The sequence below is a fragment of the Labilibaculum antarcticum genome (assembly GCF_002356295.1).
In the GTDB taxonomy this organism is placed as follows: Bacteria; Bacteroidota; Bacteroidia; order Bacteroidales; family Marinifilaceae; genus Labilibaculum; species Labilibaculum antarcticum.
This window is the reverse complement of sequence record NZ_AP018042.1, coordinates 1-115,343: the sequence shown is the minus strand read 5'-3', so window position 1 is coordinate 115,343 and position 115,343 is coordinate 1. Positions and strand designations below refer to the sequence as shown.

82 protein-coding genes (1 of these 82 running past the window's edge) are annotated in these 115,343 nt (G+C 36.5%); 47 read left to right on the top strand and 35 right to left on the bottom strand.

Annotated elements, in window-relative coordinates:
* Nucleotides 1–643, bottom strand: partial view of a hypothetical protein gene (locus ALGA_RS00405; protein ID WP_096427415.1) — the 5' portion only. The gene continues 506 nt to the left of window position 1, outside the view; only the first 643 of its 1,149 coding nucleotides appear in the window; the start codon lies at nucleotides 641–643; the stop codon falls past the left edge of the window.
* Between the two features lie 215 nt (nucleotides 644–858).
* On the opposite strand from ALGA_RS00405, the gene ALGA_RS00400 reads away from it, so the two are divergent.
* The 3 genes from ALGA_RS00400 to ALGA_RS00390 are packed head-to-tail and all read left to right on the top strand — an operon-like array spanning nucleotide 859 to nucleotide 6,553.
* On the top strand, nucleotides 859–3,723 hold the full coding sequence (locus ALGA_RS00400) for a glycoside hydrolase family 2 protein (protein WP_197705657.1): 2,865 nt from the start codon (nucleotides 859–861) through the stop codon (nucleotides 3,721–3,723).
* Between the two features lie 29 nt (nucleotides 3,724–3,752).
* A complete protein-coding gene (locus ALGA_RS00395) occupies nucleotides 3,753–5,027 on the top strand; it encodes a glycoside hydrolase family 117 protein (RefSeq protein WP_096427414.1) in 1,275 nt (424 codons plus the stop codon).
* Between the two features lie 2 nt (nucleotides 5,028–5,029).
* Complete coding sequence (locus tag ALGA_RS00390) at nucleotides 5,030–6,553, top strand: alpha-L-fucosidase (protein ID WP_096427413.1); 1,524 nt, start codon at nucleotides 5,030–5,032, stop codon at nucleotides 6,551–6,553.
* Nucleotides 6,554–6,642: 89 nt separating this feature from the next.
* Here ALGA_RS00390 and ALGA_RS22710 read toward each other — a convergent pair whose 3' ends face one another.
* The 13 genes from ALGA_RS22710 to ALGA_RS00330 form a co-directional block, all read right to left on the bottom strand.
* Nucleotides 6,643–6,822: a hypothetical protein gene (locus ALGA_RS22710; protein ID WP_145957549.1), complete on the bottom strand. Its 180-nt coding sequence runs from the start codon at nucleotides 6,820–6,822 to the stop codon at nucleotides 6,643–6,645.
* Between the two features lie 8 nt (nucleotides 6,823–6,830).
* Nucleotides 6,831–8,150 carry a family 43 glycosylhydrolase gene (locus ALGA_RS00385; protein ID WP_096427412.1) on the bottom strand — a complete coding sequence of 440 codons (1,320 nt, stop codon included), beginning with the start codon at nucleotides 8,148–8,150 and terminating at the stop codon, nucleotides 6,831–6,833.
* A gap of 7 nt (nucleotides 8,151–8,157) precedes the next feature.
* Entirely contained in the window at nucleotides 8,158–9,675 is a 1,518-nt protein-coding gene (locus ALGA_RS00380; protein ID WP_096427411.1) for an alpha-L-fucosidase, read from the bottom strand.
* 534 nt (nucleotides 9,676–10,209) lie between these two features.
* The gene (locus ALGA_RS00375; RefSeq protein WP_096427410.1) at nucleotides 10,210–11,664 is read right to left on the bottom strand and encodes a sulfatase family protein; all 1,455 of its coding nucleotides are present in this window, start codon (nucleotides 11,662–11,664) and stop codon (nucleotides 10,210–10,212) included.
* 5 nt (nucleotides 11,665–11,669) lie between these two features.
* On the bottom strand, nucleotides 11,670–12,779 hold the full coding sequence (locus ALGA_RS00370) for a glycoside hydrolase family protein (protein ID WP_096427409.1): 1,110 nt from the start codon (nucleotides 12,777–12,779) through the stop codon (nucleotides 11,670–11,672).
* A gap of 86 nt (nucleotides 12,780–12,865) precedes the next feature.
* Nucleotides 12,866–14,404 carry a sulfatase family protein gene (locus ALGA_RS00365; protein ID WP_197705656.1) on the bottom strand — a complete coding sequence of 513 codons (1,539 nt, stop codon included), beginning with the start codon at nucleotides 14,402–14,404 and terminating at the stop codon, nucleotides 12,866–12,868.
* Between the two features lie 779 nt (nucleotides 14,405–15,183).
* Entirely contained in the window at nucleotides 15,184–17,391 is a 2,208-nt protein-coding gene (locus ALGA_RS00360) for a glycoside hydrolase family 3 C-terminal domain-containing protein (RefSeq protein ID WP_096427408.1), read from the bottom strand.
* Nucleotides 17,392–17,480: 89 nt separating this feature from the next.
* Nucleotides 17,481–18,587 carry a glycoside hydrolase family protein gene (locus ALGA_RS00355; protein WP_096427407.1) on the bottom strand — a complete coding sequence of 369 codons (1,107 nt, stop codon included), beginning with the start codon at nucleotides 18,585–18,587 and terminating at the stop codon, nucleotides 17,481–17,483.
* A 10-nt stretch (nucleotides 18,588–18,597) separates the two neighbouring features.
* The gene (locus tag ALGA_RS00350) at nucleotides 18,598–19,893 is read right to left on the bottom strand and encodes a glycoside hydrolase family 117 protein (RefSeq protein ID WP_096427406.1); all 1,296 of its coding nucleotides are present in this window, start codon (nucleotides 19,891–19,893) and stop codon (nucleotides 18,598–18,600) included.
* 25 nt (nucleotides 19,894–19,918) lie between these two features.
* Nucleotides 19,919–21,181 (bottom strand): glycoside hydrolase family 117 protein, encoded by a 1,263-nt coding sequence (locus ALGA_RS00345; protein WP_096427405.1) that lies wholly within the window; start codon nucleotides 21,179–21,181, stop codon nucleotides 19,919–19,921.
* 3 nt (nucleotides 21,182–21,184) lie between these two features.
* The gene (locus ALGA_RS00340) at nucleotides 21,185–22,474 is read right to left on the bottom strand and encodes a hypothetical protein (protein ID WP_096427404.1); all 1,290 of its coding nucleotides are present in this window, start codon (nucleotides 22,472–22,474) and stop codon (nucleotides 21,185–21,187) included.
* Between the two features lie 317 nt (nucleotides 22,475–22,791).
* Entirely contained in the window at nucleotides 22,792–24,621 is a 1,830-nt protein-coding gene (locus ALGA_RS00335; RefSeq protein ID WP_096427403.1) for a hypothetical protein, read from the bottom strand.
* 12 nt (nucleotides 24,622–24,633) lie between these two features.
* Entirely contained in the window at nucleotides 24,634–27,084 is a 2,451-nt protein-coding gene (locus ALGA_RS00330; RefSeq protein ID WP_096427402.1) for a glycoside hydrolase family 2 TIM barrel-domain containing protein, read from the bottom strand.
* Nucleotides 27,085–27,147: 63 nt separating this feature from the next.
* Here ALGA_RS00330 and ALGA_RS23430 point away from each other — a divergent pair, with 63 nt between their 5' ends.
* Complete coding sequence (locus ALGA_RS23430; RefSeq protein ID WP_262496437.1) at nucleotides 27,148–27,273, top strand: hypothetical protein; 126 nt, start codon at nucleotides 27,148–27,150, stop codon at nucleotides 27,271–27,273.
* A 45-nt stretch (nucleotides 27,274–27,318) separates the two neighbouring features.
* Here ALGA_RS23430 and ALGA_RS00325 read toward each other — a convergent pair whose 3' ends face one another.
* The 3 genes from ALGA_RS00325 to ALGA_RS00315 form a co-directional block, all read right to left on the bottom strand.
* Nucleotides 27,319–29,181, bottom strand: coding sequence for a sulfatase family protein (locus ALGA_RS00325; protein WP_096427401.1), 1,863 nt, complete (start codon nucleotides 29,179–29,181; stop codon nucleotides 27,319–27,321).
* A gap of 7 nt (nucleotides 29,182–29,188) precedes the next feature.
* Entirely contained in the window at nucleotides 29,189–30,721 is a 1,533-nt protein-coding gene (locus ALGA_RS00320; protein ID WP_096427400.1) for a sulfatase family protein, read from the bottom strand.
* Nucleotides 30,722–30,832: 111 nt separating this feature from the next.
* Nucleotides 30,833–32,236, bottom strand: coding sequence for a sulfatase family protein (locus ALGA_RS00315; RefSeq protein WP_096427399.1), 1,404 nt, complete (start codon nucleotides 32,234–32,236; stop codon nucleotides 30,833–30,835).
* A 462-nt stretch (nucleotides 32,237–32,698) separates the two neighbouring features.
* Here ALGA_RS00315 and ALGA_RS00310 point away from each other — a divergent pair, with 462 nt between their 5' ends.
* The 6 genes from ALGA_RS00310 (at nucleotide 32,699) to ALGA_RS00285 (ending at nucleotide 43,460) form a co-directional block, all read left to right on the top strand.
* Nucleotides 32,699–34,318: a sulfatase family protein gene (locus ALGA_RS00310; RefSeq protein WP_096427398.1), complete on the top strand. Its 1,620-nt coding sequence runs from the start codon at nucleotides 32,699–32,701 to the stop codon at nucleotides 34,316–34,318.
* A 272-nt stretch (nucleotides 34,319–34,590) separates the two neighbouring features.
* Nucleotides 34,591–36,081 carry an alpha-L-fucosidase gene (locus tag ALGA_RS00305; RefSeq protein ID WP_096427397.1) on the top strand — a complete coding sequence of 497 codons (1,491 nt, stop codon included), beginning with the start codon at nucleotides 34,591–34,593 and terminating at the stop codon, nucleotides 36,079–36,081.
* A gap of 537 nt (nucleotides 36,082–36,618) precedes the next feature.
* Entirely contained in the window at nucleotides 36,619–37,209 is a 591-nt protein-coding gene (locus ALGA_RS00300) for an RNA polymerase sigma-70 factor (RefSeq protein WP_096427396.1), read from the top strand.
* 124 nt (nucleotides 37,210–37,333) lie between these two features.
* Nucleotides 37,334–38,353, top strand: coding sequence for a FecR family protein (locus ALGA_RS00295; RefSeq protein ID WP_096427395.1), 1,020 nt, complete (start codon nucleotides 37,334–37,336; stop codon nucleotides 38,351–38,353).
* A gap of 108 nt (nucleotides 38,354–38,461) precedes the next feature.
* Nucleotides 38,462–41,902: a TonB-dependent receptor gene (locus tag ALGA_RS00290; RefSeq protein ID WP_096427394.1), complete on the top strand. Its 3,441-nt coding sequence runs from the start codon at nucleotides 38,462–38,464 to the stop codon at nucleotides 41,900–41,902.
* A gap of 19 nt (nucleotides 41,903–41,921) precedes the next feature.
* Nucleotides 41,922–43,460, top strand: coding sequence for a RagB/SusD family nutrient uptake outer membrane protein (locus tag ALGA_RS00285; protein ID WP_096427393.1), 1,539 nt, complete (start codon nucleotides 41,922–41,924; stop codon nucleotides 43,458–43,460).
* A gap of 58 nt (nucleotides 43,461–43,518) precedes the next feature.
* On the opposite strand, the gene ALGA_RS00280 is transcribed toward ALGA_RS00285, so the two are convergent.
* From ALGA_RS00280 to ALGA_RS00265, 4 genes are all read right to left on the bottom strand, one after another.
* On the bottom strand, nucleotides 43,519–44,451 hold the full coding sequence (locus ALGA_RS00280) for an alpha/beta hydrolase (protein ID WP_096427392.1): 933 nt from the start codon (nucleotides 44,449–44,451) through the stop codon (nucleotides 43,519–43,521).
* A gap of 168 nt (nucleotides 44,452–44,619) precedes the next feature.
* On the bottom strand, nucleotides 44,620–45,969 hold the full coding sequence (locus ALGA_RS00275; protein ID WP_096427391.1) for a family 43 glycosylhydrolase: 1,350 nt from the start codon (nucleotides 45,967–45,969) through the stop codon (nucleotides 44,620–44,622).
* Between the two features lie 112 nt (nucleotides 45,970–46,081).
* Nucleotides 46,082–46,300, bottom strand: a complete 219-nt coding sequence (locus ALGA_RS23515) for a helix-turn-helix transcriptional regulator (protein ID WP_096427390.1) — start codon at nucleotides 46,298–46,300, stop codon at nucleotides 46,082–46,084.
* A 138-nt stretch (nucleotides 46,301–46,438) separates the two neighbouring features.
* Nucleotides 46,439–46,681: a response regulator transcription factor gene (locus ALGA_RS00265; RefSeq protein WP_262496436.1), complete on the bottom strand. Its 243-nt coding sequence runs from the start codon at nucleotides 46,679–46,681 to the stop codon at nucleotides 46,439–46,441.
* A 616-nt stretch (nucleotides 46,682–47,297) separates the two neighbouring features.
* Between ALGA_RS00265 and ALGA_RS00260 the strand changes: the two genes are divergently transcribed.
* From ALGA_RS00260 to ALGA_RS00245, 4 genes are all read left to right on the top strand, one after another.
* Nucleotides 47,298–47,711, top strand: coding sequence for a hypothetical protein (locus ALGA_RS00260; protein ID WP_096427388.1), 414 nt, complete (start codon nucleotides 47,298–47,300; stop codon nucleotides 47,709–47,711).
* A 573-nt stretch (nucleotides 47,712–48,284) separates the two neighbouring features.
* Nucleotides 48,285–49,970: a sulfatase-like hydrolase/transferase gene (locus ALGA_RS00255; protein WP_096427387.1), complete on the top strand. Its 1,686-nt coding sequence runs from the start codon at nucleotides 48,285–48,287 to the stop codon at nucleotides 49,968–49,970.
* A gap of 265 nt (nucleotides 49,971–50,235) precedes the next feature.
* A complete protein-coding gene (locus ALGA_RS00250; protein WP_096427386.1) occupies nucleotides 50,236–53,316 on the top strand; it encodes a SusC/RagA family TonB-linked outer membrane protein in 3,081 nt (1,026 codons plus the stop codon).
* A gap of 13 nt (nucleotides 53,317–53,329) precedes the next feature.
* Nucleotides 53,330–54,850, top strand: a complete 1,521-nt coding sequence (locus ALGA_RS00245; protein ID WP_096427385.1) for a RagB/SusD family nutrient uptake outer membrane protein — start codon at nucleotides 53,330–53,332, stop codon at nucleotides 54,848–54,850.
* Nucleotides 54,851–55,105: 255 nt separating this feature from the next.
* On the opposite strand, the gene ALGA_RS00240 is transcribed toward ALGA_RS00245, so the two are convergent.
* Nucleotides 55,106–56,257, bottom strand: a complete 1,152-nt coding sequence (locus tag ALGA_RS00240; RefSeq protein WP_096427384.1) for a hypothetical protein — start codon at nucleotides 56,255–56,257, stop codon at nucleotides 55,106–55,108.
* Nucleotides 56,258–56,569: 312 nt separating this feature from the next.
* On the opposite strand from ALGA_RS00240, the gene ALGA_RS00235 reads away from it, so the two are divergent.
* The 6 genes from ALGA_RS00235 (at nucleotide 56,570) to ALGA_RS00210 (ending at nucleotide 65,637) form a co-directional block, all read left to right on the top strand.
* On the top strand, nucleotides 56,570–57,865 hold the full coding sequence (locus tag ALGA_RS00235; protein WP_096427383.1) for a BNR-4 repeat-containing protein: 1,296 nt from the start codon (nucleotides 56,570–56,572) through the stop codon (nucleotides 57,863–57,865).
* A gap of 221 nt (nucleotides 57,866–58,086) precedes the next feature.
* Nucleotides 58,087–59,205 (top strand): glycoside hydrolase family 88/105 protein, encoded by a 1,119-nt coding sequence (locus ALGA_RS00230; protein WP_096427382.1) that lies wholly within the window; start codon nucleotides 58,087–58,089, stop codon nucleotides 59,203–59,205.
* Nucleotides 59,206–59,295: 90 nt separating this feature from the next.
* Complete coding sequence (locus tag ALGA_RS00225) at nucleotides 59,296–60,720, top strand: sulfatase (protein WP_096427381.1); 1,425 nt, start codon at nucleotides 59,296–59,298, stop codon at nucleotides 60,718–60,720.
* 228 nt (nucleotides 60,721–60,948) lie between these two features.
* Entirely contained in the window at nucleotides 60,949–61,401 is a 453-nt protein-coding gene (locus ALGA_RS00220) for a glycoside hydrolase family 88 protein (protein ID WP_096427380.1), read from the top strand.
* 40 nt (nucleotides 61,402–61,441) lie between these two features.
* The gene (locus ALGA_RS00215; protein ID WP_096427379.1) at nucleotides 61,442–63,265 is read left to right on the top strand and encodes a glycoside hydrolase family 2 protein; all 1,824 of its coding nucleotides are present in this window, start codon (nucleotides 61,442–61,444) and stop codon (nucleotides 63,263–63,265) included.
* A 239-nt stretch (nucleotides 63,266–63,504) separates the two neighbouring features.
* Nucleotides 63,505–65,637 (top strand): T9SS type A sorting domain-containing protein, encoded by a 2,133-nt coding sequence (locus ALGA_RS00210; protein WP_096427378.1) that lies wholly within the window; start codon nucleotides 63,505–63,507, stop codon nucleotides 65,635–65,637.
* Nucleotides 65,638–65,728: 91 nt separating this feature from the next.
* On the opposite strand, the gene ALGA_RS00205 is transcribed toward ALGA_RS00210, so the two are convergent.
* Entirely contained in the window at nucleotides 65,729–66,817 is a 1,089-nt protein-coding gene (locus tag ALGA_RS00205; protein WP_096427377.1) for an SGNH/GDSL hydrolase family protein, read from the bottom strand.
* 262 nt (nucleotides 66,818–67,079) lie between these two features.
* On the opposite strand from ALGA_RS00205, the gene ALGA_RS00200 reads away from it, so the two are divergent.
* The 4 genes from ALGA_RS00200 (at nucleotide 67,080) to ALGA_RS00185 (ending at nucleotide 71,926) form a co-directional block, all read left to right on the top strand.
* Complete coding sequence (locus ALGA_RS00200) at nucleotides 67,080–68,711, top strand: DUF5060 domain-containing protein (RefSeq protein ID WP_096427376.1); 1,632 nt, start codon at nucleotides 67,080–67,082, stop codon at nucleotides 68,709–68,711.
* Nucleotides 68,711–70,255 (top strand): sulfatase family protein, encoded by a 1,545-nt coding sequence (locus ALGA_RS00195; protein WP_096427375.1) that lies wholly within the window; start codon nucleotides 68,711–68,713, stop codon nucleotides 70,253–70,255. The genes ALGA_RS00200 and ALGA_RS00195 overlap by 1 nt, the downstream gene beginning before the upstream one ends.
* 93 nt (nucleotides 70,256–70,348) lie before the next feature.
* On the top strand, nucleotides 70,349–71,029 hold the full coding sequence (locus ALGA_RS00190; protein WP_096427374.1) for a TonB-dependent receptor plug domain-containing protein: 681 nt from the start codon (nucleotides 70,349–70,351) through the stop codon (nucleotides 71,027–71,029).
* Between the two features lie 27 nt (nucleotides 71,030–71,056).
* The gene (locus ALGA_RS00185; protein WP_096427373.1) at nucleotides 71,057–71,926 is read left to right on the top strand and encodes a family 16 glycosylhydrolase; all 870 of its coding nucleotides are present in this window, start codon (nucleotides 71,057–71,059) and stop codon (nucleotides 71,924–71,926) included.
* Nucleotides 71,927–72,629: 703 nt separating this feature from the next.
* Here ALGA_RS00185 and ALGA_RS00175 read toward each other — a convergent pair.
* Nucleotides 72,630–74,975 (bottom strand): outer membrane beta-barrel family protein, encoded by a 2,346-nt coding sequence (locus ALGA_RS00175; RefSeq protein WP_162845352.1) that lies wholly within the window; start codon nucleotides 74,973–74,975, stop codon nucleotides 72,630–72,632.
* Nucleotides 74,976–75,468: 493 nt separating this feature from the next.
* Between ALGA_RS00175 and ALGA_RS00170 the strand changes: the two genes are divergently transcribed.
* Nucleotides 75,469–76,632: a DUF6786 family protein gene (locus ALGA_RS00170; RefSeq protein ID WP_096427370.1), complete on the top strand. Its 1,164-nt coding sequence runs from the start codon at nucleotides 75,469–75,471 to the stop codon at nucleotides 76,630–76,632.
* Nucleotides 76,633–77,059: 427 nt separating this feature from the next.
* Here ALGA_RS00170 and ALGA_RS00165 read toward each other — a convergent pair whose 3' ends face one another.
* Nucleotides 77,060–77,242 carry a hypothetical protein gene (locus ALGA_RS00165; protein ID WP_096427369.1) on the bottom strand — a complete coding sequence of 61 codons (183 nt, stop codon included), beginning with the start codon at nucleotides 77,240–77,242 and terminating at the stop codon, nucleotides 77,060–77,062.
* Nucleotides 77,243–77,417: 175 nt separating this feature from the next.
* On the opposite strand from ALGA_RS00165, the gene ALGA_RS22885 reads away from it, so the two are divergent.
* Together ALGA_RS22885 and ALGA_RS00160 are read left to right on the top strand one after the other, a co-directional pair.
* Nucleotides 77,418–77,561, top strand: coding sequence for a hypothetical protein (locus ALGA_RS22885; protein ID WP_153244832.1), 144 nt, complete (start codon nucleotides 77,418–77,420; stop codon nucleotides 77,559–77,561).
* 129 nt (nucleotides 77,562–77,690) lie between these two features.
* Nucleotides 77,691–78,584, top strand: a complete 894-nt coding sequence (locus ALGA_RS00160) for a universal stress protein (protein WP_096427368.1) — start codon at nucleotides 77,691–77,693, stop codon at nucleotides 78,582–78,584.
* A gap of 343 nt (nucleotides 78,585–78,927) precedes the next feature.
* Here ALGA_RS00160 and ALGA_RS00155 read toward each other — a convergent pair whose 3' ends face one another.
* Both ALGA_RS00155 and ALGA_RS23045 read right to left on the bottom strand, forming a co-directional pair.
* Entirely contained in the window at nucleotides 78,928–79,263 is a 336-nt protein-coding gene (locus tag ALGA_RS00155; RefSeq protein ID WP_162845351.1) for a NifB/NifX family molybdenum-iron cluster-binding protein, read from the bottom strand.
* A gap of 67 nt (nucleotides 79,264–79,330) precedes the next feature.
* Complete coding sequence (locus tag ALGA_RS23045; RefSeq protein WP_162845350.1) at nucleotides 79,331–79,495, bottom strand: DUF5320 domain-containing protein; 165 nt, start codon at nucleotides 79,493–79,495, stop codon at nucleotides 79,331–79,333.
* Between the two features lie 191 nt (nucleotides 79,496–79,686).
* Between ALGA_RS23045 and ALGA_RS00150 the strand changes: the two genes are divergently transcribed.
* From ALGA_RS00150 to ALGA_RS00055, 19 genes are all read left to right on the top strand, one after another.
* Nucleotides 79,687–80,373, top strand: a complete 687-nt coding sequence (locus ALGA_RS00150) for a Crp/Fnr family transcriptional regulator (protein ID WP_096427366.1) — start codon at nucleotides 79,687–79,689, stop codon at nucleotides 80,371–80,373.
* 423 nt (nucleotides 80,374–80,796) lie between these two features.
* Nucleotides 80,797–83,658 (top strand): PocR ligand-binding domain-containing protein, encoded by a 2,862-nt coding sequence (locus ALGA_RS00145; protein ID WP_096427365.1) that lies wholly within the window; start codon nucleotides 80,797–80,799, stop codon nucleotides 83,656–83,658.
* 1,188 nt (nucleotides 83,659–84,846) lie between these two features.
* Entirely contained in the window at nucleotides 84,847–85,509 is a 663-nt protein-coding gene (locus ALGA_RS00135; RefSeq protein ID WP_096427363.1) for a hypothetical protein, read from the top strand.
* 641 nt (nucleotides 85,510–86,150) lie between these two features.
* Nucleotides 86,151–89,708, top strand: a complete 3,558-nt coding sequence (locus tag ALGA_RS00130) for an SIR2 family protein (protein ID WP_096427362.1) — start codon at nucleotides 86,151–86,153, stop codon at nucleotides 89,706–89,708.
* Between the two features lie 135 nt (nucleotides 89,709–89,843).
* Nucleotides 89,844–90,287 carry a hypothetical protein gene (locus ALGA_RS00125; RefSeq protein WP_145957548.1) on the top strand — a complete coding sequence of 148 codons (444 nt, stop codon included), beginning with the start codon at nucleotides 89,844–89,846 and terminating at the stop codon, nucleotides 90,285–90,287.
* A 117-nt stretch (nucleotides 90,288–90,404) separates the two neighbouring features.
* A complete protein-coding gene (locus tag ALGA_RS23315) occupies nucleotides 90,405–91,223 on the top strand; it encodes a TlpA family protein disulfide reductase (protein WP_096427360.1) in 819 nt (272 codons plus the stop codon).
* A 94-nt stretch (nucleotides 91,224–91,317) separates the two neighbouring features.
* A complete protein-coding gene (locus ALGA_RS00115; RefSeq protein ID WP_096427359.1) occupies nucleotides 91,318–91,728 on the top strand; it encodes a glycosyl-4,4'-diaponeurosporenoate acyltransferase CrtO family protein in 411 nt (136 codons plus the stop codon).
* 109 nt (nucleotides 91,729–91,837) lie between these two features.
* The gene (locus ALGA_RS00110) at nucleotides 91,838–92,416 is read left to right on the top strand and encodes a cytochrome b/b6 domain-containing protein (RefSeq protein ID WP_096427358.1); all 579 of its coding nucleotides are present in this window, start codon (nucleotides 91,838–91,840) and stop codon (nucleotides 92,414–92,416) included.
* Nucleotides 92,417–93,420: 1,004 nt separating this feature from the next.
* Entirely contained in the window at nucleotides 93,421–94,953 is a 1,533-nt protein-coding gene (locus tag ALGA_RS00105; RefSeq protein WP_096427357.1) for a TolC family protein, read from the top strand.
* A gap of 65 nt (nucleotides 94,954–95,018) precedes the next feature.
* Entirely contained in the window at nucleotides 95,019–96,011 is a 993-nt protein-coding gene (locus ALGA_RS00100) for an HlyD family secretion protein (protein WP_096427356.1), read from the top strand.
* A gap of 77 nt (nucleotides 96,012–96,088) precedes the next feature.
* Entirely contained in the window at nucleotides 96,089–97,270 is a 1,182-nt protein-coding gene (locus tag ALGA_RS00095) for an ABC transporter permease (RefSeq protein ID WP_096427355.1), read from the top strand.
* A gap of 57 nt (nucleotides 97,271–97,327) precedes the next feature.
* Nucleotides 97,328–98,488 carry an ABC transporter permease gene (locus ALGA_RS00090; protein WP_162845349.1) on the top strand — a complete coding sequence of 387 codons (1,161 nt, stop codon included), beginning with the start codon at nucleotides 97,328–97,330 and terminating at the stop codon, nucleotides 98,486–98,488.
* Between the two features lie 113 nt (nucleotides 98,489–98,601).
* Nucleotides 98,602–99,078: a GyrI-like domain-containing protein gene (locus ALGA_RS00085; protein ID WP_096427353.1), complete on the top strand. Its 477-nt coding sequence runs from the start codon at nucleotides 98,602–98,604 to the stop codon at nucleotides 99,076–99,078.
* A 5-nt stretch (nucleotides 99,079–99,083) separates the two neighbouring features.
* Nucleotides 99,084–99,533 carry a peptidyl-tRNA hydrolase gene (locus tag ALGA_RS00080; protein ID WP_145957547.1) on the top strand — a complete coding sequence of 150 codons (450 nt, stop codon included), beginning with the start codon at nucleotides 99,084–99,086 and terminating at the stop codon, nucleotides 99,531–99,533.
* A 220-nt stretch (nucleotides 99,534–99,753) separates the two neighbouring features.
* Nucleotides 99,754–100,857: a lipid II:glycine glycyltransferase FemX gene (locus ALGA_RS00075; RefSeq protein ID WP_096427351.1), complete on the top strand. Its 1,104-nt coding sequence runs from the start codon at nucleotides 99,754–99,756 to the stop codon at nucleotides 100,855–100,857.
* 166 nt (nucleotides 100,858–101,023) lie between these two features.
* Nucleotides 101,024–101,692, top strand: a complete 669-nt coding sequence (locus ALGA_RS00070) for an NAD(P)H-binding protein (RefSeq protein ID WP_096427350.1) — start codon at nucleotides 101,024–101,026, stop codon at nucleotides 101,690–101,692.
* A gap of 170 nt (nucleotides 101,693–101,862) precedes the next feature.
* Complete coding sequence (locus ALGA_RS00065) at nucleotides 101,863–102,300, top strand: CGGC domain-containing protein (RefSeq protein ID WP_096427349.1); 438 nt, start codon at nucleotides 101,863–101,865, stop codon at nucleotides 102,298–102,300.
* Between the two features lie 618 nt (nucleotides 102,301–102,918).
* Entirely contained in the window at nucleotides 102,919–104,058 is a 1,140-nt protein-coding gene (locus ALGA_RS00060; protein WP_162845348.1) for a PAS domain-containing sensor histidine kinase, read from the top strand.
* Between the two features lie 159 nt (nucleotides 104,059–104,217).
* Nucleotides 104,218–104,742, top strand: a complete 525-nt coding sequence (locus ALGA_RS00055) for a hypothetical protein (RefSeq protein ID WP_096427347.1) — start codon at nucleotides 104,218–104,220, stop codon at nucleotides 104,740–104,742.
* Nucleotides 104,743–105,283: 541 nt separating this feature from the next.
* Here the strand turns inward: ALGA_RS00055 and ALGA_RS00045 are convergent.
* Nucleotides 105,284–105,685, bottom strand: a complete 402-nt coding sequence (locus ALGA_RS00045; RefSeq protein ID WP_096427345.1) for a hypothetical protein — start codon at nucleotides 105,683–105,685, stop codon at nucleotides 105,284–105,286.
* Between the two features lie 285 nt (nucleotides 105,686–105,970).
* Here ALGA_RS00045 and ALGA_RS00040 point away from each other — a divergent pair, with 285 nt between their 5' ends.
* The gene (locus ALGA_RS00040; RefSeq protein WP_096427344.1) at nucleotides 105,971–106,918 is read left to right on the top strand and encodes a YitT family protein; all 948 of its coding nucleotides are present in this window, start codon (nucleotides 105,971–105,973) and stop codon (nucleotides 106,916–106,918) included.
* A gap of 292 nt (nucleotides 106,919–107,210) precedes the next feature.
* On the opposite strand, the gene ALGA_RS00035 is transcribed toward ALGA_RS00040, so the two are convergent.
* From ALGA_RS00035 to dnaA, 7 genes are all read right to left on the bottom strand, one after another.
* Entirely contained in the window at nucleotides 107,211–108,701 is a 1,491-nt protein-coding gene (locus tag ALGA_RS00035; RefSeq protein ID WP_096427343.1) for a dihydrolipoyl dehydrogenase family protein, read from the bottom strand.
* Between the two features lie 925 nt (nucleotides 108,702–109,626).
* A complete protein-coding gene (locus ALGA_RS00030; RefSeq protein ID WP_096427342.1) occupies nucleotides 109,627–110,286 on the bottom strand; it encodes a hypothetical protein in 660 nt (219 codons plus the stop codon).
* A 134-nt stretch (nucleotides 110,287–110,420) separates the two neighbouring features.
* Complete coding sequence (gene pyrI, locus ALGA_RS00025; RefSeq protein ID WP_096427341.1) at nucleotides 110,421–110,879, bottom strand: aspartate carbamoyltransferase regulatory subunit; 459 nt, start codon at nucleotides 110,877–110,879, stop codon at nucleotides 110,421–110,423.
* A 31-nt stretch (nucleotides 110,880–110,910) separates the two neighbouring features.
* The gene (gene pyrB, locus ALGA_RS00020; protein WP_096427340.1) at nucleotides 110,911–111,816 is read right to left on the bottom strand and encodes an aspartate carbamoyltransferase; all 906 of its coding nucleotides are present in this window, start codon (nucleotides 111,814–111,816) and stop codon (nucleotides 110,911–110,913) included.
* Between the two features lie 388 nt (nucleotides 111,817–112,204).
* Nucleotides 112,205–112,837: an IMPACT family protein gene (locus tag ALGA_RS00015; RefSeq protein WP_231706023.1), complete on the bottom strand. Its 633-nt coding sequence runs from the start codon at nucleotides 112,835–112,837 to the stop codon at nucleotides 112,205–112,207.
* A gap of 4 nt (nucleotides 112,838–112,841) precedes the next feature.
* Nucleotides 112,842–113,702: an EamA family transporter gene (locus ALGA_RS00010; protein WP_096427339.1), complete on the bottom strand. Its 861-nt coding sequence runs from the start codon at nucleotides 113,700–113,702 to the stop codon at nucleotides 112,842–112,844.
* Between the two features lie 110 nt (nucleotides 113,703–113,812).
* Nucleotides 113,813–115,243, bottom strand: a complete 1,431-nt coding sequence (dnaA, locus tag ALGA_RS00005; RefSeq protein WP_096427338.1) for a chromosomal replication initiator protein DnaA — start codon at nucleotides 115,241–115,243, stop codon at nucleotides 113,813–113,815.
* Between the last annotated feature and the right edge of the window lie 100 nt (nucleotides 115,244–115,343).

The following is a 115,343-nucleotide window of genomic DNA, read 5'->3' as shown; positions in this document are numbered from 1 at the left end:
TGCGTGTTGAGTAGAAGAATTCCGTTGGGGTAGTGCTGGCTTTTAGTTCCGGATTTTGGTCGAGCATGGCATAGTATTCGTCCAAACTGTTGATGCTGAAATCGCGGGTCCAGCCAGCCAGTCCAGATGCGGTCTTTCCTCCATATCCAAAAGCATCACCAATAAAAAGGTTGGTAGAATGTTCATTTTTAAAGAAGCCTTGCCATAGTAATGGTGTTGAAGCAGGAAGGCGAGAAAGAATTAATGCGATAAGAGCAATTGAAAAAAGCAAATAAGGTATCAGCCGTCTGTATCGAGGCATTGAAATCCGTTTTCTTTTTAAATTTTGTTTTTCGAAACGAACAGCATATTGTCCTTTGTCAATTTTTATCTGCCATAAATCATTTGCTCCTTCACCTTCGTAATAGTTTTTTAGTTTATTTCTAAGGTTAAAAATATTTACTCTTACTCTTGGATTATTTTTTTCAGAATCAGAATTTGAACCGAAAAATTCAATATCAATTACACTTTCTTTTAAAAATCGGTCTTCGATATTGGACTGAACCAAATATTTTAAAATAGCAATGCTGGTTGGAGCATTTTTAAAGGTATCACTCCCAACTATTTGTTTTGTTATTTCTAGTTTTTTATCCTTTGAGAGCATATGAATTTATCTTGTTGTGAATCGTTTTGTTGTAATTGGAGCCTATTTGACTTATTCGTCTAGTATTCTATTTGTTATAGTGAGGTTAATAACCGTTATGGCTACCGTTAAAGTGCCGTTAAAGGTAGCTCTTTTATTGGTTTTAATCTTTCTTTGATAGTAAGAATTAAGTGTTTCTATGTAAATTACAAATTGATTTTTTTAATCTAGATTATATGAATAAGATTTCTGCCAATGTCATTTTGAGTTTGATTTTCATTCAGGTTTTAATGACAAGTAATAGTAGTGCTCAATCAAACAAGAACGGACGATCTACTTGGTCGGATTTGAGTACCGAAATTCAATACCTATCAGGTACAGGTAAAGATGATATGGTGAATTGGGATTTCTATTGTTCTGAGGGGATGAAGAGTGGCAAATGGACGACAATTGGCGTTCCGTCGTGTTGGGAACAGCAAGGTTTCGGACATTATAACTATGGGCACGATGATTTGGATAAACGATACAAAGAACATGGTTTATACAAATATCAATTTGCAGTTTTTGAGAACTGGAAAAGTAAGGATGTGAAAATTGTGTTTGAAGGTGTAATGACCGATGCTGAAGTAAAGATAAACGGTAAACTTGCTGGTGAAATTCATCAGGGAGCATTTTACGAATTCAAATATACGATTACCGATTTACTAAAATATGGAGTAGACAATTTATTGGAGGTTAAGGTAAATAAGGTTTCAGACAATGAGTCTATCAATTATGCGGAACGTAAGGCTGATTTTTGGATTTTCGGTGGTATTTATCGTCCAGTTTACTTAAGCGTTTCTCCAAAAGAAAACATCGATCGCTTGGCTGTTGATGCTAAGGCCGATGGCGCAATTACTGCTGATGTGTTCATTGATTCAAAGAAGGCAGACAAAATTAAATTGACTCTTTTCGATTTAAAAGGAAATAAGATTCAGGATATTAAAGTTGAGGATATTCAAAAAGAAGAAGGAAAATGGAGTGTATCTGCTCAAGCTTCAAATATTCGAACATGGAATCCCGAACAAGCAAATTTATACAATTTACAAGTTAGTTTGTTGGATAAAAGGGGTGAAGTATTGCATGTAGTTAAGCAACGAATTGGTTTCCGTACGGTAGAAGTATTGGAAGGTGATGGAATATATGTGAATGGTCAGCGAATTAAATTCAAAGGCGTTAACCGTCATTCATTTTATCCTAAATCGGGAAGAACGTGTTCAAAAGAATTAAGTATCGAACATGTGAACATGATGAAGGACATGAATATGAATGCGGTGCGGATGTCACATTATCCACCTGATGTTCATTTTTTGGATGTTTGTGATTCTTTAGGATTATTCGTAATTGATGAAGTATGTACCTGGCACAGTCCACATTTAGATACAGAAGTGGGACGAAAAATAGTTGAAGAAATGGTTGTTCGTGATGTGAATCACCCTTCAATTTTGCTTTGGGCGAATGGGAACGAAACTGGCTGGAATACAGAATTGGATGATGACTATGCACTTTGGGATATTCAAAAACGAGAGGTAATTCATCCATGGAATATTTTCAGAAAAACCAACACTCTGCACTATTTCCATTACCATGCATTGGCAAATGATGGTTATAAAAAAGATAAGATTTTCTTTCCAACGGAATTTTTACATGGTTTATACGACGGCGGACATGGTGCCGGATTAGATGATTATTGGACCCAAATGTGGAATATGCCATTGAGTGCAGGTGGGTTTTTATGGGACTTTGCCGACGAAGGCGTGGTGAGAACAGATAAAAATAATGTACTTGACTTTGATGGAAATCACGCCGCTGATGGCATTGTTGGGCCTTATGGAGAAAAGGAAGCTAGTTATTTCACCATTAAGGAAGTATGGTCGCCCATTTACATTGAAGACCGTTTTATTAATGATGATTTCAATGGCACATTCCGAATTGAAAACAGATATCATTATACAAATTTGAAGGATTGCAAAATGACTGCCAAGTGGGTGAGGTTTAATGGTCCGGAAGGAAGTACTGATTTTGATATTTTATCAGAAAACAGAGTTGACTTAGCCCAACTAGCTCCTGGTGGAAAAGCTGCTTTTAATGTGAATATGCCTTCGAATTGGAAATCATCCGATGCACTGCATTTAACGGCGACAGATCTTTATGGAAAGGAAATATTTACCTGGTCTTATCCAATACAATCACCAGCACAATTGAATCAAGATGCGGTAAGCGATAAAGGAAAAGGGAAGGTTAAATCAGAAATTAAGAACTCGCAAATTATTGTTGAAGCGAATAATATTGTTTTTACTTTCTCCGAAAAAACAGGCTTACTTCAAGAGGTGAAAAAGGGGGATAAAGTCATTCCTTTGAAGAACGGACCTATCATTCTTGGACAAAATGATAAAATCGAGAATGTTTCTGTAAAGACAGGAAACAACATGGTGGAAATTACCGCTGTTTTCGAAAAAAAGGATAAAACTCCAGAATGGACTACCCATGTAGAATTAAGCTCCGACATCATTAAATGGACAATCTATCCGAATGGATTATTGGATTTATCAGTTGAAATGAAGAGTGAAAAACGAGTGACGGATTACAAAGGAATCAGCTTTTCGTTTCCCGAAGAAGAAGTGGCCGGTATGAAATGGTTGGGAGATGGACCTTACAGAGTTTGGCGTAACAGAATGAAAGGAACCAAGTTCCAGGTGTGGGAGAACGATTATAACAATACCGTTACAGGTGAATCGGGTTTTGTGTATCCTGAATTTAAAGGCTTTTTCTCAAGCTTGTATTGGGCAAAGATTAAAAGTGAAAACAATAAAGGATTTACAGTATTCTGTCACTCACCACATACCTTTTTGCGTATGTTGACTCCTGAAAATCCTTCAGGTGATCCTAAAGGTAGACTTTCACCAAAATTTCCAGAAGGAGATATCTCTTTTGTGAAAAACATACCTGCCATAGGTACTAAATTTCAGCAACCAGATACAATGGGGCCACATGGAAATTCGGAAAACTATTTTGGGAATGCTGATGAGCCTATTGTGATAAAATTAACGTTTGAATTTTAATAATGCGAGAGTAGTTAAATTATTTGATAATGAGAGAGATATTCTGTTTCCTGTTTGTAAGTATTGTGCTGTTTTCGTGTCAGCAAAAACAAGAAAGCAATGACAAAGGGTTTCCATTTTTGGTTTCAAAAGAAAAACCAAATCGAGCATTAAGTGCTGCTGTAGAACGTAATTACGATGCTTATTTGTCCATTCGTCCCGAACAAAATGAATTGTATACACAGTTTAAATACACCAAATTAAAAGGTTTTGATTACAACGGAGGAGATGGTACACTTACCCGCAGAGACCCATCGAAAGTAATCTTTGAAAATGGGAAGTACTACGTTTGGTATACTTATCGCAATACTGTAGTGAAATCAGTGGGAATGGCGAGAGCAAAAGAAGCGAATGATACGATTCCATCAGCCGATTGGGATTTAGCCGAGATTTGGTATGCGACATCGGAAGATGGTTTCATCTGGGAAGAACAAGGTGTAGCCGTTCCTCGCCCTCCAAAGCCTCAAGCTGGTTGGCGTTCAGTTACAACCACTGATATTTTGAAATGGAAAGGGAAATATTATTTGTACTATCAGGCTTTTATGGAGGCGAGTGGCTTAAGGGGTGATTTTTGTCCGGTAGCTGTATCGTATGCCGATTCTCCTGATGGTCCATGGACTTCTGCTAATAAGGTCGTCATTCCAAATGGTTCTGAAGGCTCTTGGGATCAATATTCCATTCATGATCCTTATCCGTTAGTGCATAATGGGAAAATCTATTTGTATTATAAAGGTGATTTTGATAAAAGACCAGAGCTAAAACCTTCTAAAATTCGTATGCAAGGTTTGGCAATTTCTGAAGATCCGCTGGGTCCATTTGTTAAGCATCCATTAAATCCAGTTATCAATTCTGGTCACGAAACCACATTATTTCCTTTTAAGGAAGGTGTTGCCGCTTTGGTGATTCGAGATGGTATGGAACGAAATACAATTCAATATGCGAAAGATTGGGTGAACTTTGAAATTGCATCAATTGTAGAATTGATGCCAGATGCCGGAGGACCATTTATTCCGGATGCTTTTACGGATACCAAAGATGGAAGAGGTATTACTTGGGGCATTTCTCACTTTACAAATGCAGCAGAAGATTGGAATCGAAATCATTCTGTATTGACACGATTTGATTGCGATTTAAGTTTAGATATTGATGATCAACAAATGAAAGAACATGGCAATGTTTATGGTCCTGATTTTCATTATAAATATGGTTTAAGCTCAAAACAAAAAGAGCGGATAAAAGAAGAGGACAAAAAATTAAAAGAATAAATATGAAGCAATTTAGACTTATCTATTTTATTGTAGGCGTTCTAATATTGGCTAGTTGCTCACGCTCTCAAAAAGTAACAGGGGAAAATCAGAAGTACGAAGCAAACTGGGAATCGCTAAAACAACACAAAGCCGCGCCGGAATGGTTTGCTGATGCCAAATTGGGAATGTATTTCCACTGGGGGCCTTATAGTGTACCTGCCTATGGCAGTGCGTGGTATCCTGCCAATATGTATGTAAAAGGGAGTGATGTTAATAAATTCCATGAAAAGAACTTTGGGCCTATTGAAGAATTTGGTTACGAAGACTTTATTCCAATGTTTACAGCGGAACATTTTGATCCTGAAGAGTGGGCCGATTTGTTTCAAATGACAGGTGCTAAATTTGCTGGTCCGGTAGCCGAGCATCACGATGGTTTTGCCATGTGGGATAGCGAAGTAAACCCGTGGAATGCTGCTGACATGGGACCAAAACGTGATATTTTAGGTGAACTGTTTGCTTCGTTAAAGAAACGCAACATCAAGACACTGGCGACTTTTCACCATGCCAGAAACGGACAGCGCAATGCCAATAATCCGGAGTATTGGGATCGCAATGGTTTTAACAGTCACTATCCTTATAATCCTGATTTACCAACGGCAACTACCGATCCAAAGCTTCGTAAATTATTCGGAAACTGGGAAAATATTGAGGATTTTAACCAGTATTGGTTGGATCAAGTAGAAGAGGTGGTAGATAAATACAATCCAGATATGTTGTGGTATGATTCGTGGTTAAACATGATTCCGGAAGATAAAATTAACGAGATGTTGGCTTATCATTTTAACAATGGTCTGAAACACAATAAGGAAGTTGTAGTCTGTAGCAAGCACCAAGATATTCCACTGGAAATAGGTATTGATGACTTAGAGCAAGGTGGGCGTAGAGATATTTATCCTTTGCCTTGGATGACAGATATTACCTTGAGCAATAGTCATTGGATGTATGTGGAAGGGGAAAAGTATAAAGATGCTGCACTTGTGGTGCGTAACATGATTGATGTGTGGAGTAAGAATGGGACAGTGCTTTTAAATATTTCGCCGCGAGCCGATGGTGTTATTAACCAAGAGCAACGTGATATTTTGAAAGACATTGGAGCTTGGATGAAAATTTATGGCGAAGCGGTTTATGGAACACGACCATTTAAGATTTTTGGATATGGTAATGCCAATGCTACTGATGCTTCTCATGATGGGCAATCGGCTAAAGTTAAATACACCGCCAGCGATGTTCGTTATACCCTTGCTAAAGACAAAAAGTCGATGTATGTCTTCTTTTTAGGCGTACCGGAAGCCGGGAAAACAATAAAAATGAGAGCTATTGGTGGATTCCACCGCAACCTTCCTCCTTCACCAATCAAAAATATAAAGTTGATGGGGGCAGACATAGATATCGAGTGGAAACTTACTCCCCAAACCTTACTACTTACCATGCCAGAAGTAGAATATAACCCTATTGCAACAGTCTTAAAATTAGAACTAGAGTAAATTATTTCTAGTTAAATGACTATTGCAACCATAAAATCAGTAAAAAAGAAAACCCGGAACTGTACTTGTACACATTCCGGGTTTTGCATTTAGAAGATAAGCGTTTGATCATTTGTACCTACTGTTTTGCCATTTGTACCCGCCGTTTGATCATTTGTACCCACTGTTTTACCAGTTGTACCCACCGTTTGATCATTTGTACCCACTGTTTGGTTATTTGTACCCCTAGTTGGCTGTTTTTGAATGGGATTTTGCATCTGATTTTTCAAATTGATTTTTAATAAAATTGAAACCAGTCGACATTGAAAACTGTGTTCTCGCCTTTAAAAACAAGGTATAAAGCGTGTTTACCTTTTGTTGATGTTATTTCACAGTTCGAAAGTTGAAATGCTGTATTGCTTATTGATTTAGAGATTTTGCAGCTTCCAATCATTTCACCATCAGCTTGATCTAATCTTAATTCAACCAAGGCTTCATCGGAAATATTCGTTTTGATTCTGAAATTTTTCAATTGCTTATCAAAAGTCAGATATTTATAGGCAGCGAAATCACCATCAGCGATATGGGTTAATTCCTCATTTGGAATGTCATTGGATTCACTTTCATCAATAAATATTTTTCCAGATAATAGACAAGCTCTTTCCGCTTGCATCAAATTGCCTGCAGGTAAAGCTTGTAAAGCTCCTTGTGTTGTCATTTCCACTTCACTAATTGTTCCATCAGCATTAATTGTAATTGGCTCGATACAAGCTTTACGGAATTTTTGTGAGTTATGAGTTGATCGATGGTAAAAAACGTAGCATTTGTCATTAAAAAGCTCAATAGAACCATGATTGTTCCAAACAGAAGGATCGCAACCCATGTTATCAATAATAACTCCCTTGTATTCGAAAGGTCCCATTGGGCTTTTACTCATCGCATAACCCAGACAAGTTGGACGATTTTCGCGACTGTCATCAGCAAAAACAAAATAGTACCAAGCTCCAATTTTTCGAATGGATGATCCTTCATGAAAAGCTTTATTTCCTGCTTCATCCAAAGGAAGAGTGATTGTGGAAGAGTCTATTTCGCACATGTTTGCTTTTAGCCTGGCAACTTTTGGTTTTCCCTGTCCCCAGAAGTAGTATCCCTGTCCATCTTCATCAACTAAAACGGCAGGATCAATCTGATTGGGCCCCTTAATTTGTTTTCCAGCAGTAAATGGACCTAATGGAGATTTACTGGTTGCGACTCCTTCGGTAAGTGTTTTGCCCGGAGAGCAGTAATACAAATAATAGGTTCCGTTTTTATAGGCGCAATCGGGCGCAAACAAGAGTTTATCATGATAATCTACCTGATCGTTTTCACCTTTTGAAGCAAATGCATTTTCTGCAATGCTCCAAGTTTTTAAGTCGTCGCTAAATAGCACATGATGTTTGTAGGAACACCAATATTCATCACTTTCGTCACGCGATCCGTAAAGATATATTTTCCCATCTTGCCAAGTGTGAGCTTCCGGATCGGCAATATACATTCCTGCAGGTACAATAGGGTTTTGTGCCTGAGTAAAGCTTACTGCACCAAGAAATATAATTAGATTCAGGGCCAATTTCTTCATGATATTTCTATTTCAAAATGATTTTATAAACCAAAGCAGCATCCGCTTCAGCAGGTTTCTTATTGGGTTGTTGAACCTGTAAACCAGCTTTTGTTTTCTTCCACTTTATAGTTTCCGAACTACCTAAAACCGAAACTGATTTTATTTTTAGATCTTTTGCTTTCCCACTAAAAGTAGCTAAAGTTCTTTCAGGTGTTTTATCGTTCCATCCCAACTGAATAGCATATACTGTATTGCCTTTTTTGGTGTAACGCACATCTTCAGCGTTCAGCTTACTCAAACCTTGTTTAATGGCTCCGTATTCATTCCATGCATCTTCTGGGTCACGCTTTAGTTCTGTTGTACCTTCGCCAAAGGCAACAAAAGGGCGCGTATTGTAAATTGCTTCACCATATAATTTCATCCAGGCACCAATTCCCTGCATTGCCTTCACTTGTTCTTCAGGAATGGTTCCATCGGCCATCGGTCCAGCCGATAAAAGCATAACTCCATTTTTACTAACTACTTCGGCCAACATACGAATAGCAATTTTAGGTTTTATGGCAGTTCGCTTTGTTTTATCGTAGCACCAGGAACTTCCTAATATGAAATCGGTGATCCAAACTTCAGGAGTAATATCCTCCATGGTAGCACGTTCCACATTTACCACCGCTAATTCGGTAGGGAAGAAGTCACCTTTTGTGTTTACAACAACTTCTTTGTTTTCTTCCGCCGCTTTGTTAAAATAATTGGCTAAGAACTGTTTCCTATGTGATTCTTTAATAAACCGTTGGCCAAAATCCATCCAAATATAATCAGGACAGAATTCGTTAATTACTTCGTTCAATTTTCCTAGCCATAAGTCGTTGGCCTCGTCGTAATCCATATTGCAGTACAATTTGCGATACTTTTCATCCTGAGGTACTTCACAATTATCGTACACCAAATTGTATTTACTTACCGGACGCAAATAAGAATTCTCAGGTTTTGGGTAAAACATGTTATGGAATCCATGATGAAAGGTTGCCATGAACTTTAAACCGCGTTTATTTGTTTCTTCAGCGATGGCTTTTACCACATTGATGTGAGGTCCCATATTTGCAGAATTCCATTCATTTACTTTGCTATCCCATAAAGAAAACCCATCGTGATGCTCGGCAATGGAACCGATAAATTTAGCACCCATGCCTTCAAATAGATCAACCCACTCTTTAGCATCGAACTTTGGAGCTTTCCACATTGGAATAAAATCATGATAATCAAAATTTTCGCCATAAGTAGCCCTGTGTTCTTCATATATTTCACTTCCCCAAATATTTTCGCGATCGGGAACATACATCCAACGTGCATACCATTCACCACCTTTCGCAGGAACAGAGTACACTCCCCAGTGAAAATAAATACCCAATTTTGCATCGGCAAACCATTCTGGAACAGCTTTGTGTTTCTTTAGGTTTTCCCAATCGGGCGTGTATTTTTCTTGTGCAGTACTTATTTTCACAAATGAAATAAGCGCAATAAGTAGGGCGATTTTAATGTGTTTCATATTTGGGTATATCTTTTATTGGTTGTTCCTAATTGCATTAGTTGCCGATATTCGAAAATGTTATTTTTTAATCAATTCAAGATCGCTGACTATTCTGTTCTCTGAATTTTTATATGCGTTTCCTTCCAAATCATGTACATCAAACTAAAATGCTCCTCACGATGATTATTTTGTTCTTTAATTTTATCATCGTTGATTCAGTTTTCGTATTAATTTTCGCTTCAAGTTGTCCTGTTAGATGGTGTTATAAAATTAGATGGTTTTCATCGATTGCACACGAACTATTTAGTCTTCTATTAGGGGGGGAATTGAGATACTTTTATTAGTCGACATTTTGGTTCCATTCTTAACTTATTGTACCCAGTGAATTCCTATTGTTAAGGTATTGTAGTATTTATTTTTACCCTTTGGAATTAACTTTCCACGTTCTATATGAAAGCAAAAATGCCAAAGCAACAATGGGATAAGTAAGAGCTTTGGCATTGTAATGTTTTGGTATATAGTGTTTACTAGTGAAGTGTGGCTTTACGACACCTAAGGTCTCAAGAGTTTCGACTTCTCTTTTAATAATAGATTTTCCCAATAAATTAATAGTTCTAAATCACTGGATTCCTCATTTAAATTCTTCTTTTCCATTCCTGTTTTAAAGTATTTTGCCGATGATATTTTTGCTTGGTTAATGGTTTCTGCTGATTCAGGAATCATATTCTTTTCAAACTCTTTCATGTTTTCCGAAAGTATTTTAAAGAGTTTCTTCTTTACTGATTTATACTCCTTATTGTCAGCCAAATTCTTCATTTCCATAGGATCTTGTTCCAGATCGTAAAGCTCAATTTTGGGTCGGGTAGGAGCCATAAATTGATTGTACGGAGCTTCCAACTTTCCATCTGTAGCAAGTTGTTGGTACAAGGCAAAAGCAGGATATTGTAACTTTTTATAACTGCTTAATTGCATCCATGGCATGTTTGGCATTCTGTTCCAGAGTAATTTGTATTTACCATCTGAAATACTACGGATATTATCAGGAGCATCACCAGTTCTTTGTTTGAAAGCGTAAATGTATCCGCGTTTTTGAGCTTTATCTCCTAAAAAGATTTGACCATGCATCTGCTTTGGGATTGTAATGCCAGCCAAATTCAAGGAAGTAGCTGCCACATCAACCAAACTTACCAATTGATCATCAACTTGATTGGCCTTGATTTTATTTGGATAACGAATGATTAATGGAATTTTGATGCCACCTTCGTATAAAAACTGTTTGTCGCGCAAATGTGGTCGGCCATGATCACCAAAAACAATTACGATTGTATTATCTGCCAGTCCTTGCTCTTCCAACCGCTTTAAAATTTCACCAACATAATGGTCGCAATGCTGCACACTTTCCAGATACCAAGCCCAATCGGCTTTCAATAAAGGATGATTTGGGTAACAGTTTGGCAGACTTTTTACGGTCTCAGGATTGATAGGATTTTCAGTATCATGATGAAAAGTTCGATGAGGATCGCTAATCTGAACTTGAGCAAAAAATGGTTGATCTTTTGCTCTCTGTTTCCAATCAGTTCCATCATATTTCACCTTATCTAAAAAGTTATAATCTTCTTTCCCTTTTTTGTCCCAATTCTTGGCGCTAGCATTTGTGCAGAAATAGCCTGCGCTTTGAAAATATTCAACTATGGTATGAATATCATCAGGAAGCTTAGTCCTATTTATGGTTCTATGATCCTGACAATTTATGCTTGTTGGATACATTCCTGTAATCATGGAAGAACGACTGGACGAACAAACCGATGCATTGGAATAAGCTTTGGTAAATCGAACGCCCTCCGTCGCCAATTGATCAATATTAGGCGTTTTCACATCAGGATTGCCGTAACAGCTTAATTCAGTACCTAAATCATCACCATTAATCCAAAGGATGTTAGGCCTTTCCTGGGCTTTTAAAGCGATAGAAAGGATTACAAGTGCAAGTATTAGTAGGTTTTTTTTCATTGAACTTATTGCTTGTTATATTCTTTCGTGATTTTTAAAGGAATTTGCACATTAAACGAGTGCCTTACATTGTTCTCATCGATTGTATCTGCGGCACAGATTAATGCAATTGGTTCGCCATCCTCAACAATAACCTGAGGTCGTTCCAGGTGATCGAAATGTTGCATTCTTCCATCTTCCCAAGTAAATGAACGATCTGAGATCATGAAATTCTTTGCCTTTTGCCAGTCTATACCATCTTCCGATTCGTAATGAACCAAAGAAAATAATCGTTTTTTACCTTCATTATGGATGTATTTTACGATAGCGCGGTATCTTCCATCCTGATACCAGATATATGGATCTTCGGCAGGAAAACGAACACCTTCTTCCAGAAAAACAGGATTTGGATATTTTTTGAATGGACCAGTAGGACTGTCGGCAATTGCTACCATGTGAACAACTGGTCCTCCTTGTGGCAATGGGAATTTCTTACCAACTGCTTTGTAAACCATTAAAATTTTACCATCTGCCATTTGACAAACCGAAGGATTGGAAGTCATTAAAGCATCAGGAGCCAATGAGTCACCCTGTGTGATATCTAAAACAGGTTTGTCAAATCTTTTCCAGGGACCATTTGGATCATCAGCAACAGCAACTCCAATGCGCTGGTTGTTTCGATGTGTCCAATTAATTTTGGCTTTACCAGGAACGCTTACAATCTTTTTATCACCAATATTTCCCATATAATAGAGGTAGTATTTGCCATTAAATTTGTGGACTGTTGGATTGTGTGTACACGAACCGTCCCAAAAATCGGTGCTTCGCTCAGCAAGGGCTACATCTTTAAATTTATAGGGACCAAAAGGAGATGCTGATGTTGCATGAGCTATTTCAGAATAGTTGACCCATTCCCAACCGATATTTTTCGGCCAACGTGAGTACAACATGTGGTATAATTCATCATTACCTTTAACAACAGAACCACCCCAGTGACTTAAACTATCACCACCTGAAAATACTGAGTGTTTAGATACTTTGCCGAATTCTATTTTGAAATCGGGGGTTGATTTTTGTGATGAGCAAGCCGCTAATAGAATCAAAGCAAATATTTGGATTAACCTCACTGTTTTCATGTCGTTTTTCTTTTTATTTATTTTTACTTTTTCCTGATAGATCAGTTGTCTATTTAATTCTTTGTAACATTCTCTGCTCTAAATCATTATTGTGGAATTTCGTTTTGGTCAACTTTATATTGTTTTTTTAGCTTTTTCAATTCATCTTTCATTTCAACAACTTTACTTTGTTGATCCGAATTGCCGTAAATATTATTCATCTCAGAAGGATCTTTAACCAAATCGTAAAGTTCCCATTCTTCACCATTTGGAACATCGGTACCGTAGAAACGGATTAATTTGAATTGCTTGTTGGCAACTCCTTCGTGACCCAGTACGTTGTGGGCTCCAGGGTATTCGTAATAATGATAGTATAAGGATTCTCTCCAGTCATTTGGAGTTTTCCCTTTTAACAAAGGAACGATGCTTTTCCCTTGCATATCTTCTGGTATTGCTACACCGGCTAAATCAAGAAAAGTCTCGGCAAAGTCAATGTTTTGCACCATGTCGGTATTCACAGAACCTGGTTTAATAACATTTGGCCATTTTACGATGAGTGGTGTTCTGAAGGATTCTTCGTACATGAGGCGCTTATCGAACCAACCATGTTCGCCCATGTAGAATCCTTGATCAGAAGAATACATTACAATGGTGTTTTTATCCAAACCAGACTCTTTCAGATAATCCATAATTCGTCCTATATTTTCATCAACAGACCAGATGCAACGAAGGTAATCCTTCATGTAGATCTGATATTTCAGTTTTGTGAGTTCTTCTCCTTCCAAATCTAGATCTTTGTACTTTTCCCTTCTTGAATCAAAACGATCATCAATCCCAACTTTTCTGAAATACTCATTGTCTTGTTTCGTCATTTTTAGGTCTCGATCCAAGTTCATGTTATCCAGAATGCTTAATTCTTGTTGATGAGCCGCAGCACCTCTTGTTGCGTAATCATCGTGTAAATTAGCAGGTTCAGGAATCGTGATGTCATCGTACATTTTCATGTGTTCTCTCTTTGGAATCCAGGGACGGTGTGGAGCCTTGTTATGAACCATCAACATAAAGGGCTTGGACTCATCTCTTTTGCCTTTCAGCCATTCCAAAGATTTATCTGCGATGATGTCTGTGGTGTATCCTTCATATTGCTTTTCCCCATCATCAGAAAGAAAAATCGGATTCATATAGGAACCCTGTCCCAGCAGCACTTCCCAATAATCAAATCCCTGCATCTTCCCATCCAAATGAATCTTTCCGATCATAGCGGTTTGATAACCGTTCTGACCAAGGATTTTCTGAAATTGTTGTTGATCGTGGTTAAAGACTACATTCTTTTTGTTATTGTACTTCAGATGCATGTGACTCATCTTTCCGGTCAGTAAAGTTGCACGACTCGGCGCACAAATGGAATTTTCCACATAACACTTGTCAAAACGCATTCCTTCTGCAGCCATTTTGTCAAGATTAGGAGTCATATTGATATCCTGCAATCTTCCGCCATAAGCACCTATGGTTTGATAAGAATGATCATCTGAGAAAATCCAGATGATGTTGGGTTTTTCAGCTTTCTTGCAAGATGCTATAGAAAGGATCAAAATCATCAAAAAGCCAAAAGCTTTGAGCAAGCGAGTTGTTTTGTGGGGGTTCATGGTTTGTTTTTTTATGTATTTCAATTTATAAAGTTTTATTATTTGCTGATCGAGTTCTTTCTCTTTTCTTATCCCTGTCACTCTGGAAGAGAGTATACACTCTGCATAATCCATTCTAACTTGTGACCCGGTAATTCGTTCAGCAAGTGCTACATCTTTAAATTTATAGGGACCAAAAGGGGATTCTGAGGTTGCATGAGCTATTTCTGAATAATTGACCCATTCCCAACCAATATTTTTTGGTCAATGTGAGTACAGCATGTGGTATAATCCGTCATTCCCTTTTACAATAGAGCTACCCCAACGACTAAGAAGCTGTTTAAAAATTTAATGATTTTACTAAGACTTTGCTTATTTTAGCAAAGTTTTGGCCTTTTTATCAAAGGCTTAACTGATTTTACAAAAGCTTTGGTAATTTTATTAAAAGCTTTCATTATTTTACGAAAGCTTTAATAGATTCATTAAAGCTTTCGTTTTTTCACCAAAGGTTTTAATGAATTCAGTAGAGCTTTACTGATATCTCCAAAAACGCTCCTAAGCTAATAAACTGTTTTGAAATTTATCTTTTCCCACAAGCTAAAAGCCTCATTACTCGGTTAAATCATCTTTAAACCGTTTCTAAGACTATCACCTCCGCTAAAACAGATAGCTTTAATATTTTCTCAAATTTTATTTTATAATCCGAGCTTACTTCTTTCTTTTGATTGTAGGTATTAAAAATTAGTACTAAGAATACGAAGTAAATTATTTTTCTCATTTTTAATACGGATATAAAATTATTACTGCAAATGTAATATTGCTTCTTGAGGAACTGCAGCACCCAGTTTCACACTCAATTCACCCGGCGATGCATTCCCAACTATAATTTTATAATCGCCCTTTCTCCATACTTTTTCGCCTTTCTGGTTAATTATCTTTAAGTTTTCAGAATCAATTAAGAAGTTCATTGTTTTCTTTTCCCCTTTTTTCAAAGAAACACGATTAAAGGCCTTTATGCTTTTTAAAGGAATACCACCAGTAGTGTCTTGCGGACAGATATAAAGCTGCATCACTTCATCAATATCAAACTTGCCAATATTGTTTACATCTACTTTTACCTCAAGGGACATATTCGGCTTTAGTTTTGTCGTATTTAGTTGAATGTTACTAAGTTTTGTTGTAGAGTATGTTAATCCAAATCCGAAAGGAAATAGAGGCTCTTTCGTCATGTATTTATAAGTACGCCCTTTCATCGAATATGCTTCGTAAGGGGGCAGTTGATCTACATTTTTTGGAAAAGTAATTGGAAGGTGACCCGATGGAGATATTTTACCAAACAATACATCCGCAACCGCATTTCCACCTTGCTCTCCAGGATACCATATCTGTAGAATGGCGTCACAATGCTCTTCGATGCCTTCTAACGAAACAGGACCACCACTGGCAATTACCAGAATTAAAGGACTGTCTTTTTTCTTTTCTATGATCTGATGGATATAATTAATTTGGTTTTGAGGTAATTTAAGGTCTACCTTATCGCCACCATGTGCCGATGCAATTGCATCTACTCCTTCACCTTCCATATCTGCAGTTGTGCCAACTACACAAATAGTAACATCCGATTCGGCAGCTACATTAGGAGCCCAGTTTTTAGGGTTGATGTTATCCTGAAACGGCAGTGCTCCGCTCCGATAATTAAGCGATGTTCCCAAAGAAACCGCATCGGTAATACCTTCCAGAATAGTTACTAATCCCGTACTTACACCATAATAACTCCCCATTAACATATCATTTGAGTTAGCGAATGGTCCGGTAACATAAGGCACTTTTATTTCAGGAGAAAGCGGTAAAACGTTATTCCTGTTCTTTAATAGTACAATGGATTTTTGGGCTGTTTCTCGAGCCAAAGCAATATGCTCTTTGCTATGAATGTGCTCAGAACCTAATTTGGAATATGGATTGTCAGCTGGATCTGCATCAAACATGCCTAAGCGGAAACGTGTCTTAAACAATTGTTCCACTCGTTCAGTAATCAGATCTTCAGTCACCAATCCTTGTTGCAATGCTTTTTTCAAGTTGTTATAAGAACCTCCACAGTTTAGGTTTACGCCCGCTTTTAATGCCAGAGCAGATGCTTCAAGAACAGATTTAGCATATCCCTGTTTGCCGGCAGCACCCGAAATAGCACCACAGTCCGAAGTCACATAACCATCAAACTTCCAGTCTTCCCGCAAGGTTTCTTTTACCAAAAACTCACTGGTACATGAAGGTTTACCAAACACCATATTGTAGGCTGTCATAATACCTTCAACTTTAGCTTCGGTTACCAAAGCCTTAAATGCAGGGAAATATGTTTCGTACAAATCTTGTTTCGAGACTTCTACATTAAATTCCAGTTTGCCATGCTCTGGTCCCGAATGCATTACAAAGTGCTTGGCACAAGCTGCAACTTTCAGATGGTTTGGAGAATTACCTTGTAAACCTTTTACAAAAGCCACTCCAATTCTAGACATTAGAAACGGATCTTCTCCGTAACATTCCTGACCACGTCCATATCTAGGATCGCGAAAAACATTAACCGTTGGCGACCAAAAAGTTAAGCCTGCAAATTTACTATGGTTTCCCATTTGTTGCGCAATGGTATATTTTGCACGAGCCTCTGTCGAGATGGCTGAAGCCACTCTTTCTACCAATTCAGGGTCAAATGTGGCGCCTAAACCAATAGCTTGCGGAAAAATAGTAGCCTTACCATTACGAGCCACTCCATGAAGTGCTTCGCTCCACCAGTTGTAATCGGGTACATTTAGTCGGGGAATTGCAGCAGATACATGAGTCATCTGACTGATTTTTTCTTCAATGGTCATTTGAGAAACCAAAATTTCAGCTCGCTCCTCAATGGGAAGGCTGGCATCCAAAAATGAGAAATTAACATCTTGCGCACTAACAGTTACGTTTATGAGAAGCAGGCTTAACAAAACCAGAAATACATGTAATGATCTGTTCTTCATTTTTATATAATATTTAAGCACTTTGTGCGATTAGTTATTAATTCATAAGCCACTGGATATTCAGATATTTAATCGAAAGAATTCGGCCTTTACTGTTTTGTTTTTTTTAATGGGATAACTAAGGAATAAGATATTTCACTGTCCTTTGGTAGAATGGCAATAATCAATGCTTTGGGAACACCATCTTCCATATAAAATTTGGGCATATCAGCGGTACGTTCTGTTTTTGTAACAGAGCCATCGGTCCATTTTATTTCTCCAGCCTTGAGAACAAGAAAATTTTTGGCAGGTTTCCAATCCAAGCCCATATCGTCTGATTCGAACAACATTGTAGAGCCATCTGGATAATCGCTCCATGCACCGCGTGAGTCTTTAGCAATGCAATAGTAGTTGCCATTGAAAATCCATTCCAAATGATCGTCAATGGCGAATGATGCGCTTGGATGTGTAATGAATGGAATACCAGTATCTTCAAAAGGACCCATAGGAGATATGGAAGTGGCAGTTACATGAATCACTTTTCCATTTTTAAATTTTGGATGCGGTTTCACATACTTATAGATTAGCAAAAACTTCCCATCATTACGTTTCGAAATGGTTGGTGTCGAGGTCATCATTCTATTTCCTGTCACATCAATTAAAGGCTTGTCAAATCGTTTCCATTCACCATTTAAATCATTGGTGACAGCCAAGCCCACGCGTTGATTGTTTCGATTTACCCACCATTCTGCATCATCTTTTATAGATGGTTTTCTATCGTCAGGAGTTTTTTGCCAGTAACCACTTCCATGGTTTCCCATATAGTAGAGATAGTATTTGCCATCCTGTTCTATTACATGAGGATTATGAGTGCAATCACCATCCCAAAATTCATTCCCGCGTGCAGGAAGCACAACATTCTTGAACTTATAAGGACCTGTAAGCTTATCAGAAACAGCGTGTGCTATCTCTGAGTGTGTTACCCATCCATGATGCCCGCGTGACTTTAACCAGCGAGAATAAATGGCATGGTATTTTCCATCTTTTCCTTTCAGTACGTTGGTCCCCCATACATTATAATCTTTCTCACTAATAATGTTCGATTTATCAAATTTCTCTGGAAGGAGTTTCTGGAAATCAAAATCGGTTTGTGCAGTACATACTTTACTAAGGATTATCCATGTAATTATTAATGCAGTTATTAGCCTGTATTTCATAGGATAGTTTTTAATCGTTCTTGTTTGGTTTGCCTTTACGTTTTGTTTTTAAACCGCCTAATCCTTGCTTAAAATAAACATCCGGTTTGTGCCAAACTCCTGTCCGCTTTAAGGATGGTTCATTACAATCTAGGCTTAGGTCACAATCAACACGGGCAATAATAGAATGTTGATTTACACCATATTTCCCCGCATTAATAAAGTGACATAGCCCCCAGCTTACACCTCTTCCGTAATTTGTATTTGTAAAAGCATCGGGAGTATAAAAACCAGTTGCTGTTGGAGTTAGTGACACACTCGAAGCGATTTTGAAATTCACTCCATCCTCAGCGTACTGCATAGTTTCTCGCTCGTTTCCATCTTTAATCACTAAAGCGGCAATTCCTTCTTTAAATGGAAAGTAAGTTGTTTCATGACCTGAATTCAAAACGGGATTTAAAGGGTGTTTTTTGAATGGTCCAAACGGATCATCTGCGATTGCTAAGCCGTGTGCAACAGCATATTTATCTCTCAAATCAGGCCATTTGTTATAAGCAGCCTTGTAATACAAATAAATTTTTCCTTTGTAAACAATTGGATGAGGGTCTTGTGTCTGGTCTTGATCCCATTCTCCTTTTTTTCCGAAAGGAACTACCGTTTTACCTACATGTGTCCATGGACCATCGGGCGAATCGGCATAGGCCATTGAAATAGGACACCAATCTCCTTTTGTTCCACTTGGTTCATTAAAAGCCTGGAAATACAAGTAGTATTTTCCTTTCCAAACAAGAATATCAGGTGTCGCAATAGAGCGCCATCCTAAAGCCGGTTTTGCTGGTCTTGCCACGGCAATACCTTGTTCATCCCACGTAAAGCCATCTTCGCTCGTAGCGTACCAAAGGTCGCATAAATCCCAATCGGTAGATGGAATTTCATCCGTAGCTTCAGCCGCACGTTTAGCCCCAATGGGCGGTACTTTAGTTTGTCTTTTGGTGTACCACATATAGTATTTGCCATTTACAAAAATGGGGCGGGAAGGATCACGACGTGAAATGGTTCCATCATGATTATTATAATCGAGGCCTTCTAATTGGGTGTACTTGAATAGCGAATAAAGTTCGTTGTCCTGCACACGTGGTGTAGAATAATCGAACATGCGTTCTATGGCTGAGCTCATCGGAAAGTCCGGTTTTTCTGTTGGCATTTTATGTGGAAACACCTGATGTTCCGTTTTTTCAGATTGCTGATTTACTTGTTGTTTGCAAGATGAACTTACAAACAATAGTAAGCCAATAAATAGAATAGATTGAAGTTTGATCGTTTTCATGATTGGAATAACTGATGATATAGATTTACTTCCTTTTATTTTCCTTTACTTTTTTTGTCTGATCGTTAATACGTTCACGTTGCTTGATATTTATTCCTTGTTTAAAATAAACATCGATGTTGTGAAAGGTGCCTGTTTGTTTCATCACGGGATCATGTATATCCTGGCTAAGGTCACAATCGAAACGTGCAAGAATGGAGTGCGGGTTAATACCATTTTTACCAGCATTGGTAAAGTGGGAGAGTCCCCAGGTAATTCCTCGGCCATCAGTTGTGTTGGTAAAAGCATCAGGTACAAAAGGGCCTGGTGCAATAGGGGTCATTTCGGTGTATGCAGCTACCTCGAAGTTCACCCAGTCTTTGGCATAATTAATGGTAAAGTGCTCGTTGCCATCTTTTACCATGATTGCTGCCACACCTTCTTTGAAAGGGAAAAGACTTACTTCATGACCTGAGTTCAATACAGGATTTAAAGGGTGTTTTTTAAATGGACCCATTGGATCTTCCGCAATGGCTAAACCTCCTGCTACCCAAACATTACCCGGACGATTAAAAGCTGATTTGTAATACAGATAAATTTTGCCATCGTGAACCAATGGGTAAGGATCGTGAATAGCATATTGATCCCATGAACCTTCTGGTCCATTCTCAATTACCGCACCTTTAACAGGTGTCCATGGTCCGTTAGGAGAGTCGGCGTACGACATTGCTACAGGGCAATAGTCTCCACTTTTTCCACTAGCTTCCAAAAAACCTTGGTAATACAAATAATATTTTTCTTTCCATTTTAAGATATCAGTTGTAGAAACTGAACGCCAGCCTACTTCTGGCTTTGGAGGTCTGGGAATGGCAACACCTTGCTCTTCCCAGGTAAAACCATCTTCACTGGTAGCATACCAAATTTCACATAAATCCCAATCGGTGGAGGGAATGCTATCTGTACTTTCTGCAGCTCGCGCTGCACCAATAGGTGGAACAATTGTATTTCGATAGGTGTACCACACATAGTATTTGCCATTTTCAAAGATCACTTTCGATGGGTCGCGACGCGAAATCGTGCCATCGTGTCCATGATAATCTAATCCTTTTAATTCAGTGTATTTAAATTGTGAATACAGCTCATTATCAAAAGGATGAATTCCGTCGTAATTTTCGAAGCTTCGTTTCATGGCAGCACTCAACTCGCGATTGGCTGTTTCTTTTGTTACGGTGTATGGGAAAGGCCCTTGCTTTGAATCGCAAGAAGAGAGAATTACAGCTACTATAAAGGCAATAATAATGTTTTTCATCTTTTATTTTGGGTTGATTAATTTTTGATACCATTCTCTAAGTTCAAGAGTAGATGTTCTGTCGTCTAAAAACATGGCGCTTGCATGTGCACCTAATCCTGAATTGACATATTGGGTTGATATATTAGCTTCAGAAAGCATTTTGCATGGTTCCTCACCCGAATTGTCGGTGTGAAAATACTCGCCTCGAAAGCGTTTTATTCGTGATTTGGCGTCTTCCATTTTTGCTCCTTGCCAGCCATCACCATCATAATGTTGGCAGGCATGAATTCCTTTCCACAAAGAAGCAATTGCATCGTTACGTAAACCAATAAAACCGCAAGCAATGGCACCTCTCGAAAAACCTGTCAAAATTAATTTGTCCTTATCTCCTCCATATTTTTGGATGATTTCAGTAACTGTCTCGACGGAGAGCTTGGCAGTATGATCAGGATTTTCCCAGCCATCCTCCGAGATATCATTCGAATTGTCATTTACAAAAGGCATGCTGATCCATATTGCACCTTCGCCTTTGCTCATTCCATAACCAATGGTACAAGCTTCAGGTCGCCCAGATGAATAACAATGCTCTGTGAAATAGATATTACCCGGAAATTCAACAATTACAGGGTACTTTCTATTTGGTTTCCAATCGGTGGGCAAGTAAAGTGCAGTATACTTTTTACTTCCTTTTAAACTATTGGGCTGATACCAAACCCTTTTGCCTTCATGAGGACTTGTGTATTCCAGATCAGGTACTTCCAAACGTGCAATGGGTGTTTTCCATTCGTCAATACTTCCAACAGCTTTTAATTCACTTACCACCAGTCTTGAATCAAGCTGAGGTTTTACCAACATAAACTGAATGCGATTTATTCGATTTGGATTGATTTTTCGTGTTCCATCGGGAAATGTATCCCTTAAATTACAGCTTAAGGTTTTGCTCTCTCCAACATTCAGTTTTGCTTTCGCTACTACAGCATCCCAACCTTTATTGGCATCTACCCAGAATATAATTTCTACAGGCACATCACCAGCATTTGTAAATTGAGCTTCTATACATTGAGTTTTTCCCAAATTCCAAGTGTTTTCTGGGGTCGAAATAGTACACCAAGCATATTTCAGTTTCTCAATGGAAGTAATATATAAGGTTTTGTTTGTTGTTTCGTGCAGGAATTCTGCTTCTAAACCTCTTGAGTTTGGCAATTCTGTTCCATTCGGAATATGATTCCATAATTCAACTTCTTGCGAAGAGGTTTTACAAGAAATTGTAAAAAATACAATAATCAATGTAATGAACAGTTGCTTTGTCATTCTTTGGTTTATTTCAAAAAGAACTACTATTAGATGATCCATAAATTTATTGAAACCAATTAATTTCTTTGAACTTAATCATGTTCAATGGCAATTCAAAAGAATGAACAAGATAAAGTTCAGATAATCAGGTGTTATTTGTGGTTTTCTTTGACTTTTAGGCTAAATATAAAAACGAGTTTTAAAGAAAAGTTGCTACTGTTGAGTAAAAGTTCAGTAATTAAATGGACGTTATTTTGAACTTTCTTAAAACAAAAAGAAATGAGTCTTAAAACCATAAAGGTAAAAGACTCATTTTATTTAATAAGTGTACAAATTTAGTTGTTCAAAACACTCAATTTAACAGAACTAACTCTTCCTCCATTTTCATTGAAAGTTAATTTGATAAAGTTGTTTTCTTTGATCATTTCAGATGGAATATTTACCTCAATAACACCAAAGAAACCAGTTTTGATTCTATCCGCCTGATCGTAACCTTTCCAATCTATAGGGAAATCAATTTTTTGTCCATTAAAAGTTAAATTTGCTTGAAGCGATTTATCCAACGGACGAGCAATTCCCAATTTTAAACTTGCTCTTTCCACATTTGGCTTCACTTTATTCATCTCAAATGCAATTGGTTTTTTATCTTCTATTGGTTTTAAATATTCACTTGCATAATAGTTTGTAAGCGTTAAGTGCTTATTTTGTTTGAGTTTTTTCTTAAAAGTATACTCCAAAATTACAGCTTCATCTTTTCTTAATGCAAGTTCTTTTGTATCAGTGGAAATAGATTCGGTTTCTAAATTTGGTTTTCCATTTGCCAAAAATAATCTTCTAATTTTTAAGGATTTTACATTTGGTAAATTTTTAAAGTTTAGATCTACCTTACTTTCGTGAAGTTCCAAATTACTTAAGACAATATATGCTTTGTTATTATCAACAAAAGCGTGAGTCAATACATCAGGATCTGAAGATTGAATATCCGTATAATTGCCTTTTACATCCTTCCAAAATTCATAGAGTTTAATCAAGTGAGTCCATTCATATTTGCCATTTACTTTTCGCAGAATAACCCAAGGATAAGGATCATTTCCTGGAGTTTTAAACCATTCAGCTTTGCCAGTGATAAAGGAAACTACTTTTAGAATTTGATCGGGGCGATCCATGAATTGCATTATTTGGTGATTGTACGATCTAATGTTCTTCCAATCGCGTAATTCACTGTATGGAGTTCCTTGCCAATCGGGTCTTGTCATGCCATGTTCCGAAAAGACAATGGGTTTTGGTTGTCCCCATTTAATCGCTCCGTAGGCATCAACCAAATCCATAATTGCTTCGGCATTACTTCCAGTACGAAATGAATCGCCACCCGTAACATTTTTGCCATCGTAAATGTGATAGGATAAAAAATCCATTTCAGCACCCGCTACATCCATGAATAATTTCATGCGTTCCTCCCAATGTCTAAAATCCCACAATTCAACCGATGGCCAAGCGGACGAAAAGCCACCAATCTTTAGTTCGGGCACTTCTTTGTGCAAGCCAATAGCCAAAGCTTTGTGAAATCGAGACATCTCAAGCCTAACATCTTCAGCTTTTGCTCCTTTTATATCTGTGGTATGAACAAATGGCTCATTTAAAGGTTCATAGAATTTTGGTAGTGGAACTTCACCATCTTCTTTTTTACCATATAGCTCTTTAAATTCAGTCACTACGTAATCGACTTCTTTTGTGTAATCTGCATTTAATCCTTTCCATTCAAATCCATAGTTGCCATGTTCGCTTGTAGGATGTGATGTATAGATAAGATCGCGACTTAAATTGATAGGCGAATGCTTGTATTTCAAATAATTACTTCGTGATTTTTGAATGTTCTTCATGTGTTGTTCCTTAGACATTAATCCTTGAATGGATTTATTTCCAACGGTAGGAGCTCCAAATGATCGTCCAAATCCAACATCTAGTTTTTGTAAATAAGATAATTCTTCTTGGTTGAAGCTGTTAGCAGTAGCATGCATGTTGAAGAATTTAGCTCGATCAAGACTTGAAATGTTCCCATAACTTTTACTCGCACTAAAATCAACAGTCACTTGGGATTGTCCCCAAATAAAAGTTGTAGTAAGCACAATTAGTAAAGTGGAACCAATTAGTTTGTGAATTTTCATTTTATAATAATCTTATTTTGATGATAAGGAGATGTTTGCCGATTCTAAATCAACTGATTTTGCTGTGATTATTATTTCACCTGCAGTATTTGTCGACTTAATAATTGCCAGACACTTGCCATTGAAAGCATTTCTATAGTTTGCCTGAAATGGTTCATGACTCATGTTGTTTCCGTTTCCAACACCCGCAATTACAGCAGGACCATCAATCGAAAATTCAATCTTGTTGTCTGCTTTGGGAACTAGGTTGCCGTCTTTATCTACAACAGTACACTCCACATAAATTAAATCCTGACTATTGGCAGTCATTTCAGTTTTACGTGTCGAAATAAGAATTTTGGCAGGAGCGCCTGCAGTTTTTACTGTTTTTTCAGCAACTTGATTACCATTTATATAAGAAATGGCTTTTAGTTCACCCGCTTGATATACAGCATCCCACGATTGATATTCAACGCCTTTGGTGTCGTTTTTTTGTTTCCCCAATGATTTTCCATCCTGGAATAATTCAACTTCATCGCAGTTGGTATATGCGTAAACGGTTACCGTTTCACCTTCATGTCCTTCTAAATTCCAATGTGGAAAAATATGTACCATGGGTTGATCAGTCCATTGTGATTGGTAAAAGAAAAATCCATCCTTAGGAAATCCACATAAATCAATAGGAGCAAAAGATGAGGAGCGAGCAGGCCAACCGAAAGGAATAACTTCTCCCAAATAATCGAAACCTGTCCATATAAACATGCCCATCACATAGGGCCGATTTTTCACCCATTTCCAGGCATCCATACCGCTTTCGCCTCTAATATCTCTTCCTTCTACCCATTCATAGGCATCTTTGTGTTCGTAAGCTAATTTATCCCACCATGCTTTTTTATCATCTCCATACAAATAAGTTCCTCGAGGGTAAAACGATTGAGCTGATTCGTGCTCGGTAACAATTGCCATGGTATTAGGTTGTAACTTGCGTTCTTTAATAAAACCATCATCTTTTATGTAGTTATAACCGTAAATATCGCTTGTTGCAGCCGCAGTTGAATCGGGCCAAACTCCCCAACCATAGCCATGCACTCCGTTGGTTACAGGACGGTAATCTAATTTGTGAACAATATCAGCCAAGCGCTTTCCAATTGGTGCTCCTTCTGGTCTGCGCATTTGGTCAATTTCGTTTCCGATACTCCACATGATAACCGATGGATGATTACGGTCACGCAATACAAAATCTGTTAGGTCCTTATCTGCCCATTTTTTAAATATGTCGGCATAATAATTTACTGGTATTCTAATTTTTTCGCCATTTTGGGTTGTTGCAGGTTCTTTTACTTTTTCCCATTCGTCGAACATTTCGCTCATCACAAAAAAGCCCATGCTGTCGCAGATATTCATAAATTCTTCGGAGAAAGGATTGTGTGCGGTACGTACAGCATTACATCCCATTTCTCGAAGAATTTCTAGTTGGCGTTCGGTCGTTCTTGCATAAACGGCAGCTCCTAATGGACCACCATCGTGATGCAAGCAAACCCCTTTTAGCTTGATGTTTTTGCCATTTAAAAAGAATCCATTTGTCGCATCAAATTCAATTTTACGAATACCTGTTTTTGTGTTCTCAGCGTAAGCAACATTTCCATTTACAATTAGTTCTGTTTTAATTCTGTATAAGTTAGGAGTCGTTGGATTCCAGAGCAAAGGATTTTTTACTTTTAGTGTAGATTTGTTGATTTTACTTTCCCCAGCAGCTAAGTTTTCTTTGGTTTCGATACTGCTTACTTCATTACTGTTTGAATCAAATGCAGTTTGTCGAACGATGATACTTTTTTCCTCGTTGTAATCATTCTTAATCTCTGTTTCTATTTTGATTGTAGCTTCTTTGGCAGAACAATCATTGGTGACAATGTAATTTCCCCAAACAGGAACGTATAGTTTGTCGGTAGTAATTAAATGTACATGACGGTAGATTCCTGTTCCTGTATACCAACGAGAACCTGGTTGCGCCGAATTGTCAAGTTTTACAGTTAATGTATTGTTGCCACCAAAATTTATGTAGGGAGTCATATCGTAATGAAATGACGCGTAGCCAAGAGGCCGAGTCCCCAAAAAATTTCCGTTAATCCACACCTCAGAATTTCGATAAGCTCCTTCAAAGTAAATCACAAATCTTTTATCTTTTTGGTTTTTCTTAATCTCGAAGCTTTTGCGGTATGCACATTTGCCGGCAGGCAACCAGGCACCTCTCGAAAAAGAAGCATTTTCCTTACTAAAAGGACCTTCAATACTCCAATCGTGTGGTAAGTCAACATCTTGCCATCCTTGATCTATAAAATTAGGGTTTTCAGCACCTATGGCTTCCCCTTTTGTAAACTTCCATCCAAAATCGAATAGATCTTTAGAGTTTTTAGGCTGGTTTGCTTGGCAGCCAGCTAAGAAAATGATTGCTACCAATAGAATTGATGTTTTTAATCTTTGCATTTGTATATTTTTCAGGGTGAAGTCTGAGGATTTCTAGTACGTAATTTTACCGATAATGCGTGCTTGAAAGAATTTTATGCTGGTATGCCCGAAGTAACCACTTATTTTGATGCTTTATTTGAAGTGTCGGGGAAGGCACGAACTGATATAAGTTGTGAGCTGGTTCGATTTGATGTGCTGGAGATATAAAGTAACTCATCCTTAATTAAGGAATGAGCTACTTTAAATATCTGTTTATTTCTTATTAAAATAAAGAAATCTTTGCTGTATCAATTTGTTATCTGCAACATTTTTTTGAAGTCTATCTTGTTTTAAATCAAAAGAATAGTTTAGTTCTCCATCTCTCATTAAAACGATTGAGTTAAGAATTAACAATGCCTCAGCTTCATCATTGGCTTCATAAAGAGCATCGCTCATAATTTCAACAGGATTTTCATTATTAGCTAAAGCTAAGTATTCGGCTGCACGAACTCTATTGATCAATTCAGGATCATTCTTCGATATCTCTTTTGTTAAGGCGATTAGCTTAGCATCCTTTTTCTGGAAACTACTACAAACAAGTAACGCCCAGTATCTTTCCCATGGATCATTTGACTTTAAGTAAGATTTGATTTCACTTTCAACCGAATCAAAATCAGAAAGCTGTAGGTTGGCGATGTGAAGATATCCACGAATCTCTTTTTTGTGTTCTTGTCCAAAACTTGCAGGATCGCTAATTGCATTTTTAAGTAAGTAATGTTCCGGATAGAAAGACAGATCAGGCATGCTGTTTTCCCAGATTTCCAATTTACCTCTTAGCTCCAATAATTTGGCTGTGTATTTTGAATCTGCAGCCAGATTGTTTGTCTCAAACGGATCTTTTTCAATATCGTACAAAGCCTCAGCTTGTTTTGGTTTAAAAAAGGCAGCTTGTACATCGTTTAATTTCCCAGCTTCATATAAATCTCTCCATTGCTGGTAAGCCAATTGCTTGTACCTATAGTTATTCATCAAACCATCGAAATTGAACGGCTGGTAATTTCTAATGTATTTGAAATTCCCTTTTCGAATGGCTCTAACCATGTCATATTTCTCATCAAATCGGTCTGCGTAAGAGTAGGTCTCATCTCTGGCTTCCAATTGCTCTTTACTAACTCCCTTGCCAAGGAAGGCTTTTCCATCCATGTTTTTAGGTACTTCAACACCAGCAAGATTCAGTACAGTAGCTCCAAAATCAACAAAACTTACAAAGCCATCTGTTTTAGTCCCTTTTTCCAGGTCTACAAGATCTTTATATTTTTCAGGGATATGAACAACAAGAGGTACGTGCAAACCTGTTTCGTACAAATAACCTTTACTTCCAGGTAAAACTCCACCATGATCGCCGTAATAGAAGATGAATGTGTTTTCAAGCAGACCATCTTCTTTTAGTTTATTTACGATTTCACCCACTTCGGTATCCATGTGAACAATGTCGTCTCGGTAACGGGCGTTAGTATATTTAAATAATTCGGTTTGAGGATGATTCGGTTGCACAAAACAGGAGTCTGGATTGCATTCTGTTTTCTCAGTTTGAAATTGCTCTTGTGTGAAATGCACATGACCTTCGTGAGTTGTGCCAATGTTTTGAACGTGAAAAAAAGGCTGACCTTCTTCTCTGTTTCTCCAGCTGGCTTTGTTCAAAGAACTATCCCAAACATCATCCGCCTTAATGATATTGTAATCTTCTTTGGAATTGTTTGTGGTATAATAACCTGCTTTCCGAAGATAGGCGGGAAACATTTCCATCGAATCCTGAAGAGCAATGCATTCCATTTTACGATGGTAATGCGAAGCCATTCTAGGACCATAACAACTCGCAATAAGCGTAGAACGAGCGGCACTGCATACTGCAGCATTAGAAAATGCACGATTGAAAATTACACCGTGATTTGCTAGCTTTTCGATATTTGGAGTTTCAACACCATTTTCATCAAATAGGCTCATGTAGTGTTTCGAGTTGTCTTCTGATACGATCCAAACAATATTTGGATGATCAATAACTGGCTTTTCTACACTACATGAGGTTTGAACCGCAAATAGAGATAGAAGACCAGCTGTCAGGTTAAGATATTTCATTGGTTTATTAGTTTATTGATAATGTTTTTCCAGTAGAATCACCATTTTTTCTAATTGTATTGTACTTATCGAACATCGTATTGATGCGTTGCTGATGAGCCTCCGATTTGATGAGGTTTTGAGCTTCATTTTCTGTCGGATTATCATTTAGGTTATAAAGAGCAATAGCAGTTCGTTTTTGATCCGTTTTGTCTTTTTTATCAATCTGGATGATTAATTTCCAATCATCTTCAATTAGAACCAATTCTCTTCCGGTTCCTCCTTGCAACATTAAAAATGCATGAGAATCTGCTTGTTTCTTATTTTCAAGAATTGGTAATAGATTGTAAGAGTCCAAAGCTTGATCTTCAGCTATTTTTTGTTCTGTTATAGCTGCAAGTGTTGCCATAATATCTAATCCTAAAATAGGCTCGCTTGATATCTGGTTTGCTTTAATTTTTTTTGGCCAGCTTGCAATAAAAGGAACTCTATGTCCACCTTCAAAAGGAGTATTTTTTCCTCCGCGGTAAATGTCGCTCGGACTATGACCCGAAGCCAAGGTTTTTTTATCTCCTAGCAAACCTCCATTATCCGAAGTGAAAATGAAAATTGTATTTTCGTAAATTCCTTTCGCTTTTAAAGCTTCCACAAACATTCCCATTTGCACATCCAGCTCTTTAATCATATCCATATGTTTGGATGGGGTAGTGCCGGCAATTTTAATACCGTTTAGTTCTTTCGAAGGAGTGTGTGGCAAGTGCACAGCCTGAGAGCAGTAATACATAAAGAAAGGCACTTTTTTATTGGCATGTTCGTTGATGTAATCAACAGCTTTGTGCGCCAAAAGGGGTCCCATATTATGCGGATCCCAGTTTGAATCCCCTAATCCTTCCGACTTATCCAATTTCACATCGATTTTAGACATGTTATCCTTAGAGATATAGGTGATTTTGGAATCGTCTGCTAATGGCATCCAATCACCATTTTCGTAAACAGCATAAGGAACATCTTGTATTCCAGCAGGAAAGGTAAGACTGTAGTCAAAACCATTCTGAACAGGTCCACCACCAACTATTTTTGTGATATCAACATCCAATTGGGGTTTGTAACGCGGACCTCTGTAAATCGTGTTCGCATCATCTTTGCGATGATAATCGCCACCCAAATGCCACTTGCCTAAAAATGCAGTATGGTATCCTGCCTGTTTCATTAGTTTGCCAAGAGTTAGCTGATTTTCTTTAATTGGAGATTGTTCGTAAGCTCCCCAGACTCCCCATGGTTTCGGGCTACGGTAACAACTATTACCTGTCATTATTCCGTAACGCGATGGAGCACAAAGCGCTGCCGGTGCATGAGCGTTTGTAAATACAACTCCTGCATTAGCAAGTTTATCGATATTTGGTGTTTCAAGAATAATATTATCAGAGTGCATCCTACGATAGTGCGATACATCACCCAAACCAAGATCATCGGCTAAAACAACAATTACATTTGGAGGATTTGTGGCGAACAAACTGGTTGTAAGTATAAATAAGCCAGCAATCAGGAAATATTTTTTCATGGTAGTATTTAAAGCTGAAAATTAAATATCGATTTTATTTATAACAAAGAGCAACAAGGGATAAATATGTTGAATAGGTATCTCTTGTTGCAAATTCATTAAATTTTTGGGCTACTTAAATTTGCCTTCTCCTCTTGTTGCTGCATCAATGTAATCCTGTCTTTTTTTCTCTTCTTTCGAAAGATTTTGAGCATGTGGATCCTGCCACAATGCAGGCACAGTCTCTTTGTCCCATTCTGCATATAAACCTTTCAGTTCTTCCAACTTTTCAGGAAGCTCCAAACTTAAGTTTGTGTGTTCGTAAGGATCATTTTTAATGTCGAATAAAAAGAATTCTTTTTTATATCCTGACATTACCATTTTGTATTTTCCTTTACGAACAGCATATCCAGCACCGTCAGAATACCTCCAGAACAATACCTTGTGTGGTGCTTTTTTGTTTTTACCATTCAAATAAGGCATAAGATCTACACCATCTAATTTTTTTGGATCTGGATATTTAACTCCTGTAGCCGCCAATATAGTTGGGTAAATGTCTAAAGCTGATATGGTTTTGGTGTATTTTTTGTTTGCTTCTACTTTACCAGGCCATGAAACAAGAAAAGGGATATGAATACCTCCTTCAAACAACATTCCTTTGTGTCCACGGTAAGGAGCACTGCTAGCACCACCAAGATGACCACCATTATCGCTGTAAAAGAAAATCAATGTATTATCATATTCACCTGTTTCTTTTAATTTGGCAATTACTTTTCCAATTCCGGCATCCATTCCTACAACCATCGCGGCATAAGCAGCACGCTTACCATCTTCAATGTGTTTTACTTTGTCGGTGTATTGTTTTGTTGCCTGAACAGGAGCATGAGGTGCATTATAGGCCAGATACATGAAGAAAGGCTTGTCTTTTTTGCTGTAGGTCTCAATGTAATTTGCAGCCGCATTGGTAAAATCATCGGTAAGGTAAGTTAGTTCACTTCTTGGAACAACCTTACCATTTCTTAAGACTCCTGCTGTTGCAGGTTTATTTCCTGTATCTCCCCAGTAATTCATTCCACCACCCCAGAATCCAAACCAGTCGTCAAAGCCTCTATTGTTAGGCCAAAATTGAATTGAATCACCCAAATGCCACTTTCCAATGGCACAAGTTTGGTAATCATTTTTTTGTAAAAGCTCAGAAATCATTAGTTCACTTAAAGGAAGTCCGTCATCCACTTTAGCATCAGTGTATGGTAAGTTGTTTTCGTGTCCGAATCGTTGTTGATAACGTCCGGTCATTAACCCAGCTCTACTTGGGCTACAATATGGGTGAGATGCATATCCTTGAGTAAAAATAACGCCACTATTTGCTAATTGATCCAAATTAGGCGTCGGGATATCTGTACAGCCGTTAAATCCTACATCACCAAATCCTTGGTCATCTGAGAGGATAATTATTACATTTGGTTTCTCTGTTTTTTGCGAAAATCCTGATAAGGAAAGTAGTGCTAAGGAAATAGCGAGTACGGTTTTTTTCATGTCAAGTTTTGTTTTATGTTTTTTTGAAGTAATACGATCTGAATTTTGAAATAAAATTACAACAGCGACTATTTTAAATAGATATTACAAATTTAAGTCTTAAGCGGGGAAAGTCTGGGGTTGTTTTAGGTTTAATTAGGGGGGCTCAATGTGTAACTATACATTAAACTTTACATTTAATTTTTTTATAGTTTGGAATAAGAAAAAAGAGAGCTACTAATTCGGCGCAATCTTGAAAATACTCCTTCTAAACCATAATTTTAATTGCAAAAACGATTTTCCCCCCTCTTTGTTCTGTTATTTATATCCACATTATAGCCTGATATGTGTTATTTTTATTGATTGATAAATTGAACGAAAGAAGAACAGCAAAAACATAGTTTCGTCTAGAAATTAACGAGACGTAAAAGGCGGAGTGATAAAACTCTTTCTACTATACATGTAACCGAAAATAAAAAAACAATGAAACGGAATCTATTGGGAATCTCGATGGCCTTGTTGGGGCTGTTTTTCACCTCATGCTCTGTACAAAAAGAAGAGCAAAAGCCAAACATCATTTACATCATGTCGGATGATCATACCACACAAGGATTTGGTATTTATGGCAGTCGTTTTGCATCTCTTAATCCAACTCCAACAATTGATGAATTTGCCAATGAGGGAATTGTTTTCGATAATTGCTATGTGACGAATTCTATTTGTACCCCGAGTAGAGCTTGCATTATTACAGGACAATATAGTAATGTGAATGGTGTAATCGATTTAGAGGGTGAAATTGGTGATAGACAGTATTTACCCCAAGAGATGAAAAAGATGGGCTATGAAACTGCAATGATTGGTAAGTGGCACTTGCATGATGAGCCTGCTTCTTTTGATTATTATAAAGTACTTGTTGGCCATGGGGGACAAGGGGAATATTTCAATCCTGTATTTATTGAAAAAGGTATGAAATATGAGTTTCCTATAACTAAGCAAACGAAAACGATCAAAACAGAAGGCTACAGTTCGGATGTGATTACAGATATTACATTGGATTATTTAAAGAATAGAGATAAAACGAAGCCATTCTTTTTGATGCACCATTATAAAGCGCCTCATGATATGTTTGAGTTTGCGCCAAGATATGCCGATTATCTAGAAGACACATTCATGCCAGAGCCTTCAAGCTTATATGATAATGAAAATAATGGATCTGTTGCTACCCGTGGAGTTAATGATTCTTTAATTCATATCATCGGATCATCGGTTTCTCATCGTAATACGATTCGGAATATGGGAATGCACATGGGAATTGATCAGAATATTCCAGATCCGGAATATACTAAATTGACTTATCAGGAATACATTAAAAGGTATTTAAGATGTGTGAAAGGTGTTGATGATAACCTAGCTCGATTGTTCGATTACCTAAAGAAAGAAGGTCTGTGGGAAAATACAATTATTGTATATACAGGTGATCAGGGTTTTATGTTGGGAGAGCATGATTACATTGATAAGCGATGGATGTATGAGGAATCGATGAGAATGCCTTTTATTGTGCATTGTCCAGCTAAAATTAAGGCCGGACAGAGAACTGATGCTCTTATTAATAATACAGATTTTGCTCCTACTTTGATCGAAATGGCAGGGGGAAAGACTCCTGAATACATGCAAGGGAAAAGTTTCAAATCTATTTTGGAGACAGGAAAAGAACCTAAAAACTGGCGTGATGCTACTTATTACCGATATTGGATGCACATGGCTCACCGTCATGCAAATCCTGCGCATTTTGGAATTAGAACCAAAGATTACAAGTTGATCTTCTTTTATGGCAGGTATTGGGTCGATACTGATAATCCAGATGCAGAATGGAACAAAGAATCTTGGGGAAATGATTTTACCAGACATACACCACCAGCATGGGAATTGTACGATTTGAAAAAAGATCCAAAGGAGATGAATAATGTATACGATGATCCAAACTATACTGAGGTGAAGAAAATGATGAAGGTGAAGTTGAAGCAGCAACGTGAAGAAATTGGTGATACTGATGAAAAATACCCTCACATTAAGAAAATTGTAGACGAGTATTGGGATAAATAGGAAACATCTTGGTCAGAGAAATGACGCTTTCTTTTGTGTTGCATCAGAGGGCGTCAAAGTTTCGAATCAACAAGTGGTTCTGTTGCTTATATGTCGTAAATGTGAAAATGATGAACGGATTTATTTAAATGATTTAATGTAATGTGTTATATCTTGCGATGAATTATAAAACCCTTTAAATATGGATTATACTAAGTTTTTATTAGGTGGGTTTTGTAGTCAGATTGTAAATATCTAAATCTAATATATCGTTATAATACAAAATTAAAGATATGAATAAGTACATAGCAATCCTGCTGGTTAGTATAATTACGGGATGTAATTTAAAATCGAAGCAAGCGGAAGAAGTAAAGCCAAAATACACTGCCGATTGGGAATCATTAAAGCAGTTCGAAGTGCCGGAATGGTACAAGGATGTTAAATTCGGAATTTATTTTCATTGGGGACCTTATTCGGTACCAGCACATGAAACAGAATGGTACTCCATGCGCATGTATCAGAAAGATAGTCCAATTCGCAAGTATCATGAAGACACTTATGGCGATTTGAAAGAATTTGGGTACAAGGACTTTATCCCAATGTTTACAGCTGAAAAATTTAATGCTGACGAGTGGGCTAAGTTATTTAAAGATGCCGGAGCTCAGTTCGCTGGACCGGTTGCCGAACATGCAGATGGTTTTGCCATGTGGGACAGCGAGTTAACAAAATGGGATGCAAAAGACATGGGTCCTAAGCGTGATATTGTTGGTGAGATGGCAAAAGCGGTTCGTAAACAAAACATGAAGTTTATTGCCACCTATCATCGTCATTGGTTGTATGCATGGTATCCAACTTGGGATGAAAATACCGATGCTGGTGATCCTCAGTACGAGGGATTGTATGGACCATACGTTCCAGAAGGTTCTTTTGTAATGGCTACCGGTGATTATCCAAATCCTCCTAAAGAAGCTTTTAATCAGGAGTGGTTGGATCGATTGAATGAGTTGATGGATAAGTATGAGCCGGATATCATTTGGTTCGACAATAAAATGGATATCATTGGTGAAGAGTATCGAAAACAATTCTTAGCTAACTATTACAATAATGGTGAGAAGTGGGGTAAGGAAGTTGTTTGTACTTACAAGTTTCATGACATGGCCGAAGGTTCTGCAGTACTCGATCTAGAAAGATCACGCATGAGCGAGAAGAAAGATTTTACCTGGTTAACCGATGATTCAATTGACTGGAAAGCTTGGTGTGATATCAGCGATCCTAAATATAAGTCGACAAACCGTTTAATTGATTTCCTTGTGGATGTGGTGAGCAAGAATGGTGCAGTATTACTTAATGTTACACCAAGAGCCAACGGAGAAATTCCAGAAGGAGTTAAAACGCGCTTGTTGGAAATGGGTGATTGGTTCAATGTAAATAAAGAAGCCATTTACGGAACACGTACCTGGAAAGCATATGGTGAAGGACCACAGGAAATTGTGGAAGGTCACTTGAGTGAAGACAAAAATGCAGATGCTGTTGCAGAAGACATCCGTTTCACCTCAAAGGATGGTAATTTATATGCAATTGCATTGGCTTGGCCGGGAGAGAAAATGCTGGTTCGTAGTTTTGCAAAGAGCAAAGGACTGCTAGATTCAGAAATTAAAAACGTAAGTATGCTGGGTTCTTCTGAAACTTTAACGTGGAAGATGACAGATGCTGGTTTATTAGTTGATTTGCCTGCAGAAAGACCTTGTGATCACGCTTTTTCTTTGAAAATAGAATTGAAGTAAAATTTTAAACTAAAAAATATTAAAATGAAGAGTTTGCACCTAAGGTGCAAACTCTTTTTTTTGAAAATTAATTTGCAATTATTTGATTTTTCTAATTGGAAATGGAATCCTGATTATTTTTAGGCGATTGGTACTGTTCTGAATGTGTTGCAGGCATATATGTCGGTTGCTCCATTAAATTAGAAACATAATTAGCAGATCTAAGACGAATAAATGTGAGTCGAAATTTTATTTAAGCAGTTTCCTCTTAAAAACTGAGTTCGATACTCGTTCCTTTACCTTACAGGTATTAGCAAAATTGTGGATTCTTAGGGGGTATTTGGTATTGAAAGACAAATTATGGCCTGAGGTATACATTAGAAACAATTTAATTATTCTCTTTGTAAAAAGATGATATGTTACATTTAATTAACAACAATATAATTTTGTATTAGTTAAGGCAAAGTTTTTCTATTTTATATGATTAAAATGGATCTTTCTTACTAATTAAAAATATTGTTGAATTATGCGTTGTCTTATACAAACATAGTATACGGTATGGTTTCTTTGTCAGATGAGGTAATTGTTTTGTTTAATAAAAAAAAAGAATCCGCATTTGAATTAGTTTTCAATATGTATTATCCTCGTTTGGTGTATTTTGCCAAGGAATACGTTTCTTATGATGATGCGAAAAATTTGGTGCAAGATGCTTTCATCACATTATGGAATAAGAAACCAGAGTTTGGCAGTGAATCTCAGCTACGTAGCTATCTTTATCTTACCGTGAAAAATAATTGTCTGATGCATCTAAGGCATGAGAAAGTAAGAGACAGTTATAATAATCAAGTAGCAAAACAACAACAGAATCAAATTTTTCAGGTAGCCCTTGAGAATATCGATACTTCGGAACTTATTTTGAATGAAATAAACGCAATTGTTGACGCAACTGTTGAAGTATTGCCACCTCGATGTCGGGAAATATTTGTCTTAAGTCGATTTGAAGGGAAAAAAAATCAAGAGGTTGCGGAAGAATTGAATATCTCTCTTAAATCGGTTGAAGCCCAAATTACAAAAGCTCTAAAAATATTTAAGAAGGCTTTGATAGACTATCTTCCATTACTTATTTCATTCCTGGTAATTGGTAAATAAATTTCCGTAATAACTACTCCGGAAATCTGAAACTAAAGTTTTTATTCCACCAAAAAAATAAATTTTGACAATAAGCATAGGGTATTTTCAATCTGAAGCATTCTATGGATAATTACGCTGAAATATGGATAAGGAAAAACTAATAAGGAAAATTTTAAATGGTGAATCAATAAGTGATTCAAAAGAACTTCTTGATTGGGTAAACCAGTCGAAAAGCAATGAAAAAGAGTACATACGTTATAAAAACGTTTGGGCTTTATTGCAAAGAGGGAAAGAAATGAGTAACGATACAATAGCAGAGGGATTTCTGAATGTTAAAAGTAATGCAATCGTTTTTCGAAAACGAAATGTATTCAAAATTTATAGTATTATAAAGTATGCAGCAATTATTCTAGTAGCACTTCTAAGTGGTTATTTATTTAATACTATTCAATTAAAATCAGAGATAGTAATGAATGAAATTGCAGTTCCTAAAGGGAATAGAACGTCAGTTTTTCTATCTGATGGAACCAAGGTATGGTTAAGTAATGGTACAAAGCTTATTTATCCTGAGAAATTTAATGGTAAAATCCGTAATGTGGAATTGCAGGGAGAAGGATTCTTTGAAGTTGCTCATGATACGAAACATCCATTTGTAGTTACTATTGGCAATAATCGGGTTAAGGTGCTTGGAACAAAGTTTAGCGTACACGCTTATCCTGATGACAATGAGGTTAGAGTAGATCTAATTACTGGAAAAGTTCAATTCGATTTTAAATCTGATTTGAATGCCAAGATTTGCGATCATTATATCCTAAAACCATCACATCGAATTGTATTTAATAAAACCACTCGAAATATCTCAGATTCGCACTTGAAGGATAATTTCCATAATTATTGGATGAATGGGATTTATGAGTTTGAAGAAGAGAGTTTTGCTTCTTTAGCGAAAAAAATCGAGCGAATTTATAATGTCCAGATCATATTTGAAGATGAATCATTAAAAAACCGTCGTTTTACGGGGACATTTAAGATTGACGATAATGTTTACACCCTAATGGAGGTATTTGAGAGTGCATCAGGTAAAGCGTTCTCATATCGACAAGAAAGAGATCGGATTTTTATTGAACGTACGAATAAAAAAAATGTAAAGGAGTCAAGTTAATTATCAGGTGTATGCCTATAGGAACAATTCGGATAAATAACAAAAAGTTAAAATGATAAGAATCAATTAAAAACTAACCTTATTTTTTAAATCCAAAATGTTAAAAGTATGAAAAAACTAATTAAATGTTATGATGAGTTATTTAGTTTCCATCTAAGGAAATTATTTCGAATCATAAAGCTAACCTGCTTTGTCGTTATGTTGACGTCACTTCAATTGTCAGCAACGCCTAGTTTCGCACTAACTGAAACAACTTTTACAGTAGTGAAGTCAAGTCTTTCAGATTTTTTCGACTTTTTGGAGGAAACAACAGAATACAAAGTCTTTTATGACGCAAGTGAAATTGATTTGTCAAAAGAAGTAGACTTGATAAAATCGGATGCTCCTATTGAGAAGGTATTAGAAGTTGCTTTTAATGGAACAAGTTACACCTACGAATTGGTTGATAGACATGTTATTATAAAAAATAATAAGAAGGGTAATTTGCAGGATAAAAGCAGTATGCAAAATACATCGGTTAACGGAAACGTTGTCGATTCAAAAGGCTTGTCTCTTCCTGGAGTAACAATTATAAAAAAGGGAACAACCGAAGGAACCGTTAGTAATATAGATGGGGATTATACCTTAGCTAATATTTCAGAAGGTGATGTTCTTGTATTTTCTTTTGTCGGAATGATTTCAAAGGAGATTAAGATTACAAATCAAAATGAAATCAATGTAACTTTGGACTATGATGCGATTGGACTTGAGGAAGTTATCGCTATTGGTTATGGCGTTCAGAAAAAGGCAAACATGACTGGAGCTGTATCTATGGTGGCAAACGAAGCTATAGAAAGGCGTCCCGTGCAGAATGCCGCGCAAGCTTTACAAGGACAAGTTCCCGGTTTGGTTATTTCACAGTCAAGCGGAATTCCTGGGGCAGAGGGGCTTAATATGACTATTCGAGGCCTTAATTCATTTGGTAGTGGTAATTCGCCACTTGTTTTAATTGATGGTGTTGAAGGAAATTTAGCCGATTTGGATCCAAGTGTGATCGAATCTGTAAATGTACTTAAAGATGCATCGTCGGCAGCAATATATGGATTAAAAGCTGCAAATGGTGTTCTTCTTATTCAAACTAAAACCGGTGGAAAAGATGAAATTACTGTAAGTTATGAAGGAAGTTACGCAATTAGTAAACCGACCATGCTTCCTGAAATGATAACTAACTCTGTGGATTATATGAATTTATATAACCGCTCTCTTATAAATTCACAAGGATCTGCTACTGGTGGTTACCCTGATGAAGTTATTCAGGCATATGGCAATGCAAATGGCAATCCTTTGTATCCTAATACCGATTGGACAAACCTAGTTTTAAAAAATGGGAGTGTGAAACGCCAAAATATTGGAATTAATGGAACTTCTGGTAAAACAAGCTATAATCTTTCAGTTAGTAGTTGGAATCAGGAAGGTATGGTTGTAGAAACAGATTACAACAAGTACAATTTCTTTATGAATTTTAAAACGGCCGTTACCGATAAAATTGATGTTGGAGGAAGCTTTATGGGATTATCCTCAGATAGAAAAGGTCCTGACGGAGATTGGGGAAGTTCATTATTGGAAACATGGCGGGCTCGTCCAACTTGGGGGCCTTATACAGCAGATGGAAGTGGACATTACGCAGGTAAGGCATTTTCAGGATCTACCAATGATCCTGACGGACTTATTTTTGATGAAGGCTTTACACGTGAAAACCCAATGATATCAATATATGGAGAAAATGGTTTTAGTGAAGAGAAATACAATTTTAATGGGAACCTGTTTGCTAAAATATCATTACTTGATAATCTGGTGTTTGAAGCTAAAGGTGCATATAAGTTTGATTTTACCCGTTCAAAAAATCAAGAACTACAGCAAGACGAATATAATTTTCGCACTGGTGAATACAACCGTACAACACGTGATCCATCCCGAATAGATGTAGGTAATTCTTATTCTAAGTTAGTGACATTCTTTTCAACATTAACTTATAATGCTTCAATCCAAAATCATGACTTCAAAATAATGGCTGGGTATAGTCAGGAGGAAAGAAAATATGAATTTACAAATTCTACCCGCTTTGGAGTAGCTAGTAAAATACTCACTGAGTTAAATGGAGCAGGAACAGACAACCAGCTTACATCAGGAACAACAACCGAGAGTAGTGTGCGAAGTGGGTTTTCTCGTTTTAATTATGCATTAAACGATAAATACCTTTTCGAAGTAAATTTACGTGTTGATGCCAGTAGTAAATTTGCAGAAGGAAACCGTGTAGGTGTATTCCCATCATTATCGGTAGGTTGGCGATTAGAGAGCGAGCCTTTTATTCAGAAATTTGATTTCATTCATCAATTGAAATTACGTGCATCATGGGGACAGCTTGGTAACGATGGTAGCAATAATTATCCTTATCAGTCGCGTTATGCTTTTGGTAATTATGATGCTGGAAACTATGTAAGTACACATACCTCAGGTTCTCATGGCTATCCATTTGGATCAAGTATAACATCGGGTGTTGTACTTGAGAATTTGACAAATGCTGATATCACATGGGAAACTACAACGATAACCGATATTGGGCTTGATTTTAGTACTACAAATGGTTTGTTTACAGCTAATGTTGACTATTATAAGAAAGTAACAACTGATATTTTACGCCAGTTACAAGTTTCTATTGGATCTGGAACAGGTGGACCGCAGGTAAACAGTGGTGAAATGAAAAATGAGGGATGGGATATTGTGTTAGGCCATAACAACAAAATTGGAGAAGTTAGTTACCATTTAGGTACAAATTTTTCATGGTATAAAAACGAATTGGTAAGTTATGGGGCCGCTGAAATTGGTGATCAAACAATTAACGAGGAAGGTCAACCATATAATGATTATTACATGTGGGAAGCGGATGGATATTTTAATACTCAAGCTGATATTGACAATGCACCTACACAACCAAAAACTCCATATTTAGGAGGCATTCGTTTAAAAGATAATACAGGTGATGGTGTTGTTGATAGGGACGACCGTATCCATATCGACGGAAAACATCCGGATTTATTATATGGTGTAAACCTATCGGCAAAATACAAAAACTTTGAACTTGGTACATTTTGGCAAGGAGTTGTAGGTAAAAAGACATATCGCTGGAACCATGGTGTTGAGCCATTTAACCAAGATGGTAATACACCAAAAGTATGGTTTACTGATTCTTGGACTGCTGATAATACAAATGCCAAACTACCTGCAGTTTATAATGAGTCCCTTAGTAATTATAGCGCATCAAACTATACCAATTCATTTTGGTTACAGAATACTTCTTATTTCAGAATGAAAAACATAACGTTATCTTATTCGATTCCAAAAAGTATTGTTGAACGAATTAAATTAAAAAGTGCACTCTTGTATTTCTCGGGAGATAACCTTTTAACCTTTTCAGATGATAACATTTTTGATGTTGACCCGGAAATTAATAATTCATTTACCAATCCAATACCAAAGTCATACACTTTTGGTTTAAAAGTCACTTTATAATCATCTAAAACAGTAGAAAATGAATACAAAATACATTTACACTCTTATGTTTTTCTTCCTTACTTTAAGCTTATTTAGCTGCAATGAGGATTTTCTGGACAAGCAACCAAGCGATGCTATATCTAGCGGAACTTTTTGGAAAACTGAGACCGATGCTCAAATGGCACTGGCAGGGGTTTATAGTAATCTGCAACAAAACTTTTTTTCGAACAATACGCTAGCCAAATGGAATGCTGGGCCTCAAATACAACAAGGTTGGGAAGAGGCAACCGATAATGCTTATGGTTCACGCGATAATGGATTCCGTGATATTTTAACGGGTATAATGAATCCTGACGGAGAAAATCAACGTGCTATTAAAGGTTTATACGCTGCGTCATATGTTATAATAAATGGGTGTAACGAATTTTTAGATAATATTGACAATGTTTCTGCTACTGAAGAAAAAAAGAATGTGTGGAAAGGTGAGGCTCTGTTTATTCGTTCGTACGCTTACTATTACCTTGCTGCAACTTATGGTGATGTTCCATTGCGACTGGAGGCGAGTACCGTAGAAAATCAATATACAGCCAAAAGTACCCAGGCAGAAGTATTTGCTCAAATATTGAATGATTTGGATACTGCAATCGGTTACCTTCCATCTGCTGCTTACGATGGACATGTGAAAGAGGAAGCTGCTCTGGTTTTAAAAGCGAAAGTACTACTTTATACCAAAGATTATGCGAATGCTGCAATTGCTGCAAAAGCGGTTATTGATGGAGGTAAGTACCAGTTGTCGCCAAAATACGACGATATATTCCTTGATGCGAGTCAGAATAATAATCCAGAGATCATTTTTTCAATAAAAATGGCTGGAACCCCTGGTGAAAGTTCATTCTGGTCAGCACAGATAATCATTGGATTCTGGGGCAATATGTATCCAACAATAGATTTAGCTAATGCATACGAGTGTACTGATGGAGAGTCAATAAATGAATCTGCTTTATTTGAGGCTAACGATCCCATGGCCAACAGAGATCCTCGCATGGCTGCGACTATTTATTATGGAAATTGGAATACATTGACTGAAATTAAATCCGCTTCCGGGTACTCGTTTGTTAAAGGGATATCTCCTGCTGTAATTGAAACTTTAACTCAGCCAACAGATGATGGAACAGATTACGTACATCTTCGTTATGCTGATGTATTACTAATGTATGCTGAAGCAAAAATAGAGGCGAACAATATTGATCAATCAGTATTGGATGCTATTAATATGGTAAGAGCCAGAGCATATGGTGTTGACTATACCGACACAGCTAATTATCCTGAAGTAACATCTACCGATCAAAATGCACTGCGTGCAAAAGTTCGTAACGAACGACGCGTTGAATTGACACTTGAAAACAGTAGATATTTCGATTTAAAGCGTTGGGAGATAGCTGAAGAGGTTTTAAATGGATTTGATGGTGATCCGATATCAAATCGTGTGTTTTTACCAAAGCACAACAAATGGCCTTTGCCACAGGATGCTTTAGATAAAAACCCGGAATTAGTGCAAAATCCAGATTATTTATAGTTTGAATAAATGAAGAGAACTAAAGCCATTCTTGTAAGGGAATGGCTTTAGTTTTTTATTACAATTGGGAATATTTTTCAGGAATGGATTGCATCCAGGTGCAAAACAGATCCGTCCAAGAGCTAACATGTTCTCTTTGGAAACCAAACGAGAAGCCATGACCACCTTTCGGATAAATGTGCATTTCGGTATAAACGCCATTGCTGATTAATGCTTGATACATCAGAAGGCTGTTTTGAACAGGAACGGCATTATCATCCGAAGCATGAATCAAAAATGTTGGGGGCGTATCTTTAGTAACTTTTAACTCATTCGAAAAGTAATTGATCATCTCATCCGAAGGAGAGTCTCCCAATAAATTTCGTCGTGAACCTTTATGAGTAATACCATCTTTCATACTAATTACCGGATAAATTAAAGCCATAAAATCGGGTCGGGCGCTCACCGTATCAATTGCATCAACAGAAGTATACATTGATTCGTTGTAATGTGTGCCAAGAGTAGAGGCCAGATGTCCGCCAGCCGAAAAGCCCATAACTCCAATTTTATCTTTACTAATATTGTATTTATCAGCATTGTATCGCACCGTTTTTAATGCTCTGATAGCATCCTGTAAAGGAGCTTTGTTACTTTCGATTACTGATTTAGATTGAGGCAATCTGTATTTTAAAACAAAGGCAGCAATCCCTTTTGAATTCAACCATTTGGCAATGTCAGTTCCTTCCCAGTCGTAAGCCAATATGCCATAGCCACCACCCGGACAAATAACAACAGCTTGTCCGTTTGCATTATTTTTTGCGGGCAGAAACACTTCCAATGTGGGGTTTTGTACCTTAGAAATCCTAATAATACCTGTAGATTCTATGATTTCCTTTTCATTTGATTTCTGGCTGTTTGGAATTTGATTTGGCCATAATTTTATGATGTTACTTTGACAGAAAGCAGACAGTGAAATTGTAATCAGTAAGGAAAGGATTGTAGCTTTTTTCATTTTAGATGCAATAATGATATTCGTAAAAATACCTGTTGTTATTGAGACTTATTTCGTTGATGTGCAAGTTAATCATCATTTTTGTAATTGTACTTATGCAGAATGTCACTATACGCAAGTATAGTGACATTGTTAAATATAGGTTTTGACAATGAGAATTGTAAATACTTATTGAAGCAATAACCAGTTTAGATTAACTGATTTCGTATTTCCCCAGTCTGATTTAAATACAACAACAAGATCATGAGTTCCGGTAATTGGTTCTTTAATATCTGTTTCAATAGTTTTCCAAGAGTTCCATCCATCGGTATAGTTAATTGGAAATTCAGCAACTAGTTTACCTTTTAGATTATTCAACCTAATTTCGAAACTTCCATTTCTTTGTCCGCTAGCTACGCGTGCCTTAATTTTGATTGCACCATCGAATTTTACACGATTAAATCTCACATAACTCATCATTTTAGCATCACAAACCATCCATCCGTTAGGCTCATTACCACCTACAAAAGCTGTTTTAGCACCTGATATTTCGTTGTATCTGTCAACCTGAATTGTATCATTCACCTGAGGAGTTCCGATTCCACGTAGGGTAGGGATTACTTTCTTTATGGTTCCATCTTTTTTGAAAGTCATGTAATCTGCTCGTATGGAACGAAGTTTATTATAACCACTAATATCCCAGGAATGGTAAAACAGAATCCACTGATCATTATACTTAACAACTGAATGATGATTGGTTCCATTATTAATATTGTCCATTATTTTTCCTTGATACGTATAAGGTCCCAATGGCTTCTTGCTTGTTGCATAACCAATGGTATAGCCTTCATCAGGAAATACATGAGCAAAAGTTAAATAGTAAATGCTGTCTTTTTTGAAAGGGAACGATCCTTCTTTATATCCGGCAGGTAAACCTTCTATTAGAATAGGTTTAGCCGCGACTTCTTTCATGTTATCTTTTAGGGGAGCAGCATATAATTCATGTCCGCCTCCAAAAAACAAATAGGCTTTGTTATCGTCATCCAAAAGCAAACCAGGGTCAATACCAGTCACCTCTTTTATGAAACTTTTCTCCCATTTAAATGGACCCGTTGGATTGTCAGAAACTCCTACGCCAATTCGTCTAAAAGCCTTATCGTTTTTTGGTTTCGCAGGATAGTAATAATAATATTTTCCATCTTTTTCAATACAATCAGGAGCCCACATTGCGTAGGTATCTTTTTCGCCCCAAGGCACATCATTTTCTTTAAGAATCCAGCCATGATCTTTCCAGGTAGATCCATTTTCTAACGAAAACGCATGATATCCCGGCATACAAAAGCGAGGGAACTCTGCTTCTCTTCCCGCAGGAGGATAAGTGTCGCTTGAAGGATAAACATATAATTTACCATTAAAAACACGAGCCGTTGGGTCGGCAGTAAACATGTGAGTAACTAGTGGGTTTTGCGCATTCGCACTTAAAATTCCGACAAATAGGAATAGGGTGAATGTGAATAAATTTCTTTTAACTGTAAGCATTATTAAATAGTTTAATTTGAATTTAAAGTTATCAAGAGAACCACTTCTTTAGGTGATAATTTAGAACGAAAAGTGGGGGGCATTTTGATGATTTAGATTCTGAAATATTTGATTATGCATACTCTGAAGGGGTACTGCCAAAATACTCTTTAAACTTAGTTCGGAAATGAGACGTACTTTGGAAACCGACTTCCAAACTAATTTGTTGAATGTTGAGCTCTTTTTTTTGTAAAAGTCCGACTGCTTTGTGTAATCTGATTTTTCGAATATAATCTGCTGCATTTTCTCCACTCAGTGCTTTAAATTTCCGATAAAAAGTAGACCGACTCATATTCAATCTTTCATTTAGAATCTCGGTTGTGAAATTAGGATTTCCAAAATTTTGATTGATAATTGTATTTGTTTTCCTCCAAAATTGAACATCACTTTTACTAAATTTGGTCTTGTCAAGTTTGGCGATTATTTTTGTTTAGATAGGAGCCAATTGGAGTTTCTCTCTGTTGCCAAGTAAAGCCTCAATACGAGCGATTAAAAGCTGTTTGTCAAATGGTTTTTCCATATAATCATCAATGCCTAAATTAAATCCTTTAATACGAGTCAAGGAGTCTGTTTTAGCGGTTAAAAGTATAAAAGGGATTTTAGCTGTTACTGTATTCTCTTTTACTTTTCTACAAAATGTTATTCCATCCATTTGTGGCATTGTGATATCCAAAATTAAGTAATAATTTGTCAAGCTATTTCAGGAGAAGACAATTTTGTTCAACAAGTATCTAATCCTTTGCCTGTTTTTGCCTTTCCGTTCGTTTTTTCGATTGTTCCGTTACACGTATTTGTACTTCCGTATGATACTGAAGAGTAGTATCATTGATACGGAACAGCTATTTGATGTTACGGAAGCATTAATCCATGTTACGGAAAGTCATTTGCCATGTCACGGAAGTACCAATCCATGTTACGGAAGTATAATTTTATGCTTAAATAAGATTCTTTATTGCTCAAACGAAGCTCTTGGCTGAACAAATAGCATTTCTCTTGATTTTTTTGAGTCAACTTAATATAAATAATAATTCAACAAGCTGAAAAAACATACTAGTTCCCAGCTATTGTGACTATTTATACGAATTACACAAAACATTTTACGGTATTTACTTATGATGTTTAATTTGAATTGGTAATTTAATGAGTGATAAGAATCAGGATCTTACAAAACGAAGAGCTTATTTTATTGTAATAATGCTTGCTAAAGCACAGAGATTATAACAAACAATAGATAAGTGTTTTAAAGCGCATAGCGACTTAGCCACTTGTTGTAGGTCAATATTAGAGTTATGAGAATACTAATAATTATAGTTTTTATTGTTTTTGGTGTTGAGAATGTCTTTTGTCAAGAAGAGACAATCATTGACCCAGTATTTTCTCTTTGCTATAGATTGAAAAATAATGCTAAAATTAAACCTTTGAATTTGGGAGGGAAATATCAGGGGGAATTATTTGTTCTCGCCGATTGCGATACAATAAACAATGTTTTAATTAATCATCAAATAGTCTTTGTGAAACTGGAATCATATTCAAATCCCAACGATAGTATTGAAATAAGATTAGATGACAAGTTTGGTAATTTTAAATTCATCGAGGATAATTTGATAAAGATTTTTGGACACTTTTCGAGCCTGAGAATCGAAAAAACAGGCTATAAGAATTGCAAAATACCTCAATTCACCTTGCCAATAAAGATTGAATAATAAAATACTGCACACAACAACTAAGCATTCGTGTGGCGGTAACTGCCCAACGGGTAAGGGGGGTGACTACCGGTTATTATATTGCTAGTTTATTGGGATTATTGCAAACTGAAGCCTTCACATGCAGTTCTCGAATTAGGCTCCATGCAGATTTAAAGAGAATGGAATCATTTATTCATTCTCTGATTATTTAAAGTGTAGCTCAAATGTAAAGTTAAAACTTTACAAGACCAGGGGAATGTGGTTCATAATCTGTGCTGTATTTTGTTATCCGAGTAGTTTTAGTTCTGTTTTTGGCTCATGGAAAACATACTTCGCCCGATTAAGCGTTCTGAATTGCAGTCAGTTAGGTTTTAAGGTCTTGATCAATCAAGAAAATTAACTTAGACTTACCACGAGTCAAAATTCAAGATCATTCTAATTCTTGATTTCCCCCTATAATCGTTATAATTTATCCCTGCCTTATTGGCTGAAAATCTGTCTATTTGTAGTACAATTTTCTTTTATTGATTTAATGAACACCGTCCAAAAGTTGGGCTGGTTTATAATGAAGCACATTAGTAAAGATTAGAAATGAGAAATAAAATAATTTTAAGTCTGGCTTTAGCATTAGCTACACTGGTTAATGTAAACGCTAAATCCGTTAAAAAGGGAACAAAACCAAATGTGATTTTTATCCTTACAGACGATCAGCAATTTGATTTATTAGGATGTAATGGGAATGAGATAATTAAAACACCTCAGTTTGATAAAATGGCTGAACAAGGTGTGCGTTTTACCAATGCACATGTAACCAGTGCAATTTGTACTCCAAGCCGGGTTTCAATGTTTCTTAGTCAGTTTGAGCGTAAGCATGGTGTGAATTTTAATTCCGGAACTAGTGTTTCTCCTGAGGCATGGAAAGAATCCTATCCGGTTGTCATGAAAGATAATGGTTACTACACCGGATACATTGGGAAAAATCATTCGCCTATTGGTGAAGGAGGATATCAGAGTGGTTTGATAGACAAATCCTTTGATTATTGGTACGCTGGTCATGGGCATCTTAGTTTTTACCCTAAGAAAAGGCATGAAATTTTTAAAGGAGCAAAGCACGATACGCAGGTTGAAATAATGACTGAAGGTGTTGCTGATTTTTTAAATAGCAATGAGTATCGTTTAGATGGAGCCTTTCATTTTTTGGACTCACGACCAGAGGATCAGCCATTCTGTTTGAGTATCTGTTTTAATTTGCCCCATGGAGCGAGTACAGGTACAATGAAACAATTGGCGACAGATTCAATTATTTATCGCGAATTGTATCGTAACATTCCGATTCCCGTAGAGCCAAATTACATTGCTAAAAAGGACATTGTAACACCTAAATTACCTGCTGATTTGTTAAGAGCGGATGATCGTCAGCAAGGTTATGATTACGTTGATAATATAGAGGATAATAAAGAGCGCTTAATAAGACAAATGCAAGCCATGACCGGTATTGACGGTTTATTGGGAAAACTTAGAGCAGGTCTGAAAGAACAGGGCTTGGATAAAAACACAGTCATTATTTATACTTCCGATCATGGCCTTTTTATGGGACAGCAGGGATTGGGAGGAAAAGCCTTGTGTTACGAGCAATGCACTCACGTGCCAATGATCGTTTACAATCCGATGACATCTAGCAAAGTAAGAGGGAGAGTGGTGGACGAATTGGTACAAACAATTGACATTGCTCCAACTATTTTAACTTATGCAGGTGTTGAGATCCCCAAAAGTTATCAGGGTAAGAATATTTCAGGTATCGTTGATGCTTCTGCTGAGAAAGTAAGAGACTATTTATTTACAGAGAATCTTTGGTCTACGCAATTTGGAAATCCTCGTTGCGAATCGGTTCAAGATAAGGAATGGAAATACATTCGCTACTACAAGAATGAGAACCTTTCTGCAAGAGTGAAGATTGAAACCGCGAAAGAGTTGGGAATTAATGTAAATACGATGTTGTATTCTGTGCACGATCCGGATATTGCATTGTATCGTTCATTTGTCGAAGGACCTTTAAGAGGCGAGAAAGCAGTTTATGAAGAACTTTACAATTTGAAAAAGGATCCTCAGGAAATGAACAACTTAATTAACGATTCGAGTAAAAAGCAAATTGTTGAGAATCTTCGTACTCAATGGAAAAGCTTACTAAAAGAAGCCCGAGGCGAAGGAAAACCAAAAGTCTTAAGATATACGGCAGATAGTATGTTGGAAGATTATGGTGTCGTTAAACACGAGTAAAAACTGATATTTGGTACCTGTATTGATACAGGGGCCAAATTTTTTATCTGTCAACGTTTGCGATATTTTGGCAGAATTTAAATTAGGTAGCTATGTTATAGATAATGAGCAGGTTGTGGCTTTTGGTGGTTTAAAAACCACCCTATAAATCTGCTAATATCCCCTGCTTTTACCGATCGCCCCCCTAGATTGTTTCAAACAACCCCTTCTTGTAAATTTTATTTTTAATAGTTTAGACCTGATTTCTAACCTATTATGAATAAATATGAAAAAGAACAGAGGGAAAGGCTTATCCATAGTGATAGCTTTTATTTTATTAATTGTGAGCAGTAATTCGTATGCTCAAAGTCCTCAGGTAACAGGAACTGTGACTGAAAAGTTATCAGGCGATCCATTACCTGGAGTTACAGTTTACGAAAAGGGTAGTACTAATGGTACAGTTACTAATATTGATGGACAATATTCCATTAATACAGACGTAAATTCCATTTTGGTTTTCTCTTTTGTAGGATTTACACCAAGTGAAGTAGCAGTAGCGGGTAAAACTGTTATTAATGTTGGTCTTGAAGCTGATGTTATTTCTTTGGAAGAAATTGTAGCGATTGGTTATGGTACCGTTAAAAAGAAGGACATTACAGGTTCTGTAGCTTCAATTTCATCTGAGGATCTTTTACTAGCTCCTATTTCATCTGTCGATGCTGGTTTAAAAGGAAAAATTGCTGGAGTTAGCATTCAGCAAACTACAGGTGCACCAGGACAGAAAATGAAAATTAGAGTTCGTGGTGGTAGTTCTATTAACTTTAGTAACGAACCTTTGTATGTTATTGATGGTTTTATTGGTGCTGATATCTCCACAATAAACCCGAACGACATCGCAAGTATTGATGTTTTGAAAGATGCATCAGCTACTGCTATTTATGGTTCAAGAGGTTCTAATGGTGTTATATTAATTACAACAAATGCTCCTAAGGAAGGTGCCTTAAAAGTTTCATTTGAAGCTAACGCTGGTACCAGTTCAATGATCAACGAGTATGATATTTTATCAGCAGGAGATCAGGCAGAATTAATTAACCTTCAGAATGCTTCTAAGGGTCAACCTGATGCATTTACTGCTGAAGAAGTAGCCGGTTTTAAACAGAATGGTGGGACTAATTGGAGTGATTTGATTACTCGTAAAGCAACCAAACAAAATTACACGGTTAATTTAACTGGAGGTTCTGACAAATTGAAGTATTTCTTTTCTGGAAATATGCTGGATGATCAGGGTGTTATTAAAGAATCCTATTACAAGCGTTATTCTTTGCGTTCCAATATCTCTGCGAAAATATCTGATCGTATTGATATGAAGTTTAATACCTACGCAACTCATACTGATTCTCAAAATAATGGTCGTCAGAATAATGGTGTTGCAAATGCATACGGGCGTTCTGTTCTTTATCCTCAATTCTGGGAGAGTAAAGATGCTGACGGTGAATTTATCATTCCTTCAACTTACAATAGTTACGGTGGTCGTTACCAACCAGGTCAGGAGGCTAATCCTGAGCAGTTCATTATGCAGAACCAGGAAACGTTTGGTGAGAAAATTACTTCTAACTTGGATTTAACATTTGATTTAGGGCATAATTTCACTTTATTTATATCCAATGCAGGTAGTTTCTCAACAGGATTTAATGGTAAACGTGATCTGATTAATAATGTTAATATTAAAAGAGCCGATATTACAGCTAGTCAAGCGTATAATAGAGGTAGCTCATATTTAAATACTGACATCTTATCATATGAAAACGATTTTGGCAAGCATCATTTAAAAGTTTCAGCTGTTTATGAATTTTCAAAGAATTCGTATCAATCTAATGAGACAAAAGTGAATGATTTGGCAACTCTTGCAAATGAATGGTATATCTTAAATAATGGTAAGCCATCATTGTCCTCTTCGGAATATAATGAGACAAAGATGCGCTCATATATGGGTCGTATCAATTATAGCTTTGATGACAAGTATTTAGTAACTGTTTCGATGCGTGCTGATGGAGCTTCTGTATTTCAAGAGGGGAACCAATGGGGTTATTTCCCATCTGCGGCATTAGCTTGGAGAGCTTCAGAAGAAAGCTTTATTCAAGATATCGATTGGATTTATAATATGAAAGTGAGAGCTGGTTATGGTGTTACTGGTAACAGAGCTATTGGAGCTTACGATACACAGTCTACTCTTGACCAAAGAACAAATCAACCTCTATATTATTATTGGGACAATCAAACTCCTGTTGCAGGTGTGATTCCTGGTGAACTAACTAATCCAGCATTACAGTGGGAATCAACATCACAATTAAATTTTGGACTTGATTTTAGTGTTTTAAGAGGAAAATTATCTGCAACTCTCGATGTATACGAGAAAAAATCATCAGATGTTATTATTTCAAGAACAACTCCTGCATATTTAGGTTTATCAGGTAATTCATTTACTGATAATTTCGCAGACATTGAAAATAAAGGATTTGAATTTAGTTTGAACTGGAATATCCTGAATAAAAAAGATTTAAGCTGGTCTGCTAATTTTAACGTATCCAGTAATAAAAATAAAGTAACTGATCTTGGAATTGATGCAGATCATATCTTTGTTGCTTCAGAAGAAGCTTTGGGTATTTGGAATATCGTAGGAGGTAATAAATTTATTGTACAAGAGGGTAAATCAATGGGTTCTTTGTACGGATTAAAAGCTCTCGGATTATGGCAAGAAAATGAAGCCACTGCAGCTGCAGTATATGGCGCAAAACCTGGTGAAATGAGATACGAAGATCTTGATGATAGCGGATCTTATGAAGGAACAGACAGGCAGATTATTGGTAATGCATCTCCTGATTTTATTTATGGTTTCAACACTAGCTTATACTACAAAAATTTTGATTTTAGTGTACAGTGCGTAGGCCAGGTTGGTAATGATATTTACAACTATTCAAAAAATGTTATGAACCGGGATATTCTTTATCCAGGATATTTAAACAGATGGTCTCCAAGCAACTCTGGTTCTACACAGCAAATTATGCCTGTCGGAACAGATCATTCTGCTTCTTATGTAGTAAGTCAGTATGTTGAGAATGGTTCATTCTTCAAAGTAAGTAACTTAACTATTGGTTATACCTTGCCTGCAAATATGTTGCAACAAATCGGAATTAGTAATTTAAGACTTTACGGAAGTGTAACTAACTTACTTACAATAACTGATTATTCCGGTCTTGATCCTGAGGCATCAAGTTCTAATATTAATAGTGATTCTCAGGCGGGTATTGATGCATTTTCTTATCCTCTTGTTAGAACATTTTCAGCAGGTTTAAAAGTAACATTCTAAAAATAAAACAATTATGAAACGAAATATATATTCATATTTAATCATGTTAATCTTCGGAGGATTGATGCTGTCGAGTATGGTATCTTGCGAAGATTTAGACGAAGGATCTTTGGGAGCTGTTTCCGGTGATTCATTTTATGCTGATGAATTAAGCCTAGAATCTGGTGTTACCGGAATGTTTGGATTAATGAATCGTGCTTGCTGGGGAGTTGATATATTAGCAGCTTATACTGGTGCTGATGATTTGACTACACATAATGGAGGTAATAAGTGGGTTTTTAGAGAAGGTGATACATTTGCTTTAACAGGTGGAAATGGTCGTACTATTGGTATTTGGAATGCATACTACAGAGCTATAAATGCAGCCAATACTTTTATCGAAAAGGCACACCCAGAAGGAGTTGATGAAGCAGTTGTGAACAATACGCTTGCAAATGCTTATTTTGTTAGAGCCTTGTTATATTTTCGATTGACAACAGTTTTTGGTGATGTTCCTTTGCCATTAACCTCTTCTCCTGACTACGAAATGTTAAAAACACCTAGCAGAGAGGTGATAACTCAGGTAATAAGTGATTTAAAGTTTGTTGAGCAATGGGCTGTTAATGCACGTGACACTGATGTTTCTGTTGTTGATGGACATGCAACTAAAACTGCGGCAAAAGCTTTCATAGCAAAAGCTTACATGCAATTAACAGGATGGCCTTATGGTGAAACTGATAAATGGGCAGATGTTAAATCTTATACCAAGCAAATTATTGATGCTAATGTTTATTCATTAATGGATGATTATATGCACAATTTTGGTGAGCCTTGGGAAAATAACAAGGAGATCATTTTTGCACATCAATACAAGCGTCAGCCTTGGCCAATTAGTGGTGAGAGTCGCTGGTATGGTGCATTTTGGGCCGCTTGGATGGATATGTTCATAGAATGGAATTTCTATTCGGGTTTTCCTGACGGATATCGTAAGAATGCTACAACAAGTACAACTTCAGTAGATGCCATTACATATGCACATCCTGTGAATACCAAGTTGCTTTACGGTACAATTCAAGGTAGACCAGAATTTCTTCATACTTGGCAAAGTCATAATGATGTAGCTGCAATGCGTTACGCTGAAGTATTGTTGATGTATGCTGAGGCTTGTGCGAATACAGGCGCTGAAGCTGATGCAATTAACTATTTAAATATGGTGAAGCGAAGAGCTTACGCTGGTGGTGCGACCACCTCTGATGAGGTTGCGGCTTTGGGTGCAGGTTTTTGGGAAGATGCTGATGCAAGTGTTGATTATACAGCCGCTCAATTGAGCTCTAAACAAGCAATTATTGATGCTATTGTAAAAGAGCGTGCCTACGAATTTGTATCAGAAATTGGTGGAAATAGATGGTTGGATCTTGTTCGTTTGGAAAAGGTAGGTACTGTAAATGCTTTACGTGATTCACGTGAGGTTCCACTGGTAGGAGATCCTAACAATAAGGCCCTTTGGTATGCTCCAATTCCAGAAACAGAAATTGATTTAAATCCTAATTTATAGGTATTTAATGATTTAAGTTCTTATTTAGAGGTGAATAAGGATGATTAGTGAGAGAAGAGGGTATCCTATTGGATATCCTCTTTTTTTATGGGTATTAAATTCAGAGTTTGATGAACTGATAAGTTGTATTCATTTAAATTCAAAGACTAAGGGAAGTATTTAAGAGGTTTATAGATTTTAAAGGACATAATTGGGTGGGAGTACTATAATCCTTGCTTTAGATCAAATCTAAATGGATTTTGAGAGTTGATCTATTTAATGTGCAACTGCCCAAATCAAATCCAAATCAGTATTGGTTCGGCTAACTCCTTTAGTAAGAAAAACAGCGGTAAAATGACTTTTTTCATCTAGATACTTCTCTGTAAAATGTTGAATGGAATCAATATTCGTAAAGTATTCAACGGTAGAGCGAACTCCAATATCGTGATTCGAAAAGAAAATGAATTGTTCGCTATTATCCGGGCCGGGTATTTTGGAAACAATGGCGTAGTCAGATTCTGTTCCATTAGAAATAAGATTTAATACAGTATCTTTTAGGCTAGGATGATTCGAAAACAGTAGACGGTCACCATCAATTTTAAAGTAGGGATTTTCTTCATTAAAAAAGTGAACAAATTTATTGTTGTTTTTTATGGGACCAATGTAGATGGAATTTCCCTCTTTGATATCAGCAATGGTGCTTTGCATTGAAAATCGGATGTTGAACTCTTTCTCGTAATCTTTAAACAACAGGCTAAGTCTTTGTGTTGATACGGCCGCCATTCCGTTTGTGTAAGAATAGTTTGATGGTTTTAGATCGCCGGCAAGCTCAGGTTTGTTTTCACAGAACTGATAAAATTCTTTCAAGTCATTGATATTGTAATCTCTGTTCCAGCCAACGTTTCCCGTAGCGGTTGTACCCATTATGCCAAACACATCACCAACAAATAAAGTTGTGGCAGTTTTATTGCTAAGAAATGAACGCCATAATACTGGGGCTTTTTTCGGTATACTATTTAAGGCAAATACCAATAGGACAACAAACAGAAGCAGGTAAGGGATTAGAATAGTTGGTTTACTCACTGCAAGAAAACGCTCTTTACGATTCTTTGTAATGAAGCTTACCTGATATTGTCCCTTGTCAATACATAATTGCCATGTATCATTTTTACCTTCTTTCTCATAATAGGAGGTCAGTTTTTTTCTCAGGTTGTAAATGTTTACCCGAACCCGAGGATTGCTTTTGTCTGTGTTTTTTGATTCTCCAAAAAAATCAATCTCGATAAGCTTTTCTTTTAAATCGGTTCCTTTTAGTGTTTCCTCGAACAAATATTGTAGCATGGAGCTACTTGTTGGAGCCTTCGAAAAAGTCCCGCTTTTACGGATTTCATCAACCGCTAATCGTTTTTTTTCTGTGGATATATTCATTGATTGGAAATGGGATGTATCATGATTTCGTTTGGCAACTGACTATTAGTTAGTTTTATACGGTTGAACTTAACCGTTACAAGTACCGTTAAAGCAGTGTTAAAGATAAACAAAATGCCTGGAATAGTGTTCATTTGGAATAATGATTAGAAGGAATGGTAATTTCTACTAATCTTATTTATATCCGCAATTGTAATAGTAGATAATTTTTTAAATTAAAATCTATGAAACGTCCATGTATAAAGCTTTCTACACACAGGGAGATGATTATATGGTAAGTTCCATATGACAAAAACATAAAATTATAAACATATGAAAATGACAAGAGCTATTTTATCAGTCGTTTGCTTTTTATTGCTAACAGGCAATTTGTTTGCTCAGCAGAAAACACTAACCGATGATGGGGCGTGGTGTTGGTTCTCTGCGCCAAGAGCTATTTATAAACACAATGTTGCTGATGAAATAGTAACCGGTTGGGTCAGTGAAAATGGTTCTATTACAACAGCAATTCTTAATTTGAAAACTGGTGAGAAGAAAACTCAAATTGTGAGCTCAAACCTAGATAAGGATGATCATGCCAATCCAGCTTTTTTGGAATTGAACGATGGTGGTGTTCTAATGGCGTATGCAAAGCACATGGATACAGTGGTTCGATTTCATCATTTGAATAAGGGCGAAACTGAATTTTCAACGCTTTATACAAAAAAGGTATTGAATGACGAACAGTTTAAATTATATCCACGAAAGTGTGTGACTTATGCAAATCCTTTTCAACTAAAAAAGGAAAATGGACGTATCTATTGTTTTGGAAGATGGACAGGTTTTAAACCAAACATGATGTGGTCGGATGACAATGGGAAAACATTCTCGGATGCTCGTGTGTTTATCACCAACCAGCCATTTCAAGGAGGAAATCGTCCGTATGTGCGATACTATTCTGATGGACAATCTAAAATTCATATTGTTTTTACAGATGGTCATCCGCGTAACGAGAAAACCAATTCGGTATATTATGCCTGTTATGAGAAGGGAGCATTTTGGAGAATAGATGGAACTAAAATATGTGATGTAGATGAACTGCCTTTTGAGCCGAAAGATGCTTCAATAGTTTATAAAGCGACAGACCAAGAGGGAAGAGCCTGGGTTTACGATGTAAGTGCTGATAAAAAAGGGAATCCAGTTATCCTATATGCGCGATATCCGAAAGAAACAGAGCATTTGTATCATTATACCCAATATGTAAAAGGAGAATGGATCGACAATGAGATATGTAATTCTGGAAAGTGGTTTCCGCAAACACAAGAGGGGGAGATTGAAAAAGAACCTCACTATTCGGGAGGAATGACCATTCATCCACTAAAGGAAAATACAATTTACATTTCTAGAGAGGTAAATGGAATTTTTGAAATTGAAAAGAGAGTCACTTCTGATCATGGAATGTCATGGAAAACAACGGCAATTACGCAAAATTCGAAATACGATAATGTTCGACCTGTTGTTCCTCAAAACATGAAACAAGGAGATAAAATGGTGTTGCTTTGGATGGTAAACGAAAAATATGTTCATTATTCCAATTATAAAACACGAATTGATTATATTTTAGACTAATTATATTCTGATACCCAAACCCTTAAAATAGTTGATATGAAACGTCCATGTATAAAGCTTTCTACACACAGGGAAATGATTATATGGTAAGTTCCATATGGTAAAAACATAAAATTATAAACATATGAAACGTCCATGCCAAAGTGATTTTGACACACAGGAGGATGATTATTCCAGCATGGTAAGTTCCATATGGCAACTAAAAAACAAATTATAATCATATGAAACTTAACAAATTTATTATCCTTAGCCTTTTGGTATTATTTATTCTGCCTGGCTTTTCGCAAAGTATAAAGCCCGATGAGGTGAAAAAGGAAATGAAACGTGTTGCTGATTGGCAAATTGAACATTTCAGAGATACCTATAGTGGAAGAGAGAAAGCTCATCATCCGCTTGACTGGACAAACGGAGCGCTTTATGTAGGTATGGTAAAATGGGCGGCAATGGCCGGAGATGATCAGTATTATGAGTGGTTGAAGAAGATTGGGGAAGAGAATGAATGGAAATTGCATCACAGACAGTATCATGCCGATGATCATACCGTAGGGCAATTGTATTGCGAGTTGTATCGAAAATATGATGACAAGGAGATGCTTGCTCCTATGATAAAACAATTCGATTTTATTCGATATCATCCATCGCAAAGTTCTTTAGAGTGGAGAACAAAATTTCATCAGGATAGATGGAATTGGTGCGATGCTTTGTTTATGTCGCCACCTGTTTGGGCTAAATTGTATCAAATTACGGGAAAGAAAGAGTATCTCGATTTTATGGTGAAAGAGTACAAGGCGACTACCGATTTTTTATTCGATAAAAAGGAGAATCTGTATTACAGAGATCAGAGTTTTATGGGGAAACTGGATCATGGAACCAAGATATTTTGGGCAAGAGGTAATGGATGGGTGTTTGCGGGATTGGCGAACATTATGAATGAGCTCAATCCGAAAACAAAGGAATACAAGTATTTCCTGGGTATCTATAAAAAAATGGCTAAAAAACTGCTTCAAATACAAACTCCACAAGGACATTGGGCCATGAGCTTATTAGGTCAGGAATTTTATCCAACACCTGAAACCAGTGGATCTTCCTTTTATGTTTTTGGTTTAGCCTGGGGCATAAATCAAGGAATTTTAGATCGCATAACTTACGAGCCAGCGGTTGCAAAAGGATGGAATGCAATGTGCAGTTATATCACCAAAGATGGAATGTTGGGCTATGTGCAACCAATAGGTGCAGCACCGGGGAAAGCATGGGCCGATAAATCGGAAGTATATGGAAGCGGCGCATTTTTAAGTGCGGGTTCTGAAGTGTTTAAATTGTATTCTAAAGCTCAGAAATAATAGATTGAAAATTTTAAAGATAGTAAGAGTGAGTTACTCTTATTTTGTGTGTCATTATTCCGGATAGAGAGTCGAATGAAAACTATAAAAATGAAAAATAAGCATATACTATTTGCACTGTTTTTTTGTGCCCTGTTATTTTTTCAATGTTCAAAACCATCCAAAGAAGGAAAACAGAATGTTCTATTAATTTGTATTGATGACCTTCGACCTGAATTGAAATGTTTTGGGGCAGAGTATATTTCTTCTCCAAATATTGACCGACTCGCAGCAAATGGTGTTTCTTTTCAGAAACATTTTGTTAATGCTCCAAGTTGTGGCCCATCTCGTTATACCTTACTAACAGGTCAGTACGGGCCAGCAAACAACAATGCACTTTTCCTTCGAGCAAATAAAATTGCAAAAGGGATTGAGACTATCCATCCAAGTATGCCGGAGTGGTTCAAAACACATGGTTATGCGACAGTTTCAGTTGGAAAAGTATCTCATCACCCTGGCGGAAGGGGTGGTAGTGATTGGAATGATAGCACAATAATTGAAGTTCCTAAAGCATGGGACAAACACCTTATGCCAATTGCGGAATGGGAGCATCCTCGTGGAATGATGCACGGATTGGCTCATGGAGAAGTTCGAATAAAAGCCGGTGATATGGACGTTTTTCAAACCGTAGAGGGGGATGATAATATATATCCAGACGGAGCGATTACAAATGAGGCATTGAAACAATTAAGAGTACTTTCGACAGATGAAGAAAAACCGTTTTTTCTAGCCGTTGGAATTATTAAACCACATTTACCTTTTGGAGCACCAAAATCTTATTTTGACTTGTATGAGGGTGTTAAATTTCCATCAATAGAACACCCTCAAAAACCAGAAGGAAAAACCACATGGCACAGTTCCGGTGAATTTATGAATTACAACCGCTGGGGAAAAGACCCAAATAAAGATATGGCCTTTGCTGATGAGGTGCGTCGTCATTATGCAGCTTGTGTTAGTTACGCCGATGCCCAAGTGGGGAAAATTCTTGAGGAATTGAAACGTACAGGAGCAGATAAAAATACCATTGTTGTACTTTGGGGTGACCATGGTTGGCATTTGGGAGAACACGCCATTTGGGGAAAGCATAGTTTGTTTGAGGAATCCTTACATTCACCAATGATAATTTACTATCCTGGAATGAAACATGAAGGTTACAAAACCAATGCTATCGTTGAGACACTGGATATCTTCCCAACTTTGTGTGATTTAACAGGAGTTGAGATTCCTGAATTTGTTCAAGGAGTATCTTTGAAGGAAATATTAGAATATCCGAATACAACTGGTCACTCAGCTGTAGCTTACACGAATGAGGCTTCTACAATAAGAACGGCAACGCATCGGATGACTCTTCATAAGGATGGTTTTGTAGAATTATATGATCATACAACTTCGGAAAATGAAACCAAAAATGTGGCGGATAAACACCTTGAATTAGTGAAGGAGTTAAAAAATGAGTTGGCAGCTAAAATGCAATGATATAATAAATCCACACAATAATATATATAAAACAACAGCCTATTTAACGGTAAAATAAAGTGATGTAACTTGACAGAAATATAGCCAACATTCGGTCACTATTGCTATTCTGAACGTAACGATCATCAAGCTTACGGCTGAGTACTTTGGCGTCCATAAAAATATGGGCGTTTCGTTGTCGAGGATCACAGAATGGGGTCTTGCACCAAGTGTGTCCTTTAATAAGTTGTGGCAGGATGGAATCGGAAAAAAGCTTTTTATACCCTTCAAGAATTTTATAGAAAGAAAACAAAGGAGTACAAATATTTTTTAGGCATCTATAAAAAAATGGCTAAAAAACTTGTTAAAATACAAACTCCCGAAGGGCATTGGGCCATGAGTTTACTCGGTCAGGAATTTTATCCCACTCCAGAAACCAGTGGTTCTTCTTTTTATGTTTTTGGTTTGGCGTGGGGCATTAATAATGGAATTTTAGATCGTGAAACCTACGAGCCCGCTGTTACTAAAGGATGGAAGGCAATGTGCAGTTACATTACTAAAGATGGAATGTTAGGCTACGTACAACCAGTAGGCGCGGCACCCGGTAAAGCTTGGGCCGATAAGTCGGAAGTGTATGGAAGCGGTGCATTTTTAAGTGCTGGTTCTGAGGTATACAAACTGTACTCTAAAAATCAGAAATAATAGGGTAGATATAACTTCATATTAATAAATAAATCGAAGAATGATAAAACAAATATTAAGCTTTAGCTTTTTGTTATTTAGTATTGTAGCTAACGCGAATGAGCCATTGATACACAATAACTTTTCAAGGGAAGGAATTAGTTTAAATGGGAAGTGGCATTATATTGTTGATGTGTATGAAACCGGATATTACAATTATCGGAGGAAACCTCATGATGATTCGGAAAATCCAGGAGCGGGAGCTTTTTACTTGAACAAAAAGCCAAAGGATAAGATGGAATTGGTTGAATATAATTTTGATTTAGCACCTACTTTATTAGTGCCTGGTGACTGGAATTCTCAAAAAGAAAAACTCTTTTATTACGAAGGTTCCTTGTGGTACAAAAAATCATTCGATTTACCCGATTACAATCCTGAAAAACGTTACTTTTTACATTTTGGAGCTGTTAATTATCGTGCTGATGTATATGTAAATGGCAAGAAATTAGGGATGCATAAAGGTGGATTTACTCCTTTTAATTTTGAGATGAGTCATCTGGTAAAACAGAAAGATAATTTTGTGATTGTAAGGGTCGACAATAAACGTGCAGCAGACGAAGTTCCAACTTTAAATACCGATTGGTGGAATTATGGTGGAATAACACGTGATGTTACGATTTACGAATTGAATAAAACTTTTATTCAGGATTATAGTTTACAACTGGCTAAGGATAATGCTGGAATAATGACTGGATATTTTCAGCTGGATGGTGCTGGAAAATCAAATTCTAAAGTGAATGTAAGTATTCCCGAATTGAAGATTGAGAAATCATTTACAACTGATGAAAATGGATACCTAAAGTTTCAGTTTCCAGTAAAGAAATTGAAGTTTTGGAGTGATAAATCGCCTAAACTATATCATGTTGAGTTTAGCACTGAAGATGACCAGCTTAGCGATGAAATAGGTTTTAGAACTATTGCAACCAAAGGTTCTGATATTCTCTTGAATGGAGAAGTTGTTTTCTTGAAAGGAATTTGCATGCACGAAGAAAATGTAATGCGTGGAGGTCGAGCTCATTCAATGGAAGATGCACAAATGCTTCTGAATTGGACTAAAGAATTAGGCTGTAATTTTGTTCGTTTGGCTCATTATCCACACAACGAGAACATGCTTCGCCTAGCGGATAAAATGGGAATATTAGTATGGGAGGAGAATCCTGTTTATTGGACCATTCAATGGGAGAATCTGGAAACATATGCAAATGCCGAAAATCAATTAAAGGAAGTTATTAGTCGAGATAAAAATCGAGCTTCTGTAATAATTTGGTCTATGGCCAACGAAACTCCACAAACCGATGCTCGTTTTGTCTTTTTATCGAATCTTGCAAAAACTGCGCGCTCTATTGATAATACACGATTAATTAGTGCAGCATTAGAAGATCATGGAAAAAAAGGGGAACAAAATACGATGATTGTTGAGGATAAATTTGCCGAAGTCGTTGATGTTTTAAGTTTTAACCAATATTACGGTTGGTATGGTGGTGAGGTTGATAACATTAAAAATATTCGTTGGGAAGTCGATTTGGATAAGCCAATTATCATATCAGAGTTTGGAGCAGGTGCTTTACAAGGTTTTCATGCAGATAGCCTGACACGTTGGAGTGAAGAATTCCAAGAATTACTTTACAAGGAAACATTGCCTACCCTCGATAAAATACCCCAATTGAGTGGAATAACACCATGGATTCTTGCTGACTTTCGTTCTCCTCGAAGAATGTTGATTCCTTATCAGGATGGTTGGAATCGAAAAGGTTTAATTTCGGAAACCGGCAATCGAAAAAAAGCTTTTTACACTCTTCAGGAATTTTATAGAAATAAGAAATAGTGAATGGAGTTTTTAAAAGATTTTAAAAACGAGTTTATTCGTAAGTGAATATCTTTATTGTATGGCAATTGCTTCTTAGTATTTAAGAAGCAATTGCTTTTTTTACAAAAGGCTTGGCTCTTTAAATCTTTAAGCGAATTGGCTAAGAAAATCCCCCTGTAATTACTTTGATTTTTTTTCCTGATTTGTGCTCTGTTTTTCACCTCTTTGTAGAATCGAAAACGATTTAAATAATTTCTATGAATAAAATTTATACTCTTTGTACTCTCTTAATCGTATTTGCTTGTAATGGTTCAAATGCTCAAAATAAAATTACGGTGGATCCATCCATGCAACGTTATCTTGGCGATGTCTCAGAATTGGATAGAGCCAAATATTTTAATTCGCATACCACTTGGGGCGATAAAGATATTTCTGATGCTGAATATGAGCAGTATACCGGAGAGTTAAATGCTGGTTTTGGTCGTTGTTTTTGGGGACCATTTTCTGTGGCCAAAAATAAAGCAAGTGGAGTGGTTGGAGTTTATCCTGAAGACGAAGCTTCTATTATAAGTCAAGGAAATGGTCAAATAGCCTATACCCAATCACAATCTAACTGGTGGCGTCATTCAAATAGGCAGATTATTACGGAACATCCGGCCAACGTAGCACGTTGGAGCGTGGATGCAGATAAAGCAGCAGACTGGTCTGCACAATACTTCAAGTATTTTTTTACTGATGAGGATCGACCATTGTGGTTTGAGCCTATGAATGAACCTTTTGTGCATGCGGGCGATGCCGATTTTAGTGCTGAGCAACCCGATGATCAGAAGATGAGAGTTCGTATGGCAGAATGGTTTGGTGCGATTGGAAAGAAATTTGATGAAACAGCAGGATTGGAAAAAGTAAGCGTGATTGGCTATTCGAGTGCATGGCCTTCTGTTGAGTTGTGGGATTTTGGTCACTGGGACACACGCATGAAGATGTTTATGGATGTTGCAGGTGAGCATATGGATGCTTTTGCAACTCACTTATACGATGGAATTAATGTTGCCGGAGCAGATTCAAAACGATCAGGTTCCAATTCCGAAGCAATTTTAGATTTAATTGAGACCTATAGCTTTGCAAAATGGGGTGTTGTAAAACCTCATGCCATTACTGAGTTTGGAGGCATTGAAAAAGGCTATGGTGATGCTTATAGCGATGTGAAAAGCGTACAGTCGATAAAATCCATAAATCACATCTTATTCAACCTGTTGGATCGGGAAAATAATATGATGATTGCAATTCCTTTTATTGGATCGAAAGCAACCTGGCACATAACTAAGGCCAACAATTATCAACCTTATGGATCGGTACTTTGGCGTCCTAAAAATTTAGGGGTTCCCTTGTCGAGCACTACAGAGTGGGTTTTTACACCACGTGTGCACTTTTTTGAGTTGTGGCAGGATGTAAGAGGAAAAAGGGTTTTTGTTGGTTCGAACAATCCGGATATTCAAACTCAGGCATTTGTGAATGAAGATAAAATGTATTTGGCTCTAAGTAATCTGGATGAGAAGGATGCTACTGTTGATTTGGCAACTTTTGAAGAACTAAATGATTTATCGAGTGTGCGAATTAAAAGTTTAAAGATTTGGGACAATCAAGATCCGCTTTATTCCGATAAAACTCAAAATACAGCGCCAAGCAGTCTCAAACTAAATGCAGACGAGACAGTGGTGATAGAATATACATTTTCTAAAAATATTGTATTCGATAATGCAATTCATACAACAAAATACTATACAAGTGAACACTTGAAATCAATTTCTGGAGCTCTTAAATTTCATTTTAATGATGTTGATGCAGGTGAAAATGGAGGAACAGCAAGTTTACGTATGTCCATTGGCCGAAAGCACAACCGTTCCAAAACGCCAAGCATTAAAGTAAACGGCAACAATGTAACGGTTCCAACCAATTGGGCAGGATACGATCAGGCCAACCGCGATGATTTCTTTGGAATGATTGAGATTCCGGTGCCGATTGAATATTTAAAAGCGGATAATGAGGTATCCATTCAGTTTCCTGATTCCGATGGTCGGGTTAGCTCGGTAATTTTGCAGGTGAATTTGCACGATAACAGATTGGCTGTAGGCATTACAGATGCAAAAGAATATGGCATTACGGTGTATCCAACTTTAGTAACAGAAGGATGGATGAAGGTGTTGATGGCAGAAAATACTTTTGAAACTATCGAATTGGTTTCAATGAACGGGAAAGTGGTTAAATCAGAAAATATAAACAGAGGACAATCGGAAATTCATATTTCTGATATGCCAACCAGTAAAGGGATGTACATTATGAGATTAACAGGTGAAAATGATGTTTATACCCAAAAAGTAATTGTTAATTAGATTTAGTTGGTTAGTTAAAGGCTTGTTTTGGCGAGTCTGAAGTGAGAACCCCACGCAGTCGACTGCGTGGGGTTTTATTTATAAGGTTTTTTTACCAACCAATAGTTTCTTCTATGTGTTGAATTAGTGCTTCGCCCATAAGTTTTTGATCTGCTATTTTAGGATGGCCTTCGCTATTTTTGTACGGCATAAAAAAGCTTGATATTTTATCATCCTTTAAAGTTGTAATGGCTTCTTCTACATATTCAGGCCACAGAGAACCTTCTTGAGTTACATCCATATTGCCTAGCATACAAACAATATTAGCATTTGGATAATGTCCTCTAATTTTGCTTATGAAATTGGCGTATGCTTTAATAATGTATTTTTTGTCTGGTGTGTTGTTGGTAAATCTTCTTTTGTATTCTTCATGTTCTTGGTAATTTACAATCCATGAATCGTTTTGAAACAAGTTAACAACGACCACATCAACAGGATTTGATTTAAAATCCCACTTGGAATTACTATCTGTTGGATCGTGACGATAATATAATTCGGGCATAATTTGGTTGAACCAACTCACCATGATTCCAATCCCACCTCTCGCAATACATGAATACTGAGCATCAAAATGTCGTGCTGCAACTGAAGCGTAGGTGTGGTAATTGTTTGAGTAGATGCTGTCCCAACGATCTTGATCTGTTGGATCGTCGACTCCGTGACCAGCAGTTATTGAATTGCCATAAAATTCAATGCTTCGTTTCTTTTTTGAATCTGCAGGAAGCAATTTTGCATTGCCTTCTATCTTAAATCCATAAAATTGAGTTTTACCAAAGGTCCATTCGGTTCTTCTAAATAGTTGAATGTTGTGTTTTCCTTTCTGTAGGTTTTTGGCTAAAACATATTCCTTTCTTAGAGTGTCGATGTGCAAAATTGTGTCTGCCACACCGTCAATAATTACATTGTAGTAATTGTCACGCTCGCTATTCTTAAGCGTTGCTTTTAGATTTTCTCCTTCGAAGTTTAGGGAAACAGAAGCTCCCGACCAGCATAATTCTGCCACCGATGAATCGATAGCCCATACGGTTCGTCCCATATAATTTAATGCCTCGGAAGTTGGCTTAATAGTAATTTGTTTTGGAAGATTGTTGCAGGAAACAAAAAGTGAAATGGAGAGAACCAGAGCTAAGAAATACTTCATGTTGATAAATTAATTTTATTTCGATTGGAAAATACGAAGCGCAATTTCGCACTTTTTAATTAAAAAGGAGAGGGTCAAACTGTATTTATTGAACTGCAAATTCATGAATTGATATTTGTTTTAACAGTCAGTAAGTTAAGGTAATGGTGAAAGACGATTTCGAGAGCTTTTAAATGCCCCCTTTTTTCATACGATTCTATCCCATAATGACAGTTGTAGCTTGAGTAATTTTGATAACATATTAACCGATTACACAATTTCTATGTCTACTATTAAACAATTTGTATTTGTGCTGTTGGGATTAATTTATTTTAATTCGCTTCAGGCTGAAATAAAAACGGTAAAACATTCAAAAAAAAATAACACCATAAAAAAATGGGAAGTAGTTGATATCGCTTTTAAAGCCGATGTGAAAAATCAAAATCCTTTTGTTATTGATTTTGTTGCTCAGTTTACCGATCCGAATGGTAAAGTGCAAATTGTTCCCGGTTTTTATAATGGAGCTGGAAATTGGGTGGTTCGTTTTTCGGCATCGGTAGCCGGAGTTTGGACCTACGAAACTCGCTCAGAAATTAAAACTCTGAATGGCAAAAAGGGAAAGCTTGTTGTCAGCAATGAAACAAGTAACGAACACAAAGGTGGAATTGTCTTGAATCCTGAAAAACCAAGAAACTTCTTTTACGAAAATGGGGAATCGTATTTCCTAACTGCTTTTGAGTGCGATTGGTTGTATGCTTTGGATTATCATAACCAAGAAGCTTTGCCTAAAACCGATCACCTTTTAAATTTGTTGCACGAAAATGGATTCAATCAGGTAGTTATGAATGTTTTTTCTTACGATGTTAGTTGGAAAAAAGACGACGAACTAAAGGAGCATCCGGAACATGAATATGGAGCACCGAAAGATATTTTTCCTTTTCTGGGAAACAATGAGAATCCTGATTATTCAAGTTTAAATGTTGAGTTTTTTAAGAAACTGGACCGTACTATTGCATTGATGCATGATAAAAACATTGTTTCTCATTTAATGATTTATGTGTGGAACAAGTTGGTTGCCTGGCCTGAAATGAATTCTGATGCTGATAACATGTATTACGATTATGTGGTGAAACGATACGGAGCCTTTCCAAATGTAATGTGGGATGTATCGAAAGAAGCTTTGTATTATGGTCGTGCTGATGATGCTTATATATTGGAGCGTATAAAGAGATTGCGGGAGAACAATTCATTTAATCGATTGGTTACGGTTCATGATTATGGCTTTTGCAAGCGTCATGCCGAATCGGTTGACTTTATATCCCGACAGGATTGGACGTATTCTCTTTACACCAACATGTTGGATGATTACAACAAATACTCAGATAAACCTGTTTTTAATATTGAGCACGGAGGCTACGAGGAGTCGCCTTACGAGGTGTTTACGGGTAGTTATGTGAATGCCGAAACATGTTTGAAAAGAAATTATCAATGTGTTTTTGCCGGAGTTTATTCTACCTATTATTGGCAGGCAGCAAGCTGGAATGTGGTGGTTTATAATCCTTACGAACAAGAGGAGGGTTTTATCAAGCCAAAGTTTGAGTATTTTAAATACATGACCAGTCTGTTTTCAAAATTCGATTTCAGCAAGTTCAAACCAACACCTTGGCACAACCAGGCAGGCTATTGCTTAAAAAGTGATGACACCTATCTGTTTTATGTGCCCAAGGATACCTACAAATTTCGAGGAGAATTTCTGTTCAAAGAGAATGAATCGATATCACTTCAGTGGATGAATACACTTAGCGGAGAGTACAGCGAATTATTGAATGTGAATAAAAAACAAGACTTTGAATCGCCTTGGTACAATAAAGCTGATGCTGTTCTAATTATCAAACCTACTAATAAAAATAAATAATGAACTGGAAGCAAAAACTATTTTCATCATTTACTGTTGCAGCAATCCTGAGTATGAGTGCTGTTGCTGGCGCAGTGGAAAAGAAGGAGAACAGCAAACCAAACATCGTCGTAATTTACGTTGATGATTTAGGATACGGAGATTTATCGTGTACCGGAGCTACTGGAGTGCAAACCCCTAATGTGGATAAATTAGCGCAAAACGGCATCCTATTTACCGATGCACATTGTTCGGCGGCTACTTGTACGCCTTCGCGTTACTCTTTGTTGACGGGGAGTTATGCATTCCGTAAAAATGCAGCTGTTTTACAAGGTGATGCACCTTTACTGATTGAGCCAGGAACACCAACATTGCCATCTATGTTACAACAGGAAGGTTATAAGACTGCTGTAATTGGAAAATGGCATTTGGGATTAGGCAATGGAAATGTGGATTGGAATGGAGATGTGAAACCAGGCCCACTGGAGATTGGTTTCGATTATTCTTACCTAATCCCGGCAACGGGAGACCGTGTTCCCTGTGTATTACTTGAAAATCATAAGGTTCTTGGCTTGGATCAAAACGATCCGATAACAGTCAGTTACGATGGAATGGTAGGAACAGATCCTACAGGAACCAAAAATCCGGATTTATTGCGTTACGGTGCCGATAAGCAACATTCAAATACCATTGTAAACGGAATAAGCCGAATTGGATACATGACAGGAGGAAATGCTGCCCGCTGGAAAGATGAGACCATTCCTTTCCAAATGCTTTCAAAGGCGAGAAGCTTTATTGATGAGAATCAGGAAACTCCATTTTTCCTATATTTTGCTTTTCTTGATATTCATGTTCCCCGTTTGCCTGCTCTTCGTTTTGCTGGAAAAAGTACGATGGGTGTTCGTGGTGATGCCATTGTTCAAATGGATTACATCACCGGACAATTGGTTGATTATTTAAAGTCCAAAGGCCTTCTAGACAATACTCTAATTGTTTTCTCATCGGATAATGGCCCTGTGATAAACGATGGTTACGACGATAAAGCTATGGAATTGCTAGGCGATCATAAGCCTGGGGGAATTTACCGTGGTGGTAAATATTCTGCTTACGAAGCAGGAACCCGTGTGCCAACCATCGCTTACTGGCCAAATAAAATTAAAGGCGGACAAACTAGCAATGCTTTAGTTGGTCATGTTGACCTTTATGCATCTATTGCATCTTTAGTAAATCATGAATTGCAAGATGGAGAGGCTCCGGATAGTTTCAATCAGTTGGAAACTTACTTGGGTACTGATAACAAAGGGAGAGCCGAATTAGTTGAAGAAGCATATACTTTATCCATTCGTGAAGGAAAATGGAAATACATTCAAGCTACAAAGAATGCTGGTGGTTGGATTAAAACGGAGAAAAATATTGAATCTGGCTTAAGTACCAAGGCTCAATTGTACAATTTAGAGGATGATCCGAAAGAACTGAACAATCTTGCTGAGTCTAATCCGAAATTGGTAGTGAAATTGGATGCTAAACTTCAAAAAATTAAAAACGAAACAAGCAGTCGGAAATAAGTATTCGATCCCGCTCAACAGGTTCTTGATATCTGAAATAGAAACAAAAAGACAATACTAACCGTTGATTCATTCAACAATAAATCCCAAAATATGAAACTAAAACTTGCTGTACTTATCCTTTCAATTGCCTTTGCTTTTACTGGCGTGCAAGCGCAAACAACGGTCTTAAAAGGAAAAGTAACTGCCTTTAAATATTATCCATTAAATAATGTGACGGTTGTAGCTTCGAAAAGCAAGCAAACAGTACTAACAGATTCTTTAGGATACTTTAGCATTCAGGTAAAATCGAAGAAGGATGTAATTAAATTTAAAGCAAATGGCTTCGTTGGCCAAACGGTTCGTTATCGAGGTGAAAATGATCTTGTAGTTAATCTTCTTTATTTAAATAATGAGAGTGCTCACTACAATGCGGTTAACGAGAAGTATTTAAAAGAAGAGACCCTGGATTACTGCATTGCAAATCAAATGAATGAGAATAATAATTACGACCGGATGTCTTCTATATTTCAGGTCATTCAAGCTGTTAATCCAACAGCTCAGGTTGGTAGTGTAAATGGAGTTGAATCTGTCTTTTTAAATTCACGTGGGGCAAATTCGATTTCATCAGGCGAGCACGCATTAATTTTAGTCGATGGTGTTGTAACGGAACAAATTTCGGGATTGAGTCCTGCTCAAGTGAAATCGGTAAAGGTCTTAATTGGTAACGAAGCGGCAGCTTATGGCTCAAGAGGTGCTAATGGTGTTGTGTTGATTAGCTTAAAAAATAATTAAACAGACTTAACAGGAATAAATACGCTCATGAAATTAAAATTAATAACCCTTTTAACGCTGGCTATAGCAATTGGTGGATCTGCTTTTGCCCAGAACTTAACCATTCCGCCAAAAAACTATGTCGATTCGGTGAATTTAGAACAGGCACCAGTACGGTCTACTGCAGACTTTCCGCTTTCCGACCAAGCCAATTCGAAAGATTGGACGAAACTGGAAAAGTATTCGGACGAGTTCAATGCAACACAACTAAATGAAAAACGTTGGTATCCAAATAATCCTGGTTGGAAAGGCAGACAACCAACCTATTTTCACGGGTCGAATGTGAGTTTGGAAAATGGAAATGTAGTGATTCGCGTTAACAAACATGGAGATGAACAACTTCCCGAAGGTTTCACACATTCTACAGGTTTTATTAAGAGTAAAACAAAATTTCTGTACGGATATTTCGAGGCGGAAGTGCAATTAATGGATGCTCCCTGGGTTTCGGGTTTTTGGATGACAAATGGTAGTAAAGACTGGTGGACAGAGATAGACATTTGTGAAAATGCACCTGGCTTGTCCTACAATCGTCACGATTTGAATTCCAATATTCATGTTTTTAAAACGCCAAAAGACAAAGGAGATATTAAAAAACATTTTTCGAGAGCCAAGAAGTACTATTTCCCTGAAGAATTGCAGGCCGATTTTCATGTGTGGGGATTGGAATGGACTCCAAAATACATTCGGTTCTACATCGATGGAATATTGTTTCGTGAAGCCGAAAATACCCATTGGCATCAGCCATTGGAAGTTAATTTTAACTGTGAATCAAACAAGTGGTTTGGTGCATTGCCCGATGACAAGCGATTGGATGGGGAATATAAGGTGAACTATTTTAGAGCTTGGAAACAAAAATAGATAACTGGTCGTACTATTGTGCCTATTGCGCGATTGATTAGATGTAGTGTGAATTGAATAGTCCGACTCCTTTTATGTAGTTGGACTTTTTTTTATAATCAACGAAAGTTTTAGAAACCTTACACAAATTCTTCCGTAGATAGGTCAATAATCGGGTTGGTAGACCTGAAATGTTAGGCTTTTGTTACTTATAAAATAGGATATTAAAGAGGAAGGAACATGTATATAAATTTATCAGAAAAACAGAAACAGAATTATTTTGATTTATGTGGAGAGGCATATCTTTCAACGGAATTTAAAGGTAGGTTATTTACTAGTAAGCCATATAATAATGAGTTGTACAAATTTTCACCTTGGCAATTCAGATATATTTTTGATTCGGAAAACGGTTTTCTAATTTGTGAACTTTCTAATGAGATTGAAACCTATAGATTATATGGCTGGGATTACAAGGGAAATGAACTGTCGACGGAAATTCTTGTCAATTATTTTAATGCTAAGACAGCGTCTTTTAATAAAAACGATAATAATCAATTAGTGTCGTAAAATAGAAAAACTCAACAGAAAAGAATAAACCCGTTTCCATAAGGATTCGGGTTTTTATTTTTTTTGCTAAATTAATTTTGTCAGATTCGGATGATTATAAATATTGCTCAATATGACTTTTTTAGGTGATACTTGCTCGATTCTGAACAGTCCCTATTTATTCCGCATGACTCCATTTGTAAATCACACCCAAAACAAGACGGCGGTTGTTCTGATATTTGAAAGAACGCGATGCAAATTGCATGTTTTCCGATTCCCTCCACTGATTTTTACTATCAAGCAAATTTACTCCTCTTACCGACAGTCTTAAATTTTTATTGAAAATACTCTTGCTCATACCAAGATCTAAATTGCACAGTTTCCCTTTTAATCCGTAGGCCGAAATAGTTTTTGAATTGTAAGAGTAATTGGCCTGCACTGCATAGTTTTTAGGCAATTGCACGTTTGCTGATATTTTAGAGTTATAGCTCCAAATTTTATTTTGTGGAAGAGAAAGATTTTCACCAGAGAATTTTTGGTGAAATACACTGGCACTGCCATTTAAGCGACACCATTTTACCAGCTTGTAGCTAAACGTGTATTCGCTGCCAGTAAGGTGCTGTGTGGCCATGTTTGCGTAGGTGCGAAACAGAGTATCTCCAATCGAATAATAATCGCTCATCACCACATCTTCAATCATTCGTTCGAAAACAGCAACACTCATTTGGTATTTATCGCTGTGCCACGAAAAATCAACCGACAGAGAATGTTCTTTTTCAGGTTTTAGGTCAGGATTTCCGAAGTTGATATTCAAAGGATTTGCATCGTTGCGATAGGAATTCAATTGATTCGCCCTGGGAATCTTCTGACTCTTTTTATAGGAAAAAGAAAATCCGTTCGATTCTCCATCGTGCCCAAAACTAAGCGTAGGCAGTATGGATAGGTATGAATTACTTTGTTTGTTGGCAATTTCGTCACCAAAATTCTCCGTTTTCCCTTTAATCAAGCGCAAGCGGGCTCCTGCCGAAGCATACCAATTGTTCTTTTTTTGGTTGATAATGCCGTAAACGGCTGAGGTGCTTTTTTTGTATTTGTAAGTAAAGGTTTTGCTAAGATTCCTAATCCAGTCGTTTAGTCCGTAATCAAATTTCTCCTGAAGAGAATTCTGATCCTGTTTATCGCTGCTGTAATCCGCACCCGCTTCCAGTTCAAGTTCTTCAGTCAGCTGTTTCTCGTAATCAACAGAGCTTTGAATCGTATTGATATCCATATTCAGGTAGTCTTTTTTAAGATATGGATTGGCGTCGGTAAGATCTCCATTGGGCAAAAGGTTTTCACTCTTGTAAAATCGATCCTCGTCTTGTTTTTGTTTCCTGTAGTTGAACCGAATCTTTACACTTTGTGTGTTCCAGTTGCCAATGTATTGAGCTCTTAGCAAACCCATGTTTTTATCCCGATTGGAATGCTGATTTTGCTGGCTTGATTTTAACAAGGCCATTTCTTTGTCTCTGTTCTCTTTATGAGTTGCTGAAGTTGGTGAGTATTCATTGTTTTGCCACTGAGCATCGACCTTAATTAAATGATTTTCTGAAAAACGGTGGTTAATTCCGCTTCGCAATTGATACGTATTGTTCTCTACTTGATCATCTCTATCCTGCAGTATGAAAGGAGTATTAGTATTGATGAAATTTTCACGTATCGAATTGTTTTGCGAATCAAACTGATTCCGGTTCGAAGATCCCTGAAGAAATGCGCCCCAGTTTTTGTAGCGTTTGTTGGTGATAAAGCTTTCCTGATGATTCCCAAAATGATCCACACTTGCCTTAAGTCGGGTAGAGGAGGTCGACTGCAAAGGAGATTTTAGCAGAATATTAATTACACTTCCCTCGGCATCGTATTTGGCAGAAGGATTTTGAATGACCTCAATTTTTGCGATGGTCGAAGGAGCGATCTGATCCAAGGCACCTATGTCATCGGTTTTAACACCATCAATTAAAATGGTTACCTGTCGTCCGCGAATGCTCACATTATCATCCAAATCAACTGCTACTGACGGCAAGGTACTCAACAATTCGATGGTTGAATTGGTACCGCCATCGGGTAACTTGTCGGGATACAAAACCCAGTTGCCATCTTCTTTTCCAATGGTTTTCTTTTCGCCCGTAACCACAATCTCGGCTAAGTTTTGTGCCGACGCTTCAAGAATAAGATTGCCCAAATCAAGCGAACTTGTGTCTATTTGAATTTCGGAAACGTAGCTTTGGTAACCCAGAAACTGAATCTGAATTCGATAGTTGGTATTCGCACGCACAGGCAAGGAGAAATGGCCCATGTTATCGGTTAAGGCACCACTTAAGGATACGTCTGATTCTTTTTCGAATAAGGCAATCTGCGTAAAAGGCAGCGATTCATTGCGAGTGCTTTCGAAAACCTGACCGGTGATGCTTAGCTTTTGCGCAGCGACTTGCATTGAGCAATTCAACAGAAGTAAGAGAGCAAAGAAAGATGATAATTTCAATTTCATGGATGTATAGGATTGACTATCCCGTATTATGCTGATGTTTATATTGTGAGTCCTGCAAAAAGCAGATAATTGCATTGTATTTCGATAAATTAATTTTAGGATATATTATGGAAACAACTTTACTTGTGCTCCCTAAAGATAATGTATCGAAAAGTGAAGCTGGTTACAAATATACTTATTTTAGGGGGCTGCAGTCTGTCTTTTTATGGATTTGAGCCCGTGTTTCACTCCCAATATATTTACAAATACTTTACAAAGGCAAACTGTAAAGAATAACTCTACATTTACTCTACAAAAAAATACGGGCAACAAACAGACGACTGCATTTGGTGACTGAGGCAAGAATAGAAGTGTTGGTATTTTTAGCGTGGATCATTGTTTCGTAAATACAGACTGTAATAGACTCATTTAGTCCCCCGAATTGCAAGCGTCCTTTACTTATCTTGCTTTGGTAATTCCCTTTTATCAGGATCAAAAAACTTTATAAAAATTTATGAAGACACTGCACTTATTTGCCCTTTGCCTGTTCTTTGTTGCTTGCCGGCATTCTACCAATACTTATCAGGATGACTTGCAACTGCTGAAACAACACAGCGAGATAATCGAACTAATAAATAATAATGGCCAGGCCAGATTGATGATCATGCCCAAGTATCAAGGGAAAATAGTCGGCAGTACTGCTGATGGATTGTTGGGCGACAGAAATGGCTGGCTCAACAGAAAGGCACTTGCGGCCAAAGACTACAATGGAATTGGTGGGGAAGATCGGGTATGGATTGGCCCATTGGGCGGACAATATTCCTTGTATTATCAGCAAATTGAACCTTTAGATGAAGGAAACTGGAAAGTTCCTACGGCTTTGAATCAGGCATTTGAAGTCGTTTCGCTTAGCGATACCAAAATTGAGATGCAAAATGAAATGCATTTATGCAATTTTAAAGGAAGCCGTTTTGACGTGAACGTAAAGCGTACAATTAAACTCCTGAGCAAAATTGAGGCAGAGAAAAATTTAGCTGTTTCGCTTTCGGCGGATACTAAATTTGTAGCCTTCGAAAGTGCCCATGTGTTAACAAATATGGGTGGCGAAGCATGGCGAAAGGAGAGTGGCTTACTTTCACTCTGGAGTTTGAACATGCTCGAGGGAAGCGAGAATACTGTTGTGATTATACCACTAAAAAAGGATGCAGATTTGCAGGATATCTATCAATATTTGGGACTCCTGGATTCTACTCGTTTGCGAATAAGGAATAATGTAGTGCTGTTTAAGGCAGATGGCAAGTACCGCTCGAAGATTGGGATTCCGCCCCAATTTGCCCCAAGTATTTATGCCTCTTATTCGAAAGAGAAGCAAAGGCTGAGCATTGTTCAGTATCAAAAAAATAGCGACAGTCTGTACTTTAATTCCAATGCCAATATTCAGGAAAATCCCTATAAGGGAGAAGTCATCCCTGTTTACAATAATGGAAGCATGGATTATTCACCAACAAGCGAAAGCTCCTTCTACGAATTGGAAAGCTGTTCGCCAATGCGCGAGTTGCAGCCGGGCGATAGTCTCAATCATTTTCATAGGGTCTATCATTTCTCGGGTAAACAGGAAGACCTAAACAAGCTGTGCAAACAAATACTGGGAGTCGGTTTACCAGACTGCAATTGGTAAAAAGAAGGGAATGCATCGTCATCTATCCATTAAATCAGGAGGCGAATAAAAAAGTGCACTGCTAAGTGCACTTTTTTAGGATAAGACTGTTTCTTTTATGCAAGCCATCTAAATAAAAGACTTATGGGTTCTGTAGATGTGCTCATTTTAGCAAATTCGTTCAAAGGGATACTTCCTTCGTATTTCGTTCCGTTGAAAAATAGGGGTATAATGCATGAAAAAACAGGATTATATTCACTCTGGATTTTGTCATGCTCGAAGTAAGCGGGAACACGTCTGTAATAATTCCATTAAAAGAGGATGCAAATCTACAGATTGGATATTAATAGTTGGATCCTCTGGATTTCAGTCGTCTGAAAAGTAGGTAACAAAGGAATCCTGTATCACAACAGCAGTTTGTGATAAATTATTTAAAACCAATTAGTAACTAATATTCCATTTGCCATGGAACTACATAAGAGTAATGCTCTGAATTAGCTTTTTCCACTTTTTCCACTTCTTTTAATCTAAAAGAATTCAAATCCCCAGCTCTAAAAGGAATTGCTTCCTTATTCTTTTTCTGTAGTTCATGTAATTCTTTTTCCTTTCTTAAAATTGATTTTGATTTCATCGCATTTAAATTTTCACTAACTGCATTAAGTTACAAAGAAGTTTGCAATTCGCAGAATAGAAATGTTCGTAGAAGCTCATTAAAATGGGTGAGATATCTTAGGTAATTTAGTAATGTATATCTTTTTCCCGTCTTCCGGAAAGCTTCAGTGTTTCGTAAATTTATATACATACAGGTGATCGAAATTAGTTCAGGTTTGTCAGTAGACGATCTGGTTTGTGGTACACTTTATTTGAATAATTATTTTAATAAAATCTACGATAGTTTACTTAAAGAAACGAACGAGGAGGAAACCAAAGATGTACTAATCGCTTACTGAAACATTTAGAGCAGGAAGAGAGGAATTTAGTGGGGGATACCTCAGGACTTAATGACATGTAGTTATTAAATATATCAATACAAAACAGGAAGGATACTTTTTAGAAATGATAATATAACTTCTGATACTATGAAAACTATTTTAGTACCTACGGATTTTTCTGATCATGCATTATTTGCGTTAAAAGCTGCAGCAAGTATTGCACATAAGATCAAGGCAGAAATAAAACTTATTCATGTTTGTAATCTTCTTTCAGCAGGATTTGCACAGTATAATCAGTACTACTATCAGTACAATAAAGAAAATCTAAAACTTGCAAACGAGCAACTCATCAAATTAACTGAGCATGAATGCTTAGAAGGCATTGTCGTCAACAAATATATTGTTACCGATATGCTAATATGGGAGACAGTAAGCGATGAAAGATTTAAAAATGTTGATTTGATAGTGATAGGTTCACATGGAACAAGTGGATTTAACTCTACTTTTATAGGTTCTAACACCGAAAAGATTGTAAGGCTTGCAGATGCACCCGTGTTAACCATTAAGACTGAAATTGAAGACTTCAGAATTAATAAAATTGTTTTTGCTTCCAATTTTATGGATGAATCATACAAGAGTTTCGAAAAGATTAAATTCTTTGCTGACCTATATGATGCTCACATTGATTTACTGAAAATAATCACACCAAAAGATTTTGAATCAACACTTAAGAGTCAAAAGTTGATTGACAATTTTGCTAAAAAGTTTGATCTTACTGATTACTCAAAAAACATATATAATGCGGATAAAATAGAAAAAGGCATTATCGACTTTTGTTACGAACAAAATTCAGATCTAATAGCAATTGAGACACATGGAAGAACCGGTTTCGCCCATCTTATTAATGGAAGCCTGACTGAGGATCTTGTAAAACATGTAACCAAACCCGTTTTAAGTATTAAAATGGAAAAGCCTCAGGAATTTATTTCAAAGTTACTTAATTACAACAAAAGCTACGAAAACTGGAAAAATGAATCATAGACAAGTTCAGTCTGCTTTGCAGATCATGTTTAAAACAGATAAACTTTATTTTTCAGGATTGTAAATACATTCTTCAATTGGATTCCCTTCAACCAGCTTGGTCTTAAGAGTGCAGAGCCGGTTGCGATAATCATTTTTTCGAATTCAATTTCCGAACCATCCTTTGTCTTGCATCTTTTTAAATTGCAATTGAGTTCAATAAGCTCATCAATTTATAGGGTGATACCTGCATTTAGTAAACCTGCATCAGGCAAAATATATTTTTGAATTACAATAAATTCAGTTCATTGAAACGTTCAGCAAGCTATCAATCAGGCTAACTATTATCAGTAACAAATAAAAACTAGTGGGAACAGCTATTATCATTGGTCTCAAGAGTTCCGTTGAGTAAATCCATCACTAACTCTTTGGGTGTTTTAATTGATACCCCCACAAATACATTTATTTTATTCTGATTAAATAAGGCCATGGCTTTGTGACCCATACTTTCGGCAATCACATTTGTTACTCCTATTTCGGCGAGCCATTTAGGATATACTCCCGGTTCATGATCAGGTGGACTTAAGACTTTCTCTTCAACAATAGAATTTTTTACAATTTTACATACGTAAAACTGTTGTGTGTCTCCGATAAGATTATTTATTTGCCCGTTAAGAACGGGAATTGCAATTTTTGTCATTTCCGTATTTTTAAAATCCCGCATTAAATATGCAGGGGCATCGGTTAACTTTCTGCAAAGTTCAATTTCAGTTTTGTCTTCGTTTATTTCCCTTTTCTTGCAAACGACGATTACCCAATCCTCTTTCTTTGAGTTTTTCTTCATTGGCAGATTCCTGTGGCTTACAGTTACCTAACTTTCTTCCTGTTTTGACTCCTTTTCCATCAGGGCCTGTTCCATCTCTGTTTGGCATTTTGACCTCCGTTTTAAGATTTTTATTCTGTATTATAAAGTTACCCGACAATATTTTCGAAAACTCAAAAAACGATTTCTTAGTAATTAGCTTATTGAATGAGATAACTCACCATTTTTAATAAGCTATCTTAATTTTATGAGATTAATATTTTTGTTGTAATTTGTATGTTAGAACTTAACTAGTAGGTTATGAGTGTAATCAACACATGTGCCGATTGTGAAATAGCTTCGAAATGTTTCAAAAAACTAATTCCATCTGAATTGGAATTCATTAATCAAATGAAAATTCAGATTCAATATAGGAAAGGTGAAATTCTTTGTAAACAGGGAGCTTTTGCTTCTTATGTGTTATATATTCCCAATGGTTTGGTAAAACTTTATTTGGAGAATACCAATAATAAATTTACGAATATCAAGATACTTAAGTCAATGAATTTTATTGGTCTGGCCTCAATATATGGAGAGAATATTTATAACTATTCTGTTGTTGCCCTTAAGGAAACAGATGTTTGCCTGATTGATAAAGACGCCATTCGGAAACTATTGGAAAGCAATTCTGATTTTGCATCAGAATTGATAAAGCAGTATTGCGTGCGGGAAAAATACTTTTTAAATTTTATTAAGAGCATTAGTTACAAACAAATACCGGGAAGGCTTGCCGATACATTATTAAACTTGTGCTCAGAAGAGTTTAAAGATGAAAATATTTTTAATTACATCACCAGAAAAGACATTGCTGATTTTGCCTGCATCTCGAAGGAGAGTACCATTAAATTATTAAGCGAATTCAAAAAAGAAGGAATTATAAGCAGTAATGGTAAGATTATCGAAATCTTAAAACCTGATAAATTAAAGGAAATTAGCAGATTTGGATAAAGGATAGTCGGAATTACTCAATCTAGATGCTTACTGGCCCCTTTTTACTGCATTCACTCATTCTATTGCAAATCTAAAATAAGTCTGAGCCTTTTCAGTATCAAAAAAACACCAACAATCTGTACTTTAATTCTGATGCCAATGTTCCGGAAAAATCCCTGCAAGGGAGAAGCAATTCCCATTTGCAACAAGGGAGTCTGGATTTATTCTGGAAATCTCAACTACCCGCCACTATAGTTGTGGATGTTCCCGACAAGTCTACAATCTATTCAGTATAATATATTTATAGAAATAGTAGTAGGAACAAAAAGCCAGCACTTTTGTGTACTTGCGAAAAAATAACAACTTCTTGATTGTCATTTAATATTGTTGTATTTTCAATGCAAATTAGGCTAGTTTAGTGTAGTTTATAAAACAAATGATTTGGAAAAAGACTATAAAATACCCGAGATAATAGATATTGAAAAGATATCGAAAATTTTAAAAAGTTTTAGTAAACTGACTAATATTGTGACTGCGATTCTCGATCTTGATGGCAATATATTGGTACAAACTGGCTGGCGGGAAATCTGCACCTGCTATCATCGGGAACACTCAAAAACGGCGATGAATTGTAAAAAAAGTGATACATTTCTTGCAGGAAAATTATCTGAAGGAGGTAAGTACAATGTATACAAATGCTTAAACGGCCTTGTTGATATAGCAGTTCCAATAGTAATTCGCGGAAAACACATTGGCAACCTTTTTACGGGTCAGTTTCTTTTTGAACCTCCAAATATCGAGACTTTTCGAGCTCAGTCTGTAAAATATAATTTTAATACGGCGAAATATCTTGATGCCCTCTCTAAAGTACCTGTAATAAAAGAAAGTGAAGTAAAGGATATCTTGATCTTTCTGTTAAACATGACTGAGATGTTGTGCGAAATCGGATTGAATAATATAAATCAGATTGAAACAAACAAAGCTCTGGAAGAAAGTAAAATATTTAACGAGACTTTGTTGAATACTTCATCTGATATTATTTATGTGTACGATATTCAGTCAAAATCAAATGTATACAGCAATAATGGGATTGAGAAAATACTTGGGTATTCTGTGTCTGAGATAAAAAAGATGGGAAATTCTTTGATATCCAGCTTGATGCATCCAGATGATTTTGAGATTTATCTGAACAGCATAATTCCACGCTACATTTCGGCAAAGGATAATGAATTTATTGAGCATGAATACAGGATGAAGCATAAAAATGGGAAGTGGCTTTGGTTGCATTCTAAAGAGACAATCTTCTTAAGGAATCAAAAAGGGGAACCGATACAAATATTTGGGAATATAAATGATATTACTGCAAGTAAAAACACAAAGGAAGAAATTTTGAAGATTAAGAAAATATTGGAGGAAACCGGAAAATTGGCAAAAGTTGGAGGATGGGAGTTCGATGTTGAAACGGGTGAAGGAACCTGGACAAAGGAGGTTGCCAGGATTCATGATTTAAATGCTGAAGATGCGCCCAATGTTGAAATTGGCTTGAGTTATTATTGTCCAAGTTCAAGAGAAAGAATTGAAACTGCCTTAAAGCAGTGTCTCGAAAAAGGAAAAGCCTACGATTTGGAATTGGAATTAATTTCTGCCAAAGGCAATCATAAATGGGTGCGAACCATTGGCAAGCCGATAAAGAAAAATGGAAAAATTATAAAAGTAACAGGATCACTTCAGGATATCAGTAAAATTAAGGCGGTTGAGAATCAATTAAAAGAAAATTCGAATTTTTTGGACACAATTATTGAAGATGCCGCCGTAAGTATGTGGATATCTGACAAAAAAGGGACTGCCATAAAAATAAACAGCGCTAGTCTGAATTTATTTGGGGCAAAAAAGAATGAGGTAATTGGAAAATACAATCTTCTTGAAGACAATGTAATAGAGAAAATGGGATTTAAACCCTTGGTGGAAGGAGTTTTTAACAAAGGAGAAATTGCCGATTTTATAATTGACTATAATTTTATGGAGGTGGAGCATATAGAGGTTAAGGACGCTACGCATAAAATTATTCGGACTATTATGACACCGGTTTTTGGCTTAAATAAAGAAGTTACCAATGCCATTATTCAAACAATTGATTTATCGGAAATTAAGAAAGGTGAAATGGAGTTGATAAAGGCCAAGGAAAAAGCGGAAGAAAGCGATAAATTAAAAACAGCATTCCTTGCCAATATGAGTCATGAAATTCGTACTCCTATGAATGGAATTCTTGGTTTTGCCGATTTGCTGAAAAGTCCGGGTTTGACAGGTGATAAGCAAAAGAAATATATTGAAATTATAGAACAAAGTGGGAATCGCATGTTAACTATTATATCTGACCTTATTGATATTTCCCGAATTGAAACCGGGCAGGTAGAGGTTATTGAAGAAGATTTTGAAATCAATCAGTTATTGGAAGACTTGCTCGTATTTTTTAAACCAGTAGCTAAACGAAGGGGCTTGCTGTTAACTCAGGAATCGGAGCTCCGGAAATCGGATAGTCGTATTGTTACCGACAAAACAAAATTAACCCAGATACTGACCAACCTGATTGGAAACGCATTGAAATTTACTAAGGAAGGGCAAATAAATTTTGGATATGCGATTCAAAACGACCTCTTGCAATTTTATGTGAGAGACACAGGGGTTGGTATTTCAACCGATTTTCAGCAAAAGATATTTGTACGCTTTGTACAGGAAAATTTAACCCCTGCCAATGCTAGCGACGGAAGTGGATTAGGACTTGCTATTTCAAAGGCATATATCGAAAAATTAGGTGGTCGTATTTGGGTGGAATCAGAACAAGGTGAAGGGTCTACTTTTTATTTTAATTTGCCTTTTAAGAAACCAAAAAGTGATGTAAAGGATCACTACATCGATCAGCCTGCCTATTTTGGAGTCGGAAAAAAACTACTTGTACTTATTGCCGAAGACGATGAAATAAGTTTCATGTACCTGAAAGAAATACTAAGTGGCGAAAATATTCAAATTCTACATGCAATTAATGGCAGGGAAGCAATTGAATTTTGTGAAAATAATGTCGACATCAATTTAGTTTTAATGGATGTAAAGATGCCGGTTTTAAATGGACTGGAAGCCACAAAATTGATTAAAATTATTTATCCATCATTGCCTGTAATTGCACAATCGGCCTATATCACAGCCAGGGATAAAGAGATCGCTCTTGAGGCTGGTTGTGATGATTATATTGAAAAACCAGTTAAAAAGGAAAAATTATACGCTCTGATTAAAAATTACGTGAAATAGATTACACGAACAGTGTTTGATAGTGACAGAGGGGTGTTTTAGGCACAAAACAACATCAAAAAAAATGCTTTAACCACAAAGCACACCAAGGACATCACGAAGAACACAAAGAAACAACAGGTCTACTATTTCCTTTCTGGATTTCACTCCCGAGCCTGAAGGGCTCGAACATCATAGCCTGGGGTAAAATGAGCGGAGCGAATGTCACCCCAGGTATTGGAAGTAAAGTGTAATTGTCGCACGTAAAAATCTTGATAAAGGATGAGTTCATGCATGCGACGAAATGATATAACAGTTAGTAAAATAAATGTTTTTAGCATTTATCTCAAGCCGATGGGCTCATACTTTTCTCCTTAGATGAGAAAAGTATGCAAAAGAATCAAGCCTCTCGGAAGCTGTGTGGTTTTCCAATCAATCCAATTAGTCCGAATCGCGCCCGATCGGCAACTCCCGCTCTAAAACACAAAACAAGATTCACTGTTAATTTTCTTTTTTTCTGAAACCCCTTCTCCTGTCGGCACTTCCCCTCGGGAAGGGAAGACTTGGTTTGTGAACGTTTCTCCCTTTTCGAGGGGAGATGTCCGAAGGACAGAGGGGTGTTTAACGTGTAAAACAACATCAAAGCAAATGCTTTAACCACAAAGTACACCAAAGGACATCACAAAGAACGCAAAGAAAACAGGTCTGATGCTCTCTTTTTTTTCTCCCTCTCCTATAGGAGAGGGCCGGGGTGAGGTTTTAAACAAAAACAGAGTGTAAATGTACCTGTTCCGAATTCTCTTCTTTTTAAGGGAATCACGAAAGAGTTAGAAACTAAGTACAGAGGGGTGTTTGAGGCACAAAAGATCACCGATAGTTGTATCGAATTAAAAAGACTGTGAGCTGTAAAAAGAAGAAAATGCATGCAATTAAATAGTAGCCCAATTCCCCATGAATTGGGCTTTGCTTTACAAAACACTCGAATTATGGGAAAATAAAACAAGTAGTTATGTTGTGTTTTGAAAAATGTTATTAATTTAGATGCCTGATCATAAAAAAAGAGAAGAGTTGGGTTGAATTTGTTGGTGAGGAAATAGAATTAGATGGAGTTGGTAGGATTTGTTGGTGATTGAGAGATAATGATCGTACGTAAATGCTTAAAATCAATTCTTGTAAATAATTATAGTTTTTCATTAAAAATTAATTAACATGGCAAAAATGTTATACGACAAGATGTCGACAGATGGTCATCTGGATAGTTCTAAAAGACACACCCGACTCTGCAAAAGAATAAAGGGAGCAGAAAATTTGGTAACTGCAATTACACCCTCAATAACTAATTTAAAGGAAAAGCAGGAGATTCGATTGGCTTGCGAAGATGATAAAACAGCAGCTTACGACGACATGCAATTTAACGATGCTGCTTTGGATGATGTAATCCGCAATTTATCCGCCGGTACAAAGCAATACGATCGCGCCCATCCAGGGCGTTCGGTTCACAGCATGTTGTTTCCCGATGGAAAAACAACCACCATAACTGAGGCATCTTTAAGTGCCGAACCCGATAAAGCTGAGCAGGTATTGCAACGCCTGAAAGGATTCGAGGAAGGACATGAATTGCTAAGCTATCAGTTGCCTTTAGAATCTGCAATTGCTATTTGCCGAAGCGGTATCAGCAGCTATCAAAATTCGATTACCGCGGTTAAAACAGCATTGGCCGAAGAGGAAATGGCACAAGCCGCTTTGCGCAGGCAATACGAATTCAATTATTTAGATGCAGTAAAAATATTTGGAAAATCCTTTGCTCATAGATTGTTTCCGAAGGCAGCAAGCAAAAAAAAGGAAGTAATAGCAGAGGCTGTTCCCGAATAGTTCACGTAAAATTGGAGCAGTGCCCGCTCAAGGCATTAAAAGTGCACTGCTCCGCAAAGCAAACAAGAATTGATGAGTAAAAACCATTCTGCCCGCTGGGGCAGAGTGGTTTTTTTGCTTTGGAAGCACACTGCCCGACGGAGCAGTGCTTGTTTGTGGCCTAAAAAGTGACTTGCTCTGCGGGGCAGTATACTATTGTTGCCTTAAAAGCAGACTGCCACACAGAGCAATGTACTTCTGATGCCTTAGAAGTAAACTGCCCTGCAGAGCAGCGGGGTTTTGAGCATTGGAAGCACCCTGAACCGATTTTCACCAAGCTTGCAGCTCCAAAATGTGTTAGGAGATAGCTGTTAACTGCTGTGTTGCGCTCCCTGTTCAACAGAATAAGACAAGGCAGTCCTTTTATGTTGGCTAAAAACGAGTTGTTGACTTTGCGATATAAATGTTTTGTTAGCTAGTTTTTGTTTCGTAGATTCGGAAGTTAAAAATGAGAGAAGTGTTTTTATTGTGCCGTGAGGGCGGGGTGAAAAGGGCTTTTTGAATTGGAGAATTGAAATGGACTCGTTTGGGTTTGTTTTGGAGTTGGTACACATAGAACTACCTTAATTTTCAATTGAATTAGATATTAAAAAATAAAATCAATGAATCATTTAAGTATTGCAATAATTAAAAAACAGATAGTAGCTAAATCCAATGATTTCTCAAATAAATTTGATTATCTAGTATTAAAGGAAGGTTCTAAATACAAGTTTTTTGATTATAAAAGTAATGCTATAGGAGATCGATTCAGGTTTACTGATTTTAAAAATAAAATCATAAGTTACTTTGGCTTGCGAGATATAAACGACAAGAATGAAAAAATCGATTTTGAAAAACCTCCTCGTCTTTTTAAAACAAGTAAAAATGACCCTTATGCGACATCATATGAGTATATTTTATCAAATGAGCAAATAGAACGTATTGATCAGAAACTACCAAGTAATGAAGGGGTATGGAATAATATTGTTTGGTTAAGCGAAGAAGAATTACTTGCCAAGAAAGACAATTGGCTTACTAACCAAAACTTCATTTTTAAAACAGAAACTCCCTTTCAGACTCCGAATTTCTCCAACAAACTAAGAGAAAGTCTGAAGAATATTGTAGAAGCAAAGAAAAATGGTAAACTTGTTATATTCACTGGAGCTGGAGTGTCAATTGATTCGGGAGTTCCAGGTTGGTGGCGGCTTATTCAAGAATTAAAAGCAGGAATAGACGGTGATGAAGAAGATTTTCTGAAGGTGGGTCAATTGTATTATGACTCAAGAGGGAAGAAAGAATACAATTCAAGAGTACAAGAAATATTGAAGCACGGTGTTACAAAGTACAACCCTATACATCAGAAAATTGTTGAATTACAACCACATCATATTATTTCTACAAATTACGACTCCCATTTTGAACAAATTTTTGAACAAAAAAGTTATAGGTATTCAGTTATTAAAAAAGATACAGATTTACCTTATTCTAATGGAAGTTCTTTGTTTGTGAAAATGCACGGAGACTTTGATGAAAGAAATATCGTTTTAAAAGAAAAAGATTACGAGCAATATTCGGAAAACTTCCCTCTTATTGAAGGGTTTATAAAAGGGATATTTGCTTCTAAATTAGTATTATTTGTTGGGTTTTCATTTACTGACCCAAATCTTGAGCATATTACCAATTCGGTTAAAAATATTCTAAAAGAGGACAATCAACCACCTTACCTTTTTATAATTCAAGACAAGAAAGATAAAAATTACAAGGAACGTAAAAGAAAACTAGAGAAGAAAGGATTGATTATAGTCGAATACGAAGATTTACCAATCAATAAATACTTTGAAGGCATAACCTCAGACGAGGAGAGTATTCAACTTAAGGAACTTAGTCCAACTGGTCAGAAAGTCTTTAAATTCTTAAAAACAATAGAAGAGTTTGATGTATTTTCAGATACTATTGAGAATCTAAACGTTAAAGATCAATTGATTAACTCTGTATTGAGATTTAAAGAATTAGGTGCAATACCGCTCAGTGTTATAGAAAAAATTTCACCTTTCAAGCTTCAGAAGAAAGCACAATATGAATTGAATACTTCGGCAAGCTATAATTATCCTGCTATTGAAACTTTAAATGAAGATTTACTATCTTTTTTAAAGGATGAAAAAGGAGATATGGATAATATTGTTTTAAAACCGATCAACGATAAAACTATAAAACCCGAAAAGCAAGAATTACACAAAGCACTTAATTTACTCTGCTCAAGTGGTGTTTTTGCAGTAGGTCGTAAAAATGATACTTCTCCCTCATATATCAAATTTCATGTTGAAAATAATGAAAATTGTAATTGTCCAAAGTGTTTATTTGGACGGTTTGAAATAGGTAATCTTTTACAAGAACTATACTCTACTGCAAGTAAAGCAATTTGTAAAAGTACAAACCAGAATATTGGTTTTGAAGAGGCTTGGGGGTTTCAAAAAATGGGGCAATTCGCCAAAGCTTATTTCACTTTAGAAGAAATGAAATCAAAATCTTGGAGAAAGAAAGAATATGTCTCATTTTTTATTGCATCGTATAATCAAACGTTGCTTTATCCATTTTTGCGAAGTTGGGACATAATGGATTTAAACGAAAATGAATTAGAAGACATTCAAATTAAAATTAAAAAGATAGATCTAGACAAAATTTTATTTGAGTTACCAATAGATATTTCTATTAAAGAAGCCTTAGTTGCTATTAAAGAAAATAAATTGTTTGAAAGTTCCAGAATAATAATTGAAAGGAATTATTCTACGATAAAAGATACTTACGATAAATATAAAGATGGTAACTACTACTCAATGGGGCCTGCGTATTGGCATGAAGCGGAAACAACATTTTATATTTTGTGGATTTTCTACAAAAACAATTCTTTGTTTAATGAAGAATACAAGTATTTCATAGATTTAGCAAACAGGTATTTAGAATCCATGTTGATGAGCTATTCTACAAATATACAGTACAAACAAAAATTACCAAACTTCTCTGAATTATTTGTAATTACATTTATTACACTTGGAAATACTAAGGAGTTAGCATCCCATTTAAAAACTTATGATGTTAAGACCCTAAAATTTGAAAATAATAAAAAAACGCTTAATAATATTTTTGAATCATTTGAATCATTCATTACATCTGGTTATGAGATTAACACAATCTTTTCAAGAAAAATAAATAATAACAAATTATACAGTAGAGCATTAAAAGATTCTGATTTATTTAAAAGCAAAATGGTTAGGTCTTTAAATAATTTTCTCGTTTTGTTTACTAAGATTGATCTAAGTAATAGTCAAGTCAATGAAGTACTAGATAAAATTCTTAATTATTTAGAAGTGAATTCTATCTACGAATACCATGATTCATTTTCATATTTTTCTTTATTTTCAGTTCAGTATATTAATTCCTTTAATGAACAAAATATATTTCGATTACTTAATTATATAGTTTCCAAACATATTGGAACAAATAGTTTAGTCGAACCAATATGTGATGCTATCATTAATAAACAAGGTAATGAGCAGATTTTAGGAGAAGAATTTTATATTCAATTACTGCAGTGTAAGGATAAAAAGAAAATAGCACCGTTTTTTCGCCTGTTAAATAAGGAACAACAAACTAAATACCTGAAATTAATAAAACCATCTCTTGATAACAATAAGTTAATTCAATATTTATATAATTGGGGGGTCTGGGAACTTAGAAATGAATCTTCGATATTTGATAAGTATGTTGCAAATTTATACTTGGCGTGTAAAGGTTTTCCCGATTATGAAATTAATAATGATGGTTTTCCAAATAATATCAAAAGTACTTCAGTGTGGAATCAGCTTCATTTCTATGTCAACTTAATATATAAAAATCAACTTTTTGATATGGAATCTATAAATGATATACATAGTAGCATAGATTCAGAAATGTTTAAATGGATTTTAAAACCAGATGCATTTGATTATTCGAAGTTTAATCTAAATTGGATATTATCTTTTGACAGACCACACATAATGGAACATATAGGCAAGTCTAGGGATTTAAAAACAGCTGTTAAAAAAGGGTTGAGTAGAAATTATAATGTAAATGTGGCAAAAATATATTTTGAAAAATTACTAACTGAGCAAGTAGAAAGTACGATGCCCCAACACACGCTATAATTGATTGCTTGTTCAAACGTAAAAATCAAGAATTCAATCCGCTTTAATTTTTCTTTGCTATGGTAGGCAGAGACCCCGCTCCCTAAAGTGTTCGGGACTATCATTACTCATACATTTGCCGTTATAGTTAATCTGATGCGAACAAAGCAAATATTACTACTATTTAGTTTTCTATTTCTGATTTTAGGGTTTTCCAATTTAAAACAAAATGGCGATAGAATTAGAATGAAAATGCTCACCGCGGATAGCGTTAAATACTGGGATCCATACTACAAATTTGATAGCACAATGAATGGTAAAGGGTGGGTTTTAACTAAAGAGAAAGAGTTTGTCGAGTATGGTTACTCAAATGATGGGAATAGAAAAAAAATAAATTACGGAGATATAATATGGGATGGCTTCTCTTTCAAGATTACCGATTCTTTACTTGAAATAAATGATTACAATAATTATAAATTCAAAATATTGAAACTTACAGAAGACTCATTGGTGTTGAAGGATATAAGTGAGATTCGTTATACGTATTTGGACTCGTTTCTACTTATTAAGTCACAAGATCAGATTTCTAAAATTAACTAGATGAGAAGAAACTTTTATGTAGTCAAAAGCTAAACGATCATGAGTATTGATGCTGGTTGTTAGGACTAGAATGAAAATAATGAACTAAAACACAACCAATTAAAAAACACAAAAGAGATGAGAATAAAATTAATTTTTGTTGTATTGTTTAGTATGGTTTTCACGTTTGCCTCTTTGGCGCAGGATCAAAAAGTGAAGAAGCCCCAAAAGATGTTTGTTATAAATGGGGAAGAGGTGACTCAAGATTATGCTTACAGCCTAAAACCCGAACGAATTAAGAATATGACAATGGGTGTTTCTTGTGAGGCAAAAGAAGCCTTACTTAAGAAATATGGGGAGAAAGTGAACGAAAGTATTGTTATTCTATTTGATCTGTACTCCGATGCCGAGATGAAGAACGTAAAGCCAATTAGCCCTGAAGAAACTGCTGCAATTAATAAAAGGAATGCTGATGAACACGAAAAAAAGCTGAATGAGTCTACTGTAATTAAAACAGGCGATAGGGCTCCAGACTTTGTGCTTGACATGCTTGATGGGCAAAAAGTTAAATTATCGGAACTAAAAGGAAAAGTTGTTCTGATTAATTTTTGGGCTACATGGTGTGCTCCGTGCATGAGTGAATTTTACGAATTTCCTGATAAAATTATAAACCCATTTGCTTCCAAAGACTTTGTTCTGCTTCCAATTTCGCGAGGAGAGAAGGAAGATGTGGTAAGCAAAAAAATGGAAAAGCTAAAGACCAAAGGGATTGATTTTAATGTAGGATTAGATCTTAATCAGGATATTTATAAACAATATGCCAACGACTTTATTCCTCGAAATTTCCTTGTCGACCAAAATGGCACTGTCATTTATACTTCTGTAGGGTATAGCGAAGCGAAATTGAACGAATTGGTTGAGAAGATCAACGAATTGTTGAAGCCTTCGGAAGAATAAATGAACTTTCTTTCTTCGTGAATTGATCAGGCAATATGATTGAATTGCCCAAGAAACTAAGCAAGACCGTTATAGCCAATAAATAAATATACTAGTGAGAAATTTTACAAAAAGCATTGTTTTTGGATTTAAAACAGAAATCCAAACCGAAGTATATGAAAGATTAGGTGTTCGTCATTTCAAAAAGATTGTTCCGTTTGGAGACTTTTGGATTAGATTATATAATAAGGTTTTCACCAAACAATTAAGTGTTTTTACTTCAAGACAGAATGCAATTCTTTGGTTCATTTTCACTCTTGTTGTTGAATTTGTGCACTGTACTGCCCTTATTTTTCTTTTATGGCTTACAATTCAATCAACTATTAATGCAGAGTATTATAAGGCTCTTAAAATTACCCTAATAAATATTGTAATAAATTTGTATCCAATATTTGTTCAACGATATAACAGAATTCGAATACTAAGAACATACAAAATAACTATGACTGACTTAAATACTTTTTAAATCAAGCAAAAGAAGAAGAAGAAATAGAGACAGGAGTTAATCTAAAACTTTCAATCAGTTAGACAAAAGGTTTTGTGACAAGAAAAATCATTATTTAATAATAGCTATTATGGGAAATACAAAGTATTCTAAGGTATATCGAATAATTCATTGGGCAATTGCGGTTTCATTTCTTCTATTGTTAGTTACAATTTTTTTGCGATTGACGTGGATGAATAAATATAATGTGGCAGATATCATACAGGCTTACCTGAGTGGTACCGACCAGGTTTTATCTCAGGAACAACTCATTGATTTAGCAAAAAATATAAGGCAACCAATGTGGAGTTGGCATATTTACATTGGTTATGTTTTGGTAGGACTATTTAGTATTCGTTTGATACTTCCTGCATTCGGGCATATGAAGATTCAAAATCCTCTTGATAAAACCCTGACCACAAAAATGAAATTTCAAAAATGGACATATATTATATTTTATTTCTGTGTCATTGTTTCGCTTGTTACCGGACTCATTATAGTATTAGGACCAAAAGAATTAAAAAAGTCAATGGAAGAAATCCACGTGTTAAGTATTTACTACCTGATAGCTTTCATCGGAATCCATTTGGCAGGCGTACTAATAGCCGAATTTACTAATCAAAAAGGAATTATTTCAAGCATAGTAAGTGGGTCGAAAAATGATAAATAAAAAGTGCGGAAGCACAACACATGGCATAGTGCATGCGCGTTTCAGAGGGTTTCGAGCGTTTGTGGCTCGTAAAAAAAAGTCGGTGTAAAATTATAGGAAAGTGCTTCGTAGTCCCGCACGACACCATACCATATACGTTTAGCCCATCTAAAAAGTAAAACTTGATCTTACCAGACAAACTTCCTTAGCCCTACTTATCATGAGTAAAGAAGAAGACAAGAATAAAATTGAAAAACTGGGAAAGCCAGTGTCTTTTATTTCACTCAATATTTTAAAGAAACAGATGAAGAGATGAACTCTTTAAAACCAGATGTGCAATTGGAAAACAGTTTTGAAGATGATAAAAAGGGCGTTGATCCTGTTTGCGATTGGCTAAAAGAGCAATAATAGCTGGGCTGCGGCACTATTGCATGATAATGGATTTGTAATATAAATAGAGATTTAAAATTTGATTGCACAGAGCAAGTAAACTTATTTAGTAAATAATCGGTTCGACTTAATTTCCGGGCAGTTTGATTTTCCTCAAAGAGATTTTAAAATTATCGGTTTTGGTGCTTATCACGGAAGTGCAAAAACAGAAGATGCAGCAATGAAATTGCTTTCATCGCTAATGAATAATGGGACAATAAAAGATGATCTGCCTGAAACAGATTTTAGTATTGCTCATTATATCAACAAGTATCTGCAAATTCAGGTTTATTCCCTCAAGGCTTGCCTCGGAATAATAAAATAGGTTCATATTAATGCCTTGGGAGCTTGTCCTGAGGTTTTTTACTTGTTATATTTGGTGGTGTTTTATGGAAGGAATTTAGCGCCCAAAATGGATAAGTCATAAAGCAGATTGAAACCTGGCTGACAGCAACTGTTCATTACTTTTATGCCTTAAATCCATAGACTTTATAAATAGTAAGCTAAAGGGTTTCTCCGGTAAAGAGGGGTTTAATCATCAAGATATAGAGAAAGTGATTTCTTTTTGTAAAAATACATTAAAAAGGATAGCCATTATGAGTTTTAATATTGGAAAATGGTTTTGTGTAGGGCTTTTATTGGCTGGTGGATCTAGTCTTGTAAAGGCAGGTAGCCAGACTGATAGTTTGTCACACTTAACCTTTGAACAGGCTTTGGGAATAACCCGTCAGAATAGTCATGTTTTGAAGCAGTACGAGTTTCTTTACAGTCAGAGGGAGCAGGAGTTGAAGGCAGCCCGTGGCTTATATCTTCCTACTGTATTCGTTAGTGCAAATTATGTGGCCATGAGCGAAGATATTACTCTGGATTTGAATCCGGTGAAGAATGCCATAACTCCTCTCTATGATGCCTTAGGCAATTATGGTAATTTTTCAGGAGTATCAGTTCCCGATGGAGCAGGAGGTATGACGACACTTTCCGATAATATGTCTACCGCTGCCGTTAGAGGAAATTTAAACGAAGGGCTGGATGAGATAAATGCCGCCAACTGGGATCAGGTGATTCAGAAAAATCGATTTGGAGTGATTAGCGCCGGATTCAGCTGGGCACTGTTTACCGGGGGCAAGATTTCTGCGGCCAATAAGGCAGCGGAGATTAAGACTCGGGAAGCGGGGGAGATAAAGGAGCAAAAAGAGGGAGAGGTACTCACTGAGCTTGTAGTACGTTATTATGGATCATCTCTGGCATATAGTGTTGTTTGTATTCGTGAGGAAGTATTTCAGGCCATGACATATCACTTGGATGATGCTCAAAAGATGTTTGATCAGGGGATCATACCAAAGGCCGAGCTTCTGCATGCCAAAGTATTTTGCGCCCAGGCAGATCGAGAATTGAAGAAATCCAAGCGCAAGTTGGAGATTGTTAATGAGGCACTTTCAAACACCATGTCACTGGGCGATGGAGCTGTAGTAACACCTGTTTCCAAGCTTTTTTACGTTCCGTCGATTCAGTCGGCAGCCTATTTTAAGGATATGGCCTACGATAATTCACCCCTCTTAAAGCAGATCGATAGTAAAAAGGACCTTGCTCATCAGAAATATAGAGTAGAGAAATCAGCCTATTTCCCCAGTCTGGCGGCCATAGGTGTTTACGATGTGGCCAACAAGGATCGCTCTCCTTACATGCCCGATTATACTTTGGGCTTGGGCTTGAAATGGACCCTTTTTGATGGTATGGCTCGCACACGCAAGGTAAAAGCTGCCGGATATCTGCAGAACCAGGTTGATGAGATTAAAAAGAAGACCAATGCCGATATCGAGACCGTCATAGAGAAGTCTCATCACGAGGTTTTGATGGACATAGAGCAGCTCAATGAGCTGGATACGGCACTTGAATTCGCCAATGAGTATTCGCAGGTGCGTCAAAAGGCCTTCGCAGAAGGGATGAGCACATCCACGGAGGTTGTAGATGCTCGTCTTGTGGTTGCCAAGGTTAAGATTGAACGGCTGGAGACCATCTATAATTATGATGTTGCGCTGGCCCGATTGCTGCAGTATGCAGGTATGCATAACGATTTTGTGAATTATCAGCTTAGGGGAGATGTTGAATTTGAATCCTACAGCAAGTAGAGTCAGGTTTTGCAACTGTTGCGCTGAGAGATAATAGGATAGTGAAAAAAAATAAATTAATAGAGATGAATAAGACCAAGACCATTATTGCTGGAGTGGCTTTTGCAGCAATTGTACTGTTTTTTGTGTATACCGGATGGATACTCAGTAAACCTATGCCTATGCAGATTCAAGGTGAGGTGGAAGCTACACAGTTTAAGGTTGCATCTAAACTAATTGGACGTATCGATAGTCTTCCCGTACACAAGGGAGAGTCCATAAAAAAGGGAGACCTTCTATTCACCGTTAGCAGTCCCGAAGTGGAGGCTAAGTTTCAACAGGCTATTGCCGCCAAGTTGGCGGCTCAGGCTGAGAAAAATAAGGCTTATAACGGTGCCCGAAGCGAAGATATTCAGGCAGCATACAATGTCTATTTAAAGGCAGAGGCTGCTACCGAATTTGCCAATAAGACATTTAAACGTATCGATAATCTTTTTCAGGATGGTGTTGTTCCTGCTCAGAAAAGGGATGAGATCGAGACAAAGATGAAGGTGGCACAGGAGAGTGCAAAGGCGGCTAAAGCCATATGGGAGAAAGCCCAAAAGGGTGCTCGTGTGGAGGATAAGGAAGCTGCCGGGGCCCTGGTAAAGAGAGCCGAAGCCGTTATTCAGGAGGTCTCTTCCTACCTTAGTGAGATGAAGATTCTATCTCCGGCAGATGGAGAAGTTGCTAATATCATAGCAGAGAGAGGTGAATTGATACCTGCGGGTTATCCTGTGATTACCTTGGTAGATCTTGATGATGTGTGGGTTACCTTTAATATTCGTGAGGATCTTCTCTCCAAAGTACGCAAAGGGAGTATCCTTCCTGCTACATTCCCTGCCCTGGGAAATAAAACCATAAAATTGGAGATCACCTTTATAAATGTTCTGGGTGATTATGCCAACTGGAATGCCACCAAAACAAGGGGCGATTTCGATATGAAAACTTTTGAGATTCATGCCCGTCCCACTGCAAAGGTTGATGGTCTTCGTCCTGGCATGAGTGCCCTTGTGAATTGGGATAAGCTTATTCAATAGTTACTAATACATTTTACGAAGTCTTTTTGTGGGGCGTAATCATAGGATTTGTATTCTATTTTTTAAATTTTTTTCGAATGCAATCATTTTTTACCAGTTGTTTTTATAAGGTGCTAATTCGAGAGATCAAACGCATATTCACCTCACCGGTGTATCTGTTTTTTTCCATCTTGGCTCCTGTCATATCTTTCTTTGTCTTAATGGGGATATTCTCTAAAGGAGTGCCCCGGGATTTACCCATCGCAATGGTAGATCAGGATCATACCGCCCTATCCAGGAACATATCCCGAATGGCAGATGCCACATCCATTGCTAGCGTTGATTATCAATGCGCCAGCCTTGAGCAGGCACATGGACTGATGAATAAAGGGGATGTGGAAGCCATAATTGTGATCCCCAATGATACGGAACGCAATGTGATAAGAGGAGAGCAATCCAACATCGCACTATATATCAATAACACCAATGTGGTTAAAGGGGGGATGCTGCAGAGCGGTCTCTACGAGACCCTTGCTACCGTCTCGGGAGGAGTGAAGCTCCAAATGGCCATAAAGAAGGGAGCCACCTTACATCAGGCCAAAGCGGCGGTGCTGCCCGTAAGATTGGATAAACACGCACTATTTAATCCATTTGTTAGCTATTCGTATTTCCTTACTGTGGGGATACTGCCCGTGATGCTTATTGTATTCACCCTTTTGGGAGCTTTGTATGCTTTGGGAGTGGAGCTAAAGGACGGAACCGGAAGAGATCTTCTGAAGATCTCCGGCGACAGTGTGATGACGGCCATAACGGCCAAACTATTGCCCTATCTGTTGCTTTTTATGATGGATGCCATGGTTATGAACCTTATACTCTTTCGTTACATGGGTACGCCCATACACGGGAGTCTTACGATCATCCTATTGTCAGAATTCATTATGGTAGTGGCCTATCTTCTGCTGGCGGTGTTCCTTCTTGCTGTGACGGCTAATTTGCGTCTTTCTCTATCACTGGCTGGGGCCTATACCATGATGTCACTCACCTTTTCGGGATTGACATTTCCCCGTTTTGGGATGCCCATGATTGCTCAGATATATTCAGCAATCTTTCCTTTTACATTTTGGCTGGAAATATTTATGGGGCAGACACTCAGGGGAGAGGCTCCAATTAACGCCATTCATCCCCTCTATATATTTCTGATATTCATCACTATGGGGCTTTTATCATTCCCTAAGTTTAAAAAAACACTTCAACATGAGAAATATTGGGGTGGAGAATAGTTTTTACGATATAAATAATACTTTCCGATGTTGAACTACTTATTACAAGGGTTGCGGATGACAGGTCAGTTCTTTATTGCGGAGTTGCGAGCCGTAATAAAGGATGCGGGTGTATTCCTGCTATTTGTTATAGCCATAGTGGCATATTCTATCATTTATTCAACGGCTTATTCCAATGAGGTATTGCGCGAAATGCCTGTAGCTGTGATCGATCAGGATATGACTGTATTGAGTCGTCAGTACTCTCGTATGGTGGATGCTACCGAACAGCTTGATGTGGTGAAAAAGGTCATGAGTATGCACGAGGCCGAGCAGTCGTTCTACGCTGGAGAGGTTAAAGGAGTAGTGCTCATTCCTGCCGATTTCGAAAAAGACATCTATCGAGGTGTCCAAACATCTGTCAGCATATATGGTGATGCCAGCTATTTTTTGGTCTATAAGCAGACCCTTTCGGGTGCAGCTTTTGCCACAAGCACATTCTCTGCAGGTGTCGAAGTAAATAAATTGTTGGCAGGAGGTGCCCGCATGGAACAGGCAATGGCTCAGAGAGATCCTTTGTCCACCAAGACCTATAAATTATATAACCCATCATCGGGATATGGCTCATTTTTAATGCCAGGATTGATACTCATCATCCTTCAGCAAACATTACTTATTGGCATAGGGATGATGGGAGGAACACGAAAGGAGCGTTTCAGGAATCAGTATCAGTTGCCCAAAGGCTTGCAAAAGGGTCAGATTGCGCCCATCATATTTGGAAAAACTGGGGCTTATATGTTGATCTATCTTATCGACTCGATTTTTGCATTGATACTGGTCCACTATTGGTTCGGTTTTCCCGATAAGGCTAAAATGTTAGATGTGTTTATCCTATTGATACCATTTCTATTGGCTGTATCATTCATGGGACTGGCAATATCGGTACTTTTTAAAAGAAGGGAACACTCATTGATGTTTCTGTTGTTTCTCTCCCCGGCTGTACTTTTCCTGAGTGGATTATCATGGCCCGCCACAGAGATCCCAGCATTTCTCTATAATTTAGCTCATGTGTTTCCCAGCACTCTTATGATTCCAGCATATCTAAGGGTTAGAACCATGGGTGTGGGGCTTCACGATGTAAGCTTTGAGTTGATATTTATGATGGGACAGGTTGTGGTTTACTTCGTTTTGGCCTACTTTGCTTTTAGATATTCACTAAGCAGAATAAAGAGGTCTTAATCATCCATTGTGCTGTGAATTGGAGGGACAGAGATAAAATTTCAGGAATTGAACTAAGTTTCTGGGGTTAACATGGTTCGGATTATCTAATTCAATAAAGCGTATAAATCAATATGGAAGCTAGAATTGAAAACCTAAGCGAAAAAAGATTGGTGGGAATAAGATTAACAATGTCCTTAATTGACAATAGGACAGGTGAACTTTGGAAACGTTTTATGCCTCGACGCATCGAAATAGAAAACAATAGCACAAAGGATCTGATTTCAATGCAGATATATAAACCGACTTACTTTGCAGACTTTAATCCGGCCTACGAATTTGAAAAATGGGCGGCAGTTGAAGTTGCTAATTTCGATCGGGTGCCAACGGATATGGAAACTTTTAATTTGACAGGTGGCCTTTATGCAGTTTTCGATTACAAGGGTTCAAGCAAGGACCCTGGTGTTTTTCAATATATTTTTGAGACTTGGATTCCAAACTCCACTTATTTGTTGGACAATAGACCCCATTTTGAAGTGTTGGGAGAGAAATATAAAAATGCGGATCCAAATTCGGAAGAGGAAATATGGATACCAATACGAGCGAAATAAAAACGATGAGAAAGATAATTAAGATCTCAATAATTCTATTAACATTTATGAACGTGTCAAATGTTGCATTTGCAAAATCAGAGAAATGCAACATCGATAAATTACTTGTAATTCATGATAATATAGATAGTTTATCTTTTCAAATGGTTGAAGATTTTCTTTACACCTTCGATGAAGCATGTAAGAATAATGTTGAGTATTCACAATGGAGCAACGAATTGTTGTATAAAGTAATCGACAAAAGAACGAAGCTTTATTTTAAAGTGCTGCAGTCTGAAAATATCACAAATGATAGTTGTATTCTAAAGTCATTCAGAGCGCCATTATTGGACTATAACTATCAGAAATTGTATGACAAAATTAAAGGAATCAAAACCAGTGAAAGCGCGAGAAATAGTTACTTGAATGCACTTAGTGAAATAGCAAAAGAGGAAAGTTTTGAACTTGTAAGGTAAAGTAGAAAATCCCAACAAAATCTAAATTATTACGCGCGGTGAAAAGCTGTCTAAAAAGTAGAATTGGATTGCAATTTGTTTGGTAAGAGTAAAGTGAATAACTACAGGAAGATAGCTGCGTTGATTTAGTTTGTTAGAGTAAGTTTTCTTAGGAATAATACCAAATCCAGTTTAAATTTTATATTCTGTATTTGTTTTTTTAATTTCGCAGAAAAAAAGAATGATTTGTAATTTAGAGAAGAAGCCTATTGAAGAATTTAAGACTACAAATATATTGCCTCAAACTCCTTTTTGGGCACGAGTAAAAAGAAAGCAAGGGTTTATACCAAAGGGATTCGAGTTGACAATTTCAAAAGACTTATTGTTTTGTAGAGCTAGTTCTGCAGAAAAAATAAATGAAGATTTATTAGTCTTAATCAAGTACGTAGATGATGTTAATTGCTTTGCATATATTCCATACGGACCTAAATTAGAACCTACCTTTGAAAACCAAGGTCTATTTTTAGAACAATTATCTGAATCTATAAAACCACATCTTCCATCAACTTGCATGTTTATTCGTTATGATTTGATTTGGGAGAACCAATGGGCAATTGAAGAGGAGTATTTCGACAATTCTGGTAATTGGTCTGGTCCACCATCAGATAAGACTCAAGAATATAGAATAAACTTTAATACGATTAATTGGAATTTATACAAAAGCATAGAGGATCATTTACCAAAAAACACCTTTTTTCTTGATTTGACTTTAAAAGAGCAGGATATACTCGATAATATGAGATACAATACAAGGTATAACGTAAGAAAAGCCAATAAAAAAGGAATTAAAGTGCGTGAATATGGAATTGATCATATTGGAGAATGGTATAAATTATATCTTGAAACAGCAATTCGACACAACATACCAGCACAAAATCAAGAATACTTTGCTGCCATTTTAAGGAATCAGGACAACAGTAAAAAAGGAGTAACTGTTAAAATGTTAATGGCTGATTTTGAAGGTAATTTTCTTTCATCAATGTTTTTAGTTTTATCAAAGAAACGAGGAACATATTTATATGGAGCATCAACATCCTCTAAAGATGACTTAATGGCAAGTTATTCTTTGCAATGGGCATCTATGCGAATTGCAAAAGAATGGGGGTGTTCAGAATATGATATGTTTGGCTCTGCTCCTAATTTAAATCAGGCCCATCCTTTACATGGAATACATATTTTTAAGAAAGGATTTGGTGGAAATCTTTATCATAGAATGGGATGTTGGGATTATCCGTATAATGAACAGTTGTACAAATTATATAGAATTCAAGAGATTAAAAAATAAAGCACGAAAGCTTACTAATGTATAAAAATAATAGCCGGTTCAGTAGTAATATCACGGGCTGTTGTCCGTTTTGACTTTTGTGTAGCTTGACAGAAAATTCACCCGAAATCGACCACATTTTATACCCTCAACGCTTGGTCTCAATCCATAAAATAAATGCATGAGTATGTCAAAATCGATAGTTTTTTTAGGTGCTAGTGGGGCTGTAGGCGCTGCCGCACTCGATACTATTTTACGTTTTTCAGGTATCAATAAGTTATTGCTTTTAGGTCGGAGAAAGCTCAATCTTGCGGATTCTGGAAATCTCGATCAGCAAATAATTGACATAAGCGACCCGGCCACCTATGAAGCCTACATTACTGATTTCGATACCGCTATTTGCACCCTTGGTGTTGGTGAACCTTCGAAAATAAGCAAAGCTGACTTTGTGAAAATTGATAAAACAGCAGTGCTCGATTTTGCGAAAGCATGCAAAACAAATGGCGTAAAACATTTTCAATTGTTATCTTCTGTTGGGGTGAATGCTGCATCAAAAAGTTTTTTTTTGAGAACAAAGGGAGAGCTGATCGAAGCCTTAGAAGAGCTCAAGTTCGACCGCTTAAGCATTTTTCAACCATCAATGATTCTTACACCAACTAATAGATACGGACTCTCGCAAGCCATTGTTTTAAAAGTGTGGCCTATGCTAGACTTTCTACTGCAAGGCAAAGCGAAAAAGTATCGCGGTATTAAAGTGGAGGAACTGGGTAAAGCCATTGCGAACAATATTTTAACTGCCGGAGCCGGCACCGAATACTTACAATACGACCAATTTAAGAGCTTACTCAGCAAATGATGAAAAAAGTTACGATTATCCTGACCATCAGATAGACTGAGAAGTAAAATTGGATTGGAATTTATGCAAGTAGTCGTCAGTAAAAATGAAGAACTCCAAGAATATAAGTGACTTGCTTTCGTTTTTTTCATAAATTGGGATTATACAAACCTAAATAAGGAGGAATTATTATGAAAATAGGGATAATAATTTGTGATAGATACAAGAATTGTGCTGGTGGCAAATGTTTCAGAGCCATGCAAAACCGAGAAGGTGCTTTTGATTTGTATTCTAAAGAAGAAGCTTTAGAAATAGTTGGTTATACGACTTGCGGTGGATGTCCTGGAGGAAATATTGAATATGTTCCCGAAGAAATGATTAAAAATGGAGCAGAAGCAGTTCATTTGGCTACCGGTTTTGTGGTAGGATACCCTCCTTGTCCTTATATTTCTCATTTTAAGAAATTTATTGAAGAAAAATACAATTTGCCTGTTGTAGTAGGAACACATCCCATTCCACAAAAGTATTTGATAACACACGAAAAATTGGGAACCTGGAATTCCAAAGAATGGAAAGACTTACTAAGTGCCAGCATTACCAATGCGAAAGTAAGGCTAACATATGATTAAAAGGATTGAAAATGCATAAGTGTATTTTTGGGCCCGTTTCGTCACGATGACTGGGAATGTCCTTAGATGTTGATTTAGTTCCTAACAGGCATGTTCGTTGGATTGTGTTGATTGTGAATTAGGTAAAACTACAAAACTGATACTTAGACAAAAGGAATATCTTAAACCGCATACGAGTAAAGAAGAATTAACAGATTGTTTTAAAACCAATCGACCGCCTACATCACGTTTCCGGATCAGGAGAACCTAGCTTAAATAGTCATATGGGAGAAATCCTTCAATTGATAAAACCCATCAAAGCATCTGTTTCTATTGCAGTAGTAACCAGCGGAACAATGCTTTAGAGTAGGATCTGTAAGGGAATCAATACAAAAGGCTTGGGAATTGACAAATACATTCAAGAATTAATTGACTTTAGAAAAGAATTTAAAGGGGAAATTGGCTTGAAATATTCATTATGCCTGATTATAATGATAGTGTCAATGAGTTGAACGAACTTAAAAAGGCAATTTTAAAATAAAACCTGATTCTGCTTAAAAATGAAAAAATATAAGAATGTAAGCGAATTGCTATAGTTTATTTAATAAATTGGACTTGGTAGTAATAAAAAAGATGAGCATGAAGCCAAGCTATGAAGAATTAGAACAGCAAATAAAAGAATTCAAAAAGAGTGATAAAGAAAAATTAAATCAACTCGTTAAGAATTCATTTGATATGATAGTGTTGTTGGATTCGAATGGGTTTCAGCATTATGTGAGTGAATCGTGTGAGCGGATCTTAGGTTTTAAGCCAGAGGAATTAATTAATATTCCTATTATCGAGACAATGATTCACCCGGATGATCAGGAAAAAACAAGTGCAGGGCTAACTGAGATCATAAAAAATTCGGCGAATGGAGGTTCACAATACCGGCATCGACATAAAAATGGAAGTTGGGTGTATCTGGAAGCATTTGGCACCAATCAAATTAATAATCCGTTGATTAAATCTGTTGTCCTTAATGTTAGGGATATTACTGAACGAAAAAAATCGGAAGAAGAGTTACTCGAGAGTAGAGCCCGTTTGAGGGAAGCCAATCTTACCAAGGATCGTTTCTTCTCTATCATTGGGCACGATCTTAAGAGTCCTTTTAATAGTATTGTTGGATTTAGCGAAATCCTCTTAGAGCAGATTAACGAAAAGGACTATGCAGGTATTGAAGAATATGCTACAATAATCCATGATTCCTCGGAAAGGGCAATGAATTTGCTTACCAATTTACTGGAATGGTCTCGAACACAAACCGGGAAAATAGAATTTAATCCGGAGTACCATGAGCTTGTAACTGAAATAAATGATGTTGTGGAATTATTGAATGCATCAGCGCAACAAAAATCCATATTTATTTCAAAAAACTTACCTCACGATATGCCTGTAGAAGCAGACAAGGCTATGGTAAAAACGATTTTAAGAAATCTGATATCGAATGCGATAAAATTCACCAATCGCGGAGGTGAAATTACAATTAGTCTTGAACAGAAACCGAAAGAATTGATTGTCTCTGTAACCGATAACGGCGTTGGAATAAAAAAAGAAAATATCGATTATTTGTTTCGGATTGATCATCGCTACTCAACATTGGGAACAAATAAGGAGACCGGTACCGGATTGGGTTTGTTGCTTTGCAAGGAATTCGTTGAAAAACACGGGGGAAAGATTTGGGCTAAAAGCAATGGCATTAGTGGTAGTATCTTTAGTTTTTCATTACCTCTTAGCTAATGTTATTTTGCTATTGCCAGCATCATACTGTCTAAAATGTAAGACTTGATAGTAATCTATTTCGGTTGGCTTGCCAGAAATTATATGATCAGGAAGTAAATTTTCAGTACACTCTACTATTTTTCATCAAAAAGGAATAAAGCAACAATCAAAATCATCATGAACAAAACAGAACAAAACTTTCAGCAGTACCAACGGAGCAACACCATCGTTTTTGCTGCCTTATTAATGGGGCAGGTGTTTTTTGCATCCTTTGCCATTTTTATTATTCAAATAATAGGACCACTTAATGGAGGTGATGATGTCATTCGAATGGTTTTCATGATTGTGCTACCTGTATTTTTCCTTGCTACTTATACTATTGGCAATAGGATTGCGAATAAAAGAGTAAAGTTGGCCAAAGAGGAGAAGCAGTTAAAAACTAAAATGGAAGCCTACCGATCAGTCAGCATTATTAAGTATGCCATGCTCCAAGGAACCTCTTTCTTCGCAATTATCACTTATTTACTTACGGGGGAATATTTATTGTTGGGTTTTGCCGTCATGATCATGCTACTGTTTGCCACTTACTTTCCAGCAAAAGAAAAACTGGTAAGAGAATTGGAATTGAATAGCGGGGAGCAAGCCATTTTAGAAGATTCTGACGCAGTTGTTGCTGAGGTAAGCAGTAGGAGAGCCATTTAATCTACTTTCATATCAGGACGGTGTCAAGGTTGCGATAGTTAATGGGATTTTGTTTGCTTTTACATCCTTAAAAAAGTAACAACTTAAAAAATCAAAAATAGGTATTCAAGTAAAAAAGCTTATTTAGGAATAGCAAGTGCTATGCTATTTTTGTTTCTGTTGGTTTCTATAACATTTATAATAATCGCAATTAATAAAGAGGAAGCTTTATTCGATAATATTGCAGGATCTATTTGTCTTACTCAGGGGCTACTAATATTACTTGTTGGTGCTGGTAGTAGCTTGTATATGGCATTGAAAAAACCTCAAATTTCAGACTCGCAAAATTAAACTAATCAATTTGGTGAGGAATTTCATACGACTAATCTGCAGCAAATGAAGAATAATTATATCGTCAATGGAAAAAACAAACACAGTCTGCTTAATTTGAAAGTGAAAATATACACTAAAGAGTGCGCGTTTTGATAGCTTGTAGCAACGAAAACTCATACGACTCATACCAAATTAAACCATCTTACTTGTTTTTGTAGGATGGTTTTTATTATTGTCGAATTAGTTTCATTTTCCCGAATACATTCGAAACGACCAGTAGCGGTCCATTTTCCGAATCAAGAGTAAACTCAGTGGTGAACAAATTACTCTGATAGCGTAACCGATTGCAATTTTTCAGGTATTCAGCGTCATGATAAAGTTTTACAAATTGATGTGGATTTTGAAGTCCTGTTTTATCTCCCGATTTGTATTTAATTGTTATTGAATGATCCGAATCCGACCAGAAAAAACAACAGACATCATTGGTTTCAGCATTTCGCCAATCACCATTCATAATAATGTTCATCATTTGAGTTGAGTTCATAGCTGTCTGGTTTAAGCTTTTGTTAGACCATAAGTTACGAAATTCTGTGCTTTGTACTGATTTTATTTTCTGTGAAATTTCCATCATAAATCGCAGTTTAATTTAAAGTATAAAATCAGAATTGGATGAGTTACGACTATATAGATTGAATTAAACCTTGTTTCACCGGATAAATTGCATAAATATCACATAATATGATAAGGATTGTCGACAGAATAGAGCAAATGATTATACAACGTATTTAAGTCCAAAAGTGAATCGTTTAAGTTTTAAAAAATGTATATTTAGTACTTGCAGATAGTTATATAAGAAGCTTGTTTAGAGTCGTTTAAAAATTATTAAGTTAATGATAAATTACAAACACTACAAAATATGAATCCGATTTTTAACTATATGATCTCCGAGGCCGTAAGGCATAGACTTAAAAAAAGAAGTTATAAATCAACTCAATTTGAGAAAGCTGTAAAAAGCACAAAAGTTGAATTCACTCATTTAATGCGCGATAGCTTCCTCATTTTATTGGGGGTATTGTCGGCTGGTTTTGGATTAAGAGGGTTTTTACTGCCAAATATGTTCATAGATGGTGGGGTAATGGGTATTTCTTTAACGATAGCCGAATTAACCGAAATTCCATTATCTATTTTAATCGTAGTGATAAACCTTCCATTCATAGTCATGGGATTTTCGACAATCAGCAGGCAATTCGCCGTAAAAAGTATTGTTGCCATTTTATTGTTAGCTATTACTGTTCACTTTATCCCCTTTCCTTTAATCACCAATGACAAATTACTGATTGCAATTTTTGGTGGATTCTTTTTAGGCTTAGGGATTGGCTTAGCTATTAGAGGTGGTTCTGTTATTGATGGAACAGAGGTGCTTGCAATTTTTTTAAGCAAAAAAACTTCATTAACTGTGGGAGATGTAATTCTTATATTTAATGTGCTTATTTTTTCAGTTGCAGCCTATGTATTTTCAATTGAAATTTCGTTGTATGCAATACTTACCTATTTAGCTGCATCAAAAACAGTCGATTTTGTTGTATCGGGTATTGAAGAATATGTAGGAGTAACTATCATTTCGAATGATAGTGACAAAGTTAGGTTAGCGATACTCAAAAAACTTGGACGGGGTTGTACCGTTTATTGCGGTAAAAGAGGTCATTCTATGGTTGATACTGATATCATATATACCCTGCTAACCCGACTGGAATTAGCAAAACTACACACCGAAATCGATAAAATCGATAAAGATGCCTTTGTTGTTATGCATAGTATTAAAGATGCTAAAGGAGGTATGATTAAAAAAAGACCACTGGAATAGCAACACGAACCAGTGCAAGTGAAGAATTGATAATTTAGTAAGCACAGTGCTAAATTAAAACACGATCTAAGATCTGGCTTTTAATAAGCATCAAATGTAAAAAGATCGTAACCTATAAGCTATTTTAAGTTTACCTTTCACGTTAAAGTGATAAGTATATCTTCTGTAAATTAAGTAGCTATAGGTGTGGCTCAGGTTGATAGAAGATAGCTGAGATTAGGTCGTTTGTTGTGATTATAGATCTTATGAGTTTATATAAAAAAAGACGCGATATAAATCGCGTCTTTTATGCTTACACCTCTTCCGGTTTCCAAGTCTCCAATTTTATTAAATCGGGAAAGGCTTTCGGTTTATAAATCGATTTTCCTTCAAAAACCCGCAAACATTCCTGAATACCCTCACTAATACTTGGGTGTGGGTGAACATTTTGCCGTATATCTTTCAACGTACCATGTTGTGTAATTTGGTAGGCTATAGATGTAATTAGGGTAGAAGCCTGCGGACCCGCAGCACGCATCCCTAATATTGTATCTTTACCATCATCGCTTACAATAATTTTCACAAATCCATCGGTAGCACGCATTGCAATAGCACGGTTAACCAATGAGTTCGAATAGGTCGCAACCTTATATGGAATACCACGTTTTTGGCAAGCTTTCTCGTTCAAACCAACAGCTGCTACTTCAGGTTTAAAGAACATTAATGTCGCCATATTCGAGTAGTCCAACGGATATTCCGAATTGCCATACAAAGCCTCAACAATATATCTGCCCTGTAGTTCAGCAACCGAATACAATTGCGCATGCCCCGATACATCACCTGCTGCAAAAATGTTACACGATTGAAAATTATCCGTGGCACAAACTTCATTAATATCAAGATAACCACGATTTGTAGTGTTGATTCCAACATTTTCCAAACCAATATTATCCAAATTCGGTATTCTGCCAATGGCCACTATGGCCACATCTACCTCTAAAACCGTCGAGTGACCATCTTGGTAATCCAATACAACTTCCAAAAAGTCCGGACGTTTTCGAATTGTTCTTAAGTTGGCCGTATGATGAATAATTACACCATTGCTTTCTAAATTTCGACCCACAAAACTACTTAAATCATCATCTTCATAAGGAATTACCTTATGCTGTCGGTCTAGTAAGTGAACTTCTGTCTGGCTGTAATTGGAGAAAATAGTGGCGTATTCACAACCAATAATTCCCGAGCCAATAATAATCATTCGTTCCGGAAATTCTTTCAAACCCATGATGCCTTCCGAGTCAATAATTCGCTCATTATCAATCTCAACGTCAGGCATCGGACGCGGACGGGAGCCTGTTGCGATAATGAAATTATCACCTTTAACCTGCTCTATTTTGTCATTGGAAATTACCTCAACAGTATGCGAATCAATAAATTTTCCCCAGCCATATTTTAACGTAATATTGCCGCAAGTTACCGAAGGTTGCGAATAAGTCTCAATTTGCGATAGCATCTGCAATTGCTTTTGTTTGGCTGCCTGTAAAATGGTTTGTTGAACTTTATTGTAATCCACATTTAAACCAGAAGCACGATAACCTCTCATCACCGATGAAGCAATTGAGAAATCCCGGGACAATTCCCACATCGCCTTCGAAGTTAAAGCACCATTCATAATACCGGCACCGCCTAAATGACTCGCCTCAATGATACAAACAGATTTATTAAAATCAATGGCACGCATTGCTGCCGAAAAACCCGCCGGGCCACTTCCCAGTACAACAAGATCGTATTTTTCTATACTCATAAAAAACTTTTGTTTATTGTTTCATTTGGCTGAACATCAGGCACATTATGATTGAATGAAATGTACTTGTAACAGAAAGAATAGCAGCCATTTTTGTGCTCCCTGCCAAATCAAGTTGAAAGATATAAATAAAAGTGCAAATCGATAAGCTTTTATATGTTTTACGGATAAAAAAGTCTTTTTCTTAGGTTTGGGTGTGTCCCTTCGGGTCGGGCTATTCGCTAAATCTTTTCTTCGTTCCTCAAAAAAGGATACCGCTGCTATCCCTCACACAATTTCGTTTGTCGCTAGAAACAAGTTTAAAGTTACAAGTAAATCAAGTTACAAGTTACAAGTGGCAAGTGGCAAGTAAGAAGTAACAAGTAAAAAGGTGCAGGTAACAAGGAGAAAGGAAAAAAGAGAAAGGAACAAGAATTCAAGAGACAAGTAAAAAGGGACAAGTAGCAGGAATTCAAGTAGGCAGATTTTTTTACGGTTTTTAAATCAAGCAACAGAGTTGCGTAGTATTTGTAGCAAAGCAAGTTTCAAGGAACAAGAATTCAAGAGACAAGTAAAAAGGTGTAAGTAGCAGAAATTTAAGTAGGCAGATTTTTTTACGGTTTTTAAGTCAAGCAACAGAGTTGCGTAGTATTTGTAGTAAATAAGTAACAAGGAGGTACAGCGTACCGTAATCTTAATGGAAATTTGATTAAAACAGAAATCATGAAATCAATTCTGTCCTTAATTATTTGCGGATTTAGTTTTCAATCGGGAATTGTCAATCGATCGCAATTCGGGCTTCCAAGCTTGAATTGGAACACCCTACAGCTTTCGATTGGATTGATGCTTTATTCTCGAAATGAAATTTCAAGTTCTTGTATTCTCTCTTTATTCGTCAGCCAACTTAAAAACAATTGATTAATTTACAAATGATTATAATGAGTTGTTAGAAATGCAATTTGCCTTCTTTTAATTGCTGATAGGTATGCTTATACAAAATCTTGAGAAGTAAAAGTCCCTCTTTTAAATTCTCATCACTTATCTCATTTTCATTCTCAATATAATTAGCCGTTTCAAGCAAATATTCATCATCTCTCAGGTTAGTATAATTCTGTTCAATCAAATGTATATCTGCAAACTGAAGATACGGCAATCGGGCTAAAACAGCTTTTCTCTGTTGATTATAAGTATCTAAGTCTTCGGCTTCACTATCCGAAAAATAAAATTCCTGTAAACTGTCAACAAAGGAATCATCACAACTCTTAAGCAGAATAATGCGGTCTTTCCGTAAGCGAAATAACTCACTTTGATCTTCTTCCGGAGCTAAGCTTTCTTCTCTTTCAATTCCTCTGGTAATAAACAGATAGGAGAGATGAGCCAGGCCAATATTTTTTTCTTCTTCATCAATTAAATCAAAATGTAACATCATGATGATTGCCTTTCCTAATTGGGAAATTGCAACATCATCCCAAAGCAAGAAGGGATCTTTTTTGATACTCTTATAAATGGCATTCAAGTCTTTATTACAAGCTCGTATCTTTCCGTTTTGTCCTTTCTCAATCGCTTGTAATATAAGCTCACGAAGCTGTTCTATAGAAGAATTCATGTTTTGGATATTTAATTTTTTAAGAAAACAAAGGTAGTAATTATCCTTTTATCCTAAGGGGTAGGAATATTGTATTCTACAAAAAAAGAAGCCTTTTGGGGCTTCTTTTTAGTTGAGAAACAAAAAAATGCTATTTATACAATTCTAATGTTCTTAAGATCGGTGATTTTTTCACAATAGTGACATTTTAAGGTGATTGGTGAAGTATTAATAACATGAAAACGCGTGGTTACAGCTTCCACATTAGTTATGCATTTAGGATTCATACATCTGGCAATTCCAACCACTTTTTTAGGTGTTTCAACAATTTTCTTTTCTGCTACCTTGTAATCACGAATGATATTTAGTTTAGCGTGTGGGGCAATTAATGAAATTTTATTGATCTCTTCATCCTTAAAAAACTTTTCGGAAATTTTTATTATGGCTTTCCTTCCCAATAGTTTACTTTCCAAATTGTTTCCGAAGGTTACGGAGTTCCCACATTTGTCTAAGCCTAATATGGTGATTACCTGAAATAGATATTCTGCAGGAATGTGATCAATAACAGTTCCATTTTGAATAGCGCTTACTTGTAATTCTTTTTTTGCGTTCATATGATGAGGTGCTTTTTTTGTGAGTATGAAATTATAGATTAAGAGCTTTCGCGATAATAGCTTGTCGGGCATAAACACCGTTTAAAGCTTGTTGAAAGTAGTATGCTTTAGGATTTGTATCAACATCCACGGCAATTTCATTAACTCTTGGCAGCGGGTGAAGAATTTTTAAGTTGTCTTTTGTATTCGCAAGCATATTATTTTTAAGGATGTACACATTTTTTACTTTTTCATATTCCAAAGGGTCAACAAATCGTTCTTTCTGAACACGTGTCATGTATAAAATATCGGCATCGTTAATAATATCATCAAATTCGGTGTGTTCGAAATATTTGATATCGTTTTTGTCCATAAAAATTTTGTATCCGCGGGGAATCTCCAATTCAGGGGGAGCTATAAAATGGAAAGTAGGGTTGAAGTGAGAAAGTGCCATTAGCAATGAATGAACAGTACGACCATACTTAAGGTCACCAACCATAAAAATGTTCAGGTTTTCAAGAGTTCCCTGAGTTTTCATGATTGAATAAAGATCTAGCATGGTTTGAGTTGGGTGTTGATTGGCACCATCTCCTGCATTTATCACCGGAACATCTGACACCTCCGAGGCATAGCGGGCAGAACCTTCAATTGGATGGCGCATAACAATTAGGTCGCAATAATTGCTCACCATCTTAGTTGTATCCTTTAAAGTTTCCCCTTTGGTAACGCTTGAAGAAGAAGAATCGGTAAACCCAACAATTCGTCCACCCATGCGACTAATTGCAGTTTCAAAACTAAGGCGAGTACGGGTAGATGGCTCAAAGAATAGTGAAGCAATAACTTTTCCCTCTAATAAGTTACAGTTAGGATTTTTTTCGAACTCAGCAGCTCTAGCTAATACTTCAAGGATTTCTTCTTTTGTATAGTCGTCGATCGATACTAAACTTTTGTTATCCATTGATTAAAAATTAAGTGTGTTTATAATATGATTGTTTTTTCGGCACAAAAAAAAACCAACAATTACTAAAAATGATAGTAATGTTGGAATTTTTGAGAAATATTGTTGAAAAGAATTATCCAAATAACGAAAATGGGAATCAATCCTTACATCGTGTTTTCTTCTAAATAAATAATGGAAAATGTGTAAGAAGAAGTAAAGGTTCTTACTTCTTTTAGTACTATTTGCGGTTCTAGATTGAATTAGTTGTTTCTTCATTCTAGATTACAAATATAGGTATAAATAATGCTAATAATCAAATTCGAAATTGATTAATTAGTAACAAATTTTAAAAAGTGAAAAAGGCAGTTGATATATATTATTGTATATGGAGTTGATATGGATGAAGTTAAATGGTATGTAAGTATTTTGGTTTTACCCCTTCAATTTTTAAAAATTTCTCGATGATCTTATCTACTTCACTTTGTCGAATGCTTAAGGTTATTTTGCACCTCAGGTTAAAATCTTGTCCCAATTGTTCCGGCTGATCATCTTTAATGATTTTCATTACATCATTCATGGCGAGATAATCGAAATTGATATCGTAAATATCATTAATCGTTTTTTCTATAATTTCTGCATTTGATATAGCATCGGCAGCAGCAGCTTTATAGGCCTGTATCAAACCGCTTACACCCAATTTAGTCCCGCCAAAGTAACGAATTACAACTATAAGTATATTGGTTATATCATTCGATAAAATTTGGCCCAAAATTGGTTTTCCTGCAGTTGAAGAAGGTTCTCCATCATCGTTTGCCCGGAATTCTAATTTATCGGCCCCGAGCATATAAGCATAGCAATGATGACGGGCATTGTAGTACTCTTTTTTAAGATGGGCAATGTGTTCTTTTGCTTCTTCTTCGCAGGCAACGGGATAGGCAAGAGCAATAAACTTACTTCCTTTCTCTTTGTACAATCCTTCGGATGCTTCTTTGATTGTTTTATAGGTATCGCTATTCATTACTTTACTCAAAATGCTCATTGAATTAATTGGTTAGGATAAAAATAGCAATAAATGCCAGCAGTATTCCCAATATGTTTACTTTGTTCAGCTTTTCTTTAAAAATGCTTAAACCAATAAATACAGAACAAGCTACAATTCCAATATTAATAATGCTAAATACCACAGAACTGTCATATCCTGAATGGTTTAAAGCGGCTATTAAAAAATAGAGCGAGCCGTAATTTACCAAGCCCAAAACACTTCCTCCAATTAAAACTTTTAACTGAAACAGATCGCGGAATTTCTCTTTGCGAATAAATAGAGTAACCAATCCTGCAATGGCTGCAATAGCAAAAAGTAGAGTTGTGAATTGTTCAGTTCCTCCTGAGTTTAGGTATTCTTGTTGTGCAAATTTCACTAGTGAGTCAACGGTGCCTGCTCCAAAAAACAGTAGTATTGGCAACCAAATAAACTGGCGATTTATTTTATCACCTCGTTTTTTATAGATACTCAGTAATACTGCACTAACAGCGATTACAATCCCCAAAATCTTTTTTGCAGTTATTGCTTCCTGATAGTACATAATGGAAAAAAGCAAGGGGAGGACAAAAGACATTTTACTTGCCAGAGTTGTTACTGATATACCAGCTTTCTGTGTCGATCGGCCAATAATAAAAAAGACAATGATAAAAAGTGCTCCAATGAGTATTGAAATTCCGAACCAGTTCTGGTGAATTATGTGATCGAAATTGAATGTTGCATCAGACAAGAAGTAACCACAAAGAGAAGCTGTTAAGTAATTGATAATGATCGCTGAAAGAATATCAATTTTAAATTTCTCAAGATATTTAAAGGTGATAAATATTCCTGTTGAGGTAAGAATTGCAAGAAGTAGATTTAGCATAGTCGTAATTTTGGCGCAAAGTAATGAAAAAATACTTTACCTAAAATTAGAAAAGCAGATTCAATTTGAATCTGCTTCCCAGGGTCGTAATATAATAGTTAGTAATAAAACTACATTTTTAATTTCTTGTCAATTTCGTCAATTTGAGTTTTGAACCCTCTGTCGGTATCAATCAAATTATTTACAGTTTTGCATGCATGTAACACGGTAGCGTGATCTTTTTTTCCAATTTGTGAACCAATGGAAGCTAAAGAAGCTTTTGTAAGTGTTTTCGAGAAGTACATTGCAATTTGTCTGGCTTGCACAATTTCTCTTTTTCTTGTTTTTACCTGCAATACATCAATTGGCAATGAAAAATGATCACACACTACTTTTTGAATGTAGTCGATAGAAAGCTCACGCTTGGTATTTTTAACCAGTCTGTCAATTATAGTAATTGCTAGTTCAAGGTTAAGCTCTTTTTTATTTAAAGTAGACTGAGCTAATAATGAAATTAATGCTCCTTCCAGTTCTCTAACATTATTGACAACATGACTGGCAATGTATTCAATTACTTCATTCTCCAGAACGATGCCATCTTTATATGCTTTCTGATGTAAAATCCGAACTCTTGTTTCGTAATCAGGATTCTGAAGATCAGCTGAAAGTCCCCATTTAAATCTTGAAAGCAAACGATTCTCCATTCCTTTCAAATCAATAGGAGCTTTATCTGAAGTAAGAATTAACTGCTTACCCGATTGATGAAGGTGATTAAATATGTGGAAAAAAGTATTTTGCGTTTTTTCTTTACCAGCCAATTCCTGAATGTCATCAATAATTAAAACATCAATCATTTGATAAAAATGAAGAAAGTCATTCTTATTATTGTTTCTGATCGCTTCAGTAAATTGTGTTTGGAATTTGTTTGCACTTACATACAATACCGTTTTATCCTGATACAGTTCTTTTGTTTTAATTCCGATAGCTTGAGCAAGATGTGTCTTTCCTAAACCGGAATCACCATACAATACTAATGGATTAAAAGCAGTTCCTCCAGGATTCTCCGATACAGCCACACCCGCTGATCTTGCCAATCGGTTGCAATCTCCTTCAATAAAGTTTGCAAAAGAATAATCAGGATTTAACTGAGAATCAATGTGAAGTTTTTTTATTCCTGGAATAACAAAAGGATTGCGAATAGTAAGTTCTTCCTTATCAGAAGGCATGCTTACCGGACGGTTTTTTGTATTTGTGCCATTATTACCTGGAACTACAACCGAAAATGGTTTCGCATTTGCAATGTGATTATTCTCCATTACAACATTGTATTCTAACTTAGCACTGTTTCCAATTTCTTTTCTCAGTGTTTTTCTAAGGATATCAATGTACTGCTCCTCCAAATATTCGTAGAAAAAATGACTTGGTACTTGTAATGTCAAGATCTGGTTCTCCAAATTTAATGGGACGATAGGTTCGAACCATGTTTTGTAACTAATAGGAGGCACATTGTCTTTTATTACAGCCAAGCAATTGTTCCAGACCTGGAGGTGATTATTATTCATTTCTCTGTCAGCGTTTTAAAAAATAGGGTGTGTTAAATTTTGCTTACGCAAGATTGTAAAAAAAAAAATGAAAAAAAAATTATTTGGCTATTGACTTTTT

What these genes read in the sequence shown, in the direction of transcription:
- ALGA_RS00090 (WP_162845349.1), top strand. Translation starts at nt 97,328, where the DNA reads ATGACAGGTCAGTTCTTTATTGCGGAGTTGCGAGCCGTAATAAAGGAT.
- ALGA_RS00195 (WP_096427375.1), top strand. Translation starts at nt 68,711, where the DNA reads ATGAACTGGAAGCAAAAACTATTTTCATCATTTACTGTTGCAGCAATC.
- ALGA_RS00375 (WP_096427410.1), bottom strand. Translation starts at nt 11,664, where the DNA reads ATGAAAAAAAACCTACTAATACTTGCACTTGTAATCCTTTCTATCGCT.
- ALGA_RS00185 (WP_096427373.1), top strand. Translation starts at nt 71,057, where the DNA reads ATGAAATTAAAATTAATAACCCTTTTAACGCTGGCTATAGCAATTGGT.
- ALGA_RS00340 (WP_096427404.1), bottom strand. Translation starts at nt 22,474, where the DNA reads ATGACAAAGCAACTGTTCATTACATTGATTATTGTATTTTTTACAATT.
- ALGA_RS00110 (WP_096427358.1), top strand. Translation starts at nt 91,838, where the DNA reads ATGGGAAATACAAAGTATTCTAAGGTATATCGAATAATTCATTGGGCA.
- ALGA_RS00080 (WP_145957547.1), top strand. Translation starts at nt 99,084, where the DNA reads ATGAGAAAGATAATTAAGATCTCAATAATTCTATTAACATTTATGAAC.
- ALGA_RS00205 (WP_096427377.1), bottom strand. Translation starts at nt 66,817, where the DNA reads ATGAAGTATTTCTTAGCTCTGGTTCTCTCCATTTCACTTTTTGTTTCC.
- ALGA_RS00315 (WP_096427399.1), bottom strand. Translation starts at nt 32,236, where the DNA reads ATGAAAAAAACCGTACTCGCTATTTCCTTAGCACTACTTTCCTTATCA.
- ALGA_RS00010 (WP_096427339.1), bottom strand. Translation starts at nt 113,702, where the DNA reads ATGCTAAATCTACTTCTTGCAATTCTTACCTCAACAGGAATATTTATC.
- ALGA_RS00175 (WP_162845352.1), bottom strand. Translation starts at nt 74,975, where the DNA reads ATGAAATTGAAATTATCATCTTTCTTTGCTCTCTTACTTCTGTTGAAT.
- ALGA_RS00250 (WP_096427386.1), top strand. Translation starts at nt 50,236, where the DNA reads ATGAAAAAGAACAGAGGGAAAGGCTTATCCATAGTGATAGCTTTTATT.
- ALGA_RS00370 (WP_096427409.1), bottom strand. Translation starts at nt 12,779, where the DNA reads ATGAAAACAGTGAGGTTAATCCAAATATTTGCTTTGATTCTATTAGCG.
- ALGA_RS00200 (WP_096427376.1), top strand. Translation starts at nt 67,080, where the DNA reads ATGTCTACTATTAAACAATTTGTATTTGTGCTGTTGGGATTAATTTAT.
- ALGA_RS00275 (WP_096427391.1), bottom strand. Translation starts at nt 45,969, where the DNA reads ATGCTTACAGTTAAAAGAAATTTATTCACATTCACCCTATTCCTATTT.
- ALGA_RS00290 (WP_096427394.1), top strand. Translation starts at nt 38,462, where the DNA reads ATGAAAAAACTAATTAAATGTTATGATGAGTTATTTAGTTTCCATCTA.
- pyrB (WP_096427340.1), bottom strand. Translation starts at nt 111,816, where the DNA reads ATGGATAACAAAAGTTTAGTATCGATCGACGACTATACAAAAGAAGAA.
- ALGA_RS00030 (WP_096427342.1), bottom strand. Translation starts at nt 110,286, where the DNA reads ATGAATTCTTCTATAGAACAGCTTCGTGAGCTTATATTACAAGCGATT.
- ALGA_RS00210 (WP_096427378.1), top strand. Translation starts at nt 63,505, where the DNA reads ATGAATAAAATTTATACTCTTTGTACTCTCTTAATCGTATTTGCTTGT.
- ALGA_RS00165 (WP_096427369.1), bottom strand. Translation starts at nt 77,242, where the DNA reads ATGAAATCAAAATCAATTTTAAGAAAGGAAAAAGAATTACATGAACTA.
- ALGA_RS23315 (WP_096427360.1), top strand. Translation starts at nt 90,405, where the DNA reads ATGAGAATAAAATTAATTTTTGTTGTATTGTTTAGTATGGTTTTCACG.
- ALGA_RS00350 (WP_096427406.1), bottom strand. Translation starts at nt 19,893, where the DNA reads ATGAAAACGATCAAACTTCAATCTATTCTATTTATTGGCTTACTATTG.
- ALGA_RS00235 (WP_096427383.1), top strand. Translation starts at nt 56,570, where the DNA reads ATGAAAATGACAAGAGCTATTTTATCAGTCGTTTGCTTTTTATTGCTA.
- ALGA_RS00075 (WP_096427351.1), top strand. Translation starts at nt 99,754, where the DNA reads ATGATTTGTAATTTAGAGAAGAAGCCTATTGAAGAATTTAAGACTACA.
- ALGA_RS00320 (WP_096427400.1), bottom strand. Translation starts at nt 30,721, where the DNA reads ATGAAAAAATATTTCCTGATTGCTGGCTTATTTATACTTACAACCAGT.
- ALGA_RS00365 (WP_197705656.1), bottom strand. Translation starts at nt 14,404, where the DNA reads ATGAACCCCCACAAAACAACTCGCTTGCTCAAAGCTTTTGGCTTTTTG.
- ALGA_RS00065 (WP_096427349.1), top strand. Translation starts at nt 101,863, where the DNA reads ATGAAAATAGGGATAATAATTTGTGATAGATACAAGAATTGTGCTGGT.
- ALGA_RS00230 (WP_096427382.1), top strand. Translation starts at nt 58,087, where the DNA reads ATGAAACTTAACAAATTTATTATCCTTAGCCTTTTGGTATTATTTATT.
- ALGA_RS00040 (WP_096427344.1), top strand. Translation starts at nt 105,971, where the DNA reads ATGAATCCGATTTTTAACTATATGATCTCCGAGGCCGTAAGGCATAGA.
- ALGA_RS00160 (WP_096427368.1), top strand. Translation starts at nt 77,691, where the DNA reads ATGAAAACTATTTTAGTACCTACGGATTTTTCTGATCATGCATTATTT.
- ALGA_RS00325 (WP_096427401.1), bottom strand. Translation starts at nt 29,181, where the DNA reads ATGAAATATCTTAACCTGACAGCTGGTCTTCTATCTCTATTTGCGGTT.
- ALGA_RS00395 (WP_096427414.1), top strand. Translation starts at nt 3,753, where the DNA reads ATGAGAGAGATATTCTGTTTCCTGTTTGTAAGTATTGTGCTGTTTTCG.
- ALGA_RS00360 (WP_096427408.1), bottom strand. Translation starts at nt 17,391, where the DNA reads ATGAAGAACAGATCATTACATGTATTTCTGGTTTTGTTAAGCCTGCTT.
- ALGA_RS00055 (WP_096427347.1), top strand. Translation starts at nt 104,218, where the DNA reads ATGAACAAAACAGAACAAAACTTTCAGCAGTACCAACGGAGCAACACC.
- ALGA_RS00385 (WP_096427412.1), bottom strand. Translation starts at nt 8,150, where the DNA reads ATGAAGAAATTGGCCCTGAATCTAATTATATTTCTTGGTGCAGTAAGC.
- ALGA_RS00225 (WP_096427381.1), top strand. Translation starts at nt 59,296, where the DNA reads ATGAAAAATAAGCATATACTATTTGCACTGTTTTTTTGTGCCCTGTTA.
- ALGA_RS00300 (WP_096427396.1), top strand. Translation starts at nt 36,619, where the DNA reads ATGGTTTCTTTGTCAGATGAGGTAATTGTTTTGTTTAATAAAAAAAAA.
- ALGA_RS00070 (WP_096427350.1), top strand. Translation starts at nt 101,024, where the DNA reads ATGTCAAAATCGATAGTTTTTTTAGGTGCTAGTGGGGCTGTAGGCGCT.
- ALGA_RS00295 (WP_096427395.1), top strand. Translation starts at nt 37,334, where the DNA reads ATGGATAAGGAAAAACTAATAAGGAAAATTTTAAATGGTGAATCAATA.
- ALGA_RS00150 (WP_096427366.1), top strand. Translation starts at nt 79,687, where the DNA reads ATGAGTGTAATCAACACATGTGCCGATTGTGAAATAGCTTCGAAATGT.
- ALGA_RS00060 (WP_162845348.1), top strand. Translation starts at nt 102,919, where the DNA reads ATGAAGCCAAGCTATGAAGAATTAGAACAGCAAATAAAAGAATTCAAA.
- ALGA_RS00240 (WP_096427384.1), bottom strand. Translation starts at nt 56,257, where the DNA reads ATGAATATATCCACAGAAAAAAAACGATTAGCGGTTGATGAAATCCGT.
- ALGA_RS00155 (WP_162845351.1), bottom strand. Translation starts at nt 79,263, where the DNA reads ATGACAAAAATTGCAATTCCCGTTCTTAACGGGCAAATAAATAATCTT.
- ALGA_RS00400 (WP_197705657.1), top strand. Translation starts at nt 859, where the DNA reads ATGAATAAGATTTCTGCCAATGTCATTTTGAGTTTGATTTTCATTCAG.
- ALGA_RS00255 (WP_096427387.1), top strand. Translation starts at nt 48,285, where the DNA reads ATGAGAAATAAAATAATTTTAAGTCTGGCTTTAGCATTAGCTACACTG.
- ALGA_RS00390 (WP_096427413.1), top strand. Translation starts at nt 5,030, where the DNA reads ATGAAGCAATTTAGACTTATCTATTTTATTGTAGGCGTTCTAATATTG.
- ALGA_RS00345 (WP_096427405.1), bottom strand. Translation starts at nt 21,181, where the DNA reads ATGAAAAACATTATTATTGCCTTTATAGTAGCTGTAATTCTCTCTTCT.
- ALGA_RS00045 (WP_096427345.1), bottom strand. Translation starts at nt 105,685, where the DNA reads ATGATGGAAATTTCACAGAAAATAAAATCAGTACAAAGCACAGAATTT.
- ALGA_RS00105 (WP_096427357.1), top strand. Translation starts at nt 93,421, where the DNA reads ATGAGTTTTAATATTGGAAAATGGTTTTGTGTAGGGCTTTTATTGGCT.
- ALGA_RS00245 (WP_096427385.1), top strand. Translation starts at nt 53,330, where the DNA reads ATGAAACGAAATATATATTCATATTTAATCATGTTAATCTTCGGAGGA.
- ALGA_RS00085 (WP_096427353.1), top strand. Translation starts at nt 98,602, where the DNA reads ATGGAAGCTAGAATTGAAAACCTAAGCGAAAAAAGATTGGTGGGAATA.
- ALGA_RS00380 (WP_096427411.1), bottom strand. Translation starts at nt 9,675, where the DNA reads ATGAAACACATTAAAATCGCCCTACTTATTGCGCTTATTTCATTTGTG.
- ALGA_RS00285 (WP_096427393.1), top strand. Translation starts at nt 41,922, where the DNA reads ATGAATACAAAATACATTTACACTCTTATGTTTTTCTTCCTTACTTTA.
- ALGA_RS00095 (WP_096427355.1), top strand. Translation starts at nt 96,089, where the DNA reads ATGCAATCATTTTTTACCAGTTGTTTTTATAAGGTGCTAATTCGAGAG.
- ALGA_RS00170 (WP_096427370.1), top strand. Translation starts at nt 75,469, where the DNA reads ATGAAGACACTGCACTTATTTGCCCTTTGCCTGTTCTTTGTTGCTTGC.
- ALGA_RS00330 (WP_096427402.1), bottom strand. Translation starts at nt 27,084, where the DNA reads ATGCAAAGATTAAAAACATCAATTCTATTGGTAGCAATCATTTTCTTA.
- dnaA (WP_096427338.1), bottom strand. Translation starts at nt 115,243, where the DNA reads ATGAATAATAATCACCTCCAGGTCTGGAACAATTGCTTGGCTGTAATA.
- ALGA_RS00335 (WP_096427403.1), bottom strand. Translation starts at nt 24,621, where the DNA reads ATGAAAATTCACAAACTAATTGGTTCCACTTTACTAATTGTGCTTACT.
- ALGA_RS00310 (WP_096427398.1), top strand. Translation starts at nt 32,699, where the DNA reads ATGAAACGGAATCTATTGGGAATCTCGATGGCCTTGTTGGGGCTGTTT.
- ALGA_RS23515 (WP_096427390.1), bottom strand. Translation starts at nt 46,300, where the DNA reads ATGAGTCGGTCTACTTTTTATCGGAAATTTAAAGCACTGAGTGGAGAA.
- ALGA_RS00305 (WP_096427397.1), top strand. Translation starts at nt 34,591, where the DNA reads ATGAATAAGTACATAGCAATCCTGCTGGTTAGTATAATTACGGGATGT.
- pyrI (WP_096427341.1), bottom strand. Translation starts at nt 110,879, where the DNA reads ATGAACGCAAAAAAAGAATTACAAGTAAGCGCTATTCAAAATGGAACT.
- ALGA_RS00130 (WP_096427362.1), top strand. Translation starts at nt 86,151, where the DNA reads ATGAATCATTTAAGTATTGCAATAATTAAAAAACAGATAGTAGCTAAA.
- ALGA_RS00100 (WP_096427356.1), top strand. Translation starts at nt 95,019, where the DNA reads ATGAATAAGACCAAGACCATTATTGCTGGAGTGGCTTTTGCAGCAATT.
- ALGA_RS00035 (WP_096427343.1), bottom strand. Translation starts at nt 108,701, where the DNA reads ATGAGTATAGAAAAATACGATCTTGTTGTACTGGGAAGTGGCCCGGCG.
- ALGA_RS00190 (WP_096427374.1), top strand. Translation starts at nt 70,349, where the DNA reads ATGAAACTAAAACTTGCTGTACTTATCCTTTCAATTGCCTTTGCTTTT.
- ALGA_RS00215 (WP_096427379.1), top strand. Translation starts at nt 61,442, where the DNA reads ATGATAAAACAAATATTAAGCTTTAGCTTTTTGTTATTTAGTATTGTA.
- ALGA_RS00125 (WP_145957548.1), top strand. Translation starts at nt 89,844, where the DNA reads ATGCGAACAAAGCAAATATTACTACTATTTAGTTTTCTATTTCTGATT.
- ALGA_RS00135 (WP_096427363.1), top strand. Translation starts at nt 84,847, where the DNA reads ATGGCAAAAATGTTATACGACAAGATGTCGACAGATGGTCATCTGGAT.
- ALGA_RS00355 (WP_096427407.1), bottom strand. Translation starts at nt 18,587, where the DNA reads ATGAAATACAGGCTAATAACTGCATTAATAATTACATGGATAATCCTT.
- ALGA_RS00260 (WP_096427388.1), top strand. Translation starts at nt 47,298, where the DNA reads ATGAGAATACTAATAATTATAGTTTTTATTGTTTTTGGTGTTGAGAAT.
- ALGA_RS23045 (WP_162845350.1), bottom strand. Translation starts at nt 79,495, where the DNA reads ATGCCAAACAGAGATGGAACAGGCCCTGATGGAAAAGGAGTCAAAACA.
- ALGA_RS00280 (WP_096427392.1), bottom strand. Translation starts at nt 44,451, where the DNA reads ATGAAAAAAGCTACAATCCTTTCCTTACTGATTACAATTTCACTGTCT.
- ALGA_RS00015 (WP_231706023.1), bottom strand. Translation starts at nt 112,837, where the DNA reads ATGAGCATTTTGAGTAAAGTAATGAATAGCGATACCTATAAAACAATC.